This is a genomic window from Polyangium sp. y55x31, from assembly GCF_029946505.1.
Classification (GTDB): Bacteria; Myxococcota_A; Polyangia; order Polyangiales; family Polyangiaceae; genus Polyangium.
Genome location: NZ_JARZHG010000004.1, coordinates 458513 through 573855, shown reverse-complemented (window position 1 = coordinate 573855; position 115343 = coordinate 458513). Strand labels below are relative to the sequence as shown.

Genomic DNA, 115343 nt, shown 5'->3' with positions numbered 1-115343 from the left:
TACCCGAAAGAGGCCGAGGCGCTTCCCATCGTCGGTGGTTACGCCGATCCGAACGTCGAGGCGATCGTCGCGCTCGCGCCCACGCTCGTCGTCGGCGCGCGTGGCCCCGCCGGGCCCGTGCTCGAAGAGGGGCTGCGCGCGCACGGCATCGACACGTTTTTCCCCGAGACCGAGTCCCTCGACGGCATCACGAGCATGATCGAAGAGCTCGGTCGCCGCGTGGGTCACGAGGCCGAGGCGAAACGCGTCGCGCAAGGCATCCAGGACAAACGCAAAGCGCTCGCCGCGCTCGTCGCCGGACGGCCCAAGAAGCGCGTGCTCTTCGTGTTCGACGCTTCGCCCATCGTCGTCGCCGGTCCCGGCAGTTTTCCCGACGAGCTCGTGCGCCTCGCGGGCGGCGAGAACGTGATCACGCGCGGCGGCGCCTACCCGACGATCGGCCTCGAGCATCTGCTCGCGCTCGATCCCGACGTCCTGCTCGACGGCGCCTCCGACATGCGCGCCACGAAGACGCTGCGCGAGCGCGTCGAAAATGCCCCCGGTTGGCGGGAGCTCCGCGCTGTCCAGAAGGGCCAGATTCGTGTCGTCGGCTCGGACGTCTTGCGCCCCGGCCCCCGCATCGGTGATGGACTCTTCGCCGTCGCCCGCGCCATCCACGGCGAGGACCTCGCGCCCCCACCATGACCCGCTCGCCCGCCCGCGTACGCGCCGATGCTCTCCTCGTCACCCTCGGCCTCGCCGAGAGCCGCGCCCAAGCACAAGCCCTCATCATGGCCGGCAAGGTGACCTGCAACGAAACACGCGTGGACAAACCCGGCGCGCTCCTCGCGCCCGACGCGCCCCTCCGCGTCGCTTCTCCGCCGCGCTTCGTCTCCCGCGGCGGCGACAAGCTCGACCACGCGCTCTCGTTCTTCGCGGAGAAAGGTCTCGACGTCGCCGGGCGCCGCTGCCTCGACGTCGGCGCCTCCACGGGCGGCTTCACCGATTGCCTGCTTCAGCGCGGCGCCGCGCTCGTCGTGGCCGTCGACGTCGGCTACGGCCAGCTCGCCGAGAAGCTTCGCGCCGATCCACGCGTCGACGTCCGCGAGCGCGTGAACGCGCGCGAGCTCGGCCGCAGCGATCTTCCCGCGGGCGTCGACCTCGTCGTCGTGGACGCATCGTTCATCGGCATCGGCAAGCTCATCGGTGCGATCGCGGCCTTGCTCGATCCGGGCGCGGACCTCGTCGCCCTCGTGAAGCCGCAGTTCGAGGCGGGTCGGGAGGCTGCCTCGCGTGGACGGGGCGTCATCCGGGATCAGGAGACGCGAAATGCCGCGATCGCCGCGGCGCGTCGGGCCGTCGAGGAAGGCGGGTTCGAGGTCGTGGCCGAGGTCGACAGCGCGGTTGCCGGCCCGAAGGGCAACGTGGAGCGGTTCGTCTGGGCGCGTCGACGCGCCGGCTGATCCCGAGGCCGCGCGCGCTCGGGGCTGACGAGTTGCGGCGATGATGGTACTCATCGGCCCGGCACGGTCACCGCGATTTTCGCGGCCCTTGCCGGCGAGGAGAGGTCGATGCTCGGACGACGGCGTTGGGTGAAGGCGATCGTGGCCCTCGGCGCGAGCGCGCTCTGGCTCTCGGCCTGTTCCACCCAGAAAGACGCGCCCCAGAAGGAGGCCGCGGGCAAGGATCCGAGCGTCCCCGCGGCGGCCGAGCCCTGGAAGGTCGGCGCGTACCTGAGCCTGTCGGGCGCCGAGACGCAGTTCGGCATCGAGACGAAGGAAGGCATCGAGCTCGCCGTCGACGCGGTCAACAAGAAGGGCGGCGTGAAGGGCCGGCCCGTGAAGGTCCTCTACGAGGACGACAAGTCGAACCCGCAGGAGACGAACAACAAGGTCCTGCAGCTCATCACGCGGGACAAGGTCGTGGCGCTGCTCGGCGAGGTCGCCTCGTCGCGCTCCACGGTCGGCGGCATCGTCGCGAACAAGCACAAGATCCCGATGATCACGTCCTCGGCGACGGCGCCCGAGGTCACGCAGATCGGGCCCTTCGTCTTCCGCGTCTGCTTCACGGACGACACGCAGGGCCAGATGGGCGCCGAGTTCGTGGTGAAGACCATGGGCAAGAAGCGCATCGGGATGCTCTACGCCTCCGACGACGTCTACTCCTCGGGCCTCGCCGCGCAGTTCCGCGACGCCGTGAAGAAGCTCGGCGGCGAGATCGCCGTGGAGAAGAGCTTCATCAAGACGGAGACGAACTTCACCACGTACATCAACGAGATCCGCGACGCGAAGCCGGAGCTCGTCTACGCGCCGATCTACTACAACGCGATGGTCCCGATCGCGCGGCAGGCCAAGGCCGCGGGCATGCCGGGCAGCACGTTCGTCGGCGGCGACGGCTGGGACGCCGAGACGCTGATCCAGGACGCGGGCGACGAGATGGAGGGCGCGTACTTCACGAACCACTACGCGCCCGACGTCCCCTGGCCGAACGCGCAGGCCTTCCTGAAGGCCTACAAGGAGCGCTTCAAGCGGGATCCGTCGAGCCTCTCGTCGCTCGGCTACGACTCGGCGATGCTCCTCTTCGACGCCATGGGCCGCGCCAAGGGCGACACGCCCGAGTCCATCCGCGACGCGATCGCCGAGACCAAGAATTTCGAGGGTGCGACGGGCACGATCACCATCGACCCGAACCGCAACGCGGACAAATCCATCGTGATCGTCCAGATCAAGAACAAGAAGTTCACCTACTATGCGACGGTGAACGACAAGGCTGCGAAGCCCTGAGGCGCGAGGTCGAGTGATTCCATGGCCATGAAGATCCTCAACGCCCTGATCACGGGCCTCGCACAGGGGTCGATGATCGCGCTCGTGGCCCTCGGCTACACGATGGTCTACGGCATCCTGAAGCTCATCAACTTCGCCCACAGCGAGGTGTTCATGATGGGCGCCTTCCTCGGCTTCTTCGGCATCACGGCGCTCGGCGGCAAGGACGCGCCGCTCGTCGCCGGCGTCGGCGGGACGCTGCTCGCCATGTTCTTCGCGGGCCTGCTCGGCATGCTCGTCGAGCGCATCGCCTACGCGCCGCTCCGCACGCGCGGCAAGGGCAAGGCGAACACGCGCATCACCCCGCTCGTCACGGCGCTCGGCATGAGCGTCTTGCTCCAGAACCTCGCCCAGCTCCTCTTCACCGCGCAGTACCGCGGCTATCCGCAGCTTTTGCCGATCGAGGACACGCGCAAGGTCATCTTCATCTCGGCCTTCTCCGTGATGATCGCGCTCCAGTTCCTCGTGCACAAAACCTGGATGGGCAAGGCGATGCGCGCGCTCAGCGTGAACATCGAGGCCGCGCGCCTCATGGGCATCCGCACGAGCCGCGTCATTTCGATCACGTTCATCACGGGCTCGGTCCTCGCCGCGCTCGGCGCCGTCCTCTACTGCCTCGATCAGTCGCAGGTCTATCCGACGATGGGCGTCGTCATCGGCACACGCGCCTTCGTTGCCGCCGTCATCGGCGGCATCGGCAACATCCCGGGCGCGATGCTCGGCGGCCTGCTCATCGGCATCATCGGCGAGATGACCAAGCTGACGGCGTACTCCGGCCTGCAGGATGTCCTGGTCTTCACGGCTCTCATCGCCGTCCTGCTCGTCAAGCCCACGGGCCTGCTCGGAAAGGCCTCGATCGAGAAGGTTTGAGTCGCGGCAGGCCCTGACCGACGGGCCGCTTGCGTACTATCCTTCGGCTGATGATGCGGCGCTTGATCCTCGCCTCCGCCCTCGTCCTCGGCGCCTGCGCGCCGGGCGCTCCGGCCAACTGGGTCCGCGGCGGCGCGATGCTCGACGTCCCCCGCGCCCGCTGGGTCGTCGGCACCGCTGTCGTCGACGTCTTCCCGGATGGCCGCGTGACGCTCAACGAGACCCAGGAGTTCACCGTCGACCGCGGCGGGCGCGTCTACGACCCGAACAACGACCCCGTCGCGCTCCTCGAGCCCGGCGGCAAGCTCGTCGGCCCCGGCGACAAACTCCTCGGCAACGTTGGCATCCTCCACGCCTCGCAGGGCGACGAGTCCCACGCCTGGCTCAGCGTCATGCCCACGGGTGAGGTCGTCCGCTACGAGGACGACGGCGGGCGCAGCTCGCTCGGCGTCTGGATCGGCTGCAACCAGACCTACCTGCAGCACCAGACGTGCACGCTCGTCAGCCACCTGCTCACGCCGCGCATCGTCGCGCAGTCGCGCAACAACAACGCGCTTACGCCGAACGGCCTTGGTTATGGCCCCGGCGGCTACATGCCCGGCATGGGGTTCGGTTTGCCCTACCGTTGATCACCCTGTTCTCCCGCCTCGAACGTCGTCGTTCCGCGCAATCATCCGCACGCCTTGGCCATCGAACCCAGCGCACGGGTGTAGTCCGACACACGTTGGGCTGACCCATCCTCCCGGGACGAACCTGCGACGCAGGCCTGGGAGACGTGTGGGCATCGGGGGGGTTGTCGGCGCAGGTGGCGACGACTCCGGATCAAGGGAGGTTCGGATGAACGTTCGTAACATGGTCCTCGCCTCGACTCTGGTGATGGTCGGCGTCGTCGCCGCGCAGGCCTGCGGCGGGAAAGAAGGCGGCGGCGGCGGGACGGGCGGGACCGCGGGCACGGGCACGGGCACGGGCGGGACCGGAGGCACGGGCGGCACCGGCGGAACCGGGGGCACGGGCGGCACCGGCGGGACCGGCGGCGCGGGCGGAGCCGGAGGCATGGGCGGCGCGGGCGGTGCCGGCGGCATGGGCGGCGGCGACGCGGGCGCGATGGCGATGTCGAGCGTGCGGTTCTCGCACCTCTCACCGGACGCGGGGGCGGTCGACGTGTGCCTCCTGCCGGCGGGCGGCCGCGCGCACGAGGGCGCCATCGGCCCGATCTTCAAGCAGCGCTTCCACGACGCCGACGGCATCCGGTACGGCGAGGTCTCGAAGTACGTCGACGTGCCCGGGGGCGAGTACACGCTACGCGTCGTCGCGCCCGACGCGCAGAACTGCGACACGGCGCTTGCGGGCACGCAGGACGTCCCTGGGATCGAGGCGCGCTCGGGCGAGATGGCCACGGTCGCGGCCGTGGGTCAGCTCAACGGGCCGGCGGACGTGCACAAGTTCGGCGTGCTGAGCTTCCCCGACGACAGCGAGCCGGCATCGGGAAAGACGCGCGTGCGCTTCATCCATGCCTCGCCGGACACGGCCGACCTCGACGTCGGCACGCTCGACGCACAGGGCACGTTCACGCCGCTCTTCACGGGCGTCGGTTACGGCTCGACGGGCCAGTCGAAGACGGGCAACTACGTGACCGGCGCGCCGCTCGACAACGCCACGATCGCGTCGCGCATCGCGGGCGAACAGGCGGACCTCTTGAAGATCCTGGGCGTGAACGTCGAGGCGGACCGCGTCATCACGATCTTCGCGATCGGCAACCGCGCCGGCCAGCCGCAGCCGCTCCGGCTCCTGGTTTGTCAGGACGAGGCGCCCCACGCCCAGGGCGCGCCCGGCATGGCGAGCTGCCGAATCCTCACGCCCTGAGGACCTCGATCAGCATCTCGCCGCACCTGCCCCCTCTCCCGCGAGGGAGAGGGGGTTGGGGGTGAGGGCGTCGTCCAGCTACTTGAGCAGCCAGCCGAAGAGCAGCCGCTTCGTCGCATCCCGCGACACCTGCGCGATCGAATCGACGAGCGGAATCTCCTTCGGACAAACCTCGACGCAGTTCTGCGCCTTGCCGCAGTCCTGCACGCCGCCTTCGCCCATGACCGTCTCGAGCCGCGCGTTCTTGTGCAGCGCACCCGACGGATGCATGTTGAACAGCCGCACGAGGTTCAGCGCGAACGGCCCGACGAACTGCGTCGAATCGTTGTACTGCGGGCACGCCTCGACGCAGCACCCGCACGTCATGCAGCGCGACAGCGGATAACGCTCCTGCTGCGCCTCGGGGCTCTCGCGTGGACCCGGGCCGAGCTCGTGCGTCCCGTCGATGTCGATCCACGCTTTGACCTTCTTCATGTCCTGGAACATGCGCTCGCGGTCGACGATCAGGTCACGCACGAGCGGGAACTTCGTCATCGGCTCGACCTGGATCACCTCGCCGTTCGGCGCGATCTGATCCACGAGCGCCGAGCACGCCTGACGCACGCGCCCGTTGATCACCATCGTGCAGGCGCCGCAGACCTCTTCGAGGCACGACGACTCCCACACGACCGGCGCGACGTCTTTCCCGTCGACCGTGCGCGGCTCCTTCTGCACCTGCTGCAGCGCGCTGATCACGTTCATCTGCGGCAGGTAGGGGACCTTGAACTCCTCCCACCGCTTCGTCTCCGGGAGATCGGGTCCGTCCTGGCGCTTGACGCGCAGATGCACGAGACGCCCGGTGCCCTTCGAGTCGCTGTTCGCCATGGTCAAACGCTCTTCTGCTGCTCCGAGGCAGCCGGTTGCTGGATCTTCCCGGTCGCGGCGGCGCTCGCGGCGCCTGCCTGCTCGTACTTGCGCTCGCGCGGGGTGACGAGGCTCGCGTCGACGGCGTCGGTCACGTGGACCGACTGCCCGGCGCACGTGTAGTCGAACTCCCGCAGGTACTTCACGGCGCCCTTCTGCTCGTGCTTCGCGAGCGTCGTGCGCATCCAGTCCGCGTCGTTCCGCTTCGGGAACGCGGGCTTGTAGTGCGCGCCGCGCGACTCGTCGCGGTTCTTCGCGCCCTGCGCGATCACGCGCGCGAGCACCAGCATGTTCTCGAGGTGCCGCACGAACTGCGCGCCCTGGTTCGAGCGCTGCGAGCCGTCCGGGCAGGCGACCTTCTTCACGCGCTCGTCGAGCTCCGAGATCTTCGTGAGCACCCCTTCGAGCGTCGCGTTGTCGCGCTCGATCGTCACGTCGCGGAGCATCATGTCGCCGAGCTCTTGGTGGAGCTTGTAGGGGTTCTCGGCGCCCTTGTCGTCCTGGTTCTGCTTGAGGATACGCCCGTAGTCGTCCTGGCAGCGCTTCTCGGCCTTCTCGAAGATCGACTTCGGCAGGTCGAACGCGCTCTTCGCGAGGCTCTTCTGGTAGCTCGCGACCGAGGGGCCCGTGACCATGCCGCCGTAGATGCACGAGAGCAGCGAGTTCGCGCCGAGCCGGTTCGCGCCGTGGTACTGGTACTCGACCTCGCCCACCGCGTAGAGGCCCGGGATGCTCGTCGCGTGGTTGCGCGGCGAGCCCGCCTTCAGCGAGCCACGCGCGTCCTTCTCGAAGTCGACCCATAGGCCGCCCATCGAGTAGTGCACGGCCGGGAAGACCTTCATCGGGTTGTGGTAGGGGTCGGTCCCCGCGAACTTCTCGTAGATCTCGAGGATGCCCGCGAGCTTCGAGCGCAGGAACTTCTCGTCCTTGTGCGTGAGGTCGAGGTAGACCTCGTTCTCGTTGCGACCGGTCTTCGGGTTGAAGACGCCGCGCTTCTCGTGGAAGCACGTCTTGAAGATCGCGCGCGAAGCGATGTCGCGGGGCACGAGGTTGCCGTAGCCCGGGTACATGCGCTCGAGGATGTAGTCGCGCTCCTTCTCGGGGATCTCCTTCGGGTTGCGCTGATCCTTCGCGTCCTTCGGCACCCACACGCGGCCGCCTTCGCCGCGCGCGCTCTCCGAGATGAGGCGGAGTTTGTCCGCGCCCGGGATCGCCGTCGGGTGCACCTGGATGAACTCGCCGTTCGCGTAGACCGCGCCCTGCTGGTAGACCGACGAGGCCGCGGTGCCGGTGCAGATCACGCTCATCGTCGAGCGGCCGAAGATGATGCCGTTGCCCCCCGTGGCGAGCACGACGGCGTCGCCCTGGAAGTACTTGATCTGCATCGTCTTGAGGTCCTGCGCGACGCAGCCGACGCACGTGCCGCTGTCGTCGAGCACCGCCTGCAGGAAGTCCCAGAACTCGAACTTGCGGACCATCTTCTCGCCCGGGATCGACACGCCGTGCTCGTCGACGACGTCGGCGATCTCGTAGCGGCGCACCTGCTCGTCGAGGGCGTAGAGGAGCTGCTGGCCCGTCGTCGCGCCCGCAAACGCCGTGCGGTGGAAGAGCGTGCCGCCGAAGCGACGGAAGTCGAGCAGGCCTTCGGGCGTGCGGTTGAAGGGCACGCCCATGCGGTCGAGCATGAACACGATGCCCGGGGCCGCCTCGGCCATGCCCTTGACGGGCGGCTGGTTCGCCAGGAAGTCGCCGCCGTAGGCCGTCTCTTCGAGGTGGATCTGCGGGCTGTCGCCCTCGCCCTTGGTGTTCACGGAGGCGTTGATGCCGCCCTGCGCGCACACCGAGTGCGAGCGCTTCACCGGGACGAGCGAGATCAGGTCCACCGGGACCTTCGCCTCGCAGAGCTTGATCACCGTCATGAGGCCCGCGAGGCCTCCGCCGACGACGATCACCCTTCGAACCTTGCCCCCCTCGCTCCGGATCGTGCTTTTCGCAGCCATGGTGCTCGAAACTCCAAAGGCCGCCTCAAGCGAGCGCGGCCGAAACTTGCCTCAATCGATCACCGGCCCGGCCTTCGCGGGCTTGGGCGTTTGCTGGAGGATGTCGACGCACGTGCGCGCGTCCGAGCCCCCCTTCTTGCCGAAGATCATGTCCTGCACGCTGGACCCCGTGGCGAAGTAGATCGCCGTGTTCGCGCCGAGCAGGAAGATCGCGACGCCGAGCACGCCGAAGACGGCGGCCGCCATCTGCTGCGAGCGGCGCGACACCGTCACGCCCCACGAGAAGCAGAAGCCCCAGAGCCCGTTCGCGAAGTGAAAGACGCTCGCCGCGATGCCGAGCACGTAGAGCAGGCCCACGACCGGGATGCCCTTCACCGTCGCCGACATGTTCTGGCAGAGCGCGGGGTAGAACTGCTCGGGCGCGAGTTTGCCCGTGAGCTTCTTGCCCCAGTACTCGTAGAGGTGGAACGCGATGAACGCGAAGGCCAGGAGGCCCGTGACGCGCTGGAGCGTGAAGGCCCAGTTGCGCGTGGTCTTGTACTTCGAGACGTTGTACTTCGCGTCGAGCGCGAGCTTGACGCCGTAGCCCGCGTGGAAGAGCAGCGGCAGGAGGATCAGCCCCCACTCGGCCAGCGCGAGATACGGCGTGTGCGTGATCTCCGAGACCGCCTTGTCGAACGGCTCCTGTCCCTGGAGCGCCTTGGCGTTCGTCCACAAGTGGAACACCATGAACGCGCCCACGGGCGCGACGCCCGTGAGCGAGTGCAGCTTGCGCAGCAGAAACGCGCGGCGGTTCTGCGCGAAGAGAGACTGATCGGCGAGCGCTGCTTCGGACACGAATGGACCTCGTCGTCTTGCGGGCGACCGGCGATGTATGGGACTCTAGCCAGGACGTCAAGGTGGCGCGATCTTTAGGTAACTCGCTCGGCCGCTGGCGCGGCATGCTCGCGGGGCTGGGTTTGGCCGCCGCGGGCGCTGCGTGTGGCGCTGCGTGTGGTGGATCGCGTCAGGACGCCGTCACCCCCACGGTCCCGCTCTCGTCGTCGATCGAGGCGCAGACGGAGCTGCGCGAGATCGAGGCCACGTTCGCCCAGTCGAGCCGCGCCGAACGCCAGGCCCTCGAAGACCGCCTGCTCGCCTTCCAGGCGCGTTACCCGAAGGACGCGCTCGGCCCCGTGGCCGACGTGATGCTCGCCTGGATCGCCCTGGAACGCGGCGACCTGAACCGCGCCACGGAGCTCTCGTCCCGGGCCGAGACGCTGACGAAATCCGTCGGCACGACCGCGGAGCTCGCCCGCATGATCCAGGGCGCCGCGCTCCGGCGCTCCGGCAAGGCCGAGGCCGCGCTCGGAAAACTCTTGCCGCTGCTCGGCAAGCTCATCGACCCGCACGCCCGGACGTTCCTGAACGAGGAGACGACCGCGAGCGCGATCGGCGCCAAGCACCACGGTCAGGCGATCGAGCTGATGCTCGTGTGGCTGCACGAGGCGTCGATCGAGGAGCGCGTCGAGGTGCGCTCGAAGCTCGCGGAGCTCGTCGCGAGCATCCCGCCTTCGTCGCTCGCGCCGATCCTCGAAGAGCGGCGCAAGAAGCATCCGGAGCCGTCGAACGAGGAGCTCGAGGTGCAGAAGACGCTCGTCGAGAGGCTCTCGGACGCGGCGATCTCGGCGCGGGACCAGCAGCTCGCGCGGCGGCTGCTCGGCGCGGCGATGCCCCTGCTCGGGACGGGCGCCGACGAGATCGCCGAGCTCGCGGCGGGCGCGGGCGGGGCGCGGGTCGAGGCGCCGACGCTCGGGCTCGTCTTGCCCACGCGGAGCCTCGAAGCGCGGCGGCGGGGCACGCAGGTCGTGAGCGGCGTGATGTTCGGGCTCGGGCTGCCGGGGTCTTCGGCGCGGCTCGTGACGCGCGACGACCTCGGGCGCGACACGGGCATCGAGGACGCGCTCGAAGGGCTCGGCGCCGATGGCGCGGCGATCATCATCGCGGGTATCGATCGGGAGGAGGCGACGATCGCGGCGAAGTTCGCGGCGCGCGAGTCGATCCCGGTGGTGCTCCTGCATCCGCCCGCGCCCGACGTCGACGACTCGCCGTTCGTGTTCGTGGTCGGCGAGGAGCCGGAGCGCGTGCGCAAGGCGCTCGTGGCGGCGCTCCCGTCGAAGGGGCAGGTCGTGTGGATCGGCGACAAGGGCAGCGTGGACATGGCGCGGGAGGAGGCGTTCGAGTGCACGCGCCTGCCGCCGTCGTGGCGCGGCATCGGGGGCGTCGCGGTGTACGGGAGCTGCGTGTCCGACGTGCTGCTCGCGACCTCCGGGACGAGCGTGAAGACCGCGGTGGGGCTCGACCTCGGCGGGGTGAGCTTGCCGAAGGGCACGTTCGCGGCGACGGCGGGGGTGTATCCGATCGATCCGCGGGCGCCGGGGCGGGAGTCGCTCGCGGCGTGGATGCGGGTGCACCCGGATCCGCCGAGCATGTGGGCGGGGCTCGGGCGGGACGCGGCGGTGCTCGCGTGGGTGGGCGTCGAGGGATTGCCCACGCAGGGGACGCGGGATCCGAAAGAGGTCAAGCGTCGGCGGGAGCAGGCGGCGGCCGCGCTCGCGGCGGCGGAGCAGGAATTGTGGACGACCGAGGCAAAAGGGTTTGGCGGGGCACGCAAGCTCGCCCGGTCGATCGGGGTGCGCGAGGTGCGGTGAGGGTCTTCGCTCCTGCATTGCGGCCCACGAAACATGGATCTCTGTCGATGCAATGGCGCTCGCGTACCTCGCGGGGCACGCGTCAATGTATTGACGTCTTCCCTATCGCGCGACGGTTTCGTAACGTCGTGATTTGCTCGTGCATCGACGGCGAGGGTCACGGCCCTCGGGGCCAACCGTGCAGGATGTGGGAAGGGGCGCAATGAAGCGATCGTGGACCATCGGCCAGCAGCTCATCCTGGGATTTGCCATTCCGCTGATCGTGCTGGGCGTGCTCGGGCTCTCGTCCTACCGGCTGAACCAGCAAATGCGGCAGGCGAGCGCGTGGGCCGCGCACGTGCAAAAGGAGATCGACGCGCTCACGGTGCTCCTCATCGATTTGCAGGACATCGAGGGCGGGCAGCGGGGATACGTCATCAGCGGGACCGACGAGTACTACCAGAGCTACGAGGACGCGCGCGGCCGCTACAAGACGCACCTCGGGAACGTGCGCGATCTCGTGGGCACCTCGAACGCCGAGCAGGCGCGGCGGCTCGACGCGCTCGAACGGACGGTCATCGAGCGCGTCGCGTTCGCCGAACAGAACATCCAGATCCGCAAAACCGAGGGCCTCGCGGCCGCCATCACGCACATCGGGACCGCCAGGGGCAAACGGCTCACCGAGGAGGTCCGCGCCATCATGGCCGACATCTCCGCCGCCGAGAACGCAACACTTGAAGCACAAACGAATGAAGTGAACCGCGCCTCGACCGCGCTCGATCGAATGCTCGGCGTGGGCACGACGGCGGCGCTCGTCATCGTGGGATTCTGTGCCGTCATCATCATTCGGCGGCTCGACCGGCAAATCGGCGAATCGGTGCAGCGCATGCAGAGCGCCGCGTCGGAGCTCGAAGCGGCGGCGACGCAGCAGGTGCGAGGGTCGAAGGAGCAAGCGTCCTCGGCGTCGGAGGTATCGACCACGGTGCGCGAGCTGGCGGTGACGGCGCGGCAAGTCTCGGAGAGCGCGCAACGCGTGACGCGCATGGCGAGCGATACCGCGCAATCGGCCCGCGGGGGCGATCGGGTGCTCGCGACGGCGCAGGAGTCGATGGGAGCCGTGCACCGGCAGGTGCAGGACATCGTGGGGCACATGCTCGACCTCGGGCGCAAATCGCAAGAAATCGGGTCGATCCTCGATATCATCAACGAGCTGAGCGAGCAGACGAACATCCTGGCCATCAATGCGACGATCGAGGCCGCGGGCGCCGGCGACGCGGGTCGTCGATTCGGCGTGGTGGCGAGCGAGATTCGCAAGCTCGCCGATCGCGTGGGTACCTCGACGAAGGAAATTCGCCGGCTGATCGACGACATCCGCGGCGCGGCGAACACGACCGTGATGGCGACGGAGGACGGCGCGAAGGCGGTAGATTCGTCGACGCGGCGGTTCGGCGAGGTGGCGGAGAGCTTCCGCCGCATCATCGATTACGTGAACGGCACGGCCGAGGCGGCGCGGGAGATCGAGCTGTCGACGAAGCAACAAACGACGGCGATGGAGCAGGTGAGCAACGCCGTGACGGAGGTGGCGCAGACGGCGCGCGAGACGGAGGTGAGCTCGGCGCAGACGCTGCAAACGGCGTCGGAGGTGGTGGCCATTTCGGAGGGGCTGCGGCAGCTCATCGAGCGGGGAGGGGCGGGGGGAGGGGAGGTCGTGGTGGCGGGGTGAGCGGGGAGGGGCGGGGACCGGCGTGGTCCTCGTCGTACAACAGAACCGTTGTACAACGGTTCTGTTGTACGACGAGGGGGCTTGGCGCCGAGCGAGGTGAAGGGGGCGGGGGGTGCGGGCAGCGTGGCCCAAGGAGCGAACGTCCCGGCAACCGGAGGACCCTGCTCATGATCGGGAAGCCACCGCATCCCTGAGCGAGTCCGGTGCATTTCGTGTGAAGGACGTCAGCTGTCGTCGAAGTCGGATGCGGAGTCATTGCTTTGATGAATCTGAACTCCGAGTCCGGCTGCTTCTTGTTGCAGTAGGGACCGTTCCTGATACGTCAGAACCTCCCATTCCACGGTCGTGACGACGAGAACGCCTGTCTCGCTCGAACGGAGTGATCGCTGGAGTTCAGCAATCGATCGACGGTAGTTCTGCTCTGCACGCCTCAAATCCGACTGCGCACGCCGGAGTCTCGACTCGGCCGTGCGAAGCTGGCTCTGAACTTGCGAAACCTTCGAACGGAACGCGCTAGCATTAAAACGAGCCATGTTTTCTGTTCGTCCTCTCTGTGTTAGGCAACCCGTCCAGTTGCAATGCAGCGCCGAAGGCGTTCGACCTCCTGCGCCAGAATTCGCACCTGTTCGTTCTTTGGACCAAGGACCGCTTGCAAGTTTGCCAGCTTCGTCTCTAGATCCGCCAGTTCGGCCTTCATCTGCGCAAGTTCCTGTCGGAACCGCTGCTCTCCCTCCTTTCGCTTCGTATGCTGATCCGCGGCGATCGCGACGCCTCCAATCGCCATGAAACAACCCAATACGAAAAATCCCAATGCATCATCATCTCGCGTTGCCATCATTTCTTCTCCGTTCACTTCACCAGCCGAAGCTGACGATTCCTTGCAGGCCCCATCACCCGCTCGAAAAGCCGATCCGTCTCCTTACACTCGTCCTGGAGGTGAGAGATCGTCTCGCCCATCCGCTCCATCCGCTGCTCCAGCGCTGCGGCGACCTCGAAGTCCTCGGCGATCGTCCGGGCAAGTGACGCCTCGCTGTTTCGGAGCGCGGCCAGGGCCCACCGACCTCCGATCTGCACCGCGGCGAGGACCGGTACCCCGACCCCAAGCGCCGGCATGACCAGGGGCAGCAACCCCATCGTCGTCTTGAATGCCCCGGCAGAAAGGGCATCCATGACAGTCGCTCGTCCTTCGCGGACAGCGTTTGCCTCCGCAAGAGCGTCGCTCACCACGCCGATGACGCAGCACCCGACCGCCACGGTTCGCTGAGCCACGGCACGAGCGACTTCCGGCGCGAGCCCCATGCCAGTAGCCGCCTCGTAGACGAGGGCGTCGGCGGCCACGCTTCCGGCGCCCCAAACCGCAGCACCCGCTGCCGAATGCGCGACTTGCGCCATGTCGACCCGGCCCCCCGATGCGGCCTGCATCATGAGGCTGACGAGGGCCGACGTCGCTGCCGCGGAGGCAGCACTGCCGACCGCGCGATCAGCTACGCCTCCCAGGCCGTACGCAGCCGCGATGTCGTCTCGCAGGCGCACGAGTTCCTCGCGTGCAACCGGATCCAGCCCGTCTTCCCCATGGCCGACGATGTTCTCCACGAGCAACCTTGCCCGCTCCTCGAGGTCGAGGATTCCGCGGAGCTGCACCCCCGCCTCGCGGAGACGCTGAGCCTGGTTTGCCGTGAACGCGTCCGGCGCGATACGCGGGCTTCCGTCCAGGTTGACGAAACGAGCGTCCACGTACCCGGTACGCCCGTAGCCCGAGGTTTGCGCCATCTTGATGAGGCTTTCGCTTACGTACTGGCCCGAGCCGGTCTTGACCTGCCCGCCGGCGACGGTGAGCACCCCGTCTCGCGTTCGCACCTGGAAGAGGAGGTCACGCCGGCTCGCGGTGTCAGGCGAGAGGCGTACATCGACGACATTCGAGGACACGTACCTCGGTCCGTTGTGCATCCGGGGCTCCGCGCCCGCATGGAGATCCCGGAACTCGGCGGCCACGACTATCTCGGCCGTTTTGCCCGACGGATGCGGTCCCGTGATGAAGGAGAAGAGGTCGCGCGGAGACGTCACCATACGGTAGGCCGTCTCCGGGAGAAGCCCACGCACGCGTGCCGTGCTTTCGGCGACGAGCTGTGCCGCCTGCGCCGTCTCGCGGCCCGCCCAGGGAACGAGCGGCTGGGTTTGGTACAACGCCTCGGCAAAATCGAGAGCCTGGACCGCTGCGGCAGGACTCTGGGCCGGGGTTTGGAGCGGCTGCTGGATCGCTGCCGCGGCGATGGAAGCACCCGCGGACGCTGCGGCTCGTAGATCAGTGGGGTTGCGCATTGGTTCCTCGACCGAGAACCCGCTCGGCGGACGGGAAGGTACGTTCGTCCGGCGCGCACGCCAGCCCACTTCCGTCTTGTGATCCCATGAGGATGACGTACGATCTAAGGATGGCCGCGAAGCTGGGTGAATCGGGCCGGAACGCGGAGCTTCATCGCGCAACCGCGCTGCTCAACGAGTTGATGGACGGCAAGGTGCACGACCGTCACTCCGTGAGCGCGCGCTGGCGTATCTCGTTGCCCACGGCCGATCGAGACTTGAAGGCGATCGCCAAGGTGCGCGGTGTGGTCAAGGAGCGGCAGGGGAAACGCTCCGTGTACCGGTTCGAGCCGACCATGATCCACGCCGCGTTACGGCACTCGTCAGTGATCGCGGCCTGTTTCGGAGCGAGCCTGTCATCGCTCTTCGAGGGGTCCGTTTACGGGAGGAACCTGCACGAGGCGCGCGACTTTCTCGTGAAACACGCGAGGCGTCGCAAGGACTTCTGCAACGTGGACCGGAAGTTTGTCTTTGTTCGACGCGGAGGTGAAGGGTCGCTACCGGACCGCGCGGGGGAGCTTGATGATCTCCTCGAAGCCATCTTGGGGTGCAAGTGGGTCACCATCGATTACCTGCGGTTCGACGGGGAAAAGAAGGCTATCCGCATCGCTCCGCTATCGATGGCCATCTACGATCACCAGCTGTACGTGATCGCTCGTTCAGAGAAGCAGCCGTGGACCGCATATCGGTTTTGTCGAATTGAAAAGGTCGAAGTCGAGGACAAGACGTTCGACTACCCGTCGATCGAGGAGTACGACCCAATCAAGATATTCTCCGAGCGCTTTGGGATCTTCATGAGCGACAATCACGACGTGGAGGATATTGAGGTCTGGCTCGCTGAACGTTGGAAGACCTATGCTAAAACGCACCGATGGCATCCTTCGCAGCGTACGATCGAGACGAGAGACGGCGTTGTGGTGAAGCTTCGCGTCCGTGCGTGCCCGGAGGTCGAAGCGTGGGTCCTGAGCTTCGGGGAGGATGCCCAAGTGCTTGCTCCGGTGTCGCTGCAGGAGCGTGTGCTCCTGCGGATCGAGAAGATGGTCAAGTAGACGACGTCATGCCGCAGCGCCCCCGTCCTCCGACGCCACCACCGTTCCGGCAAGCGTAGTCAGGCGCCTCGTCGCACGTTCAGCGCCCCCTCGCCCCACCGCACGACATCGTGTCGCATCCCCCTCGCTCCCCCGCCCGACCCGCGGTACATCCATCCCTGGCATGCGTCTCCGCGCCCCCGCCTTATCCCTCGTCCCGCTTCTCCTCCTTTCGGCGGCTCCTGCCCTTGCCGATCGTGTCGTCGTCCTTCCTTCGCAGGGCGGCGCGGCGCCGGCGGCGCGCATCGCGCTCGATCTCGACGTCACGCGGGGGGCGGCATCGCTCAGCCATTCCGTCGCGTCCGAGGTCGAGACCCAGGCCGCGCTCGTTCGTATCGTCGACGGCACGGCCGATACGCCCGAGGAGTACGCCACCATCGCCAATATCCTTCGGGCGAACTGGGTCCTCTCCACCCGCGTCGAGCCTGCTGCCACCACCACCCGCGTCGAGATCGCCGCGTACCTTGCCTCCCTCGGCCGCGTCGAGTCCGTCGCCCGCGACGTCGACCCTCAGAAGCAGGCCGCCCAGATCCAGGAGATGCTCACCGTCCTCATGCGCCCCGAGGGCGTCGGCGTCGGCGCTCTCCCCTGGGAACAACCCCTCCCGCCGCCTCCGCCGCCGCCCCCCATCCCGGCGCCGCCGCCACCTCCGCCGCCCTCTCCGCCGCCGCCTTCGCTTCCGCCGTTCGGCGCTCCACAAACCCCCTGGAACATGGGGCAATTCATGCCGCCGCCGCCCCCGCCGCCGCCTCAGCCGGCGTCGAAGAACGAGGTCATGATGTCGTACCTCGGCGGCTCCCGACAAACCGTTTGGCCTCCCTACACCGCGGGCAAACCCGTCTTCCTCAGCGCGCTCATCGGGTTTTCCTCCGCTGCGTCCTCCGGAAGCCGCGCCACGGGCAGCGCTGCCGCCTTCGTCGGGGCGCTGCGCGGCGGCTACGCGATCGGCGAATCCGGGGTCGAGCTCTTCGCGGGACTCTCGGGCAACCTCGCCGGACCCCCCGCCTTGTGGATCGACCTCGGCGGCCGCTGGCTCTTCTCCCCTGCCGTCAAGACCGCGCCCGACGGCCGCAAGGAGGGTTTTTCCTTTCATGTCGGCCCCGAGCTCCTCCTCGGCCCCTTCGTTCGCCTCGGCAGCACCGTCACTGCGCCGAACGGCGTCACCTACGAAGGCCGCAGCACCACGCATTTTTCCTTCGGCGCTGCCCTCGACCTCGTCCTCGCTCTCTCGCCCGCGCTCCGCATCGACGCTCAGCTCGGCAACCTGCGCATCGTCCCCACGGAGGACGGCACGATCGTGCTGATGGGCGCCACGATCGGCACGACGTACCGGTTTTGAAGCGAGGCGCCTTGGCCACGATCGTCCCGCTCCCCACGCGCCGCGCCACGATTCGCCTCGCGCGGGCCGTCGCCGCCGCGCTCCTCCCGGGCGACCTCGTCATCCTCTCGGGCGACCTCGGCGCCGGGAAAACCTTTTTCACGCGCGCTCTCTGCCGCGCGCTAGGCGTTCCCTCCGCCGAGCCCATCACGAGCCCCACCTTCACGCTCGTCCACGAGCATGCGGGCAAGCTCCCGATCGCCCATGCGGACCTCTACCGCATCGCCGACGAGGACGAGCTCGTGCAGCTCGGCTTGCGTGATCGACGCGGCGAAGGCGCGGTCCTCGTCGTCGAGTGGGGCGCGCCGTATGCGGCGGCGCTCGGCGGGGATGCGCTCTCGATCACGTTCGAGGTCGCGGCGGATGGGGTGCGGCGGGCGCGGATCGAGGCGGAGGGGGCTCGGTCGGCGGCGCTCCTCGCGGCTGCCCTCGGGGGGCTCGGCACGTCGGCCTGACGGGCGCCGGACGGCCGTGATAAAGAGGTCCTCGCGTGGACGACTCCGAACCGAAGCTCTTGCAGCGGATCCTCGATCCCGTGCTCGGCTTCTTCGAGAACATCGGGACCACGGTGAGCCTCACCCTCCAGACCGTGGCCTGGCTCTTCCGCCCTCCGTTTCGGATCGGCCAGATGCTCGCGGCGATGGATTTCATCGGCGTCCAGTCGACCTTCCTCGTCGGCTTGACCGGCCTCTTCAGCGGCATGGTCGTCGCGCTCCAGTCGGTCTACGCGCTCAAGCAGTTCAGCGCCGAGGCGAACGTCGGCGGCATCGTGGCCGTCTCGCTCATGCGTGAGGTCTCGCCTGTCTTCTCGGCGCTCATGATCACGGCGCGGGCGGGCAGCGGCATGGCGGCCGAGCTCGGCAACATGCGCGTCACCGAGCAGATCGACGCGATCACCACGATGGGCGTGAGCCCGGTCCAGTACCTCCTCTCGCCGCGGCTGCTCGCGGGCGTCACGATGGGCCCGCTCATGTGCATGCTCTATTCGACGATCGGCATGGTCGGCTGCTACCTCGTGGCCGTCGCCTTGCTCGGCGGCGACTGGGGTTTTTTCTTGCGCAGCATTCACGACTTCGCCCGCCCGCGTGACCTCTTCATGGGCCTCGTGAAGGGCTCGGTCTTCGGCTTTTTGATCGCCTCGATCGCCTGCCGGCACGGGTATTTCGCGACGGGCGGCGCGCGCGGCGTGGGCATGGCGACGACACGCGCGGTCGTCGAAAGCTGCGTGGCGATCCTCGTGGCCAATTACATTCTCACGCAGACCATGCTGGGAGACATCTAGGAATGGGCAGGACGCACGAGCAAGCGCCCGAAGGCCTCGACGTCGAGGCGCTGAACGACCGGCTCGCCCGCGAGCACCCGATCGATGCCTACTACGAGCGCTCGATCCTGCCGATCCGGCTCATCGAGAAGGGCCGCCTCGCCATCATCCGGCGCTTCATCGGCCCCGCCGACGGCCTCGACCTCGCCGAGATCGGCTCCGGCGGCGGCCACGTCCTCCGCATGTTCCCGCGCGCCCGCATCACGGCGATCGACGTCTCCGACGTCTTCCTCGATACGGCCCGGAAAAACCTCGCCGGGTACGACGCGCGTTTCTTGAAGGGCGAGGTCGACAAGATGGACCTCCCGCCCGGCTCCTTCGACCGCATCATATGCACCGAGGTCCTCGAGCATTGTGTCGACCCGCGGGCGATTCTGCGAACGATCGCGCGGCTCCTCCGGCCCGAGGGCGCGGCGGTCATCACGATCCCGAACGACCCGCTCATCCTGGGGCTGAAGGGATTCGTCCGGCGCACGCCGGTCGGCTGGGCCTTGCGCGATCGCATCGAGTGGGGCGGCGACCGTTATCACCTGCATACGTGGACGCCCGCCGAATTCGAACGCTTGCTCGGAGAGTTTTTCCGGGTCACCCACCGCGCCGCGTCGCCGTCGGATCTGCTCCCGATCCGGGCGTGCTTTCGTTGCGTGCTCCGGTGATCTCGGGCACGATGTCGCAATGACGGGCACAGCGGATCCTTCGGCCACACTCGCCGCCACGCTGCAGGGGCAGACGCTCGAGCTGCCCTCCGTGAGCGTCATCGTGAATCCCGGTGGCGCGGAGGGCCCCGTGATCGAGGCGCCGCTCGGCATGAATCCGCTCCGCGTCGGCACGGGCGCCGACTGCGACATCGTCGTGCCGGACCCGCGTGTATCCCGCGTCCACGCCGAGCTACGGATCACCGAGCACGGCGTCCTCTTCCGCGATCTCGGCAGCAAGAACGGCTCGTTTCTCGGACAGGTGCGCGTCTTCGAGGCGATCCTGCCGCCGCACGTCGCTCTGCGCATCGGCGGCTCCGACCTCTCCATCATGGCCACCGGCTCCAGGGTCGTCGTCCCCCTTTCGACGAGCGAGCAATGGGGGAGCATCGTCGGGCGCAGCCTCGCCATGCGCGCCCTCTTCGCCAAGCTGCTTCGCGCATCGCCGACGGACGCGACGATCCTCCTCCTCGGCGAGTCCGGTACGGGCAAGGAGGTCCTGGCGCGCGAGATTCACGCGCATAGCCGGCGAAAAGACGGGCCGTTCGTGATTTTCGACTGCGCCGGCGTGGCCCCGAACCTCATCGAGAGCGAGCTCTTCGGGTACGTGCGGGGCGCGTTCACGGGCGCGAGCGGCGAGCGCGAGGGTCTGCTCGCGGAGGCCGCCGGCGGCACGCTCTTCATCGACGAGATCGGCGAATTGCCCCTGGATTTGCAGCCGAAATTGCTGCGCGCCCTGGAGTCGCGACAGTACCGGCGGCTCGGCGCGAACACGTATGGCGACCTGGATGTCCGCGTGGTGGCGGCGACGCATCGCAACTTGAAGGCAAAGATCGCCGAGGGCTCGTTCCGCGAAGATTTGTATTATCGCCTCGCCGTCGTCGAGATTGCCGTGCCGGCCTTGCGTGATCGGAGGGACGACATCCAGCCGCTCGTCGAGCGTTTCCTCTCCGTCCAGAACCCGCCGCGGACGTTGTCGGATCTTCCGCCGAATACGATGCCACTGCTCGAGGCGCACGACTGGCCGGGCAACGTGCGCGAGCTCCGGAACATGGTGACGCGGCTCGTCCTGTTTCCGGACCTGGTCGCGGAGCTCGGTGCGGCGCTCGGGGTGGAGCGGAAGGGAGCCGGTGCGAGGCTTGCGGCGGCGACGAAGGGGAAGCTTGCGGCGGGTGGTGCGGTCGTGCCATCCGAGCCGGTGGCTCATTTGATGGACATGCCGCTCCCGGAGGCCCGAGAGATGCTGATGGAGCAGTTCGAGCGGGCCTATGTGACGAGGCGGCTCGAGCAATCGCGGTACAACATCTCGCGGGCGGCCGAGGCGATGGGCGTGTCGAGGCAGCTCGCGCATCGGCTCGTGGATCGGTATGGGTTGAAGCCGAAGTAGGCGCCTCGTGCGGACCCGTGGTCGGCAGGGGTGCGTCTGCGTCGTCACCCGGGAATTTTGCTAACCCAAGGTGTGCAAACCCAATATCGCATGTCGTCACAGTCGTCGCCCCTGCACTCCACGCCGCGGATGAATCGACCCGTACCCGCGTAGTAGGGCCCGTCTTCCTCGGAGTACCAGCCCGACCAAGCGCAACTGCTGCCCAGAACTTTATAGCCGTTGCTGGTCACGTGCGTGCACTCGATGCTGACGTTGTCGCAGTTGTCGTCGTCGCAGCGAATACCCGTCATCCACTCGTCATCGTTCGGGTCGCACTTGCGCCAGTTGGTGCCCTCCTCGGAGAACCACGTGCTCCACGAAGACGAGCCGAATGTGTAGCCGGAAACCGGATCGCAGTCGAGGCGGACGTCGTCGCAATAGTCACCATAACACTCGACCCCGTGCACGAGGGTCGCCGTGGGGCAGTTGAGGGGCGGGTACTCGTCCGAGGTCCACCCCGTCCACGCCTCGGGGGTCAGATCGCCGGCCGAGACCATCCCATCCACCTCGGTCTCCGGATCGCCTTGCTCGGCGATGCACCCGGCCATCCCCGCGACGAGCGAGAGGCAAATGGTGATGACGAGTCGGTTGGTCTTGCGAATGATATTCATGGTCCTGTCTCCTGATTACGTGAAACGTGGTGTGAGTCGTGTTCGAAAGGCAACGTGGTGTCGTGACGCGGCGACGCGCGCATCAGCTCGTGGATCGGTATGGGTCGAAGCCGGAGCAACGGCTCCCGGCTTCGAGATGGATCAAGGCAGACTCGGGATGTACGGGAGGGTCGGATCGATGTCGATGAGCTCCGGCTCGACCCCTCCCAAGCATTGCGGATTGAGGATCGCGAGCCCCTCGCCGCTCGCCCATGATTGCACGACGGGGCGCCCCTGGAGAGGGTTGCCGGTGTTGCAGGTGTAATAGAACCTGTCGTCCTCACCCGGATATGCGGACTTGATGCAATCGTCAGTCGGGGACGTACGAATCTCGAAGCCGCAGTCCGGATCTTCGTCGCAGACGCGCATCGACATGTCCGAAGTGCTGTGGACGCAGCTCGACACCCCATTGCCGCCGATCATGGAGAGCGGCCACACGTACTCGTCGATCGCGTAATACGTCCCGTAGGGGCCGAAGATCGGCGTGATCTTGACGTCCCAAAAGGCGTCCGGCTGCAAGGGGGTCTGGTCGTTCGGGTCCCGTTGATCCCTCACGTTCTGCCCGGAGAGCACGATGGAAACCTGTTCGCCGAACGCGTTGATCCGCGCGATCACGCAGCGGAACACGTCCTCCTTCTGCGCCGTCGTGAGCGATTTCGAAAACCAACCAGCCGTCGTGCTCATCAAGCCCATGCCGGTGTACGTGATGGTTCGTCCCAGCATCGTGTATTCCACGTATTGACCATTGGAGAGCGCGCACTCGACAGCCAGCCTGAAGAGGCCCCGACCTTCGGACGTGCTCATGAGGCCCGTGTTGCTGACGACCGCGGGATTGAGGGGGTGCAACAGGTGCCCGCAGAGGCCGCTTGGGAAACAGCCGTAGGATCCCAGCGGATAGCCCATGGCGAGGAACAGGTCGTACTTGTACGTATGGTAGGGGAGGCTCGGGAAATGGTTGCTCGTGCCCCCACCCGTGGGGTTCTCCTGCGTCTCGTACCCGATCGAAGCCAGGTCCATCGCGGCGAGCTCCTCATGGGTCGCCGTCTGGAAGCACCCCGCCGTCGAAAGCCCCAAGCCCATCATCGCCGCGACAAGAGACGCCGGTTTCATCATGGTCCACGACCAAAGCAGCGGTCGTGCCAGCGCCTTCCTTCCGCTGCTTCCACGAGGTTTGCTCGGCGTTTCGTGCGAATCGCTCGCGAGGCCGTTCGCGCACGTGTCCGTCGGCCATGACATTTTGTAATGGGTCCATGACACCTGCGGGTGTAACCCATCCATGACACGAGCCCGGCGCGCCGCCGGGCGTCATGCCCCGCCGCCCGTTCGAGCCGCGGAAGCCGCTGGTACGCGGGTTTGACATCTGTGATCATCGCTCGGCGATCCACGCGAGGCGGCAGGTCCAAGCGACGCTCGGAGGTAGAGGTGCGCCGTCGTCGACAGGTGTCTTTTGATCCCAAGGCAACGCAGACCGTGACGTCTCCGGGAGCCGCGGCGGCGCCGCGAGCGCCCGCTGCCCCGAAGCAAGCCCCCGCGCCCGCGCCCGCTCCCCCAGAGAGAGCCGTCGCGCCCGCGCTCGTGGTCGCGAGGGTCGAGCGCGAGCCCGAGACGTCGACGTCGGAGCCCGCGACGAGCAGCAAGCGCGTCCTGCCGGCCGAGCTTCAGGGGCGGTTTCGTGAGCCGAAGGTGCTCGGCGCGGGCGGCATGGGGACCGTCTACCAGGCGCGCGACAGCATCCTCGGCCGAGACGTCGCGCTGAAGCTCCTCCATCCGGGCAACCCGAACCTGGATGAGACCCTTTTTCGCGAGGCCCGCTCGCAGGCGAAGCTCGAGCACGAGAACGTCTGCAAGATCTACGAGGTCGGCTCCGAGGGCGAGCACCACTACCTCGTCATGCAGCTCATCCAGGGCGTGCCGCTCGACAAGGCGAGGGCGAATCTGACCTTGGAGCAAAAGGTCAGGATCGTCCGGAAGATCGCCGCGGCCCTGCACGAGGTCCACAGGCACGGCTTCGTGCATCGCGACATCAAGCCGTCGAACATCATGGTGGAGCTCACCGAGGACGGCATCTACAAGCCCTATTTGATGGATTTTGGTCTCGCCCGCGAGGTCGGCGCCCAGGGCCAGACCATCACCGGCGTCCTCGCCGGGACGCCCGCCTTCATGGCGCCGGAGCAGGCGCGCGGCGAGATCCGCAAGCTCGACCGGAGGACCGACGTGTATAGCCTCGGGGCGACGCTGTACGACCTCCTTTCGGGGAAGCCGCCCTTCGAGGCGCCCGATCTCGGGGCGCTCCTGTATCAGGTACAAATGGAGGACGCGCGCCCGCTCCGGAGCGTGGACAAGACGATCCCCGCCGACGTCAGCGCGATCGTCGCGAAGTGCCTGGAGAAAGAGCCGCAGCACCGTTATGAGTCGGCCAAAGCGCTCGGCGACGATTTGCAGCGTTTCCTCGATGGCGAGTCCGTGCGTCGGGCTTCCATTTTTTTCCTCGCGTACAAGAAGGCCAAGCAAAACAAGCTCGCCGTTCTCCTGGCGACGGCATGCCTCTGCGCTGCGGCGGTGCTGGTGGCCGTCTGGCTGAGAGCGCAGAAGGCGGCCGAGAGGCAGGCTGTCTTCTCCCGCGAGCTCGGCGAGGACATCAAGGAAATGGAGCTCTTCCTGCGCACCGCGCACGAGCTGCCTACGCACGACATCGAGCGAGACCGCGACATCATCCGGGCGCGTCTATCGAAGATTCAAGCAAGGATGGCCGCGGTCGGGGCGCTGGGCGAGGGGCCGGGGCACTATGCCATCGGCTGGGGGCACCTCGCCTTGCAGGACTACGAAATGGCGCGCGCGCACCTTCAGAAGGCGATCGACGCGGGGTATACGTCCCCGGGGCTCGATTACGCCATGGGAATGGCGCTGGGCGAGCTTTATCGAAAGGGGCTCGAGGAGATCAAGCGCATCGAGAGTCCGGAGAAAAAGAAGGCGCGCCTCGACGAGGTGAACGCCGAGCTCAAGGAGCCCGCACTCCGCCGCCTGAACGCGTCGCTTGGGGGTGAGCTGTCGTCGCCGGCCTACGTGAAAGGGCTCATCGCCCTTTATGCCGAGGACTACGAGGAGGCGAAGAGGAATGCCCGGGAGGCTTTTACGAAGGAGCCGTGGCTCTACGAGGCGAAGAAGCTCGAGGCGGACGCCTATTTTGCCGAGGGCAGCAAGTATCGGCACGACGGGGCGTTCGATTACGAGAAGATGATGACGTATTTCCGTCCGGCGGCGGACGCCTTCGCGGAGGCCGCCGAGATCGGGCGGAGCGACCCGAAGGTGTTCCTCGCGTCCTGTGAATTTTGGCGGCAAATGCTCTCCTCTGCGCCGAACGCCTATGACGCTGCCCTGCCCGTGTTCACGAAGGGCGCCGCCTCCTGCACCCAGGGAATTCGATCCTCACCACGCGCGGTCGAGCCCCGGGTCTACACCGCGCTGCTCTACCAGATCTGGGCCCACAAGCTCATTTTCTCCCCGGGCGCGCCTGCGACCGATGCCGCGCGTTTCATGAAGGAGGGGGTCGGGATGGCCAGGGAGGCCGCGGAGCTCGGCCCGAGCGACCCCATGGCGCAATACGTCCACGGAACGGCGCTGCTGAACGAGGTGTATTACAACAACGACCGGGGCATCGACAGCCTCCCGGCCGTCAACGCGGCGATCGAGAGCCTGGCGAAGGCCACCTCGCTGGACCCGTCGTTTTCATGGGCGCACAACGAGCTCTGCAAAGCGCAAGGGGAGAAGTTACGTCTCCTCTCGGTCCGAGGGCTCGATCCTCGGCCGGCGCTGTCCGGCGCGATGGAAGCCTGCGACCGCGCCATCGCCCTGGAGCCCACCTGGGCGTTCCCTCACATGGCGAAAGCGCAGGCGTACCTCTATCAGGCCATGGACCAGCACCAGTATGGCCGGGCGGAAGAATCGTCCTTCGCGGCGATCCTTCGTCACGCGGAGGAGGCCCGCAAGAGGAGCCCGAACCAGCGATGGGTGTACGGGGTCCTCGCCAAGGGCCATTATTACAAAGCCCTCTCGGAGACGAGCCAGGGGCGCGACCCGGAGGGCTCGCTTTTGATGGCCGAGAAGGCCATCGAAGACCTTCGAGCCATCTTCCCGGACGCCGAGTCGGTCTCGGCGAACACCGGCCTCGTGGCGACGCTCCGGGCCCGCCGCGCGGCGCTCTCCGGGCAGGATCCCGGGCCGCTGCTCGCGAAGGCGCGCGAGGCGCTCGGGCGTGTGATGAAGAGCTCGCCCTGGGACATCGATTATCGTGTGTACCGCGCGCGCACCGAGATCGTCGCGCTCTCGTGGGCCATCAAGCAGGTGGAGGCGAAGGAATCACATTTCGACGAGGCGCTCGCCCCGCTCGTGCCACTTCTCGCCGACGACCGAGCGCACCCGGCGTTTTACCAGACGATGGCCGAGATCCACGCGCTTCGGGCGAAATGGCTCCTGTCGCAGAAGAAGAGCCCCGACGAGGCGATTCGACGCGGGCTCGAGATGGCCGACAAGGCGCTGTCGATCCATCCAAAAATGGCGACGGTGCTGCAAGCGAAGGGGCGCCTGCTCCAGGCGCGAGCGAAGTCTCTGAAGGACGGGCCCGAGCGGATCCGCGCCGAAGAGCAGGCAAAGCAGACATTCGCCTCGGCCATCGAGCAAAATCCGTCGATCGAACGAGACGCGGACGACGACCTCTTTCCGCCTCCTCGCCCGCCCCGAATCCGCTAGCATGCCCTCATGCTGAAACGCGCGATTTCCTTGGGCTTGATCACCACCACCTTCCTCCTCGCTGCCTGCAGCGACGGCGGCTCGAACACGACCGGCTCCGGCGCCGGCGGCAGCGGCGCAGCGGGCGGCACCGGGGGCACGGGCGGCGTGGGCGGCACCGGCGGCGCCGGCGGCATGGGCGGCGATGCCGGCATGGGCGGCTCCGGCGGCGCGGGCGGCGTGGTCGAGGTCGATCCGCTCGTCGGCATCGGGACCGTCGAGGAGGTGCAGGGCAACTTCATGTTCACGGAGGGGCCGCAATGGAACCCCGCGACGAAGACCCTGCTCTTCACCGACATCCCCGCCAATCGCATCTACGAGCACACGCCGGGCGGCGACATCACGGTTTACCGCGAGCCCAGCGCCAACACGAATGGCCTCGCCATCGATCAGAATGGCCTCCTCGTCTCCTGCGAGCACAGCGGGCGGCGCGTCTCGCGGGAGCTCGCGAATGGCACGCTCGCCTCCATCGCCGACACGTACGAGGGCAAGAAGCTGAACAGCCCGAACGACGTGATCGTGCATTCGAACGGCACGGTGTACTTCACCGATCCGCCGTACGGCCTCGCCGATCCGGGCCTCAGTGAGCTCGGCTTCTACGGCGTCTTCCGCGTCTCGCCCAGCGGCGAGCTCTCGCTCGTCGCCGACGACATGGAGCGACCGAACGGCATCGCGCTCTCGCCCGACGAGAAGACGCTTTACGTCCCCGATACCAACACCGGCGAGCTTCGCGCCTGGCCGGTGAACGCCGACGGGACGCTCGGGACCGGGACCAAGCTCTTCACCACGGGCCCGAACCCCGACGGAATGGCCGTGGACGAAAAGGGCAACCTCTTCATCTCCACGAAGAACGGCATCGAGGTGTACAGCCCGGCGGGCAAGCTTTACGGCGCCATTGCCGTCCCCCAGCAGCCCGCGAACTGCGCGTTCGGCGGCGAGGACAAGAAGACGCTCTACATCACGGCGCGGACCGCTCTTTATCGCGTGACCCTGCAGGGCGCCGGCATCTACTGATTCCGCGTCACATCCGACCCGCCGCCCAGATCGCCACCGCCACGCCCATCACGCTCTCGCCGGCGACGAACCCCGAGGCCGTCGCCGTCGTGTAGAGCTCGTCCTTCTTCGGGAACTTACAGGCCAGAATCGCGGCGAGCGCGGCGCCGAGGAAAAGCGTGTAGCTCGTCGACGCGGGCAAAATGAACGCGAGCCCCATTCCGAGGGGCGACGGCACCCAGGCCGCGAGGCGTTTCGGCCCGAGCTCGCTCGCGAGCGTGCAGACCACGGCGAATCCCGCCGCGATCGCCATGGCCAGCGGCGCGGGCTCTGGCAGACCGGCAAACCCTCGCGTCAAGATCTCCGCCGTCCCTTTGAACATCTGCACGCCCGGCGCGGGGTATTTCGTGCCGAGCAGCTCCAGGGGAAATGCCTTCGCGAAGACCAGCGCCGTCGCGAGCCCGCCCGTCACGATCCCGAAGAGCTGCGCGAGGAGCTGTTTTTGCGGCGAAGCGCCGAGGAGCCGGCCCGTCTTCAGGTCCTGCATCATGTCGCCGCAGCTATTGGCCCCCGCGTTCGTGAGACCCGCCGCCATCAGGCTGGACTGCGCATGACCGCCCGTGATCACGGCGAAGAGGAGCTGCGTCACCATGGCCATCGGGCCGATCGGATTCACGTCCGTCTCGCCCATCGTCCGCGTCCCCACGAGCGCGAGCGCGCCCGCGAGCACGATCGCCAGGAATGTCGTGGCCGGGTGCATGCCGAACACGAGCCATTGCACCCCGATCGCCAGGATCAAGGCGGCCGCGAGGCCCCAGGCGAACCAGCGCCGCGGCACCTCCACGTCCTCGCGGAGCACCTCGCCCGTCGTCTTCGCGCCCATCGCCCCGCCGATCGACCGGAACGCCGTCGCGATCGATCCCCCTTTGAGCGCAAACGACACGAGCCCGCCCACCACGAGCATCGACACGCCCGGCCAAACCAGAAAACCCACGGCGTCGCCGTACAGCGTCGGCACGTTCGGCGTGGGCGTCACGATGCCGCGCCCGAGGGCCCAGGGGACGATGCCGGTCCAGCAGAGCGTCGCGCCGACGGCCATCCACGCCGTCGTTCGCAGCCCGACGAGCGCGCCCGAGCCGAGCGTCATGAGCGACACGTCGATCCCCAGCGTGAGCCGCGCGAGCCCCATTCCGCCGAGGCTCGCGAAGGCGAACGGCACCGAATCCGGGACGAACCCGAAGCCGCCGCGCGCGAGGCCGAGCAGGGCGCCCATCGCGGTCGCGGCGAGCAAGGCGACGGCCTTCTGCGTCCCGCCTTCGCCCTCGCCGTGCAGCGCGAGGGTCGTCTGGGCTGCGGCGATGCCTGACGGGAATTTCAGGTTTTCGCGGTTGATCATTTGCCGCTTCAGCGGGATCGCGAACAGCACCCCGAGCAGCGCGGCGGAGACGAGCCACGTGGTGACCTCGAGGATCGAGAGCCGCCGGCCCGTGACGATCATGAGCGCCGGCACGGCCGACACCATGCCTGCGCCGGCCATCGCGGCCGCGGCCGAGGCGGCCGTCTGCATGGTGTTGTTCTCCAGCACCGTGAACGCGGGGCCGGACGTGACGGCGCGAAAGAGCCGGAAGAGGAGCCACGCCGAGAGCGCCGCGGTGATCGAGGCGCCGTACGTGATGCCGATCGTGAGCCCGGTGTACAGGTTCGCGGCGGAGAGGACCGAGCCGATCACGCAGCCGCACACGACGGCGCGCAGCGTGAATTGTGGCTCGAGAGGCCTGTAGACCTGCGCATACCAGAGGTCGTCCGAGACCCGCGCGTGCACGTCCGCAGGCTCTTCGCCGTGCGGTTCGTTCGTGACGTCAGCGGGCAGGCTCGACATGGCAAGCATCGTCCCAGCGAGAGAGGGGCGAGGTCAAGGCGAGCAGGGATCCGTCCAATTTACAACCCTTTCGGATGTGATTTTCCCTGCGGACGTTCTAAGCTCTCGGACATGCTTGAAAATCGTTCGACTTCTTTGGCTTCGGTTTTTCTGGTCCTCGCCCTCGCCGCGTGCGGGGGACAAACCTCGGGCGGCGCCGGGGGCGAGGGCGGCGCCGGCGGGAGCGGGGCCAGCGGCGGCAGCGGCGGCAGCGGCGGCACCGGCGGCACGGGCGGCGCGGGCGGCTCTGGCGGGAGCGGCGGCACCGGCGGGAGCGGCGGTAGCAATGCGGCCTGCGACGCCGGCGGGTCGTCGACGTTGCCCGGCGTCTCCATCGAGTTCACCACGACCGATTGCACGTATACCCTCGCCGAGGCGGCCGCCGGTATCACCATCAATTACAACATCAAGGTGGACGCCGACCTCCCGAGCGTTTACCCCATGCCGCAGGACAACGGCTGCGGCAAGCCTGGGCCGAGTGGCCTCATTCCCTTCGAGGTGCTCTCCGGCAACAACAACAAGTATTGCCTTTGCGACGTGGGCATCTGCCCGTTCCCGGACGGTACGCCGAACGTCGTCCTCGCGGGCACCTACCCGAGCACGTTCTCGTGGGATGGGGTCAACTGGACCGGGCCGTCTGATTTCAACAACCCGAAAGGCCAGCCCTTCCCGCCCGGCGATTACACGCTCGAGGTGAACGCCATCGGCGAGTATGACGAGGCCGGCGCAAAGAAACCCTTCACGGTCGAAGGGACGTTCCTCCTGCACCTCGTGCCCTGAGCCGAAAGATCGCGTCGGCCGGGAACTTCCGGCCGCGTCCGCGCTCGGAGCGGGCATGTCGTTCCGAAGGCTCGCCCCCGCCCTCCTCCTCACCCTCGCGGCTTGCGCCAAGTCCCCTCCGGGCCCCGAAGCCGCCTCCCCCGCGGCGCCCCACGCGGCGCCAAAATCCCTCGCCAAGACCTCGCCGCCGCCCGTCGACGAGCCGCTCGCGCCTCCCGTCGTCCAGACCGACACGCCTGCGCCCGTCGCCGCCGCGCCCGTCCCCGACGAGCCGCTCGAGGCGCCCGTCGATACACGTCACGGCGGCGATGCGCTCAGCGCGAGGGGATCGATGTGGGGGGGGGACAAGAAAGAGGCCGGCGGCCTCGGTTTGTCGGGGATCGGCGAAGGCGGCGGCGGGCGCGGGGAGGGCATTGGCCTCGGCACGGTCGGCACGATTGGACGCGGGGCCGGCGTGGGCTCGGGCGCGGGGTTCGGATCGGGCCATGGAAGGCTCGGCGGCTCGCATCACGTGCCGTCCGGCGTGCGCGTGGGGCCGGGCGGCCTCGGCGCGTCCGCGCAATCGCAGGGCGGCGTGCGCACGGGCGAATGGGACGACAACGCGAACTTCCGCGAATTCGCCCGCTGGCTCGGCAAGGAGCGCGCCCCGGGCACAGCGACGCTCGACCTCTCGGCGCGCCGCTTCCTCGTCGTGCGGGACAACGCGGGCAAACCCGTCCCGAGCTGCCCCATCGAGGTGCGTGATTCCGCGGGCACGACGCTTTCGCTCCGCACGACCGCGAATGGCCGCGCCCTTCTGTTTCCGCGGGCCGAGGGCCTGAAAGGACCGGACCTCGTGGCCACGGCGCGTTGCCAGGGCGAATCCGTCGCGAAGACGACCACGGTCTCCGCGGGTGACGGCGTCGTCGACCTCGTCCTCTCGGGCGCGCGTATCTTGCCGGAGGCGCAAACGATCGACGTCGCCTTCGTCCTCGACACGACCGGCTCGATGTCCGAGGAGATCAACGCCTTGCGCGATACGCTCGAAAAGGTGGCCGGCGCGCTCTCCAAGATGAACGTCCGCCCGCGCGTGGGCCTCGTCGAATATCGCGACCGCGGCGACGAATACGTGACCCGCATGCACCAGATGACCACCGACGTCGCCGGCCTCCAGGCGCGGATCGCCACGATTTCCGCGGGCGGCGGCGGCGACACGCCCGAGCACGTGAACGAGGCGCTGCGTGTCGCCGTGCGGAACCTGCGTTTCCGGCCTGAATCGCTCGCGCGCCTGGTCTTTTTGATCGGCGACGCGCCCCCGCACCTCGATTACGCGCAGGACGAGGGGTATGCCGGCGCGATGAAGGAGGCGAGCCACGCGGGCGTGCAGGTCCATGCGATCGCGGCCTCGGGCATGGACAACCTCGGGCAGGTGGTCTTCCGGCAGATCGCGCAATACACGGGCGGCACGCACATGTTCGTGCTGCGCGGCGGGGCCGGACCGGAATCGGTGGGCGGCGGGGATCCACGATCGAGCTGCGGCGGCACGCATACCGATTACACGAGCGGGAACCTGGACGCGCTCATCCTGGGAAAGGTGCGAGGGGCGATTGCGGCGCGGGATGCCGATCCGATGCGGATCGCGGGGCTGCATCAGGATGAGAAGGACCGACCGTGTGATCAGCGGATCGTGATGGCGCAGTGATCCAATCGCGTGGGCGCGGCGACACGTAGCTTGACACACCGATCCAGAAGCGAGACAACACGCTCGCGATGCAGGCTCGAACCCTCTCTTTCTCGACACTCGGGTTGATCGCGGGTTGCGGCTGCACGCCCGCCGCCGTCGGTTCGTCCGAGCCCGGGCCGACGGTGGGCGCGACGTCGACGCGCCCGACCTCTGCATGGGTGAAGGATTCGCCGTTCGCGGGGGAAGCTCCGCCCGAGGGCGCCGTCGATTCCGTCGTGCTCCCGGATGGAACGTTCGTGGTGGCGCAGTCGTATGCTTCCGAGGCCGAGCCGTTCGTCCTGCTCACCGGGAAGAAGGGCGCCTTGTCGAAGAGCAAAGCGCCCTGGACCTGCGCGGGCGGGCCGGCGGAGATCGACGTGAGCGGGACGTCGTTATGGGGGCATTGCATGGGCCTCGAGGCGGCGCCGCGTATCCATTTCTGGCACAGCGCCGACCTCGGGAAGACCTGGACGCCCGTCGGGGTGCTCGACGGCGCCGTCGCGCTCGGTTCGTACGCGCTGGCCGGCGATACGTTGTTCGTCACCGGCAAATTCGCGGGCCAAACCGCGCGGCTGCACGTTTTTTCGCGCGAAAGCACCGGCAAATTCTCGCGTCGCAGCGCCAAGGAGACCCTCGGCTGGCCCGACGACATGCAGACGGCCGTCGCGGCGGCGCCCGACGGCCGCACGATCGCGCTGCTCGGCCTCGCCAAGTCCGGCGAGGTGTGGATCGCGGCATCGACCGATGGCGGTTCCACGTTGCGTTCGCTCTGGAGAGGGGCCCCGACGGCGACATCGCCCATGTTCGGCGCCTCGATCGAAGATGAGGTCCTCACGTTCCTGGTGCAACAAGACAGCGGCCCGAGCGGCGTCGGAAAGATCGCGCTCGCCGAGGGAAAGACGCCGAACGTCTCGGTGTCGCATTTCCCCTCCGAGGCGGAAGACGCCTGCGTGTATGGATCCCACGTCGCCGTGCAGTTGAAGGGTGGCACCTGGGCGATGTCGAGCGACGCCGGTGCGTCCTTCGTGAACGTTCCGGCGCCGCGGGCCGAGGAGCTTGCTGCCTTGGAATGCTCCGCGAGCGGGGCGCGGTATGGGTCGCAGGTGCTCGCGTGGTGAGCCGCCTGCGCAGCTCGCGCTAGTTGCGCAAATTGCGCGATCTGCGCAAACTGCTGCCCGCCACCTGAGCGGCGCTACGGCCGCTCGGGGGAGGCGCGCCGGGTTGGTCCGGCGCGTGCAAGCTGGGGCGAACCCGTGGACCATGGACGCCTGAGCGCTGGCTGGTTGGTCGCGGCGACGGCCGCGCACGCGGCGTTGCTCGGCGCGGGATCCCTGCGCGACGAGACCGGCGCCGTCATGCGGGCCATGCGCGAGGCGATCCGGGCAGAACTCGTCGTTCCGTTCGAGGTCCCGATCGAGGCGCCACGACCGCCGCCGCCCGAACCGCCGCCGCCCGAGCCGCCCGAGGAGCCGCCGCCTCCGCCCCAACCCGTGGCGAACCACGCGCCGCGGCCTCCCCAAAACGATCCGCCCGAGGCCCCGCCGACAGAGGCCCCGCCGACGGAGGCCCCCACCCCGATGGAGGCGCCGCCGGTGCTCACGCAGGAGGAAGGTCCGCCGGATCCTTCGGCCGTCACGTTCGTGACCGGCGACGGGTATGGGACCGGGCTCGTCTCCGCGCTCGGCGCCGGGTTTCGTCCGGTGCGCCATACGGGCCTGGGCGGCGGCCCGCCGCCCCGCCGTCCCCCGGCGCCGCCGCCCGATTTGTCGCGACCGGCGTCGCTTTACGGCGACCGCGCGTGGGACTGCGATTTCCCGCCCGAAGCAGAAGCAGCGGGGATCCGGAATGCGCTGGTGGTGCTGCAGATCGTCGTGCGCGCCGACGGCCGCGCGCAGAAGGTCGACGTGGTGTCCGATCCGGGGCACGGCTTCGGGGCCCAGGCCAGGTATTGCGCGGCGCGGCACCATTATCGGCCGGCACTGGACCGGGCAGGGCAGCCGACCCAGGCGTCACTCGGTCCGGTCCGGATCCGGTTCGTTCGCTGAGGAGCCGGGATCCGCTGTAGACATGTTGGCCCCGCGCAGGGTACGATGCGACGAGGGGTCTATTATGAACGGAAGCGGAAATGCGAATGCAGGCGTGCGACAACGGTCGAACGCCATCATCGGTGCGGTCCGGAAGGGCGACATCATGATCAAGCACCGCCACGGCATGGCGCCCGTGGGGGTCGGCATCAAGATCGGTCAGCTCTTCAGCCGCGGGAACTCGGACCTGATCCACGCCGGGGTCGCGAGCTCGCCCACGACCATCGTCGAGATGGACGGCCACGGGCTCCAGGAAAACAACCTGCTCACCACGAACTCCGCATTCACGTACGACGTGTTCCGATGCCGCGACGAGAACCTCGCCGCCGGAGCCGGCGAGACGGCGATCATGATGCGCGAGGGCATGGCAGCCGGCGGATTCAACATCCAGTACACCGTGGGAGGCGCGTTCGGGTCACTGCTTCCCGGCAACGCGGCCGCCTCGTCGAACCGGATCAACGGGACGCTCGACCAGCTCCTCGCCGGCAACGCGCAGTCATTCTTCTGCTCGGGGCACGTGGTCTATTGCTACCTGGCGGCGATGGAGCAGATGCAGTTCACGCAGCAGCGGATGCGCGAGCATTTCAGCCTGGAAGCCGTCGACTACAATCCGTCTTTTCTCCAGCAGCATTTGGCCCGGAATCGGCATTTCGCCTTCATCGGCAGGGTGAGGGGCGCGCGGCTCATCTGAGCGTCGCGCCGGGGTTTCACCCCGGACCCGAGCAGGGGCTATCCGCCCCTGCACCCGGACCAGCGCAAGCGCTGGACCCAGGGCGACAGCGCGCGATGCGCGCTGTCGACAGGGAAGACGTCGCGACCTGGAACGACCGCGCTGCTGTCTCGGCTGGCAAAGCCTCGCGTCGAGCGCTCTTGTGCCGCCGGACACGTATCGCCTAGGATGCGCCCCGCCCATGGCCCACTCCCTGGCCACCACCGACAACGAGTTCGATGCCGCGAAGGATTTGGCAACCTTCGGCGTCCTCGTCTTCGTCCTTCGTTACGAGGACCTCTGCGCGGCGGACTCCGTGGCTTTGCCTCCGCTCACGCACGACGGCGCCGGATTCGAAATCGGGCGAGCCTCCGAGGTCCGGCCGCCTGCAATGGAGGGAAAAACCTTTCTCTTGCCCGACCGCTTCGTATCGCGCGTGCATGCCCGCGTGGTTCATCGTGACGGCAAGAGCTTCCTGGAGGACGCCGGGAGCAAGTTCGGCACGTTCGTCCGCGGCGAGCGCATTCAGGGGCCCGTCCCCCTCGCCGACGGCGACGTCGTGGAGATGGGACAATCGCTCTTCGTGTATCGGCTGATCGACGAGCCGACGGCCGTTCGTATGATCACCCGTCGCGCGGGGTTCACGTTTGGTCCGACGCGTACGCTTTGCCCCGAGCTCATGAGCATCGCGTTCGATCTCGATCGGCTTGCGCGCTCCGACCAGCCCATCCTTTTGCTCGCCGAGACCGGCGCTGGCAAGGAGGTCGCGGCGCGGTACGTGCACGACAAGAGTGGCCGCGCGGGACCTTTCGTGGCCGTCGATTGCGGCGCCATTCCCGAGCACCTCGTGGAGGGGGAGCTGTTCGGTCATCGCCGCGGCGCGTTCAGCGGCGCGCACGAGGAGCGCAAGGGCCGCATTCGCAGCGCGGAGGGGGGCACGGTGTTCCTCGATGAAATCGGCAATCTGCCCGCGACCGCGCAGGCGAGTTTGCTCCGTGCCATCCAGGAGAACGAGGTGACGCCCGTGGGCGCCGACCGGGGGCAGAAGGTGGACGTGCGGTGGATCGCCGCGACGAACGTGGACGTGTTCTCCGAGAGAAGCGGCTTTCGCGCGGATCTGCGGGAGCGGCTCGCCGGATACGTGGCCATGTTGCCGCCGCTGCGAAAGCGCCGCGAGGATCTCGGTTTTCTGGTCGCGCACCTGCTCGGGCGGCGCGGCGTCGAGCGCGCGTCGATCACGCGGCCGGCGGCGCGCGCGCTCTTTTTGGGGGACCTGCCGGGCAACGTGCGCGAGATCGAGCGTACCCTCGGGACCGCGTGCCTGCTCATGGGGGACGGGCCGATCGACCTCCCGCACCTGAGCGCCCTTCGAGCACGCGCGGCGAGCGAGAAGGAGGAGAGGACCTCGGAGCCGCCGGGGGCCGAGGCGACGGACGAGGGGCGGCGCTACAAGACCCGCCCGCCGCGGGAGACGGTCGAGGCGGCGCTCTTCCGGGCGAAAGGATCCCAGGTGGAGGCCGCGCGTCTACTCGGGGTGCACGAGCGGCAGCTCACGCGGTGGATGGATGCGTACGGGATACCCCGGTCACGGAAGGGCAGTTCCGGCGGGTGACGCGCCGTCCCGCGGGGGCGGGATGGTTCCCCGGAAGGACACCGGGCCTCGCGTGAAGGAAACAGTCGCTCGCGCGAAGGGAACAGTCGCTCGCGCGAAGGGAACAGTCGCTCGCGCGAAGGGAACAGTCGCTCGCGCGAAGGGAACAGTCGCTCGCGCGAAGGGAACAGTCGCTCGCGCGAAGGGAACAGTCGCTCGCACGAAGGGAACAGTCGCTCGCGCGAAGGAAACAGTCGCTCGCGCGAAGGGAACAGTCGCTCGCGCGAAGGGAACAGTCGCTCGCGCGATGGACAAGACGACTCGCGTCGACGGCACGGTGGCTCCCCGTTCTGCCACGTAGAGTGTCCGGACAATTCCGGACAATTCCGGACAATTCCGGACAATTTTTCCCCGCGCCGCCGCGTCTCGCCTGGCCCCCGAGCCGCGCTCGACGCTTTTCCGCCGTGATTTGCCGCGTCTGCAGTCGCCGCTGATCTTGGCATTCCGCGTGCACTCGTTCGGGCTGACCCGACGCTTGCATCTCAACGGCGTCGAGGGAGGAATCCTCATGAATACGGCTCTGATCGTGAAGGACACGCTGCCCCGGAAGAACTTCTCCGCCATCGCCCAGCTCGGCCTCAAGGCCTTGAACCTCGCGCTCGTGCATGCCGCCGCACTCGATCCGCGGCTGCCGCCGGGTTTGGTCGAGGACGTCCTCGCCGACGTGGAGAAGCTCGGCGATGTCGTTCCCAGCGCGAAGCAGGCGCGGAGCGAGTCGGTCGCCGCGACGAGCGCGCAAAACGTCGCGCTCGCAGAGGGGCACACGCGTGTGCGTCAGGTGCGCGCCGCCGTCCGCCGCGCCATGGCGCCCGCCGACGTGAAGCGCGGATATGGGGTCGGACGGAAGTTGAAAACGCGTGTCGTATCTGACGTGAAAGCCGCCATCCAGCAGATCCTCGACCGCGCCAAGGAAAAGCCGGCCGAGGCCGAGTCCCTCGGCATCGTGAAGAAGGACCTCGACGGCCTGGCGCTTTCGCTCACTGCGATCACGGATGCCGATGCGAAGCAGGAGCAGAGGCGCGCGAGCGCTCCGCTCACGACGCAGGAGCGGAACCGGATCGGCAATCGAATCCTCGCCGCGGTCGCGCGGATCGAAGGCGCCGGGCGGCTGGAGTTCGCGAACGATCCCGTGAAGCGCGCGAGCTTCGAGGCGCTCGGCGCAGGGCCGAGGATCAGGCGAAATGCGGGCGCTGGGAGCGCGGCGACGGAGGCGGCGGCGTCGGGGTGAGGATCTCGTAGATCCGATCACTGCCTCACGCCCGACGGGGGCGCACACACATCGGCGACCTCCGGATCCCGCGGCTTGGCCACGCGATCCCGATCCACACAGCCCTGGTCCCACCTCGGGGCTGCCACATCCCAAGGCGAGCCACCGGGGATGGAGAGCAGCGCTTCGATATCCGCCTCCGTCGGCCATTCGCCCTTTTCGAGGGCCAATTGCGGGACTTGCTTGGCCTTCGTCTGGACATTGCTGAGCTCCAGCGCTGCGACCACACCCCCGGTGCTCCAGTTCGACTCGAGGGTGAGGATCGCCAGGACGTGGTAGACCGGCTGCACTTCCGGGAACACGTAATCACGCTCGCGGTAGGCAAGGTACCCGGCGCGGAGCAGCGCCGCATAGATCATCTCCAGCATGCAAGGCGCCCGCGGGTCCTCCCGGAAAGGTGGCTCGTGTGGTCCCCCGGCGACAATCACGACCGTGGGGCAATCCTCGTAGCGTGGCACCTTTCGTAGCCGGGGCGTCTCGGCTCGCGAGCCACCTCCACAGGCGGCATGCACGAGGGCGACGAGAAACAGCGCCTGGAAGCGAGATGTCTTCATCGATGCGCCCTCGGATCGAGGATCCATCACAAAGGGACCCCCGGTTCATGTCAAGCACGCGCCGCCCGCCGAACGGCCGCGATCGATCGCCACGCCCGCCGACGGATCCACGCCTCCCCGCCAAGCCCGGACGTCCCCCGAACCGCCTCGCCACCCGGCAAAAACCGCCCTACAGTGCAGCGCGATGGCCATCGACGCCGCCGAGCTTCGTAGGGTCCTCGGGCAGTTCGCGACCGGCGTCACGGTCGTCACCACCCGCCACGAGGGCGTGCCGCAAGGCATGACCGCGAACTCCTTCACCTCCGTCTCCCTCGACCCGCCGCTCGTCCTCTTCTGCGCCGACCGCCGCGCCCGCTCCGGCATGCTCGTCGGCACGGCCGGCTGCTTTGCCATCAACGTCCTCGCCGAGGAGCAGCGCCACCTCTCCGACCTCTTCGCCGGCAAGGGCACGGACGAGCAGAGAAGGGCCCTGCTCGACGAGATCGGGCAAGGCGCCGTCACCGGCGCGCCCATCCTGAAAGGCGCCCTCGGCTGGCTCGATTGCCGCCTCGAACGCGCGGTCGACGCCGGCGATCACGTCGTCTACTTCGGCGAGGTCCTCGCCGTCGGCGCGGGCGATCCGGCCTCCCCCTTGCTCTACTTCCGCAGCAGCTACCGCCGCCTCGACCAGCTCTGACGCCGACCCCCCGCGCGCCGTCGCGGTCGCATCCCGTTTGCCCCTGCGGCATGGCCCGGCCGCCGTCGCCGAGCGACCTCGCGGACCTGGAAAGGTGGCCGTTGAACAGCGCCGCCCGACCCTCTAAGGTACGCGCGGATCCGGCAAGGAGTGCGCATGGCCCTGGGTAACGTGGTCTTGGTGGCGACAGACCTGAGCGAGTCCGCCGATGAGGCGATCAAGCTCGGACACGAGCACGCGCAGCGGGCGGGCGGCAAGCTCGTCGTCTGTCACGTCGTGCACGAGGTGCTGCGCTCGGCGCCCCTCTTCCCGCAGGCGATCCAGGCCGACATGGAGGCCCTGATCCACGCCGAGAGCCGCGCCGCGGCCGCGGTCGAGGATCGCGTCAAGGACATCACCGGCCGCCCCAGCAGCGGCTTCGAGGTGCGCATCGAGAGCGGCGGCGCCGACGCCTCGGTCCTCCGCGTCGCCGAGGACGTCGGCGCCACGCTCGTCGTCACCGGCAGCCGCGGCCTCACGGGCATCGCGCGGCTCCTGCTCGGCAACGTCGCCGAGCGGATCGTGCGGTACGCGCATTGCCCCGTGCTCGTCGCGCGCCCGCACGCGCGGACGAACAAGATCCTCGCCGCGACCGATCTCTCCGAGCTCTCCCAGCCGGGCGTCGCGCTCGCCGGTCAGGTCGCCGCGGCGCAGGGCGGCGCGCTCACCGTGCTGCACGCGCTCGACGTCATGCCCGCGCCGGCGTTCGGCTTCACCGTGCCCTTCGGCGGCGCGCCGATCATTCCTCCGCCGGACCTCATCGAGCAGATGCGCACCGCGGCCGACGGCGTGCTCGGCGGCATGCTCGACCGGCTCGGGATCAAGGCCGAGCGACGCGTGATCGAGGGAGACGCCGCCACGGTGGTGATCCGGACCGCCGAGGAGCTCGACGCCGAGCTCGTGGTGGTCTCGACCCACGGCCGCACCGGGCTCGCGCGCGCGGCGCTCGGCAGCGTGGCCGAGAAGATCGTGCGCGGAGCCCACTGCTCCGTCCTCGTTGCGCGCTCACACTGACGTCCACGGTTGACGCAGCGCCGCGCCGGTGTCACGGAAGGACCGGCGCCGGCGCCCGCCGGCCGCGTCTGGGAGGCATCATGGCGACGGATTCATCGAACGAGAAGGCCCCGACCGAGGACTGGAGCGTGCCCATGCTCCTCGGGCTCGCGGTCGTGGTCCTCGGCGGCTTCTTCGTGTTCATCAACGCGATCTCGCCCTGAAAGAGCGGGTCTTGCCCGCTCTCCGGGGAGACCTTCACTTCAAGAAAAATCCGACCGACAGCTCCGCGTTCCAGCGGATGTCGCCGATGATCCCCACCTCGCCGGCGGCCTGCGCGAAGAACCACTTTCGCACGTGCGCCCGCGCGCCCGCGCGCCCCGAGAACGCGAAGCTCACCGCCCCGTAATCGGCCTTGTAGCCGTCGATCGAGAGCTCGGTGTCCACCCAGTGGACGCCGCCGAGCAGGTCCGCGAAGATCGCGACCTTCGTCCAGGCGTACTCGCCGCCGATCCCGAACCGCAGCTCCTTCGACGAGAGCGACTGCACCGTCACCGTGCGCTGCGTGCCGCTCACGTCGTAGATCGCCGTCGAGTCGCTGACCTTGTAGGTCGTGAACGGCACGTCGAAGCCCACCGTCATCCGGATGTGGCTCATCACGAGGCGCAGGTCGTAGCGGAGCCCGAGCACCGTCGTGTTGTCGAAGGGCGGCTTGACGAACGGCGCGACGAGCCCGCCGCCGCCGATCCCCTCGGCCGAGCCTTCCTCGAACTTGAAGGACGTCTTCGAGTAGGACCGCTGTCCTGCGAGGAAGCCCATCGTGAACTCGAAATGGTCGCCCCTGGCCCAGCCGTCGTCCTCGGAGTCGTCCTCGTACGAGGGGGGCGGGGGCGGCGTGGGGCGCTCCGGTACCTCGAGCGGCCTCTGGGGCGGGGGCGGCGGGCTCGGGGGCGGCGCGGCCACCTCCAGCGGGTCGGCCTTCTTCTCGCTCGGGGGCAGCGGCTCCGGTGAGGAGTCCTGCGCGCGCGCGAGGGCGGGCGCGGCGAGGCCGACGAGGGCAAAGGTGGCGAAGGACAGGGCGAACGTAGAAGATCGGCGCATGCGGAGCGGTTCCTTCCAGGGCGCATCGTAGCCGAGTTTTCGAAGACGAAACACCATCGAGGGAGAGCTGCTACCAAAGTCGCATTGACTCGGTCGCGCGGGTGCTCGATCATCGAGGGTCCGCTACCGACAACGGGAGGGACCCTCGATGACCCAGCAAGACCCATGGACGCGGCTCGCGGACGAGGCGCTGGCAGGACAGGGCGCGCTCGAAGCGGAGCGACGGTTCCACGACCTGCTCGAACGCCTCCCGGCCGCGGCCTATACGTGTGATTCCGAGGGGCTCATCACGTTTTTCAATCGGCCCGCCGAAAAGGTCTGGGGGCGCGCCCCGAGGCTCCGCCACGAGCAGGATCGTTTTTGCGGCTCGTTCCGCCTGTTCACCCCCGAAGGAACGCCCATCCCCCACGACGAGTGCTGGATGGCCCGGGCGCTCAAGACCGGCGAGCCACACAACGGCTTCGAGATCGTCATCGAGCAGCCGTCCGGCGCGCACGTCGTCGCGCTGGCGCACGCCAATCCGCTGCGGGATCGTCAGGGCCATTTGATCGGCGCCGTCAATGTCCTGGTCGACATCACCGATCGAAAACGCGCCGAAGAGGAGCGGCGCGAGCTCGAGGCCCGGGTGTTCCACGCGCAGAAGCTCGAGAGCCTCGGCGTCCTCGCGGGCGGCGTCGCCCACGATTTCAACAACCTGCTCACGGTCGTCACCGCGCAGGCGACCCTCGCCCTCGCCGAGGTCTCCCACCCCTCGCCGCTCTCGGCGATGCTCCAGGAGATCATCATCGCCTCCGAGCGCGCCGCCGATCTGGCCAGGCAAATGCTCGCTTATTCCGGCCGGGGCACGTTCGTGAGCCAGCACGTGCGGCTCGACGTCGTCGTCCGCGAAATGGCCGTCCTCCTCCGGACCATCGTCTCCAAGGGCGCGACGCTGGAGCTCGATTTGTCACGGGCGTGCGTCGACGGAGACGCGACCCATTTGCGGCAGGTCGTGATGAACCTGATCACGAATGCCTCGGACGCGCTCGCGGGAAAACCCGGCGTCATCCGGCTCCGCACCGGCGTGCAGAGTCTATCGACGCCCAGGCAATCGGCCTGTATGGCCGATCCCATTCCGCCCGGCGATTATGCCGTCGTCGAAGTCGAGGATTCGGGCGAGGGGATGAGCGAATGCGTCCTCGCCCGGATCTTCGATCCGTTTTTCACGACGAAGGTCGGCGGCCGGGGCCTCGGCCTCGCCGCCGTGCTCGGCATCGTCCGCGCCCATCGTGGCCTCGTCGACGTGACGAGCCGGCCGGGGCAAGGGACGCGGTTCACGTTGCTCCTGCCGAGTGCGGTCGAGCACGCATCCGTGATGCCCCGCGCGGCGGACGAACCTTCGTCCTGCGGCGATTGCTCGCACGGGACGATCCTCGTCGTCGACGACGAGGACGCCGTGCGCCGCGTCGCGCAGCGCGTGCTCGAGCGCGCCGGCTACCGCGTCCTCGTCGCCGTGGGCGGCCGCGAGGCGCAGCGGATCTTCCGCGAGCATCGCCACGAGATCAGCGCCGTCATCGCCGACCTGTCGATGGGCGAGATCGGCGGGGTCGAGCTCATCCGTTCGCTCCGCGCGATCGAGCCCTCGGTGCCCGCGCTCATCATGAGCGGCTACAGCAGCGAGGACTCGACCGTGATCTCGGGGCTCGGCGTGCCGTTCCTCCCGAAGCCGTTCACCGCGAACATGCTCGTGGCCAGCGTGCGCGAGGTGCTCGCGGAGCGAGGCACGAGCGCCGATTTTTCGGCGGCGTGACGGTCACGCTCACCCCTTCCGAACAGGCACCCTCGCGCGCGCCTTCGCCGCGGCCTCGCGTTGCGCGACGACCGCCGCCGACTCTTCCACGCGGTACGTCGCCGGCGCGCGCAGGTACGTGACGGCCTCGGGCAAGGTCGCGCGCGCCGCGATCGATCGATCCCGCCCGAGCGACGGCGCCTCCGGCCGCTCGAGCGCGCGGCCTTGCCGCACCCGCGGACGCGAGAGCGGCGCGAGCGTCGCCGCCCCGAGATCCTGCGGCGAGCGCATCCGCTCCGCCATCAGGTGCACGACATCCGCGACGAGCCTGCCCGCGCCGTCCGTGTACCTGACGACCATCTTCCGGCCCGGCCGCGGCGCCGCCTCGTCGCCGAGATCCGCGGGCGGCACGGCCCACGCGCCGCCTTGCTCGAGCGCCACGAGCTCGCACCGCATCGGCAGCGCGCGCGCCTCCGCGTCGTCGAGCCCCCGCGCAATCCAGCCGCCTGCGCGCCGACCGCGCCGCTTGGCCTCGATCATCATCGCCTCCTCGTCGTCGCCCGCGCCGAGGTCGGCCAGATCGTCGGTGTCGAGCGCGCCCCAGCCGTCGACCGTGGTCGTCTCCAGCGAAGGCCCCGCCGGCCCGAGCACGAGCCCGGGGCTCGCGCGGAAGGGCACGCCGAGCGCCATCGCCGCGATCACGTTCGTCGTCGCGCTCGCCCCGCCCACGTACGCCGCGCGCGCGACCAGCATCGACGCCTCGGACCCGTGCGCGTGCGCGCTCGACCCGTCGATCACCGGATCACCCGCGGCCGCCTGGTGCAGCCGCGCCGTGCGCGTGGCGATGGCCGTCGCGCGCCGCGCGGCTGCGCGGAGGAGCGAGGCGAGCAGCGATGCTTCGAGGAACGGCCCTTCCACCGTGGCGATCGGCGCGCCGGGGAAGGCGATCGTGCCGTCGGGGACGGCATCGAGATCGATCGCGGGCACGAGGTGGGCGAGCCTCTGCGCGAGCGCGTCGGAGAAGCCGACGAGGCTCTGGGCGGCGGCGACGGCGGCGGGGTCGACGAGCGGCCGACCGAAGAGCTCGAGCGAGCTTTCCAGCCCGGAGATCACGAGGAAGCCCGTGTGGGGCGGCGCGGCGCGGAACGAGAGCTCGAAGCTCGCGCGGCGATCGGCGAGCTTGGCGGCGAGCAGGCGATCGGCATCGAGCAGCGCGCGGCCATCGAGGAGCAGGGGGCTATGGTGCTGCATCCCTCCACAAGGCAGCGCTCGCCTGCTCTTGTCAACCGTGCCAGCCTGGTTCTTCCCTCCGTGCGACGCCCTACGTCGCTCCACGGCGGACCTGAAAGGCTGCAATCCTCATGCCTTTCACATCTGAAACGATCACCCGGGCGAGCACGTGCAAGGCGACGAAAATTCGTCACCATGGGGTTGGCCCATAGGTTGCTCTATCTACGGGCAGAGCGCCTGCTCCGGTCCCCCCCCCCGCCGTTGAGTAGGCGCTCTCTTTTTTTGTCTCGCGGCATCGTTGCTCCGCGAGGGCCTCGCTCTGTCGCATCGCGCTATGTTCGGCTCCGGAGACGGAGGAGCCGATGCGCGACGCGTGGAGGTGGTGGAGAGGCGTGGCCGTGCTGGTCCTGACCCCGGTCGCCGGGTGTCTCTCGCTCTCGACGGGCGACGGAGGCCAGGGTGGCACGGGGGGTGTCGGTGGCACGGGCGGCCTCGACGGTGTGCCGGGCGGCGGCGGCGCCGGGGGCACCGGCGGCGACGAGAGCGGGGCGGTCACCGCGTCGTCGTCGACCGGCAGCGGCGCCGGTGGTTACGAAAACGGCCATCCGTGCACCGAAGCGGCCGACTGCCTGAGCGGTTTTTGCGCCGACGGCGTGTGCTGCGACGTGGCCTGCGACGTGGCCTGCGTGTCGTGCGCGCGGCCGAGCAGCATCGGCGCTTGCTCGCTCCTGCCCGCGCAGGAGGAAGATCCGGGGACCTGCACGATCACGAGCGCCTGCAACGGCGCGGGCGCTTGCAAGCTCAAGAACGGGCAGCCGTGCGCCCAGGGCTCCGATTGCGTCAGCAACAACTGCGCCGGCGCGGGCGGCAACAAGACCTGCGCGCCGTGAGGGGATGTTCCTCCGGCGAGACCGTCACCTCGTGACCACCGCGGCGTCCCCTTCGCGCTCCTTGAGCCGACGCCGGAAGGCGCCCGGGGTCTCGCCGAGGTGCCGCTTGAAGGCCTTCACGAAGGCGCTGTCGGTGTCGTAGCCGACGGCCTGCGCGATGGCGCTCGTGGAGTCGCCGCCCGCCATGAGCTGCGCGGCCCTGTGCATGCGCCAGCGCGTCAGGTAGGTCAGCGGTCCCTCGCCGACGACGGCCTTGAAGCGCGCCGCGAACACCGAGCGCGACATGCTCGCGAGATGCGCGAGGCTCTCCACCGTCCAGGGTTTCTCGGGGTTTTCGTGCAGGCGTTGCAGCACGACGCCGATCTGCGCGTCGGTCAGGGCGCGCAGCCAGCTCGCTTGTTCGACGGGCAGCGACGCCACGTGGGTCCGCAGGGCCTGGACGAACAAGACCTCCGAGAGCCGGCTCGCCACCGTCTCGTAGCCGGGTTGTTCCGCTTCCATCTCCGAGGCCACGAACTGCAACGTGGATTCGAGCCACCGCGCGGCGACGCCCCCGTCGCCCTTCACGTGAATCAGCGGCGGCAGGCTCGCGATCAGCGGGTCGAGCGACGTGCCTTCGAAGAGGAAGCAGCCGGAGACGAGCGTGGTCGGCGCGCCCGTGCCGCCATGGTGCACGAGCCCGCCACAACGCCCGCCGCGTATCGCATAGATCTCGGCGACCGGCATGGGCCGCGTCCCCGGGCCGTCCCGGAGGACGTGGGAGCTTCCGCCGAGAAGAAACACGAAATCCCCTCCCGAGAGCGGGATACACGCGCCGTCGACCTCGAGCAGGCAGCTCCCGCGCGAGACCGCATAAAACAAGGAGTGTCCGGGCTTTTCGACGCGCATGCCCCACGGCGCCCGCATCTCCAGCCGTCCATACACCTTGGTCCGCAGGTGAAGCCCGCGCAGCACGTCCGCGAGTACGTCCATCGTCTCTCCGTGGCGGACGATCGAACCACAAAAACGGACGGGATGCCAATGATCGTCTGCGGCTTCCGGATTACGGTCCCTTCCAGGCCATTCGATGCGCGAGGGGGCGGACGAGCGCTCGGTCCCCGGGCACGGGTGCGCCCGAAAGAAGGGATGGAGAGGTCATGAGCAAGTCGGCGACGTCGAACAAGATTCGTGTGGGTATCGTCGGTGCGAACCCGGACCGGGGCTGGGCGTCCCACGCGCACCTGCCCGCGCTCAAAGCATTGCCCGCGTACGAGGTCACCGCGGTGAGCACCACCCGGCAAGCGAGCGCGGAAGAGACCGCGCGCCGCTTCGGGGTGCCCCATGCGTTCGATCGCGCCGAACCCCTGATCGAGCACCCGGAGGTGGACCTCGTCGTCGTCTCCGTCCGCGCGCCCTTGCACGCGGGGCTCGTACGCGCCGCCATTGCCGCGAAGAAACACGTCTTCTGCGAATGGCCGCTCGGCGTCTCCCTGGACGAGACCGCCGAACTCGCGCGGCTCGCCGAGTCCGCCGGCGTTCGTACGTTCAGCGGCGTGCAACGGCGCTTCGCCCCGGGCGCGCGGTACCTGCGCGATCTGCTGGCCGAGGGGTACATCGGCAAGCTCCGCTCCGTCACGCTCCGCGTTTCGGTGGCGTACCTCGGCCCGCGGATCCCCGAAGCCCTCGCCTATACGACCGACGTGAAGAACGGCGCGAACGCGCTGTCGATCCTCACCGCGCATTACCTCGATACGGTGCTCGCCGCGGTGGGCGACTTCGAGAGCCTCTCCGCGGTGGTCGCGCGCCAGTTCGATCAGGGGACGATCCTCGAGACGGGCGAGACCGTCCCCATCAGCGTGCCGCACCAGGTGCTCATCAGCGGGACGCTGCAGAGCGGCGCGGTCCTGTCCGCACACATCGAAGCTGGCAAGCGCAATGGCGGGGAAATCTGGGCGACCTTCACCGGCACCGAAGGCGACCTACGTTTGTCCCAGGATTTCACGCTCTCCGGCGCCCGCGGCGACGGCCAGCCGCTCGAGTCGCTGCCGATCCCCGAGCGATATCGATCGCCCGCCCAGGCGAATCTGAACGAAGACGCCCATCATACGGCGCACCTTTATGCGGCCATCGCGAAGGATCTCGCAGAAGAAACCGAGGTCGTCCCGACATTTCGGGATGCCTGGAAGCTCTACCGCCTGCTCGACGCGGTCGCGGCGTCCTCGGCGACGGGCCGGCGCGTCGAATGGAAAGGGTGAGCGGCGCCGGAACTTTGCTTGCCGCGCTGATTGATCCCACAACGTAGAAAAAGGTCATGCTACCTCGATGAGGGTTTCGGACGGGCACGCGATGTCGACGCGGTTTTTCCGTTTGATATCGCGGCCCCGAGAACCACCACGAGGAGATGATGGAGAAGAGCGACATCGATGAATTGGTCGACGTGGATGCGGGGGAGATCAGCCCCCGCATCTTCATCGACGACGACATCTTCGAGCGCGAGCTCGAACGACTTTTTCCTCGCTGCTGGCTGTTCCTCGCGCACGATACCATGTTGCCCCACGTGGGCGATTACATGACCACGTACATGGGGACGGACCCGGTGGTGGTCGCTCGACAGAAAAACGGATCGATCAAGGCTTTCCTGAACTTCTGTCGGCACAGAGGGATGCCCGTTTGCCGCGCGGACAGCGGCAATACGCACACCTTCATGTGCAGCTATCACGGATGGAGCTTCAACCTCGCCGGCGACCTCGTCGGGGTGCCGCGGTACAAGGAGGGCTATCGCGGCGAGCTCGACAAGTCCAAGTGGGGCCTCATCCCCGTCCCCAGGATCGAGAGCTACAAGGGGCTCTTCTTCGGCTGCTTCGACCCGGACGCGCCCTCGCTGCGCGAGTACCTCGGCGACATGGCGTGGTACCTCGACGGTCTGGTCGATCGGACCCCGGGCGGCATCGAGGTGCTCGGCCCTCCGATCAAATGGGTGTTTCAAGGCAACTGGAAGTTCGCGGCCGAGCAGTTCGCGGGCGATACCTATCATCTCGCCACGACGCACAACTCGATGTTCGCGGGTTTCCCGTGGCTCAGTGAGCAGATGGAGGCGACGAAGAGGTCGGATTTCGGTCGCCAGTTCAGCTCCCGGCTCGGTCACGGCGCGCTGTTCACGGCGGGGGAGCCGAGCCCCCGCTCGATCTTCTCCAACGACCCCAGATTGACGGAGTATTTCCAGGACGAACTCCAGCGTGCCATTGCGCACCTCGGGCGGGAGCGGGTGAACCTGAACCAGGTCCACACGGTGTTCCCGAATTTCTCGTACATCATCGCCGCGCCTTTCCTTCGGATGTGGCATCCGCGTGGGCCCAACACGTTCGAGGCGTGGTCGTGGCCCTTCGTCGAGCGGAGCGCGCCTCCGGAGGTGAAGCAGTCGGTCAAGCGATCGGCGCAGCTCATGTTCAATCCCACCGGGCTCGCCGAGCAGGATGACGCCGAGAACTGGGCCGAAATAGGTCGAGTCCTCGCCGCGGGCCGGCTCAACCGTCGCGCCAGGCTCAATTATCAGATGGGACTCGGCCGCGGCCGCGCGGATCCGGTCCATCCCGGCACGATTCACGACACGATGACCGGTGATGTCCCGCAGCTCGGCTTCTACCGCAGGTGGAAGGAGTTCCTCACATCCGAGTCATGGCCGCACGTGCCCGAGAGCGAGCTCCGTATCACCGGCTCCGGCGTTGCGTGTAGCGGCCGCTCCGCCGGCGAGGAGGTGCCCCAATGACCACCCGCGCGATACCCAAAGAGGACGGCCGCGACGCCGCCCTGGCGCGGCTCCTCCTCCGGGCGGAGATCGAAGATTTTTACTATGCGGAGGCGTCGCTCCTCGATGAGCGCCGTTACAGCGATTGGCTCGCGCTCTTCACCGAGGACACGAGGTACTGGATTCCGACACGGCAAAACCGCATGCAACACCAGATGCAGGGCGAGACTTCGGGCGAGGAAGGGACGGCGCTCGCCGATGACGACCGCTGGGCGCTCGAGCTCAAGGTGCGGCAGCGCGAGAGCGCCAAGCATTGGTGCGAGAATCCATGTTCCCGTACACGCCACCTCGTCACGAACGTCCGGATCCACCGCGTCGCCAGTGACGAGGTGGAGGTCAAATCGAGCTTCCTCGTCTACCGCAACCGGGCGGGCGACGACGTCGATTTATGGGCCGGCGAGCGGACGGATACGTTACGCCGCGTGGCGGGGAGCTATCGCATCGCCCGCCGATACATCCTGCTCGATCAGGGGGTGTTGCTGTCGAAAAACCTCAGCGTGTTTTTCTGACGGCCGCCGATTGCGATCTAGAGCAGCTTCGAGAGGATCTTCGTCCCCTCCACCGTCGAGGCCTCGTCGAAGAGGTGCGGCAGGGTGATCCGCGGCAGATCGATCTCGTTCGCGATCCGCTCCAAGCTCTCGGCCTGCACCTTCTCCCGCACCGCCCGGCGCGCCCCCGCCACGAGCGCGCTCTCCGGCGTCCCGTCCGTCCGGTTCGGCGCGTCGATCGCCAGTAAGGACGCCTCGCGCGCGAGCCGATCGCGCTCCTCGGGCGAAAAAAGCGGCTCGAGGACCGCGTTCACCACGAGGCGCAGGACGGGCAGGGTGAGGTCTTTTTTGATCGCATCGACGAGCTCGATCGTCTCCTGCGCCGGCATCTCCTCGGGCAGCGTGACGACCACGATCCCGCTCCGCGCCGGGTCCTGGAACATCGCCCACGCCTCCTCGGCGTCGCGGCGCAAGACGCCCGGCGGCACGACGTCGAGGATCACCTTGGGCACGCGCATCATGTCGAGGCCGTGGCCCGTGGCCGGCGCGTCGAGCAGGACCACGTCGAAGCGCGGCCGCCCATCCGGCAGCAGCTCCGTCGTGTGAAACCACGCCTTGCCGAGCATCGCCCACTCGTAGAGGCCGGGCACCGCGCGGAAGAAGGTCTTCGTGTAGCGGTTGTCGAAGACGGCGTGCGCCACGGTGCGCACCTTGAGGACCATCTCGCCGTACTCGGTGAGCGCCTTCTCGGGCGAGATGTTCACGGCCCACACGCCCTCGGCGACGGGCATGATCTCGTCGCCGATCGGTTTCGTCCCGAGGATCGCCGAGAGCCGCTCCTTGGTGTTGCAGAGGGCGACCAGGACCCGTTTGCCCTCCCGCGCGAGCGCCACCGCGAGGGCCGCGGAGAACGTCGTCTTGCCTACGCCTCCTTTGCCCGTGACGAAGAGGAAGCGGCGCCGCCCGAGGTCATCGACGAGCCGCCCCGGCGCGCGGCCTTGCGAGGGAGAAGAAGGGGGCATGCGAACCGGCGATCCTCTAGGCGACGAGTGCCGGAAAGGCAACCGGCTTCTGCACGCGTTCGCCCGGCGAGCCGCGCCGCGCTCTGCTACCACGAGGGACATGCGCGTCACCGAAGCGGGCCTCGAGGCCCTGAACGGGCGCCTCGCCAGCGCCGCGCCCCTCGATGTCCTGCGTTTCGTGCACCAAACGTTCGGCCCGCGGGCCGCGATCCTGACGAGCATGCAGCGCGCCGGCACGTGGCTCTGCCGGCTCGCCGACCAGGCCGGGCTCGACTTCGACGTGCTCTTCGTGGACACGGGCGTCCTGCACGAGCAGACGCGCGAAACACGCGACGAGCTCGCGCGGACGCACCGGAATCTCCGGGTGATCACGCTCTCGCCCGCCCGCACGTTCGCCGAGCAGACGGCCGAGGAGGGGCTGCTTTATCTGTCCGTCGAGGGCCAATCGCGATGCTGCGATCTGCGCAAGACGGCGCCGCTCCACGCGCTCCGGGGCCGGTACGACGCGCTCGTCTCGGCGTTGCGGCAGGGCGAGGGCGGGGCGCGGAGCAAGGTGCGCTCGGTGGGGCTCGATCTCGCGATGGGCGCGCTCCGCGTCCACCCGCTCGCGCACGTGACGAACGAGGCGCTCGACCGGGCCATCGCCGCCGATCCCGGGGTCGTCGTGAACCCGCTCCACGCCATGGGTTTCCGGACGATCGGCTGTTTTCCGTGCACGACGCCGGTCCTGCCCGACGAAAGCGAGCGCGCCGGCCGATGGCGGCATTTGGCGAGCGTGCAGTATTGCGGGATCAATCCAGTGGACCGCGGCGCGGCCGAGGGCGCGATCGAATTGGACGATCGTTATGCCGAGGCGCTCTCCGGGCAGCCGGCGTAGGCGGGACGAACCCCTTCCCGCGCCGCCGATCCGCCAACTCGGCCTCCCTGTCAAGAGCCTCCCTCGTGTGGGATTACGCTCCTTTCTGGGTCGCGAAAGCACGAGGGGAGGGCCGAGCGGACCGAGAAGTTCCGGCGCGAAGCTCCTTTCGCGCCACCTTGTACTTGACGAGAGGCCTTCCAGAGGTGATTCCGGGACGCAAATGGCAGCGAGCTACTTCGACGTGGACGGCACGCTGATCCGCACGAACCTCGTCCACCCCACGCTCTATTACGTCCTGAACCAGAACACGCCGCTGCACAGCCTCGCGAAGCTCGGCGGGGCGCTGGTGAAGGCCCCGTGGCTGGCGTGGGCGGAGACGCGGGACCGACGCATCTTCAACGAGCTGCTCTTCACGTCCTACGGCGGGATGAGCGAGGACCGGCTCGTGGGGCTCGCGGTCGAGACGTTCGAGCGCGTGATCAAGCCCAACATCTACCCCGGCGCGCGGGACCTCGTGCAGACGAGCCTCGACAAGGGACACGACGTGGTGCTCGTCTCGGGCGCGCTCGACTTCCTGATGCGCCTGCTCGCCGAGCACCTCGGCGCGACGGACGTCATTGCGAACCGCCTCGAGATCAAGGACCGCTTCGCCACGGGCAAGCTCCTGCGCCCCGTGGTCGCGGGCCCCGAGAAGTCGCGGCTCATTCGCGAGCACGCCAAAGGCCGCGGCCACGACCTCGACGAGTGCTTCGCTTACTCCGACAGTTACTCCGACGTCCCCATGCTCAGCATCGTCGGCCACCCGGCCGCGGTGAACCCGGACAGGAAGCTGTCCCTGCTCGCGAACGCCTACCACTGGCCCATCATCCACGTCGACTGAAGCGGGCGGGATTGCCGCCGAATACGAGAATGCCATGAGCCATCCCTGTGTCGTGACGATCGACAGCCGCAGCGCACCCCGCGTCCTCTTCTCGGGCGACAGGCTGGTCGAGGTCGACCTGCCGACGGGCAGCCGCGTCGTCTACCCGAAGCCCCCGCTCAAGCCGTTGAAGGACGTGGACGCGGCCATCCGGTACGCGATCAACCACCCGTACAACTCCGAGCCGCTCTACGCGAAGCTCCGGCCGGGGATGAAGGTGACGATCGCGATGGACGACATCTCGCTGCCCTTGCCGCCGATGAAGCGGCCGGACATCCGCGAGCGCGTGCTCACGATCGTGCTCGACCTGCTCGCCGATTACGGCGTCGACGACGTCGAGATCATCATCGCGACGAGCGTGCATCGCCGCATGAAGGACTGGGAGATCCGGCACGTCGTCGGCGACAAGATCTTCAACGCGTACTGGCCGAAGAAGCTCTACAACCACGACGCCGAGAACCTCGCCAACATGAAATACCTCGGCACGACCGAGGAGGGCGAGGAGGTCGAGCTCAACCGGCGCGCCGTGGAGAGCGACCTCATCATCTACGTGAACCTGAACCTCGTGCCCATGGACGGCGGCCACAAATCGGTCGCCGTGGGCCTGTGCGGATACCGGAGCCTGCGCGCGCACCACAACCCGCGCGTCATGCGGCAATGTTATTCGTACATGGACCCGAAATCGTCGGCGCTGAACACGAGCGTCGTGCGCATGGGCCGGCTCGCGAACAAGAAGCTCAACGTCTTCACGATCGAGACGACGATCAACAACCGGATGTTCGATACGCCGCTCGAGTTCCTCGCGAAAAACGAGGATGATCTCTCGCGGACCGAGCGAAACGCGCTCCAGGCGCTCCGGTTCACGCTCGACAAGATGCCGCAGCCCGCGCGGCAGGCGATCTTCCAGCGCGTGCCCTCGCCGTTCGGCGTGACGGGCGTCTTCGCCGGCGAGACGGAGGCCGTGCACGAGCACACGCTGCGGCGGAGCTTCGAGCAATATTGCGTGCCGGTCGTGGGGCAGAGCGACATTCTCATCACGGGCATTCCGTTCATCAGCCCGTACAACGTGAATTCGTTCCTGAACCCGCTGCTCGTGCAGGTGATGGCGAACGGGTATCTCTTCAACCTGTATCGCGGCGCGCCCATGGTGAAGAAGGGCGGCACGATGATCATCATGCATCCGTGCACGGACCTCTTCGACAACGAGCACCACGCGCCATACATCGAGTTCGTGCACCGCGTGCTGCCCGAGACGCGCGACGCGATGGAGCTGCACAAGATCTGGGAGCCGAAGTTCGCGAAGAACCCGGCTTACATCGAGATGTACCGGTACGGCCATGCCTATCACCCGACGCACCCGTTCTTCATGTGGTACTGGGGCGAGGCGGGGCGGCAGCACCTCGGCCGGGTGATCGTCGTCGGCGCGGACAACGAATACATCCCCCAGCTCCTCGGCTGGGAGACGGCGCGGACGATGGACGAGGCGCTGCGAATGGCGAAGCAGACGGCGCCGCCGAACCCGGACATCCTGGCGCTGCATTGCCCGCCGATCTTCATGGCGGACATGTCCGTGGAGAAGCAGCGCGCGCCGATTTCGGCATTGCCCGAATCGCAGGGCTGAAGGACGCCCACACCCCCCGAGCCCCCCTCTCCCTCGCGGGAGAGGGGGGCTTTGTTTTTCGAAAGGCGTTTCAGCCGCGTTCTGCGCTAGGGTGACGCATGATCGAGGTCCTTCGCGCTGCCGTCTTCGACATGGATGGCACGCTCGTCGACAACATGGCCTTCCACAATCGTGCGTGGGAGATCGTCTCGGAGCGGCTCGGCGTGCCGACCAAGGCCGAGCGTTTTCAGCGAGAATTCGCGGGAAAGAAGAATGAGGAGATCTTTCCCGAGCTGCTCGGGCGGGCCGTGCCGCCGGACGAGCTCGCGCGGCTCGCCGAGGAGAAGGAGGGGCTCTACCGCGCCACGTACCGCCCGCACCTCGCGCTCACCCGCGGGGCCGATGCCTTCCTCGAACGGCTGCGGCACCGCGGCGTGCGGCTCGCCATTGCGACGGCGGCTCCGCTCGGCAATCGCGATTTCGTGCTCGATGGGCTCCGTCTGCGCGAGCGTTTCGAGCGCGTGGTGGGCGCCGAGGAGGTGACGCGCGGCAAGCCGTCGCCCGACATCTTTCTTCGCGCGGCACAGGATCTCGGCGTCACGCCGGCGGCTTGTGTCGTGTTCGAGGATGCGGCGAACGGCGTGCGCGCCGCGAAGGCGGCGGGGATGGTGGCGGTCGGGATCACCACCGCGGCGACCGCCGAGGAGCTACGCGACGCGGGCGCCGACTGGACGTCCACGGATTTCACGTCGCTCCCGGCGGCGCTGCTGGAACGGCTCGGGATCGTGTAGCCCTCGCAGGGAGGAGGGCTTTTTCAGCGCGGGCGCGTCGCGGCCGGCAGGTCGATGTCGTTCGCGCGGTCGCCGTAGACGACCCCCCGGATGCGGGCGTTGCCCAGGAAATCGTGCGGGAAGCCGAGCTCGATCCGGCTCACCTCGTTCAGGCGGCGGAGCTGGTCGTCATTGAGCGTGAAATCGAGGGAGCCGATCACGTCCTTGATCTGCGACGCCTTGCGCGCGCCCACGATGGGCACGACGTTCGCCCCGCGCTGACGCACCCAGTTCGTCGCGACCTGCGCCGAGCTCTTGCCGAGCTCGTCCGCGATCGCGTCCACGGTCTTCGCGATGGCGAGGTTTTTCGGCGAGAGCCGCGCTTCGTTGCCCGCCGCGCGTTTCGTGTCCTCGGGCGCGCCGCTGCCGCGTGAATACTTGCCCGTGAGCACGCCGCCGCCGAGCGGCGCCCAGGGCGTCAGCGTGATGCCGAACGCCTCGGCCATCGGAATGAGCTCACGCTCCACGGTTCGCTCGATCAGGCTGTATTCGATCTGGAGCGCCGCGAAGGGCGAGAGGCCCCGGAGCATCGCCACGGTATTCGCCTGCGAGACGACCCACGCGGGCGCGTCCGAGATGCCGATCGAGAGGACCTTGCCCGCACGAACGAGGTCGTCGAGGCCCCGCATGACCTCCTCCACGCCCGTCGTGAAATCCCAGGCGTGGACCCAGAGCAGATCGATGTAATCAGTCCCGAGCCGCCCGAGGCTCTTGTGGACCGCCTGCACCATGTTCTTCCGCGAATTGCCCGAGGCGTTCGGATCACCGTTCGCCGTCGAGAGCGTGAACTTCGTGGCGAGCACCCAGCGGTCGCGGTTATTGGCGATGATCTTGCCGCAGATCTCCTCGGTATGGCCCTCGTGATACTTGTTCGCCGTGTCGAGGAAATTGCCCCCCGCCTCGGCGTATGCGGCCGCGACCTCGATCGAGGTCGCCTCGTCCGCCCCGAACCCCCACCTGTCGCCGAAGCTCATCGTGCCCAGGCACAGCTCCGACACCTTGATCCCCGTTCGACCCAAGAGCTTGTAACGCATGCATCCTCCCGCGGATTGCGGATCGGGACGTGCGTACGCGGGCCGAGGCGCGGAATCAAGAGGAGGGCCGGTTTTTGGCTTCCTGTTTTTCTTTCCAGTACCCCATCCCGACGCGGATTCCCACGAGGACGATCGCCGCGAGGCCGATGCCCGCCATGCGCGGAATGTCGAACGCGAGGCCGAAGATGAACACGAGCGCGCCGAGCGCCACGCCGAGCAGCGGGCCTTTGATGCGCAAGTCGCGCTCGGCCACCACCATCTCCGCCGTCGCCTTGTCGAAACACGACTTGCAGCGCACGCCGTCGACGGAGACGCACGTATTGCAGAGCCCGACGCGGCAGATCCCGCAGGCGAGCTTCGCCGCCGGCATGGCCCCCGGCTCCCGATATCCCGCCGTGCCGCCCGGGTGCACCTCGCACATGCCGTCCTTCGGCGGTTTGCGCCGCGGGATCGGGTCCTCCGAGGGCGGCACCTTCACGCCGTCGATCCAGACCTCGCTCCGCGCGACGTCGAGGTTGCGCACGCGCCTGAGCACGACCTTACGCTTGCCGACCACGAGCGGGTAATCGCCGAGCAGGTGCGTCGGGATCACATGTTCGAGCATCTTCTCCTCGTCGAGGAGGATGGTCAGGAAAGGCGCGCGGACGTCGACCTCCAGGCGATGTTTCCCGATGGACCAGCCGACCATGCGCTTCCGCTTACCACGCCGCCGCTGCGGAATGAAGGGCGCGCCGCGTGCCTTCTCGCTTGTCGCCTCGCGCCCTCCTCGCCCACAATGGCGTCGTGCCTCCCGCCCTCGCCACGCGCCCGATCGAGCCTCCCGAGGACCTCACGATTCCCGCGCCGGGCTCGGAGACGGCCAAAGGCGTCCTCTCGCGCGCGCTCGGTCGCCTCGTGCCCGAGCTCTTCGGCGTGGGGCAGGGCCTCGCGCTGTCGGCCGAGGCGCGCGCCGATCTCCAGGTGTTTCAAACGCTCGCGCGTGATGTCGCGCGGAAGAACCCCGGCTCGCTCCCGAGCGTCCTTCGTCGCACGGCGATGGGGACGCTCGTCCGGTGCCTGCGAACACCGGGGCCCGATTCCGAGGCGCTTTTACGCGAGCTCATCGGGGTCTTTCTCGTGCACCTCGCGCGCGCCTCCGCGCTCCCGCGGGCCATTCGGCAGAAGGCGCCTCCGAAGCAGCTCGTCTCCACCACGGCGGGTTTTGCGATTCGTTTGCCCGAGGATACACGCGCCGTCGTGTTCGAGAACGAGGGGAAGATCGTCGTCGAGCGCGCGGACGGCGTCAAAGCGTTGAGCCTTCAGGCGCTCGAAGCGCAGCCGCCCGGGTATTCCGAGACGCGCGCGGGCTTGACCGTATCGCGCCCGTTTTTCCCGATCGACGGGGGCACGGTGCTCGCGCTCGTGGACACGAATCCGCTCGCCATGGTCGAGGCGCACCCCGACAAGGAGGGCAATGCGATCGACCTCGGCGGCAAGGACGCGGCGGAGTGGACGAAATCGCTCTCCGAGGCGCTCGGCCTCGTGCGGGAGCACCTACCGGACCTGCGGGGCGAGATCGAGCTTTTCGTGCAGCAGATCGTGCCCGTCGGATACCACGACGAAAAACACCTGTCCGCGTCGTACCAGGAGGCGATCGGGACGATCTACATGTCCCTGCATCCGAGCCTCATGACGATGACGGAGGCGGTGATTCACGAGTTCTCGCACAACAAGATCAATGCGCTCTTCGAGGTCGATCCGGTGCTCGAAAATGCGTTTTCTCCGCTCTACACCTCGCCCGTGCGGCCCGATCCGCGACCTTTGCATGGCGTCCTGCTCGCGGTCCACGCGTTCTTGCCCGTCGCGCGGCTCTACGAGCGCATGATCGAGGCGGGCCACCCGCTCGCGAAGGCGCCGGGGTTTTCCGAGCGATTCGCGCGTGTCCGGCAGATCAACGCGGAGGGCGCGGAGGTGATCCTCGAACACGGAAAACCGACCCGCGTGGGGAAGGCGGTGCTCGACGAGATCCAGCGCTGGCACGATCACTACAAGAGAATGGACGGCTGAGGGGCCGCGTGCGTCCCGACGAACGATTCCTCCGCGATACGTTCCGGGAGCAGCTCGCGCGTCTGCGTTCGTTACGGGTCGATCTGCGCACGCTCGGGGCGCGCGCTACGGAGGAGCACGCGGCGCGCCTCGCCGAGGAGTTCGTCGAGCCAGACCGGAGTTTTGCGTTTCGGCAAGCGCTCGAAGGGAAGGGCGGGGCGGTCGATTTCGAAAAATGGCTGCGCCAGGATCGGCTCTCGCCGCGGGATACACGCGGCTGCCTCGAATGGCTCGCGGCCGGCGCCGAGGCGTTCGTCTGCGTGCGGTTCGATCGGCGCGCCGGGTTTCCAGCCGTGGCGCTCGGGGTGCGCACGCTCGACGAGACCTGGGCGGGCTCGTGGCCCGGGGTGTACGTGCATTTCGAGGCGGGGCGGGCGCTCGCCGTCACGGTGCATTACGAGGTGTTCCAGTGTGATCTGCGGATCGGGATGGGATCACCTTATCGGTAGGAGTACCTCGACCCCACGTCGACCGCTGTTCCCTTTTCGCGTCCGCCTCGCATACAATCACGAGATGAAAACGCATTTGCTCCTCGCCCTCGTTCTTCCGCTCATCGGGTGCGGTACGAGCACCGACCCGATGACCCCTGTCGACGGCGGCATCGGCGACGCGGAGACCGACGAGGCCGGGGGTGGTGACGCAGGCGACCCGTGCTGGGCGAATCAACCCGGGCCCGACAATACCGGCGTCCCCAAGGGGACGATCCTCACCCCGAGCGGCTCGATCCAGGTGACGACCAACGGTGCGATCGTCGAGGACCTCGACATCCAGGGCGAGGTCCAGATCCTCGCCGACGACGTCACGATCCGGCGATGTCGGATCACGAGCGGCGATTACTACCCGATTCGCTACTTCGACAATGACAACAAGGGTCTCGTCGTCGAGGACACCGAGATCATCGGGACGAGCGCAGATGTGACCGCCGGGCTGTCATTTTCGAACTACACCGCGCGCCGGGTCAACGTCCACGGCGGCGCCGACGGCTTCAAGGCGGACGAGAACGTGCTGATCGAGGATTCGTGGATCCACGACCTCGGCAATTATCCAGACCAGCACAACGACGGCGTCCAGTCGACGCACGGGCTGAACGTCCACATCCGTCACAACCGGATCGAAGGCGCGAGCAACGCCTGCGTCCAGACCGGCGACGAGAGCGGAGACACGACCGATCTCCTGATCGAGTGCAACTGGCTCTCCGGCGGCGGCTATTCGCTCAACCTGAGGGGAAAGATGCCGACCGGGATCAAGGTCCTCCGCAACCGCTTCAAGGGCGACTGGGGGTACGGGCCGTGGACGATCGATGATCCAAATCCGACGGTCGTCGGCAACGTCAACGACGCCGACGGGACGCCGATCGAATATCCGTGAAATTCACAGGCGAGGGCGGCCGGGATCGTCCCGTCAGGGCGCCGCGATCGCGCGGTCGACGATGCCGGAGACGTGCGAGAGCGCGTGTTCGAGGTCGAAGCATCGATCGAGTTCGGCCGGCGAGAGGCGCGCGTGCACGTCCGGATCGGCCCCGAGGAGGGCGCGGAACGTGCCCTCGCCGCCGAGCGCCTTCATCGCGTTGCGCTGCACGAGCACGTAGGCCTCCTGCCGCGGAAGGCCGTACGACACGAGCGCGAGCAGCACGGCCTCGCTGAAGAAGAGCCCGCCCGAGTGCGAGAGGTTCTTCCAGAGGTTGTCCTCGCGCACGACGAGGCCTTCCACGAGCGAGGTCGTGCGCTCCAGCATGAAGCCGAGCGTGGTCGTCGCGTCGGGCGCGATCATGCGCTCGACCGAGGAGTGCGAGATGTCGCGCTCGTGCCAGAGGACGACGTCTTCGAGCGCAGGGATGGCCGCGGCGCGCACGATGCGGGCGAGGCCGCAGAGGTTCTCGCTCAGGATGGGGTTGCGCTTGTGGGGCATCGCGGACGAGCCCTTCTGGCCCTTCGTGAAGGACTCCTCGGCCTCGGCGACCTCGGTGCGTTGCCAGTGCCGCACGTTCGTCGCGAGCCGCTCGATGCCCGCAGCGACGAGCGCGAGCGCGTTGAAGAACGCGGCGTGACGATCCCGCGGGACGACCTGCGTGGCCACGGTCTCGGGGCGCAAACCGAGCGCGGCGAGGGCCTCGGCTTCGATCTTCGGCGAGAGGTGCGCGTACGTGCCGACCGCGCCCGAGATCTTGCCGACGGCGATCTCGCTGCGCGCTTCACGCAGGCGCGCGCGGCCGCGCTTCATCTCGGCGAGGTGGCCCGCGAGCGCGAGGCCGAAGGTGATGGGCTCGGCGTGGATGCCGTGGCTCCGGCCGATCATGGGCGTGCGGCGATGCTCGTCGGCGCGGCGCGAGAGCGCGACGATGAGGCCGTCGAGCCGCTCGAGCAAAAGATCCGCGGCGCGGACGAGGAGCACGGCGAGGCTCGTGTCGAGCACGTCGCTCGACGTCATGCCGCGATGCAGCCACCGCGCGTCGGCTCCCGCGAGCTCCTCGACGTGCGTGAGGAACGCGATGACGTCGTGCTTGACCGTGCGCTCGATCTCCTCGATGCGCGCCGGATCGAGCACGAGGTTCTTGTCACGAAGCGCTCGGGCCACGCCGGCGGGCACGAGGCCTTCGGCCTCCATCGCCTCGCAGGCGGCGAGCTCGACGTCGAGCCACACGGCGTAACGAGTCTCGGACGACCAGAGCGCGGCGAACGCGGGCGGGGTGTATCGCGGGATCATTCGCCGCGAAAGCTGGGAGAAGTCGCGCGCGCCGTCAAGCGGGCCGGGCCCGACCGGCGCGGCGAGGAAAGGCGACGGGCTCGGCCGGGCCGTGCTAGGCTCGGCTTGTACTTTTCAGGGGGCCCTCGCTCCATGAGCACCGAGAAAATCCAGCCCGGCCTCGTGATCGCCGGTCGCTACCGCATCGTCAAGCAGCTCGGCGAAGGCGGCGTGGGGGCCGTGTATCTCGTGCAGCACGTCCACACCGACGAGCGCCTCGCGCTCAAGGTGCTGCACAACGAGACGCTCTCCGATCCGAGCACGATCGAGCGGTTCCGCACCGAGGCGCGCGCGCCGGCGCGTATCGACAGCGACCACATCGTGCGCGTCACCGACGCCGACGTCGCGCCCGAGCTCAACGGGGCGCCGTTCCTCGTGATGGAGTTCCTCCGCGGGCGAGACCTCTCCGGCGAGGCGGAAGCGCGCCAGAAGCTGCATCCGAAGGAGGTCGTGCTCTACCTGCGGCAGGCCGCGCGCGCGCTCGACAAGGCCCACGCGATCGGCATCGTGCACCGCGATCTCAAGCCGGAGAACATCTTCCTCACGGTGCGCGAGGACGGCACGCCTTGCGTAAAACTGCTCGACTTCGGCATCGCGAAGCTCACGGGCGGCGCCGCGAGCGCGATGGGCGCGCACTCGAAGACGAAGACCGGCGCCGTGTTCGGGACGCCGCTCTACATGGCGCCCGAGCAGGCGCGGGCCCAGGCGCAGCTCATTGGCCCTCCTACGGATGTCTGGGCCATCGGCCTCATCGCCGCGCGGCTGCTCCTCGGCTTTGATTACTGGCAGGCCGAGACGATCAGCGATCTCGTCGTGCAGATCGTGGTCGATCCGATCCCGCCGCCGTCGCAGAAAGGCAGCCCGTTCGGACCGAGGTTCGACGCGTGGTTTTTGCGCTGCTGCAACCGCGACGCCTCGCAGCGCTTCCGCACGGCCGGCGAGGCGATCACGGAGCTCGCCGCCGCGCTCGGCATCGTCGAGGGCCCGGCGCTCGTGCTCGAAGTGACGGAGATCCTGCAGAAAGCACACGCGGCCGAAGGGGCGCCGAAGAGCACGGTCGCCGGCGCGCCGATGCCGCTCGCGCAGAACGACGGCGTTGCGCGCCCGGCCTTCGCGAGCACGCCGCAGCCCGAGAACCCGATGGCCCTGACCCCGATGGGCGGAGGCGCCATCTCGCCGCAGACGGCCATGGGCGCGACCGTGCTCGCCGCTTCGACGGCCGTTCCGGTCGCGCAAACGGGGAGCCCGCCGAATGCGTCGAGCAGCAAGGCCCCGATCTTCGCGGCGATCGCCATTGCGCTGATCGGCGTTGTCGGGGCCGCGGTGATGTTCGGCGCGAAGGACCGCGGCGAAGCTCCGAAAAATGAAGCGGCCGCCGCGGAAGCCGCGCCCTTGCCCCTGCCCACGCCGACGCCGAAGGCGCCCGTCGGCGCCGAGCCGCCGGCGAAGGTCGAGCCCGCCGCGGCGGTGTCGGTCGAACCCGCGGCCGCGCCGCCCCCGGCCTCCGCGAAGCCCGCCGCGCCCCCCTTGCCCCCCGGCCCGGGCCGCACGAAGCCGGCGCCGACCGTAACCACCAAAAAGAAACCGAACGATGACGACCTCATGTCCGGTCGCCGCTGATTCCGAGCGGCGTCGCTCTTTCCGTTTCGTCGCTCCGGCCCTCGTCGGCGCGGCGCTCTCGCTCTCTACCGCGCCGGCGCTCGCGAATGATCCGGCCGCGGCCGAGGCCCTTTTCCGGGTGGCCAAGGGCCTCATGGAAAAGAAAAACTATGCCGAGGCCTGCCCGAAATTCGAGGGGAGCTACAAGCTCGACCCGGCCGTCGGCACGAAGCTGAACTGGGCCGATTGTGTCGAGAAACAGGGGCAGCTCGCGCGCGCCTGGGCCCTGTGGGGCGAGGCGCGGGATCAGGCCAAGCGCGAGGGCGACAAGCCCCGGGAAGACCTCGCCGCGCGCCGGCAAAAGGAGCTCGATCCACGCCTGCCGCAGCTCACGGTGCAGGTGAAGGGCAGCGTCGAGGGGCTCTCCGTTTATCGCGACGAGGTGAAGCTCGACCCCGTCACGTTCGGCGTGCCGCTGCCGGTCGACCCGGGCAAACACGTGGTGACGCTCCGGCGCGGCAGCGACGTGCTCAAAGAGGCGGCGGTCGAATCGAAGGAAAAGGGCAAGGACGAGGTCACGCTCGACGCGACGGACGTCCCGCCGCCGCCGCCCGAGCAGCAAATGCAGCCGCAGCAGGGAATGCAGGGCCCGGGGGACAAACCCAAATACCGGGTCGCCACGGTCCGCCGCAGCACGGGCATGCTCGCCGGCGGGGTCATTCTCGGCGTCGTCGGGGGAATCGTGGGGCTCGTGGGCGCGGGCACGGTTGGCCTTTCGAGAGGCGGATCGCCTGGTGGCTGGGCGACGCTCGGCGTGGGCACCGTGATGTTCGGCGGCGGTATCGCGCTCGGTGTCATCGGCAACCAGAAGATCCAGCGCAAGCTCGAGGTGACGTACGTGCCCGAGGTCTTCATCGGGCCGAGCTCGGTCATGGTGCGGGGGGTGTTCTGAGAGGGAGGGGAGGCGCCATGCATAGAGGCATTTCGACGTTTTGCCTTCTCGCGCTCACGAGCGCGCTCCCCGCGTGTATTGCCTTCCCCTTCGCGACGCCGCCGATCGCCATCTCCGGGGGCGGCGGCGTTCGTTATGGGACGCCGAGCACCGAGCAGACGGGCCCCGGAATGGGGCACATCGACGTGGGCGTGAAGCCCCTCCAGCTCATGCGTGCATGGGAAAAACGGCGCGCGGACGTCGGCTTGGGCTACACGTTCGAGGCGGGCGCCGGGCCCTCCCGGCACGGCGCCTTCTTCGAGGGGACGGTCTTTCCTGTCGTGGATCAGGTCGGCCGTATCGGCGTCGCGGCCCAGCCGCGGCTCTGGTACGAGTCGGAGACGGACAAGATGAGGTTTGGCATGGCCGTTCGTGTCACGGCCGAGGCCCGCTGGTTCACGTCGACCACGTTCTCGGGGACGAGCTCGAGCGGCGGCGCCATGGGGTATGCGCACGGCGAGGGAGGGCTTGGCCTTTACCTCGAAGGCGCGTATGCGAAGATCGGCGAGCGGCCGGACGTGACGCTGGGGTTCGGTTTGACCTGCCGCATTCCCGCCACGGTCGGGCTCGCGCTCGTATTCCTGCGCTGAGGCCGCCCGCGGCGGTCGAGCCCGTCCGGGCGCGCCGCGCGGTCGTTTCGGAATGCTTCCGCTCGAAGAAGCAGCGAAAGGGACTTGCGACCACGCGACGCGATCCAAACATTCGCTGGCAATGGTCGCAATCGCTCCGTCCACGGTAGAGTCCGGCCCCGATTCGCCCGCCCCGGACACCGAAGAAACGACGCAGCCGAGGCTACGCGCCGTCTCGGTTCCCCCACCGGACTCGGCCGTTCGCAGGGTGACGCCACCCGCGGAGCGCAAAAAGGACCCATACATTGTGCTCGTGGGGCTCGACCTCTCGGAGCCCGGCGGCCGGGCCTGGCGGTTCGCTTTTGATCTGGCGGAGCTCCGGGGCGAAGAGACCGAGATTCACGCCGTGGTGATCGGTGCGCGTGGCATGGCGCCGCGAATCAAGGACGTGGCCACGCCGCGGGTGTCGACCTCGCACGCGAGCGAGGCGAAGCTGCCGCCTTTGAAGGTGCTCGAACATCGCTCCGCAGGCGGACAAGCGCGGCTCATGGCCATGCATTACCGCGACGGACGGCCGGACAAGGCCATCGTGAACCTGGCGCACGAAATCGGGGCCGACCTCATCGTCGTGGCGAGCCACCCGCCGAGCCGGCTCGAGCGTCTTTTCGGCGGTCCGCTCGCCGATCGCATCGCGCGAAATGCGCCGTGCCCCGTCGTGATCGTCCGCCCGAAACGCGACGAGGACGACCCGGGCGTCGATCAATACGATCCGCGCCTCCGTTAGGGACGGGCGACCTTCGCCTTTTCCACGTCCAAACGGGAAATCCCTTCGGCCGTGCCTCCCTCGCGGGGATCGGCGAAGCCATAGGCGATGCCGGTTTGCGGGTCGACGAGGATGTCGTTCGCGTCGCCCTGCGTGAGGTTGCTCTGCTCGATCGTGTGCCCGCGCCGGGTGAGCTCGGCGAGCACCTCGCGCGGCGGAGGGCGCTGCTTCTCCACGCGCAGTTTGTCCGGCTGGAACTGGTGGTGCAGGCGGCCGGTCGTGATGGCCTCGTCGATCGTCATGCCCCAGTCGACGAGGTTCCTGAAGACCTGGGCCACGGTGTTCGGGATCGTGTCGCCGCCCGGCGAGCCGAGCACGAGCGCGAGGCGTCCGTTCTGCGTGACGATCGAAGGCGACATCGAGGTCGCCATGCGTTTGCCCGGCGCGACGACGTTCGGGCCGTCCTTCGAGAAGCCGCCGAGCGCGTTGCCGAGCAGGACGCCCGTGCCGGGCACGACGACCTTCGCGCCGAACCCGGCCGAGAGCGTGTACGTGCAAGCGACGGCGTTGCCCTCGGCATCGACGACCGAGAAGTGCGTGGTCTCGGGCGACTCCTGCGCGGCCTCGGGCATCGCCGCGGCGAGCGCGGTCGAAGGCGTGGCGCGCGCCGGATCGATCGCGGGCTTGCGCGTCGCGAGGTGCGCGCCGGAGAGGAGCTCCTTGAGCTTCGTGTCGAGTTCCTTCGGCCCGAAATCCGGATCGGCGGCGACGAGCCTTCGATCGGCGTAGGCGCGGCGCGCGGCCTCGACGAAGAGGTGGAGCGCGTCGGCCGAGCCGGGCTTCTGCTCGTGCGCCCGCGCGCGCTCGAGCGAGAGCATGATCTCTGCGAACGCGACGCCGCCCATCGACGGCGGAGGCGCGGTCTCCACGGAAAAACCGCGGTACGAGAAGCGCAGCGGCGCGCGCAGCTTCGCGCGGTAGTCGGCCATGTCCTTGGCCGTGATGTACCCGCCGCCCTTCTTCATCCACTCATCGATCGCGCGCGCGAAAAATCCTTCGTAGAAGGCGCGCGGGCCCTCCTTCGCGATCGACTCGAGCGTGCGCGCGAGGTCCGGCTGTCGCACGCGTTCGCCCTCGCCGAGCGGTTTTTTCCCCCGGCCCCAGATCGCGCGGGCCGTGGGGTCGTGCTTGAGCTTGTCCCAGGCCCACGCGAGCGTGAGCGCTTGCCGCGGGCCGAGCGCGTGTCCGTTCTTCGCGAGCTCGATGGCGGGCGCGACGAGCTCGGCGAGCGGGCGCGTGCCGAACCGTTCGAGCGCAAAGGACAAACCCGCGACGGTGCCCGGCACGCCCGCCGAGCGCAGGCCGATGCCGCCGTCGTGGTCGAGCATCGCGAGCACCTTCTCGGTCGTCGCGCCGGCCGCGGGCGCGGTCTCGCGGAAGTCGACGAAGTGTGTCTCGCCGCTCTTCAAGCGGATCATCATCACGCCGCCGCCGCCGATGTTCCCTGCAGATGGATGCGTGACGGCGAGCGCGTAGGCGACGGCGACCGCGGCGTCGACGGCGTTGCCGCCGCGGCGCAGCACGCTCGTGCCGATGCGCGTGGCGTTTCTCTCGACGGAGGTGACGAGGCCGGCCTCGCCCTGCACGGCGCGCTTGCCGCCCGGACGCAGGGAGACGGGCGGATCGGGCGGCGGCGGGGCCGGATAAGGGTCGGGCGCGGGCGCGCTCGCAGCGGCGGCGGTCGCGGGCACGGCGGCCGCGGGTGCGCTCGTGGAGGCGCTCGGCGCGGCGGACGTCTCGGGGGGTGGGGGAGGCGGCGCGGCGTCGTCGCGCGGCGCGGGCGTCTGTGCGACGCAGGCCGAGACGAGCACCGCCGCGAGGAGGAAGGATCTTCTCGGACGCGCGGGCATCGGCGGGGGGACTCTAGCCCAAGCCCGTTTTCGACGCTTGGGGGCTCTGCTCGGACAAGCCGAGCGCCGCCCCAAACCCCCGCATCCGGCGACTACTTCTTCTGGTTCTTGCGGCGGCCGAGCGCGAGGCCAAACGCGGCGATGGCGCCGAGGATGCCGGCCGCGCCGCTCGACGTGTTGCCGGGGCTCTGGGCGCAGGAGACGCCCGCCTCGCCCGAGGCGGTGCAGCGGCCGCCGCTGCAATTCGCGTCGCCGCGCGCGTAGCCCTCGACCTTGATCTCGAGCAGGCTCTCGAGCTGCGCGACGCAATTGTCGATCTGCTCGCCGACGTCGACGTACTGGCCGTCGCAGAAGAGCGCGCCTTCGGGCCGCGAGCAGGCGACCTCGCAGCCGCCCTTGAGCTCGCTTTCGCAGTCGATGAAGCCCTTGGCCTGGCAGTCGATCTGGCAGTCGATGTTGGCCTGCGCGTCGCAGGAGCCGGTGCAGCACGAGGAGCACTGCGCCTTGCACTCCGCGCTGGGCGGCGTGGCCTCGCAACGCGCGTCGCACTCGCCGCCGCACGTGGCCTCGCAGGAGGCGCGGCAGCGGGCGCCGTCCGGATCGCCGGCGCAGGCGCCGTCACAGCTCGCGCCGCAGTCGGCACGGCACGAGGCGCCGCACTCGAAGCTGCCGGGGTCGACGTTGCACTCGGCCTCGCAGCTCGCCTGGCAGCTCGCGCTGCACTGGGCGTCGATCTGCGCGTTGCACTGGCCGTTGCAGCCGACGTAGAGGTCCGCGGCGCACTGGACCTGGAAGCTCACGGGCTCGCACGCGGCGGTGCATCCGCCCTCGACGCGCATCTCGCACTTGGCGTTCGCGGCGAGCTCGATGCCGCCGCAAGCGCTGATGGTCTTGGCGTCGGCCGAAGAAGCAAAGCCGAAGGTCGTGGCGGCAGCGAGAGCGGCAGCGGCGAAGATCGGGGCAAGGGAAGTACGCATGAGTTCGTTCTCCTGTGTGGACGAGAGGGGTCCCTCGATCGCGGCGCCCCCGGTGCAAGGGGGCGACCACCCACGAGGGTAGGTCCTTCGTTCGACGAACCGCCGGAGATTTCGAAACGGTCGAGCTCTGCCGTTCACGCCGCCTCGGGCGGCGCTGTCATACCGGCGGTCGCTCGTCCGACCAGGTCGAGCTCAAGGCGTGATCTGATTCGCGATCCTGCCCGGGCCGTACCGCGCCACGATGCCCTCGCGCGCCGCGCCCGGCATGCTGCTCGTCACGAAGTTCCCCCCCACGGCCCAGTACGTGCCAGTGCCATCGGCCCAGGCCGCGTGCAGATCGGCATAAGGTGGCACTTCGAACTCGTCCACCCACGCGCCCGCGTCGAGACGTTGCTTCGAGCCGCCGAAGCCCACGACGATCACCTCGCCGGGCGCGTTGCAAGCCACGCCGTTCACGCCGTTCGTGAGCGCGACGTCGAGCTTCTGCCAGGTCACGCCGTTCGAGCGCAGGACATCGAACGTGCCGACGGCGTAGACCTCGTTCGGGCCGCAGCCGGACACCGTGAAGAGCATGCCACTGGCGAGCGGTGGGTCCGATTCGAAGGCCCAGTCTGCGCCTTTCTTATGCCAGATCGTGCCGTACTCGCCGACCACGTAGAGGTCGTCCGAGCTCGTGCCCCAGACCTTGTAGTGCGCGCGGCCGAGCGGCATGCCGGGCAAGGTCACAGGCGTCCACGTGCTCCCGTCCCAGTGGAGGACCACGTCGTTCGCGGCGCCGGTGCCGCCCTCGGGCGTGCCGCCGACAGCCCAGGCGTCCGTCTTGCCGGCCGCCCAGACGCCCCAGAGCGTCGCCGTGGTGCCGGAAACGTGCTCCGTGAAGGTCGCGCCGTCCCAGTGGGTGATGCGGCCCTCCTCGCCGACCATCCAGACGTCGTCGGGCCCGGAGCCCGAGACCCACCAGTACGTCTGGTCGCCGCCGGGGTGGAGCTCGCGGAAGGAGGCGCCGTCGAAGTGCACCACGAGCGACTCCTGGCCGTTGCCGAGCGGTCCGCCGACGGCGAAGACGTCCTTCGGGCCGCTGCCCCAGACGCTGAGCACCGCGCGGTCGAGGTCGCCCCCGTCGAGCACGACTTGCCACGCGGGCGTTTCCGAGGAAGGCGGCCCGTCCGGAGGCGGATCGGAGCAGCCGAGCGCGAGCGCGGCGAGCGTGAGCACGAGCGGGAGGCGAAGGCGCTTCACGGCGGTCCTCCAAAGGCGTCCGGAGGATCCGCGTCCACGCCCGCGTCGAGGTCCGGATCGAAGCTGCCGGCGTCGGGATCACACTGCATGCCGAGGACGTAGTCGCCGGCGCACATGCAGAGGCACTCGGCCTCGTAGCCGGGTTCGTCGCAGCGTGGGGTCACGGTCATGACCTTCGTGACCTTCTTGCCGTCGCGATCCGTGAGCGAGACCGTGAGCTCGTAGGGTTTGTCGAAGAGGTCTTCCTCGGCCCACTGGTTCGGGCACGCGGCGATGTTCGAGAACGAGGAGATGTCCGTCGGCGTGCTGCGACCGTAGCCCTCGTCCGTGGGCTCGAGGTTGATGATGCGTGTGTCCAGACGAACTTGCTTCGTCGCCGGGTCGCGCAGGGCGCCCGCGACGCGGACGGCGCACGGGTCGACGTTCGTCGCCCGCACGCCCGCGAACACGACGCGGCCGCCCTGCGGCGGGAAGATGAGCGAGATGCTCGATCCGTCGCTGATCGACTGGATTTCGCCCCCGGGGCCGAGCGCGATCACTTCCATGATCGGCTCGGCCGAAGGGTCCCCGAGATACGCGAGCTTGCAGCCCCCGATCGGGCCGGCGTCGACCTCCGGCGGCGGCGGCGAGGGGGAGCTGCAAGCAGCGAGCGCGAGCACGAGGGCGACCGAGCGTTTGTCCACGGCTAGAAGCAGTTGATGTTGTCGGACTTCGGGTAGTAGTAGACGAAGATGTTGCAGTGCTCGTTGGCCTCGACGATCGGGCCGAACGTGTAGCAGCAGTCGTCCGCGCCCTGCTTGTCGAGCGCGTTCAAGCCGTCGCAGCCGAGCGAGGCCTCCGGCATCTGCCACTGGTACGAGCACGTGTAGAACACGCCACCGCCCGCGGGGACCTCGCGATCGAGCTGCGGCGAGGTGAGCATCGGCGGCTCGTCCCAGGCCTGCGAGGAGTAGAAACGCTGATCCATCGGCGGCTGGTCGATGCTCACGCCGTCCCACGTGAACATGTCGAACTGCTTGCCACGGCTGTGGAAGTGGCCGTTCGCGCCGATGATGTGCACGGGCACGTCGCTCTTGAACTGGCAGGAGCCGTCGAAGGAGGGCGTCGGGTTCGAGGCACAGACGCGGATCGACTGCTTCGTCGCGAAGAGCGTCCCGAGCTGCGCCTTGACCTTCTCCTTCGGGATCGTCCAGAAGTTCACGTTGACCTTGCCCTCGCCCGAGGGCGTGCCCTGGGTCGAGGCGTTGACGTAGTGCGTCTGGAGCATGAGCCACTCGTCGGGCAGGAACTCGTTGGCGACGCCCTCGGGGAAGGTCCAGTCGAGCTGGCCGTCGATCTGCGAGTTCGCGACGAGCGGCCAGTCGGCCCAGTTCGAGCTCTTGAAGCACTCGCCGACGTTGTCCTTGCCCTCCTGGATCGCGCCGTTCGCCGGATCGAGGCCCGTGATCGTGCGGACGCGGAAGACGTTCATGTGGTGCGAGCCCTCTTTCTGGGCGATCTGCACACGATTCACGTAGACCGGGCTCTCGGGATCGAGGCCGTTCGCCGCCGCGAGGTCACGGACGCGGAAGAAGTAACAGTCCTGCTTCTCGACGCCGGCGGGGACCTCGAAGGTATTCGTCTCGATCTGGAAGCCCTGGCCCGCCGGAGGTGGGTCGATATGTGCCGGGTCTGCCCCCGTTGTCGGGGGGGGATTCGGCTCGCTGGAGCAGGCGAAGAAGAGCGGGGCGGCGAGCGCCATCAAGACGAGAGATCGGAAAGCGGACATGGGTTCTCCTCCCGGGGGCAGAAAAAAGGGGACGCTGAGGACGCTACACGAAAGCAAGTCGTCGGCCATCCGGGCCCTGCTGCCCCACCGCCCGCCCTTTCCCGGGGGAAGCGCGCGCGAGGAGGCGCACGCAGGGCGCCTTGCTGCTATTGTCGCCGCACGGAGGATTTTCGTCGATGGCTGGCAACAAGCAGTGCGGAGAGCACACCGAGCTCGCGTCGAACAGCGCCGTGCGCGTGACGCGGTGCACGTGCGGCACGGTCCACGTCACCATGCTTCAGAACGGCGTGACGGTGCGCATGTCGGCCGACGCCCTCCGCAACGCGTGGGCAGGGCTGAAGGCCGCGATCGATCGGATGGACGAGCCCGTGCCGAGCTTCGGCAGCTCGATCATCAACTGACGTTCACGAGGCTTCGAGAGGGGAGGGAAGCGCGGGGCGCGTAGGGGGAGGCGATCCTCCCCCCCACACGCAGGCCCGGCAGAGGGCGCTTTAGCTGCGCTCTTCGATGGAGATGTAGTTGCGCTCGACCTCGCCGGTGTAGATCTGGCGCGGGCGGCCGATCTTCGTCGACGAGTTCTCGTTCTGCTCTTTCCAGTGCGCGATCCAGCCGGGCAGGCGGCCGAGCGCGAACATGACGGTGAACATGTTCGTGGGGAAGCCGAGGGCCCGGTAGATGATGCCGCTGTAGAAGTCGACGTTCGGATAGAGCTTGCGCTCCACGAAGTACGGGTCGCTGAGCGCCGCCTCTTCGAGCTTGCGGCCGATGTCGAGGAGCGGATCCTTGATGCCGAGCTTCGAGAGAACCTTGTCCGCCGCAGCCTTGATGATGCGCGCGCGCGGGTCGTAGTTCTTGTACACGCGGTGGCCGAAGCCCATGAGCTTGAAGCCCGAGGACTTGTCTTTCGCGAGCTTCACGAACTTCGTGACGTCGCCGCCGTCCTTGCGGATCTCCTCGAGCATCTCGATGACCTCCTGGTTGGCGCCGCCGTGCAGCGGGCCCCAGAGGGCACAGATGCCCGCCGCGATCGAGGCGAAGAGGTTCGCCTTCGCGCTGCCCACGAGCCGCACCGTCGACGTCGAGCAGTTCTGCTCGTGATCGGCGTGCAGGATGAGCAGGAGGTTCAGCACCTTCACGATGTCCTCGTCGATCTCGTACGGCTCCGCCGGGACCGAGAACATCATGTTGAGGAAGTTCGCACAGTACGAGAGCGAGTTCTGCGGGTAGACGAAGGGCTGGCCGATCGACTTCTTGTACGAGAAGGCCGCGATCGTGCGGACCTTCGAGAGAAGACGCGCGATCGTGATGTCGACCTGCTCGCGGTTGTCCGCGTCGATCGCCTCGGGATAGAAGCTCGAGAGCGAACACACCATCGACGACAGGATCGCCATCGGGTGCGCCGTCGAGGGATAACCCTCGTAGAAGTGCTTCATGTCCTCGTGGATCAACGAGTGCCGCGTGAGCAGCGTCGAGAAGCGCGACAGCTCCGCGCGGCTGGGCAGCGAGCCGTAGATCAGGAGGTAGGCGACCTCCACGAACGTGGACTTCTCACCGAGCTGCTCGATCGGAATGCCCCGATACCGCAGGATGCCCTGCTCCCCGTCGATGAAACAGATCGAGCTCGACGTGGACGCGGTGTTCACGAACGCCGGGTCGAGCACCACGTAGCCGGTCTTTGCGCGGAGCGTCGAGATGTCGATGCCCTTCTCGTTCTCCGTCCCGGTCACGATCGGAAGCTCGATCGTCTGCTCCTGTCCATCTTTGTTCAGCGTGAGCTTGGCCGATTCCTGCACGCGTCCTCCTTTCACCACACCCGCCGCAGCGGCGGCATAAGTACCACGGCTCCCCGACATAAGCCGAGCGGAACCACACGGGAAGTGTCCACGTGCGCGCAAATTCGGTGAGGACACCGGAAAACACAGGGTTTCGGCTCTTGAAGTGTTGGTCTGGCCACCAACGAGGCGCGATCGCGGCGGGTCTCTCGGGGCAAACCCGCGGCGATCCAGGAAAACTTTGGTAGGTACACGAGGATGGCCGCGCTCGAACCGATGATCCGGGGCAAGCTCGCCTCCCACCCCGAAGCGGCCGCGTTCGCCGCCGAGGTCCTCCGGGTCCATCGGCGTTACGCGACGGAGATCGTGCAAGCGTACGCGCTCTGCCCGTTCGTTCGTGATGTGGACGTGGCGTTCGGGAAGTTCTGCGTGATGCTCGACCACGAGCCCGACCTCGACGCGACGCGCGAGGCGGTCGTTGCGGCGCAAAGCAACGTGCTGCACGTGGTCTTCCCGCTCGCGCTTCCGCCGCCGAACGTGTTCGAGCGTTTCGCTTCGACGCTGCTCGCCCGGTTGCAAGGGTTTTTCCCGGAAGCGCCGGTGATGGCGGCGTTTCACCCCGCGCTCGTCGGCGATCGCGACGCGCCGCATCGTCTGATCGGTCTTTTGCGCCGAGCGCCCGACCCGTTCGTGCAGTTCATCCCCGCAGGCGTGCACGAGGGCGGCACGGTGTTCGCGAGCTCGATCGAGGAGTTCGAGGCGAGCACGGTCGATCGATCGGAGCTCACGTTCCAGAAGCTCCGCGGCGAGCCGATCGAAGCGCTGCTCGCGCGGGCCCAGGAGATCCGGGCGGATCGGGATCAGGCGTACGCGCGGTTCGAAAGCCTCGTCGGCGAGGCGGGCTAGACAGGCGTACAAAAAAAAACGGGTCGCGCGCCGGCTTCGTTCTGCGAAGACCGGCGTATCGCGACCCGTAGCCCCGCCCTTCGAGAGCGGGAGCGAAGGCTCAGCCCATCGCGTCCTTGACCGCCTTGATCGGGCGGGCGCGGACCGTCTTGCTCGCCGGCTTGGCCGGGAACGTCATCGGCTGCTTCGTGAAGGGGTTGACGCCCTCACGCGCCTTCGTGGCCGGCTTCTTCACGACGCGGAACTTGGCGAAGCCGGGCACGGTGAAGATGCCAGCCTTCTTGAGCTCGCGGTGGCCGATCAGCGCGAGGTTGTCGAGGACGAGCTTGACCTGCTTGCGCGTGATCTCGCCCCCTGCCTCCTCCGCAATCGCGTTGAGAAGCGCGCTCTTGCTGATCGAGGCCGCCTTCTTCGTCTCCGTCTTCTTGCCAGCCATGATGTGTTTCCTCCGAGGTAAAAGCCCCTCTCGCGGCCCAAACAACCACAAGGAACGCGCTAGGTCGAGCGGGAAATCGTCGTTCGGAGCGACAAAAATAGGCCATTCGGCAGCGCTCCCGCCCGAGGTCGCAGGCGGAAGGGGCCCTCGGCGCGGCCACACGAGCGGCTGAAAGAGCCCTGATTTCCAGGCAAAACGCGCGATCTTCCGGAGGAACCCCGATGGCGCGAGGCGGAGGATCGCGGCGTGGTGGTAGGTCCGGGTCCCACGAAAACGGCGGATCCCGAAGGGTCGGCGCCGATCCGGCTCCTCCGGGGGGAGCACGCGGCGCGCGCCGGTGCGAGGCGAATTTTTTCACGGGACGGCCGGGAGACAGGCCTTCCGAGAGGCGAGCGCGCGTGGACGAACCCGTTTTTCGGATCAGCGCGCGTGGTCGTCGGGGTGCGCGACGCGGCTCGGCGGGTGCGACGCGGGTTCGTCGTGATCGACGCCCCAGCGCCGCGTGGGCGCGATGCCGAGCACCGTGAGCGCCTCGCTCGCCTGCGTGAACTCCAGGAGATCGCCGACGCCGACGTCGATCGTGCGGTTCGGCCCGTCGATGAAGAGTTTTGCGTCGGTCATCTTGCTGCGCACGACGAGCGGCGTCCCCGGCGGGATGAGCGCGTGGCGCAGCCGGTAGCGCTCGCCGTGCGGGGTGTAGGGCTCGCGGACGACGAGCTGCAATCGTTTGGACGTCAAAGGAATCACGCGGCCGCCCGCGGAGCGCTGCGCCGCCGTGGAGCCGGCCGCGGGGCCGATCCAGAAGCCGCTCGACTTCTGCTCCTCCTCGATGTCGCCGAGCCGGACGATGTAGCGCGAAGTGGCGGCCGGCGAGACGTGGCAGAAGAGCGCGTCGTTGAGGACGCGGGCCGCGACGACGCGGCCGTTCACGCAGACCTGCATGCGCGTGAGCACGGCACGGCGCAGCTCGCCGCGGAGCGCGCGTCCGATGGCGAGGGCGGCCTCGCCGCGGCGCGCGCCGCAGAAGAAGCCGACGGAGTACTCGGGCGCGCTGTTGATGCCGAGGATGGGGACATCCGCGACGGAGTGCGAGGCGCTGAGGAGCGTGCCGTCGCCGCCGACGGTGATGACGAGGTCGAGGCCGTGGGCGTCGAAGGCGTCGCCGACGCTGCCCTCGAACGCGATGTCCACGCCGAGCACCGCGAGCGCGGCTTTGACCTCCTGCACGGTGGCCTCGTGCTCCTCGTGCGCGGCGCGCAGGTGCGCGACCGTGGGGTCGTGCGCGGCGAGGAGGCGCTGGATGCGGCCGTTCTTTCGCTCCTCCACCTGCACGCGGTACGCCGAGCGCTTGATGATGAGCGCGACCTTGGGCCGCGGCGCGCTCTTGGCCGCGAGGCCGTTCGCGCCCACGGGCGTCTTCCGTCGCGTGGACGAGGCGCGCTTCACGAGTCGAGCTCCGCGAGGCGGCGCAGCGCGAGCTCGGTCTTTTCATCCTCGATGAGGCCGCTCCGCGCGAGCGCGAGGGCCTCGTCGAGGGAGAGCGACGCAATCGTGGCCTTGCGTTCGAGCACCGAGCCGTCCTCGGTCGGCGTCGTGCGCCGCGCAGGGTCGACCTCGACGTGAAAGAAAAAGTGCCGCTCGCCGACCATGCCAGGCGCCGGGAACGAGGAAGGGCCGAGCGGCGCGAGCGAGCGCGGATCGACCTCGAAGCCGAGCTCTTCCTCGAGCTCACGCGCGGCGCAGAGGAGCAGGCCTTCGGGGCTCCGTTCCTCGACTTCGACGAGGCCCGCGGGCAGCTCCCAGAGGTTGCCGAGGTCGTCGCGCTCGGAGACGGGCGAGGTCGCGCGGTCTCGGAGCGCGACGGGAGGGCGCACCGAGGAGCGGAGGTAGACGTGGCGGGCGCCCTTCTCGTCGCGGAAGTGCGCGGCGATGACCACGGCGTCGAGCCGCTCCCGACAGACGATATCGTAGGAGAAAGGCTCGCTCTCTTCGCCGTCCGGGAAGGCGGCGCGGAGCATGACGCGCTGGACGCGCAGGAAGGCGGGCGAGCTCGGTTCTGCGTGCTGTTCCCGCGTGAGCAGGATGCGTGGCAAGGGTGGCAGCGGCATCGCCGGAGCCCGGAGCATACGCCGAACGGTCCGTGCGTTACAGGACTTTTCCAGCCCAGAGCGCGGCGTTGTACGCGAGCTGTTTGCCCCACGTGTAGCCCGAAGCGAGCGAGCAATCGGACGTGAGGTAATGAAAATCGAGATAGACGACGCGGCCGCTGCCGTACTGCCACTTCGCCACGGCGTGCCTCGTGAGATCTCCGAGCCACACGACCGAGCTCTTCGCGCCGGGCTTGAGCGTGAACTGGACCTCCTCCCAGCCGACGTAGTCGTTGGGCTGGAACGTGACGCCTTGCAGGAGGACGTCGGACGGGTCGGTCACGTTGACCTTGAGCGGGAAGCTCTGGAAGCTGTTGATGACCTGGCCCGTGACGGGCAAGAGATCGAGGTCGCCGTAGTTGCTGTACATCCACGGCGTGGCGATGACGCCGCCGCCTCCCTGCACGTAGGTGTTCAGCGTGGAGGGGCTGAAGCAGGTCATCTGGCCGTGGGTGATCACGACGTCGAACTTCTGGAGCGTGGCGAGCGAGCAATCGGTGTTCACCACGGCCGAGCCGACGAAGGGCTGCGTGGCGAGGTGGGCGCGCAGGTCGTCGACGTAGAACGGTCCGCCCATCACGGCGATCTTGAGCAGCTTGCAGTCGTCGTCCGTCGAGAGATCACAACCCGCAGGGCAGCAGCCGTCGCCATTCGCGCAGGCGAGGATCGGCGTGCCGCCGCCGCAGGTGCCCGCGACGCACGTCTCACCCGTCGTGCAGACCTTGTTGTCGTTGCACGAGGTGCCCGCAGGCACGGGCATGCCGCTGCCGCACGCGCCGCCCGCGCAGACCTCGCCCTCGGTGCAGGTGTTTCCGTCTTCGCACGCGGCGCCGTCGTTGCCCGGGATCGCGACGCAGGTCTTCTGGATCTCGTCGCACTGCGGGACCTTGCACGGATCGGCCGTCGGCGTGCAGGGGTTCGGCTTGCCGACGCACTGGCCGGAGACGCAGACGTCCTCCACGGTGCAGAACTGTTTGTCGTCGCAGAACGTGCCGTCGTTCTGCGGGACGGCGATGCAGCCGAGCTGCTTGTCGCATTGGCCGACGGAGCAGTCGTCGTTGAGGAAGGAGCAGTCGATCGGCGGGCCGAGCTGGCACGAGCCGGCCTTGCACGTGCCGAGGTCGGTGCACGGATCGCCGTCGTCGCAGAAGCCGCCCTCGTTGACGGGGGCGAAGTCGCACGCGTCGGTCGCCTCGTTGCAGCTACCGATCTTGCAGGACTCGCCGTTCGACGGGCAGATCTTCGAGGTGCCCGCGGTGCACGCGCCGCTCAAGCAGACGTCGTTGACGGTGCAGAAGAGGCCGTCGTCGCAAGGGCCGAAGTCGTTCTTCGGCACGAGCTGACAGCCGTTCTCCCCGGCGCACACGCCGTCGCTGCAAGGGCCTTCGAGCGCCACGCAGTCGAGGTCCGTGGTGCATGGACTGCCGGGCGTGACGTCGGGGCCGGCGTCGCCATCGGAGCCGCCCGCGCCGCCCGCGCCGCCCGCGCCGCCTGCGCTGCCATCACCCCCCGAGCCGCTGCTGACGTCGGGCCTTTGAATGGGATTGGCGCACGCAAAAGGCACCGCGGCGAGCGTGAGCAGCGGCAGCAGAAGAAGCGGAGACCTAAGCGAAGAAATACGCATGGTCGCCATTCTTACCGTGACGAACGTGCAGCGTCACGGCGACGGCGACTTCTCGACGATGGCGTGTCGAGGACGTTTCAGTCCTGCAGACAAGCGTTGAGCTGTTGCCCGCATTTTTGCTGCACGCAGCCCAAACAGGCCTGACTTGGCTGTCCGCCTTGGCAGGAGCTGGCACACTCGGTCGTGCAGCTCTGCTGGCAGGTGCACGTGAAGAGCGCGCCGAGCAGCGTGTCCGAGCCTTGGCAAGGAGGATCGTTTCCGCCGCCCTGGAGAACCTCGGAGCACGTGCTGCACGCAGGGCCGCCGCCGCCCGTGCCGCTCGCGCTCGAGCTCGCCGTCGTGCTCGCCGCGCCGTCGCAGTAGCTGCCGCACTGCGCGCTGCACGAGCCGCACGTGCAATCGTAGGCCGGCTGGGCCTGGGGGTACTGCGTCAGGCAATCGTCGACGCAGGGTTTGTCGGTGCAGTTCTGCGCGCAGCCGAAGAAGCCCTGACACGCCTGGCCGCAGGCGAAGATCTCGTTCTGGCAAGCGCCGAACGCGCATGTTCCACAGGCCTGCGGATCGAAGCCGCCGCCCTGTCCGCCTTGTCCCCCAGTGCCCGCGCTGCTCGAGCTCGGGCCCGTGCCCGTCGCAGCGCTGCTCGAGCTCGATGCAGCGCCGCCTTGCCCGCCCGCGCCGCCGAGCCCGCCTTGCCCGCCCATGCCTCCGAGCCCGCCTTGTCCGCCCGCGCCGCCGACGCCGCCGGCGCCGCCGTTTGCGCCGGCCGTGCCGCCGCTGGCGAAGAGCGACTCCACCTCCGCGGCGCAAGCAGCCACGGAGCCGAGACCGAGCACGATCGACAAAAGTCCAAGATGAAAAGAAGTACGCATGAAGGCACCTCGCGCGCGCATGGTAGCTCTCCCTGCGCCGTATGTCGTCGCCGACGCTGCCCTATCCCCCCGAACCCATCCCGCGTGCGTCCATCGACGCGCTGACCGCAACGAGCGCACTCTTCGCGCAAATTTGCAGTGCGACGTCGTGGAGGCTGGTCTCGTACCTCGAACACGTCGTGCTTCCGCCGCAGTCGGTCGTGATGCACGAGGGCGAGGTCGGGCGGGAGATGTACTTCGTCGTGTCGGGCGAAGCGCATCTTCGCCGCGCGGACGTGGACCTAGGTCTCATCGGGCCGGGCGCGCATTTCGGCGAGCTCGCGCTCATCGCGAGGCGCCTGCGGACCTCGAGCGTCGTGGCGGAGTCGACGCTCACGCTCGCGCGTCTCTCGCACGAGCAGTACGAGCGGATGTCGAAGCAAGACCCGGAGCTCGCGCTTTGCCTGACGCAGTCGCTCGTGGCGTCGCTCGGAAAAGAGCTGACCGAGATGACGGAGAGCGTGGGCGCGCTCCTGCGCGAGCGCTCCTTGCCGCGGCGCGTGTTCGTCGACGTCACGGTGAACCGCGCATGGACGCGGGTGCGGACGGGGACGCTCCTCGGCGAGCTCGTGCCGCGCGACGTCGACGGCGATCCGGTGGTGGCGGCGCTCGTGAACAACAAGGCCGTGGCGCTCGGGATGCCGATCACCTCGGACGCGCACGTCGAGCCGCTCTGCGCGTCGCACTGGGAAGGCAAGCGCGTCTATCGCGCGAGCCTCGGGCTCTTGCTGCTCGAAGCGTCACGGCGCGCCTTTCCCGATGTCTTCGTGCGGCTCGGGCCCGGCACGGGCTTCGGTCAGTCGATCGAGCTCATGCACCCGGGCGCGCTCTCGCTCACGACGTGGGCCGAGCGCGTGACGGGGATGATGCACGAGCTCGTCGCGACGGACGTGCCGATCCAGCAGGAGCTCTGGACGGTGGACGAGGCGCGTAGCCACTTCGCCGAGGAAGGCGCGCGGGACCTGCTCGCGCTCTTGCGCACGTGGCGAACGGGGCACGTGCAGCTCGTCTGCGCGGGGGCCGTCGCGGTGCTGTCGATGACGCCGCTCTTGCCGAGCGCGGGGCGCATCGCACCGTTTCCGTTCCGCATCGAGGTCGACGGCGAGGCGGTGATGCTGCGCTACGGCGACGAGCTGCGTGTGGCGCCCGAGGGCGGCGCGGCGCCGCCTTCGACGCGGCTGCACGAGGACATCCAGCCCGAATCCGCGCGGCACGGGGTGCGGCAGGACGAACCCTGGCTGACGACGCTGGGCATCACGAGCGTGGGCGCGTTCAACGACGCGTGCGTGCGCGGCAAGACGCCGGAGATCATCCGGGTGAGCGAGGGCCAGCACGAGAAGCGCATCAGCCGCATCGCGGACGCGATCGCGGGGCGCGGGACGATCCGGGTGATCTGCGTGGCGGGCCCGTCGTCCTCGGGCAAGACGACGTTCCTCTCACGCCTGACGGTGCAGCTCCTCGTGAACGGGATCCACCCGGTGGGTTTGTCGCTGGACGACTACTACGTCGACCGCGAGAAGACGGTGCGCGACGCGCGGGGCGAGTACGACTACGAGGCGCTCGAAGCGCTCGACGTCGGCGCGCTGCGTGATCACCTCGGGCGCATCTTCGCCGGGCAGACGGTGAAGACGGCGCGGTACGACTTCATGACGGGCAAGAGCCACCCGGACGGCGGGCGCGAGGTGACGCTGCGAAGCTCGGACGTGCTCTTGATCGAGGGGATCCACGGGCTGAACCCGAAGCTGCTCGATGGAATCCTCCCGCGGGACAAGGTCTTCCGCATCTTCATCCAGCCGATGACGGCGCTGCCGTTCGACCGCGTGAACCGCGTTCACGTGTCCGACGTACGCCTGCTCCGGCGCATCGTGCGCGACCGGCACGGGCGCGGGACGAACGCGGCGGCGAACATCCAGCGCTGGCCGTCGGTGCGCGCGGGCGAACGCACGAACATCTTCCCGTTCCTCGCGCAGGCCGACGCGATCTTCGACTCGTCGCTCGTCTACGAGCTCGGCGTGATCAAGGTGTTCGCGGATCGCTACCTGCTCGAAGTGCCGCAGGATCATCCCGCGTTCGGGACGGCGTATCGGCTGCGGCAGCTCATCGACAAGGTGGTGACGATCTACCCGGATCACGTGCCGCCGACGTCGATCCTCCGGGAGTTCATCGGGGGGAGCGGGTTCGAATACTAGGACGTCAAACGGAGTCGGGATCGACGCCGAGGGCGCGGAGCTTTTCGGCGAGGCGATCGGCGCGGGCGTGCTCGGTCTCTGCGAGCTCGCGACCGGTCGGGACGAGCGCGCCTTCCTTCGTGAAGAAGCGCAGCTTGTCTTCGTGAACGCCGAGGGAGAGATCGAGCTGTGTGCTCCACAGCCGCCCGTCGCGGTCGGGTGTGATCGGCTCGTACTGGCCGCCGAGGAGCCGGAAGCCCGCGAACTCGTTCGTCTCGGGATCGAACCAGAAGTACTCGGGCGTGCGGAAGACGTCCTGGTAGACCTGCTTCTTGAGGCCCTGGTCGAGCTTCTTCGTGCTGTGCGAGAGCACCTCGACGATCACGTTCGGGTACTTGCCGTCCTCGTGCCAGACGGTCCAGCTCTTGCGCGGCTTACGCTCGGTGCCGAGCACGATGAAGAAGTCGGGGCCGTTGAACTTCTCGTTCTTGAGCTGCTTCGGGCTGAAGTAGATCGTCAGATTGCCCGCGGCGAAGAAGTCGGCGCGTTCCTTCCAGTAGAGTTCGATGCTGTCGAGGAGCAGCAGGAGCTGGGCGAGGTGCTCGGTGGACTCCATGGGGGGCTCGTCGCTCTCGAGGTCGTCCGGCGGCAGGTCAGACGGCAGCTCCTCGATTTCGGGCTCCGTGGAAATGGCCAGGGACGTCATGCCAAGGACCCTGCATGACGATGCACCTCGTGGCAAGCGGACGTATTCAGGGTGTCGTGCCTCCGCCCGCGGCGTCCGAACCACCGCCGACGGTATCCTCGGGCTCGGGCAAGCCGGCCCTGCGTCGCGCCGTGGGCCGGACACGTTCGGCCAGGGCGGGGCGGCCGGCGAGGAGGAAAAAGGAGGCGGCTGCATCGGCCACGCCCGAATAGGACGTTCCCCAGGCGGCCATGGCCTCGTTCTTGGCGGTCTGCGTGAGCTGCGCCTCGCGCTTTTCGCGGTCGACATCGCCGAGTGCGGTCTTCAATGCCGAGGCGCTGGCGTTCAGGTCGTCGGCGGCCGCGATGGGATCGATTTTCAGGCTCTTGTTCTTCGGCGGCTCGGTGAGCGGGCGATTGCGGAGGAGATTTTCGACATTATCGGCGAGCACGAGGACGGTGTGCGGATCCTCGGGAATGTGGGCGCCGAGGCCATAAGCACCGGCAACGACCTGGCCATAATTGCGAGCGAGGCCGGTGCGAAGCGTGCCGAGGAAGTCCCTCGTCTCGGCGGTGCATTCGTCGCGCTTGGCGCGGTAGCCGTCGTCGTCGGAGAGCTCGACCATGTGCGTGCGGTCGGCGGTGACGAGCTGGTTGGCACGGGCGCGGAGGTGATTGCCGAATGCGGCGAGGAGCGTGGCAAGCGTGAGGTCCCCGGGGACGCCGCCGGGGAAAAGGATCTTCTCCAGGGTGGGCGCGATTTCGGGGCCGTGGATGTCGATCGCGGCGACCACGGTGTTCGTGATCGCGACGCGGTCGGAGACCATGCGGGAAGCTTTGGCTTCGCTCATGGGATGTAGGTACCCGAACGAAGGAGGCTTGGGAAGGGGGGGTGCGGAGGTGGCCGGGGTGGGAGTTTCAAATTGAAGACGGGGCTCCGGAGACGAACGGGGCGCGGCGATCGGGGGCGCGGAGGGAGGCGGGGGCGGCGGGAGGCGAGGTCGAGCGGCGCGGAGGGCGCCGGTGGAAGGCGGGATCGAAGATCGACCGGCCCGGCGCGAGGTGGGGGCGATGGGGAAGGGGTTCGGTGGGGGAGCGGCGCGGCGGGTGGGCCCGAAGTGGACCTTCGCGGGGCGAGACGCCTTCCGAGCGTGGCGACGCGTGCATCTGCTGCGTCAGAGAATCAGGCCTTTCGCCGGGGCAGCCAGATGCGAGCGTCGCTTTCTTCCGGCGTGAGTTCTTCACGCAGAAGCTTCATGAAGGCATCTCCAACCCTCTCGAACAGTTCGGTCGGAACGTCATCGGGAAACATGTTTTGCGGGCCGGCCATGAGAATCGCGTTGAGCTCGACTTTGGGGACGACCGGACCGTAATCGCGCAGCCGCTTCATGGCCTTCGAACAAAGTTCGAGGATGACCTCGCGTCGCTCGGAGCTGGTCACGATCGCGTCCAGGCCTGGCATCACGCCAAAGCCGAACCCAGCGGTGGCTTGCGTGTGCCATTCTTGGCGCGCTTCCTCGAGCCAGTCGGGAACGCTCGGCCCTTTGTCGATGGCGTCCACAAGGAGTAGAAGCCAGATTTCGAGAGTCGGATCACTCGCCTCGAAGCCTCGGCCCCGAAACTCCACGAATGTTGATCCCATCTGAACGGCTCCGGATGTGGTCAGCCGATTCCATCGGCTGCCAGTCCCAGGTGGCCGCGTCTGTCGGAACTGGGCTCGGCAGTCGAAGCCGCCCTACTTCGGCTCCTCATCATCCGTCATGATCCGGAACCCCGGATCCTCCTCCGTCGGCCCTTTCGGCTTCTGGCCCGGCGGGTACCGCGGCGGATCCCGATCGTCGCCTTTGCGCTCGTCCTCCGGCGACGGCTTCTTCTCTTTGTCCTTGTCCTTCGACCCGAACAGCATCTCCGTCCCGAACCGGCTCACCACGTGGTTCGCGGCGCGGTAAATCTCGCGACCCGCGACCTCGACTTGCTTGCCCACGTCCGTGCGGTCGAGCTCCTTCTTGATCCCGGTCGCCGCCATCGTGGCCGCGCGGAACAAGTGGCCGAGCCCTTGCACCAGGTGCGTCTTCGCCCGCTCCGCTTGCTCGTTGCGATCGTCTCGATCGTCGTTCGCGCTCATGCCCTGAGTGTAGGGGTCGTGTCAGCGCGCTCGCAAGCCGTCAGGCTGCGTGTTGCGCTTTCGAGCCGGCCGCCCGGGGCAGGGACGCGTGGGCGGTGACGCGGTTTCTGCCCCCGCGCTTCGAGGCGTAGAGGGCCTCGTCCGCGGCCTTGAACAGGTCGTCCCAGGTCTCGCCGGCCTCGGGGAAGCTCGCCACGCCGATCGAGCAGGTCACGCGGATCGTCACGGGTTGACCGTCCGGGCCGGGCTTCGGCGCGTGGAAGATCGTCTTGCCGAGCTCCTCGCGCACCCGCTCGGCGAGCAGCATCGCGCCGCGCGCATCCGTCTCCTCGCAGATCACCACGAACTCCTCGCCGCCGAAGCGCGCGATCGCGTCGGTCGCGCGACGCTCGCGGCGCAGCACCTCGCCGAGGCCCTTGATGATCACGTCGCCCGCGTCGTGCCCGTAGGTGTCGTTGACCTTCTTGAAGTGGTCGATGTCCGTCACGAGCACGCTGAGCTTGCGGCCGAAGCGCTTGGCCGCCTTGATCTTCTGGTCGGCGATCTCCAGCATCGCGCGCTTGTTGTAGAGGCCCGTCATGCCGTCGAGCGTGGCCATCTCCTCGAGCCTGCGCATCATGCGGGCGTTCGCGAGCGAGACGGCGACGTGGCTCGTGAGCACTTCGAGCGTGCTGCGCGCGGCGTCGCCGAACGCGGCACGCCGGCGCGAGCCGAGCACGAGCGTGCCGAGGGGTTTGTCGTGCACGAGCATCGGCAGCACGATCATCGACGGCATGCTCGGGGGCGCGAGCTTCTTCGTGAAGACGATCTGGCGCTTCTCGTCGTACTCGCCGCGGTAGGGCAGCGGGTGCTTGTTTTCGAGCGCCATCGAGACGAGCCCCGCGTTCTTCTTGTACTGCTGGCCGACGAGGTTCGCCTCGTCGCCGCCGCTGACGGCGCGGATCTCGTGGGCCTTCTGCGACTCGTCGTAGAGCGTGACCGCGGCGAAGTCGACGCTCGTGATCTCGCGCGCCGTGCGCAGGCCGGCCTCCACGACCTCGGCCTCGGTCGTCGCGGCGTTGAGGCTCTCGACCGCGCGGTAGAGCCGGCCCTGCTCCACCTTGGCGCGTTCGAGCTGCACGAACACGCGCTCGTTCTGGATGGCACGCACCGCGTAGCGGCAGGCTTCCATGGCGAGCTCTTGTTCTTTGAGGCCAAAGGGTTCGTCGGCGATGCGGTCGAGGACGAGCACGCCGCGGATGGAGCCGTGCTCGAAGACAGGCAGCGCGAGCGCGGCGCGCACGGGGCAGGGGCCCGTGTAGTAGGGGAGCTTGTGGCGCGGCTCGAGGCCGCGGAGCGCGACGGCCTCGCGCTGCGTGATCGCCGCGCCGAAGATGCCGTCGCCCGCGAGGAAGGGGCCCTCGGCGACGTTCGGATCGTCCGTCGAGAGCTCGCTGATGCGCAGGTGCGTCCCGGCGTCGTTTTGCCAGAGCAGGACGGCCGTGTGCAGGTTCATCGCCTGCCGCAGGAGCCGGAGCGCGAAGAGCACGGACTGGTGGATCTCCTCCACGCCCGAGCGCACGAGCCGCTCCTCGTCGTTCGCCCGCGACGCGTTGCGCCCGCCGGCCGGCGCGCCGAGCAGCCGGTAGCTGCGCGCGTCGTCGCGGAGTTTTTCCACCTCGGCCTGGATGCGCTCCTTCAGCGTGCTGCGGGCGCGGGCGATCTCGGCGCGCAGGAGCAGCGCGTTGAACGAGGCGAACACGACCATGAACGCACCCGAATAAGCGAGCCGCTCGAAGCTCGACGCCACCATGGCCCAGTGCCGCACCGACGCGTCGAGGCCGAGCGCGAAGGCGAGGACGAGCACCGTGGCGATCGGTCGCGCGAACGCGCTCACGAGGCCCACGCACACGTAGACGAGCGGGTAGAGGCGCCCGTCGAGCGCGCCGTCGCTGCGCGTCACGATCGCGTAGACGAGCACGGTGAGGAGCGCGCCGACCTCGAGGTCGAGGCGGAGCGTTCCCTCGATCGCCCGGGAGCGTCGCGACGCGCGTGCCGCGAGCAGACCGAGCAAGAGCGCCGAGGCAGGTGCCTCGATCCAGAGCGAGAGCGGGCTCGCCGTGGACGCGACCACGATCGCACCGAGGCCGATCGCAGAGAGGAGCGGCAAGGCCGCGCGGCCAAGGCGCCGAAGCTTGAGCACGAGGACCACGAGCGGAGCCATGCGGGGTGGTAAGGCCCCCGTATCAGAGGGCGTCGCGCCGGGCCTAGTTTTGGGAGAAGACGGCTACGCTAACGCCTGTGCGCCCCGGCATACGGCTTCAACTCCTCGTCGCCCTCGGCACGCTCCTCGTCCTCGCCTTCCTGCCTCTCTTCTTCGCCGTCGTCAGCTTGCACCGGGCCAGCATGGCGGGGGTCATCCCCACGGCGCCGCTCATCCGCCTCCTCGCCCTCTACATGGGCATCTTCGCCCTCGCGCTGCTCGTCTTCATGTACCTCGCGATGACGCGGCTCGTGGTCGATCCGATCGAGCGCCTCTCACGCGCCGCGGGCCGCGTGGCCGAGGGCGCGCGGAGACTCGAATTACCACGCGCGGGGGCGCGCGAACTCGCCGAGCTCGCCGACAGCGTGGCGCGCATGACCGAGCGGCTTCGCGCCGACGAGGAGAGCCTGCGCGTGAAGATCGACGAGGCCACGCGATACGCGAAGGAGCTCGAACGCGCGCAGGAGCGGCTCGTGCGATCGGAGCGCCTCGCCTCGGTGGGGCGACTCGCGGCCGGGCTCGCGCACGAGATCGGAAACCCCATCGCGGCGCTGCTCGGCTTCGAGGAGCTGCTCCTCGCCGGCGGCCTCGACGAGGCCGATCAGCGTGACTTCTTGCAACGCATGAAGCGCGAGACCGAGCGCATCCACAGCATCCTGCGCGACCTGCTCGACTTCGCGCGCCCCGCCACGAGCGTGCGTGACGGACGATCGCCCGAGGCCTTTGGATCCTTTTCGCAAGCGCTCGACGCCGCGCTCGCCCTGGTCAAACCGCAGAAGGCCCTGCGCGACGTGGACATCTCGATCGACGTCGAGAAGGACCTGCCGCTCGTCGCGCTCTCCGAACCGCGCCTCGTACAGGTCCTTTTGAACCTGCTCTTCAACGCGGCCGACGCCGTCCCCAAGTCCGGAGGCCGCATCGAGCTCCGTGCGCGCCGCGCGCCCGAGGGCGTGCGCGTCGAGGTCCGCGACAACGGCCCCGGCGTGGCGCCGGCCATCCGCGATCGCCTCTTCGAACCCTTCACCACGACGAAGGACGTCGGCAAAGGCACGGGCCTCGGGCTTGCGGTTTGTCGGGGCTTGCTCGAATCCGTGGGCGGATCGATCGGCGTCGAGCACGGCGAGGAGGGCGCGGGCGCGTGCTTCTCCTTCACGGTGCCGCTCGTGGCGAAGGACGTCAGTTGAACGAGCGGTGCGCGCTCGGCCGGGCGAGGATCGCGCGGCTGCCGCCGAGACGTTCGAGCTCGCGGGAGAGCTCCGGCGACGGCGCGATCACCACGAGGTGTTCGAGCACGTTGCGCAGCCGCTCGTCGTCGTTCCGCGACGCGTGGATGCTACGCAGATTCGAGAGCATGCGGACCAGGATCTGACGCTTGCTGCAGGGTTCGAGCAGCCGCGGATCGACCCGCGGCCCCGAGCCCGTCACCCGCGCGTGCAGCGCTTCGAGCTCCGTATTGCCGAGGATCCGCCCATGGAACGGATCGATCACGAGTCCCGACGCTTGCTTCTGCCGCTCCCCCGCGCTGACCAGGAAATGCCCCGGGAACGAGATCCCTCGCGCGTCGATCCCCGCGCGCGTCGCCACGTCGAGCAGCACCATCGCGAGCGTGATCGGGATGCCCTTCTTCCGGTCGAGCACCTCGTTCAGGTAGCTGTTGCGCGGGTCGTAGTACTCCTCGGCGTTGCCGCGGAAGCCTTGCGAGCCGTAGAGCCATTCGAGCACCACGCGCACCCGCTCCTCCGTCGTCCCGTGCGGCGCGGCCTGCGCGATGCGACGGGCGGCGGCGCGGCCGAGCCCTTCGAGCGTCGCCACGTACCGCGCGACGTCGAGCGACGGGTACTCGCTCTCGGCGAAGACGAGCGCGGCTTGCACGAGATCGATCTCCGACTCGGGACGCGAGACGAGGTGGGCGAACAGCGTCAGGCTCGGGCGAGAAGGCACCATGATCCGTCTTCGTTCGTAGCGCTCTTCGGGGCCCTAGGCTGCACCTTCCTCGCGGCTTCCTTCCACGAAATCCGTGACCGCCACGCCGGCGAGGTTCCTCGCCTGCAGGCCTTCGAGGATCGCGGGCAACGCGCCGAGGCTCGCCGGCACGTGATCGTCGCGCTCCGCCGCGTCGTGCAAGAGCACGATCGCCCCATCTTCCAGGCCTCGCACGACGCGCGCCGCCACCTTCGTCGCGTCCGCGGAGGCGAGCCCGTCGATCGCCCGCACCGACCAGCCGACCACGGTCAATTCGAGCTCGTCCACGACCTTCGCGATGCGCGGGTTCGTGTGCCCGATCGGCGGCCGGAACAGGGTCGGCTTGCGCCCCGTGATCTTCTCCAGCACCACGAGCGAGCGCTCGATGTCCGCGCGCACGGCGGACGTGGGCAGCATGGCGAACGTCCGCGGGTGCGCGTAGCCGTGCGAACCGAGCGTGTGCCCTCGCGCCACGATGTCGCGCACGATCTCCGGGTGCGCCTCGGCCTTTTTGCCGATCACGAAGAACGTCGCCTTGACCTTCGCCCGATCGAGCAGGTCGAGCACCTTGGGCGTGTGCGTGCGGTTCGGCCCGTCGTCGAAGGTCAGGGCCACGCCGCGCGCGTCGTCGGGCCCGCGGCAGACCGCGTCGACGAACATGCGGAGGCGCAAGGAAAGCACGCCGGACATGACGATCGCCGTGTACGCGGCGAGCGCCGAGAGCGTGATCCACGTGGGCACGGGCCCGATCAGGAGCGAACGCGCGACGAGCGCGAGGGCTCCGAACGTCGCCATGTAGAACAGGATCCGCGCGGGCGGCACCGCTCTACTTCTTCGCCTTCTTCTCGTCCGCCGACGTGTCGAAATCCTCGTCGAGCTCGTCCTCGGCCGGCTGCGCGATGCGCTTCTGCGGCCCGGCCTTCGCCGGTGGCGCCTTCGCCTCTTCCTTCGCCTCGCCCTCGGGCTCGGGCGTGTTGTCCGCGTCGTAGAAGCCGCCGAGCAGCGCGGCGATCGTGGCAAGCGAGGTGATGGGGAAGTAGCCGAACCGGATCGCCTCGCTCTTCGTCATCACGCCGATCTGGCTCAAGAGGTCGGTCGGGAGGAACATCGTCAGCCACTTGCGCGCGGCGAACATGAGCCCGGCGCCGAGCAGCGCGCCGACGACGGCCTTCATCCCGGCCTCGATCTTCGCGTCCTTCGCCCAGATGGGTTTGCCCGCGATGAGGCCGATCACGACGCCGGTGATCGCGGCGGCGATGTACGCGAGCCACGCAGGCAGTACGGCAAATCCGAGCTTCAAAAGCCCGAACCCGATGAGCCCGCCCACGACGAGGCCCTTGATGATCCCTATGATCAGGCGCCCGAGCATCACCGTAATCCTTGGCACGGCAGCCCGCGCCGTTCAACATGCGGCCCGCTCGTGAACTTCATCAGCATCGAGTACGCGGTTTTCTTCGCCGTTGCGTTCGTCGGTTGGTGGGGCCTTTCGACCCTCAAACCTTCGTTCGCCACGCTCGGCGGGCGCCTCCTCGCCTCGTGGCCGCGCATCATCTTTCTCCTTGCGATGAGTTACGGCTTCTACGCCGCCTGGAACTGGCGGTACCTGCCGCTCATCTTCGGCTCGTCGACGGTCGACTTCTTCCTCGCCCGTATCATCGCGAACGAGACGCGGGCCTCACGCCGCAAGGCGCTGCTCACGATCACCGTCGTCCTCAACCTCGGCTTCCTCGGCTTCTTCAAGTACTGGAACTTCGGCGTCGAGAACGTCGAGCTCCTCCGCGCGTGGCTCACGGGCACCACGCCGCACACGAGCGACGCGATGCGGGTCTTGCTCCCGCCCGTCGGCATCTCGTTCTTCACGTTCGAGTCGATGAGCTACGTCATCGACGTCTACCGCGGCGATCTGCCGGCGCACCGGAGCTACCTCCGCTACCTGCTCTTCGTCTCGTTTTTCCCGCACCTCGTCGCGGGCCCGATCGTTCGTCCGCGTGATCTTTTGCCGCAGCTCGAAGCCGTCCCCTCCCTGCCGAGCCGCGTGGGCGCCGAGGCGATGTTCCTCATCGCGACAGGCCTCCTGAAGAAGGTCGTCTTCGCCGATCAGCTCGCGATCCACCTCGTCGATCGCATCTTCGAGCGCCCCGAGAACTACTCCGCGGTCGAGGTGCTCGCGGGCGTCTACGGCTACGCCGTCCAGATCTACTGCGACTTCTCGGGCTACAGCGACATCGCGATCGGCTCGGCGCTCCTGCTCGGTGTGCGCTTCCCGCCGAACTTCGACGCGCCTTACACCTCATCGAACCTCGCCGAGTTCTGGCGCCGCTGGCACATCTCGCTGTCGAGCTGGCTGCGCGACTACCTGTACATCCCGCTCGGCGGAAACCGCGGCTCGAACCTCGCCACGTACCGCAACCTCATGCTCACGATGCTCCTCGGCGGCCTCTGGCACGGCGCGTCGTGGACGTTCGTCTTCTGGGGCTTTTTGCACGGGCTCGGCCTCGCCGTCACGCGCGCCGTCGAGCGCGCCGGGGGCAAGAGCGCGGGCAAGCCGAAGCGCCTTCTTCCGAAGCCGATCGGCGTGATCCTCACGTTCCACTACGTCTGCCTGGCGTGGATCTTCTTCCGTGCTCCAACCTTCGACATCGGCACGCGTGTTCTGAAGCAGATCTCGACGGGGACGACCTTCCACCCGAACCTGCCGCTCATCGTCGTCGCCCTGCTCGGCCTCGGGATCGCCGTGCACCACACGCCGCGCGTGATCTACGATCGAGTGCGCGCCGCGTTCACGGCCCTGCCCGCCCCCGCGCAGGGCGCCGTGCTCTTCCTCGTCGCCGTCGTGCTGCACGAGGCGGCGAGCGTGAAGGCCGTACCGTTCGTGTACTTCCAGTTCTGACCATGCGCCCTTTCGCCCTGCTCCTCCTCCTCGGCCTCGTCGGTTGCGAAAGCACGATCAACGGGCGTGGCGCGGCCGCGCCGCTCGTGCGCGTGCACGCGGCCAAGGACCTCGACTGCCCCGACGCGGAGGTCCGCGTCACGGAGGAGTTCGGCGGGGTCTACAAGGCCATCGGCTGCGGCCGGAAGGCGTACTATCGGACGCTCTGCGAGGGCCTCTCCTGCGAGGTGAAGGGCGAGGGCGACGGGCCCATCGGCTGGAAGGACCGACCCGATCAGAACACGATCGTCCTTCCAAGGTAGACATCGAACCGGCGCACTGCGCGACAGGACCGAACGATGAGCGAGACGCAAGAGGGCGCGGAGCCCGAGGGCGAGGCCGAAGAGCCGAACGAGGCCACGCGCTCCAAGAAAAAGCGCAAGAAGAAGGCGAAGGCGCCGCGCGAAGGTGTGCCCTCGTTCGCGCAGCGGTTTCCGCGCGACGAGCGCCTCGACGCGCTGCTCGCCGCCTTCGATCGCGGCGACTACGCCCGCGTCCGCGAGGACGGCGGACGCCTCGTGAAGAGCACCGACGACCCGGCCGTGCGTCGCGCCGCCGAGGAGCTGCTCCGTCGGATCGAGCCCGATCCGCTCGCGAAGTACATGCTCCTCGCCGCGTGTTTGCTCCTCGCCTTTTTCACGGTCTGGTACTTCTCTCACCGGCTCGCGCCCACCCCATGAGGCCGAGGCGCGGAGCCCTCGCCCTCGTCCTTTCGGGCCTCGCGCTCGCCTCGTGCGGGCCCGCCGCGCCCGAGCCGCGGCCTTCGTTCACCACGCCCGGCGAGGGCATGGTCGGCGCGTCATCCGGCCTGCCGATCGAGCGGTATTTTCCGCTCGTGCACGGAAACCTCTGGCACTACGAGACGACGAGCGACGACGGCGAGCGTGGCCTCTTGCTCGTCCGCGCCCGCCGCACGAGCGCGTTCGAGGGCGAGCTCGTCACGCCCACGGGCGCGCGCCGCGTCGCGTTCACGAGCGAGGGCGTCGCGCTCCTCGGCCGCTCGGTCTACGTGCTCCGCGCGCCGATCGCCGTCGGCATGTCCTGGACCGGCGAGCATGGCGGCTGGACGCGCATCGAAGCGGTCGGGCAGAGCGTGACGGTCCCGGCGGGGCGCTTCGCTGGATGTGTCGTCACGGTCGAAGAGCGCGGCGGGGATGTACCCGTCCGGTACACGACCACGTTTTGTCCCGATGTCGGCATCACCGTTCTCGACGTCGAAGCGCGTATGGCCCACGAGCGCGCCGAACTCCGGAGTTACGGGCCACCCGTGAACATCGGGCCCGAGGGTACGAGCTTCACCACGACGCCCTGATCCAGAGGCCGACGTTACGTTAGTGGCAGCGCGTGGCCGCTCTTCGAGCGCGCGCCTCGTGGCTTCCGTTTTCGCGTGTGGGCAGTAGACTCGCCACGCGTCGAGGAGCCGAGGCATGCGCAACTACTGGGACTACATCAAGGTCGAAGAGCTCCTTTCGCTGCAGGGCGGCTTCGACAACGACGAGAGCAAGCTTTCGAACGATGAGGTCGTCTTCATCGTCGTGCACCAGGTCTACGAGCTCTGGTTCAAGCTCATCCTGCGCGAGCTCGAGACGGCGCGCGATCTCTTCCGGCAGAACCCCGTGCCTGACATGAAGCTCGCGAACGCGGCGACCTCGCTCCGCCGCGTCGTCGCCCTCTTCGAGCAGGCCGTGCCGCATTTCCGCGTGATGGAGACGCTCACCACGCGCGACTACCTCGACTTCCGCGACCGCTTGATCCCGGCGAGCGGCTTCCAGTCGGCGCAGATGCGCGAGATCGAGATCCTGCTCGGGCTCGACGACAACCTGCGTATCCCGCTCGGCCGCGAGGGCAGCTACATGGCCGCGCTCCGCTCCTCGGACGGCTCTGCGTCTTCGGCGCTCGCCCGCGTCGAGCAGCGCAGGGAGAGCGGTCCGAGCCTGAAGACCGTGCTCTACGAGTGGCTCGCGCGCACGCCGATCGACGGCCCTGCGACGCAGGAGTCGGCCGATCGTTTCGCGAAGGCGTTCATCGCGGGGCACGAGAAGGAGATCGAGAACCGCGTGCGGCTCGCCAAGCAGAACGCGCTCACGGCCGACGACATCACGCGGCTCGAGGAGCGTTACCGCGCCGAGATCCGGTTCGCCGAGCGGTTCCTGCGGGCCGAGGACGAGGAGGGGCTCGACGACGAGGCGCGCGCCTTCCGACGCCGCCTGCGCGCGGCGATCGTGTTCCTGGAGAGCTACCGGGAGCTGCCGCGCTTGGCGTGGCCGCGCGAGGTCATCGACCTCGTGATCGCGGTCGAGCAGCAGATGATCATCTGGCGCCAGCGGCACGCGCGCATGGTCGAGCGTGTGATCGGGCGCCGCACGGGTACGGGGGGGTCTGCGGGCGTCGATTACCTGGATCAGACGGCGCTTCGTTATCGCATTTTCAACGACCTCTGGGCTGTGCGGACGATCTTGCTCCGCAAGCCGAGCGTCCCCTTGCTCTCGCACGAGGACGAGTACCGATTCCGTGTCGAGGATTGACGTGGGCAAACGAATTCTGTCGAGCTTCCTTACAATCGACGCCCGCTCCCTGGGTCTCTTTCGCATCGCGATGGCCCTCGTCCTTTTGGGCGATCTCTTTCGCCGCTGGCCCTGGGTGCGCGCGTTTTATTCGAACGAGGGCGTCCTCCCGAATCACAACCACATCTTCAACCTGCGCGACAAGGGCCAGGTCTGGAGCTTTCTCCACGCCTTTTCGAGCGTCGGAGAGAATCACGTCGCGTTCGCCCTGATCCTCCTCGTTTATCTCGGCTTCCTCCTCGGCTGGAAGGCGCGCGTCTTCCACGCGCTCTCGCTCGTCTGCCTCGTGAGCCTCGGCTCGCGGAACATCCTGCTCGAAAACCAGGGCAATTACGCGGCCGTCGCGCTCCTCTTCTTCACGCTCTTCCTGCCGCTCGGCAGCCGCTTCTCCGTCGACGCCCTCGTCCGCTCGTTCGCGGATCGCGACGAGAAGACCGACGCGGATTTGAACGATCGCCCGCGGCCCACGGAGGCCGAGCTTTCGGCCACGCGCGGCCCCGGCTGGTCGCCGCTCTCCTTCGCGGCGCTCGCCGTCACGCTGCAAATCGTGATCATCCTGGTCGCGTCCGCGGCCTGGCATTTCGCGGGGCCGTGGCGGGATGGCAGCGGGCTCTATCATGCGCTCCAGGTCGAGCGCTGGGTGAGCGATTTCGGCGCGCGGCTCCAGCACGCGCCGACCGGCGTCTTGAAGGGCCTCTCGTATCTGCTCCTCGCCACCGAATGCGCCGTCCCGCTCCTCGTGCTCGTCCCCGTGGCGCGCCGTCCGCTGCGTGGCATCGCCGTGGCGCTGCTCGTCGTGTATTCGCTCGCGCTCGGTCTCCTCTTCTCGCTCGGCCTGTATGCCTGGACGCTCCTCGCCGCGGCAGCGCTGCTCGTGCCCGCGGAGAGCTGGGACGCCTTCGCGCGCCGCTTCACGCCTTCGCGCGCGCGCAGCGTCGTCTACGACGAGGATTGCGGCGTCTGCTTGTGGCTCGCGCGCCTCGCCAAGCGCCTCGACGCCCACCACCACCTCACGTTCCAGGGCAATGGCGACCTCGCGGCCCTCCTCCGCGGCAAAGCCGACGGCACGATCGAAAAGGTCGACCTGCCGGAGGGCATCACCGAGGAGCTCGTGCAGAACACGATCGTCGTCGTGGACGCGAAAGGCACGGTCTTCACGCGGAGCCACGGCATTGCGGAGATCGTCCGGGCCTTGCCGCTCGGAAGGCCTCTCGCCTTCGTCATGCGCCTGCCCGGCATCTCGAACCTGCTCGACCTCTTCTACGACGCCTTCGCGAAGCGGCGCGCCGACATCAGCGTGCTCCTCGGCATGGACGCGTGCGGCGTCCCCGCGCCGAACGACGAGGCCGAATCCGACGCCGCCTCGCCCCTCGACGTCCCGTCCGCCGTCCGCGCCCAGCGTCTCCTTTCCGGCGGCCTCCGCGAGGCGTTCGTCTTCGTGCTTTTCGTCGCGGCGCTCGCCCAGGCGGCCAAGGAAAACCCGCTCCGGTTCTCGATTCCCCAGGGAAAACTCCTCTCGGCGGTCGTCGCCTGGCCGCGCATGATGGAGCGCTGGGACGTGCTCGCCGTGAACGGGGCCGAGGAAGGCGTCTTCGTGATCGACGGCCAGAACCGCAAGGGCGCGAGCATCGACCCGCTCACGGGCGCCCCGCCCGCGGTCGACCCCGCGGCCTTCAACGCGCGCAAGCTCGGCCAGCTCTGGAACGATTACCTCTACCGCGTCCGCCAGCGCGAGTACGAGCCGTTCCAGAAGGCCCTGCGTGATTACCTCAGCAAGGGCGGCCCCGCGCTCGAAGGCCGCGCGCCGGACGAGCAGCTCTCGGGGTACGACGCGTACTGGGTGACGTACACGATCGGCAAGCCGGGCGAGAGCCCGGCGCGGGTCGAGAAGGGCCGCGAAAAACTCTTCACGCATTCGCGCGGCGGGCGCCTGGCGATCGACAGGCTCCCGATCCTCAAGCCCGACGTCCGCCGGCAGGAGTAAGGCCGTGGCCGAAATAGCCGCCGAGGGCGAGGTCACGGCCGACGTGCCGAAGGACGAGCCGCGAGAGGACAAACCCGCTCGACCGCGGTTTTCCCGCCTCCGCGCCGCGTTCGCGTGGCTGCGTGACCATTACATGACGATGGACCCGCGCACGCTCGGGTTTTTCCGGCTCGTGATCGGGTTCCTCGTCACCGCCGATTGCATCCGGCACTGGAAGGAGGCGCGCTGGTTCTACTCGAACGAGGGCGTCCTCACGAACCATTACCACCTCTTCCGTCCGAGCAGCGGCTTCAATTTCAGCATCTTCCACGCGTTCTCCTCGCTCGAAGAGGTCCACGTCGCCTTCGCGATCGCGACGCTCTGCCATTTTTGCTTCTTCATCGGCTGGCACACCCGCATCTTTTCGATCCTCTCGTTCTTCTTCGTGACGAGCCTCGACAACCGGCTCGTCATGGTCGAGAACGGCGGGTACGTCGTGGAAAACCTGGTTCTCGGCTGGGCGATGTTCATGCCCACCGGCCAGCGCTTCTCCGTCGACGCGCTTTTGCGCTCGTTCCGCGAGCGCAAGGAGCGTTCACCCGAGGAGCTCAACGCGCGCGCCCCGTTCGCCTGGGCCACGAAGCCCTACGTCTCGCTGATCGGGCTGCTCACGACGCTGAACATCGCGGTCATTTATTATTTCAACGTCGTCAACAAATCAGGAAATATCTGGCGCAAGGGCGACACGGTCCATTACGTGCTCCACCTCGATCGCATGATCACGGGGCTCGCCGTGCCGTTCCGCGAATACATGCCCCTCTGGATGATGCGGCCCGTCGCCTGGAGCGTGCTCGTCGTCGAGGCGATCCTCGTGCCGCTCATCCTCGCCCCCGCCGGCCGTCGCGTCACGCGGCCGCTCGCGATGCTCCTGATGACCGGCCTGCACGGGACCTTCGGCGTGATGATGCGCCTCGGCCCGTTCTCCTGGTTCATGATCGCCTGGGGCTTCCTGTTCCCCCAGCCCGTGCACTGGGAGATCCTCGGCCGCTGGTACACGAAGAAGGCCCGCGCCTGGGTCGTCGTCTACGATCGGCGCTCGCCGCTCGCGTTTTTCCTCTGCCGCCTCTTCGCGCGCCTCGACCACTGCGAGCGCCTCACGTTCGAGCCGAGCCCCGAGGACGAAGCCACGCCGAAGCTCCTCCGCGTCCGTGATCCCGCGACGAACGAGGCCCACGACGACCACGCGGCGCTCGCCGCCATCGCCCGCTCGCTGCCGGCGGGCCGCTTCCTCTGGCCGCTCTTCCGCGTCGTTTCGCTCGGCCTCTCGGGCCCGCTCTTCGGCTACGTCGCGCATCGTCGCGACGCTGTCGCCCGCGCCTTCGGCCTCTCCGCGACGCCGCGCGGCCGTGAAGCGAGCGCCCAGCCTTCCCCGCTCGCCGCGCGCTTGGGCCGCGTGCGCGTGGGCCTACGCGAGGCGCTCGTGGCCTGGTTCTTCGTCTGCGCGGTGAGCCAGGTGCTGAACGAGAACAAGTCCGTCCCCGCGCCCTTCAAGCACCAGCAGCCGTGGCTCATGCAGGCGACGCTCGGTTATCCGCGCATGTTCCAGGGCTGGGGTATGTTCGCGCCGAACCCGATCAGCGACGACGGCTCGATCTCGATCGACGCCGTCACGATCGGCGGCCGCCGCGTCGATCCTTTCACCGGCGAGGCGCCCGACCTCAATCTCTCGGACGCGCGTGGCCTCGGCTTGAACCAGATCTGGCAGGACTACTTCAACCGCATCCGGCTCGATCGGAACAAGGTGTTCCGTCATGGGCTCAAGGAGTACCTCCTGCGCTGGCACGAAGAGACGGGCCGGCCCGAGGACGAGCTCGTCGCGTTCGACGTGTACTGGCTGCGAGACCAGTGCCCTCTGCCTGGACAAACGCAGCCGTACAAGCATGAGAAGATTGCGATCCTGACATACCGCAAGCCTGGATACAGGCCTGCCCCAGGCAATCCGCCGCTCCCGCCCGAGCCCAAGGTCGAGAGCGCGGGCAACTGAGCGGTTCGGAGCATCTCATCGGCGCGGCGCGTGATTCTGTGTGCGACACGCGTGGGCCGTCCGGAGCGCTCTTCGTTTTGCGTTTCCGGTGTGGCCGTGCGGGCTGGCTTGCATCGCACGCGTCGAGACCCGAACGTGCGATGGGCAAACGGTTCGGGTTCGTTTAGGATTCTCTGGACTGTATGCGCGACGTCCTCCCTGCTTCGCTCGATCTTCGGCGGGGATCCGACGGCCATGGGCGACGATGCCCTCGCCGCGGGGAGGCTCGCTGCCGTGGTGCTCGCGGGTCGTCCTCGCCGGGGTGGGCGAGAAACACGCCGTGCGGGCTACCTGGTGCGTCGCTTCGCCCCCTCGGGGTATATGCTGCTTCCTCGGGCGCGCCGCGAGGCGTGCTTCGACCGTTCGAGCAACGTTTCAGGCTTTCCGCGGCACGTGAGGACGACGGACGAGGTCGGGTTACGCGTCGATGACTCCACCCAACGCAGAGAACCTTTCGGCCTGGCTGGTCTCCCGCCTCGCCGAGCTTCGGGGGATCGATTCGCGGACCATCGACCCACGCGAGCGGTTCCATCGCTACGGGCTCGACTCCATCGGCGCCACGAAGCTCATCGCGGATCTGGGCAAGCACCTCGGTCGTAGCCTCTCGCCGACCCTCGTCTGGGAGCACGCGACCCCCGAGTCGCTGGCGAAGTTCTTGGCGTCGAACGCGGGTTCGCTCGCGCCTCCCGGGACGTCGCTGCGCCCCCCGCCCATGCCCGCGCCGGCCCCCCGCGCATCCGCGGGCAGCGAGCCCATCGCGATCGTGGGCATGGCGTGTCGGCTCCCCAAGGCGCCGGACCTCGCCGCGTTCTGGCGTCTGCTCCATGACGGCATCGACGCGATCACCGAGGTCCCGAAAGATCGCTGGAACGCAGCCGAGCTCTACGATCCGGACAACGCCGCCACGGGCAAGCTGAACACGCGCTGGGGCGGGTTCCTCGACAACGTCGACACCTTCGACCCGCAGTTCTTCGGCATCTCGCCGCGCGAGGCGGTGCAGATGGATCCGCAGCAAAGGCTCACGCTCGAGCTCGCGCTGGAGGCGCTCGAGGACGCCGGGATCCCGCCGCCCGCGCTGAAGAGCAGCCGCACGGGCGTCTTCATCGGCTCGCTCTTCCTCGACCACGCGCTCCTGCAGGATCGCGCCGGGCGCGAGTCGATCACCGCGCACACGAGCACGGGCGGCGCGTCGTGCATCATCGCGAACCGCGTCTCGTATGCGTTCGGCCTGCAGGGACCGAGCATGACCGTGGACACGGCATGCTCGTCGGCGCTCGTCGCCGTGCACCTCGCCGTCCAGAGCTTGCGCAGCGGCGAGTCGAGCGTCGCGATCGCGGGCGGCGTGAACTTGATGCTCGTGCCCGAGACGACGATGGGGTTCACGAAGCTCAACGCGATGAGCCCCGACGGCCGCTGCCGCGCCTTCGACGCGCGCGGCAACGGCTACGTGCGCAGCGAGGGCGCGGGGCTCGTGATCCTGAAGCGCCTCTCGGACGCGCTGCGCGACGGCGATCGCATCTACGCAGTCGTGCGTGGCAGCGCCGTGAACAACGACGGCGCGAGCAACGGCCTCACCGCGCCGAACCCGGCCGCCCAGCAGTCGATGCTGAAGGACGCTTGCCGCGCCGCCGGCGTCGCGCCCGCGGACATCCAGTACGTCGAGGCGCACGGCACGGGCACGCCGCTCGGCGATCCGATCGAGGCGGGCGCGCTCGGCGCCGTGATCGGCATGGAGCACCCGCCCGATCAGCCGCTCTACATCGGTTCGGTCAAGACGAACATCGGGCACACCGAAGCAGCCGCGGGGATCGCGGGGCTCATGAAGGTGGCGCTCGCGATGCACCACGACGCGCTGCCGCCGAGCCTGCATTACGAGTCACCGAACCCGAACATCGACCTCGTGCAGCTCAACCTGCGCGTCGTCACGAAGGTCGAGCCCTGGCCCGCGCCCGAGGGCACGTTGCGCCGCGCGGGCGTGAGCTCGTTCGGCTACGGCGGCACGAACGCGCACGTGATCCTGGAGAGCATGGCCCGCTCGACGGCGACGGTCGCGTTGCTCGAAGCGGGCGCGCCGGAGGCGATGGGCGCTTCGATCGGGCTCGCGCTCGAATCGATCCGGGCCGAGGAGGTGATCGCCGGGCGCGTGCTGCGTGGCCCTCCGGCCGGCGTGGGCCAGCGGCTCGCGGTCGTGGCGAGCACGAAGAGCGGGCTCGAAGCGCGGCTCGTCGACGCGCGCGGCGGCGCCGAGGGGCGCGGCATCTTCCGCGGCGTGGCCCGCGGATCCCGGCGCGTCGTGTGGGTGTTCTCGGGGCAGGGATCGCAGTGGGCGGGCATGGGCCGATCGCTCGTGCTCTCGGAGCCGAGCTTCCGCGCGGCGCTCACGCGCTGCGATCGTGTGCTCGCGCCGCTGCTCGGCTGGTCGGTGCTCGACGAGATCATGGCGGGCTCGCCGCGCGTCTCGGCCGAGCGCATCGACGTCATGTGGCCCGTGCTCTTCGCGTTCCAGGTCGCGCTCGCGGAGCTCTTGCACGACCTCGGCCTCGAGCCGGGCGCGGTGATCGGCCACAGCATCGGCGAGGTCGCTGCGGCGCACGTCGCGGGCGTGCTCTCGCTCGACGACGCGGCGCGGGTCATTGCGCATCAAGCGACGCTCGTGCAGCGATCGGTGGGGCAGGGGATGATGCTGCTCGCGGGCGTCGGCTGGGACGAGGCCGAAGCGATCGCCACGTCCACCGGAGGGCGTATTCACAGGGCCATTGCCGCGAGCCCGACGTCCACGGTGTTCTCCGGGGATGGCGGCGCGCTCGTCGGCCTCGGGGCATCCTTTGCTGCGCGTTCCATCTTCACGCGCCCCGTCAACACGGGCGCCGCCGTGCATGGCCCGCAGATGGCCTATCTCGAGGACGAGCTACCGCCTCTGCTCGCGGGGCTGCACCCCATGAGCGCGCGGGTCCCCGTCGTCTCTGGCCTCACGGGCGAGCGGATCCGAGGCGAGGACCTCGACATTGCGTACTGGTCGCGGCAGCTCCGCGAGCCTGTTCGTTTCGCGAATGGCATCCAGCGCCTTCTCGATGACGGGCTCGCGGTTTTCCTCGAGGTGGCGCCGCACCCCATCGTCAAGCACTCGATCGAGGAGTGCATCCGCCACGTGGACAAACAAGCCACGGCCGCGGTTGTGGCGTCGTTCTGGCGGAACGAGGACGAGGGGCGCGCGATCCGCGAGGCTGTGGGCCAGCTCTTCGTGCATGGCGCGAGCGTTCTCGACCGTCGCGCCGAGAGCGAGGTGACCGAGACGGGCCACGTGCATCTCCTGCCCGTCTCGGGCCAGACCGAAGCGGCGATGCGCGAGGCGGCGAAGCGCCTCGCCCAGTACCTCGAATCCTCCAGCGTGGCCGCGCTGCGGGACGTCTGTTACACGATGAGCGTTCGCCGCGCGCACCATCGCGCTCGAGGCGTGGTCGCGGCGCGGACCCGCACCGAGGTACTCGAGGCGCTGCGCGCGATCGCCGACGGGCGCGATCATCCCCTCGCGCGGGTCGGGGCGACGCCGATCGGCGGCCGACGCGGCCTCGTCTTCGTGTTTCCGGGGCAGGGCTCGCAGTGGGTCGGCATGGGCCGCTCGCTCTTCGTGCAGAAGCCCGTCTTCCGCGAGGCGATCGAGGATTGCGACGCGGTGATCCGGCGCGAGGCGGGCTTCTCGGTGATCGAGGAGCTGCTCGCGGACGAGACGCGCTCGCAGCTCGGCCGCATCGACGTCGTGCAGCCCATGCTCTTCGCGATCGAGGTCGCGCTCGCCGCGCTCTGGCGCGCGTGGGGCATCGAGCCCGACGGCGTGATCGGCCACAGCATGGGCGAGATTGCGGCGGCGCACGTCGCGGGCGTGCTCTCGCTCGACGACGCGGCGAAGGTCATTTGCCGGCGTAGCAAGCTCCTCCGGCGTGTCGCGGGGCTCGGCGCGATGGCGCTCGTCGAGCTCGCGATGGAGGAGACCGAGCGCGTCCTCGTGGGGTACGAGGACAGGCTCAGCGTCGCGGTCAGCAATGGGCCGCGCTCCACGGTGATCTCGGGCGAGCCGGCGGCGCTCGACGAGGTCATCACGAAGCTCGAAGCGCGCGGGGTCTTCTGTCGCCGCGTGAAGGTCGACGTCGCCTCGCACAGCCCGCAGATGGATGTGCTGAAGCAGGACCTCTCGGCCGCGCTCGCCGATCTGCGCCCGCATGCGTCGCAGGTCGCCATGCGCTCGACCGTCACGGGCGAGATCGTCTCGGGCGCGGAGCTCGACGCGTCGTACTGGGTGAAGAACCTCCGCGCGCCCGTCCTGTTCGGCAGGGCCGTCGCGAAGTCTGCCGAGGAGGGACAACCCCTCTTCATCGAGATCAGCCCGCACCCGATCCTCTTGCATTCGATCGAGGAGACGCTGCGCGCGCTCTCGAAAGAGGGTGCGGCCATTGCGTCGCTCAAGCGCAACGAGGACGAGCGCCATTGCCTCGTCGACGCGCTCGGCGCGCTCCACGTGAAGGGCCACGATCTCGCGTGGGCCAAGCTCTTCCCGCGCGGCGGCCGGTGCATCTCGCTGCCCACCTATCCATGGCAGCGGGATCGGTACTGGCTCGCGGACGAGGTGAAATCGCGGATGCCGACGTCGCGGCCGTGGCTCTCGCAGGCCGCTCCCCAGGATCCTGCGGCGCACCCGCTGCTCGGCGCGCCGGTTCCCCTCTCCGTCGAGCCCACGCTGCATTTTTGGGAGCAATCGCTCAGCACCACGGCATTGCCATACCTCGCGCACCACCGCGTGCAGAACGACCCGATCTTCCCCGGCGCGGGGTACGTGGAGATGGCCCTCTCCGCCGTCGCCGAGGTGCACGGCAAGGTCTCCGTCGCGCTCGAAGAGGTCTCCTTCGATCGAATGCTCCCGGTCGGCAAGGATCCGGATCGGCGTGTCCAGTTCGTCCTCGTGGACGAGGAACCGGGGCGCGCGTCGTTCCAGATTTCGAGCCGCGAGGCGGGCTCGAAGACGTGGACGCGCCACGCGGCGGGCAAGGTGCGGACGGGCGTGGGCGCGCCGGGCGCGCGCATTTCGCGCGAGCGCCCCCGCGTGCTCCAGGCGCGTTGCCCGACGATGCTCGATGCGGAGTCGTTTTATCGCCGCATGGAGGAAGGCGGCCTCTTTTATGGCCGGAGCTTCCGCGGCCTCGAGCAGATGTGGCTCGGTTCCGAGGAGGGGCTCGCCCGCGTCTTCTTGCCGGCCGACGTGGCGGTGAATGCGGATCAATATCAGGTCCACCCGGCGCTGCTCGATACGTGCTTCCAGGTCCTCGTCGGCATTCACGTGGCCGGCGAGACCGAGCCGCTCGGCACGTACGTGCTCTCGGGCGTGGACAGGATCCGGCTCCACCGCTCGCTCGGGCAGGAGGTATGGGTCCACGCGCAGCTCCACCAGAGCGACGACAAGGTCAACCCCGCGGGCGACGTCTTCGTCATCGACGCGGACGGCCGGGTGCAGGCGGAGGTGCAGGGCCTGCGCATCAAGCGACTGGAGAGCGGAAAATCGGCGTCCGCGAATGCCCTCGACGATTCCGTGTACGCGATCGAGTGGCGCAAGAAGGACCTCGACGGCGAGTCGACGCGGCTCAAGGCGCCGGGCACCCCGGGCGCGTGGCTGATCTTCGTGGACGAGGGCGGCACCGCGGCGGCCATGGCGTTCCTCCTGCTCGCGCGGGGCGAGGCGTGCGTGCGGGTCCGGGTTGGCAGCCGGTTTGCCCGCCTCGAAGCGGGGCTCTTCGAGGTCGATCCGACGAACCCGGAGCATTACCAGCGCGTCCTGCGCGAGGCGTTTGGCCGCGAGGTACATTGCCGCGGCATCGTCCATCTGTTCGCGCTCGACGCGACCCCGTGGGAGCGCACCACGAACGACACGATCACGCGCGACGTCGAGCATGGCTGCTTGAGCGCGCTTTACCTGGTCCAGGCCGTCCTCCGGCAGGGCTGGCGCGACATGCCGCGGCTCTGGCTGGTCACGCGCGGCGCGCAGGCCGTGCTCTCGACGGGGGTGCCGCTCTCCGTGGCGCAATCGACGCTCTGGGGCCTCGGCCGCACGATCGCGCTCGAGCATCCGGAGCTCGAATGCACGCGCATCGACGTGGATCCGAGCCGCAGCGGCGACGAGGCCTCGGTCCTGCTCCGCGAGATCTCGGTGCGCGACCGCGAGGACCAGGTCGCTTATCGCAAGGAGGGCCGGTACGTCGCGCGGCTCGTGCACAGCTCGTTCGACGCGATCGGGGTCGTCAAGGCGAACGTGCCGCCCGAGCCGGCGAATGGCAGGCCTTTCCGGCTGGAGAGCCTCGAGGTCGGGGTCCTCGACCAGCTCGTGCTCCGCGAGGCGCAGCGACGCGCGCCGGGTCCGGGCGAGGTCGAAATCGAGGTCGAGGCCGCGGGGCTCAATTACGTCGACGTGATGAAGGCGATGGCGGCCTATCCGGGGGTGGCCGGCGACGGCGGCACGCTCGGCCTCGAATGCGCGGGCCGCATCATCGCCGTCGGCGAGGGGGTCGAGAACCTCTCCGTCGGCCAGGAGGTCGTCGCGTTCGCGCCCGGCTCCTTTGCCTCGCACGTGACCACGCTCTCGGTGTTCGTGGCGCCGAAGCCTGCAAAGATCAGCTTCGCGGAGGCTGCGTCGCTCCCCGTCGTCTTCATGACCGTCTATTACGCGCTCAATCGACTGGCGCGCCTCGGCCATGACGAGCGGGTCCTCGTGCATACGGCGACGGGCGGGACGGGCCTCGCGGCCATCCAGATCGCGCGCGTGCTCAAAGCCGAGATCTTCGCGACCGCGGGCAGCGAGGAGAAGCGGGCGTATCTGCGATCCATCGGCATCGAACATGTCATGGATTCGCGCACGCTCTCGTTCGTCAGCGAGATCATGGAGAGCACGTCCGGCCAGGGCGTCGACGTCGTGCTCAACACGCTGACCGGCGACGCCCGCACGCGGAGCCTGGAGCTGCTCGCGCCGTATGGGCGCTTCGTCGAGCTCAGCAAGCGCGACATCTACGAGAACAACCAGCTCGCCATGACGCCGTTCCGGCGGAGCGTCTCGTTCGCCTCCGTCGACCTGCCCGGCATGTCCGTCGAGCGGCCGTCGTTGCTCGGGTCGCTGCTGAACGAGGTCATGCAGCTCTTCGAAATGGGCATCTTCCAGCCCTTGCCGGTGAAGGTCTTCCCGGCGTCGGAGGCGAATGCCGCGTTCAAGCTGATGTCCGAGGCGAAGCACATCGGGAAGGTCGTGCTCGTCATGAACGAGCCAGCGGCCGCGATTTTGCCCGCGGAGGAGCCGCGTCCCCGCATTCGTCCCGACGTGTCGTATCTGATCACCGGCGGCTTCGGCGGCCTCGGGCTCTCGCTCGCGCAGTGGATGGTGGAGCAGGGGGCTCGGCACCTCGCGCTCGTCTCGCGTCGCGCGCCATTGCCCGCCGCGCGCGAGGCCATCCGGGCCATGGAAAAGGCCGGCGCGCAGGTCCTCGTCGTCGAGGCGGACGTCGCCCGGGAGGACCAGGTCGCGGCGATGCTCGCGCAGATCGACCGCTCGCTGCCGCCTTTGCGCGGCGTCGTGCACGCGGCCGGCATCCTCGACGACAGGACGCTGCTCGAGCTCGACGAGGAGCGCTTCCACCGCGTGCTCGAGCCGAAGGTCGCAGGCGCGTTCAACCTGCACGCGCGCACCCGGGACAAACAGCTCGATTTCTTCGTGCTGTATTCGTCGGCGGCCTCGCTCCTCGGCGCGCCGGGCCAGGGCAATTACGCGGCGGCCAATGCCTTCCTCGACGCCCTCGCGCACGCGCGCCGGCGCAGCGGTTTCCCCGCGACGAGCATTCACTGGGGGCCGTTCTCGGACATCGGCCTCGCCGCCGCGCAGGGCAATCGTGGTCAGCGGCTCGCGTATCGCGGCATCGAGAGCCTCACGCCGCAGCAGGGGCTCGTCGCGTTCGGCCGTTTGCTCGAACGATCGCCCGCCGAGGTCGGCATCTTGCGCCTCGCGGTGCACCAGTGGCTCGAATTCTACCCGCAGCTCGCGGGCAGCCCCTTCTGGTCCGAGCTCCAGCGTGATCCGAAACATGCGACCGATCGCCCGGCCCCGTCGAGCCGCGTCTCGTTCCGGGGCTTGCTCGAGCGCAGGCCGCCGCAGGAGCGGCTCCCCATGCTGGAAAAGCACATCCTGGAGCACGTGGGCCAGGTGCTCCGGCTCGATATCGGGCGCATCGACCGGCTCGCCTCGTTCACGAGCCTCGGCATGGACTCGCTGCTCAGCCTGGAGCTACGCAATCGGCTCGAATCGAGCCTCGGCGTGCGGCTCTCGGCCACGCTCCTGTTCACGTATCCGAACCCGGCGTCGCTCGCCGATCACCTCCTCGATCGAATGAGCCTCTCTCCTGGCAGGCGCTCTGGGGACACGTCGCCCCCATCGATGGCGGCGCCGCGCGCGGAGCGCTCGTCGGCGCTCCCTGCGAGGCCGAGTGAGCCGATCCGGGTGCAGTCGCCCAGGCACATCACGCAATCGGAAGCCGATATCCTGCTCGAGCTCGAGGAGGAGCTGGCTCGCTCGGAGGATTACCTCTCGTGACCACCAGACGCCCCGATGCCCCACAGAGCATGACGACGCAGCACGACGACGACGCCCCGCCGGCCTCAGGGCTCTCGTCGATGCAGCGCGCGATCATGACGATCCAGAAGATGCGCGCGAAAATCGAGAATCTCGAACGCGCGCGCGTCGAGCCGATCGCCATCATCGGCATGGGATGTCGTTTTCCCGGGGGCGCAAACACGCCGGAGGCGTTTTTCGAGCTCTTGAAGCAGGGCGTGGACGCGATCACGGAGGTCCCGCCCGAGCGGTGGGGGCTCGCGCCCGAGCAATCGACCGATCCCGAGGCGCGCGCGGTGCGCTGGGGCGCGTTCCTGCGGGACGTGGACCTTTTCGATGCGCGCTTCTTCGGCATCTCGCCGCGCGAGGCGGCGAAGATGGACCCGCAGCAGAGGCTTTTGCTCGAGGTCACGTGGGAGGCCCTCGAGCGCGCCGGACAGGTGCCCGAGCGCCTCGTCGGCAGCCGCACCGGGGTTTTTCTCGGCATCATGAACAATGATTACGCCGAGATTTCGGCGGACGCCGGGCACGAGCAGGAGGACGCGTACACGACGACGGGAAATGGCCATTCCTTTCCCCCGGGGCGGCTCTCGTACACGTTCGGGTTCCAGGGTCCGAGCGTCGCGGTGGATACCGCTTGTTCCTCGTCCCTCGTCTCGATTCATCTCGCTTGCCAGAGCTTGCGCAGCGGGGAGTGCTCGATGGCGGTCGCGGGCGGCGTGAACCTGATGCTCGTGCCCTCGACCACGCGCAAGTATGCAAAGACGCAAGCCCTCTCGCCGGACGGTCGATGCAAGACCTTCGACGCCACGGCGAACGGGTTTGTCCGCGGTGAGGGGTGCGGGATGATCGTGCTCAAGCGGCTCTCGGACGCCGAGCGCGACGGCGATACGATTCTCGCACTCATTCGTGGCTCCGCGGTCAATCAGGACGGGCGCTCGACCGGGCTCACGACGCCGAACGTGCTCGCGCAGCAAGCGATGCTGACGCAGGCGCTCGAGAGCGCCCGGGTGGCTCCGTCGGATGTGGGGTATGTCGAGGCACACGGCACGGGGACGTCGCTCGGGGATCCGATCGAGATGGAGGCGCTCACGCGTGTCTTCGGTCATCCCAGGGAGAGCGGATCGACGTGCGTGCTCGGAGCGGTGAAAACGAACATCGGGCACCTCGAGTCGGCCGCGGGTGTGGCTGGGCTCATCAAGACCGTGCTCGTGCTCCAGAATGGCATCATCCCGAAGAACAACCATTTCCGCACGTTGAATCCCCGCATCCAGCTCGACCGTACGCCCTTCGTCATTCCGACCGAGATGCGGACCTGGCGCGTCGCGCTCAAGCGGCGCGTGGCCGGCGTGAGCTCGTTCGGCATGAGCGGGACGAATGCCCACGTCGTCGTGGAGGATTTTCCCCCGAGCGCCGAGGAGGATCTCAGCCCCGAGGCGTCCGCGTATCTGCTGCCGCTTTCGGCGAAGAGCCCCGCGGCGCTCCGGGCGCACGCGGCCGCCGTCCGGGACTACCTCACGAACTCGCAGGGGGACGGTTCGCTTCGGGACATCGTGTATACCGCGAGCTTGCGCCGGGCCCATTTCGAGTATCGCCTCGCGGCGGTCGGCCGCACGCGGGAGGAGATCGTCGGCGCGCTTTCGGCATTCACGGGCGGTGAGGCGAGCTCGGGGCTCGCCCAAGGGAGGTCCACGCCGGCACGGGCGAAGGTCGTTTTCGTTTTTTCGGGACAGGGCGCGCAGTGGCTCGGCATGGGCCGGAAGCTCTACGAGGAAGAGTCCGCATTCCGATCGGTCATCGAATCTTGTGATGCGCTCCTCGCCCCGCGCATCGGCTGGAGCATTCTCGACGAGCTCGACACGACGGAGGCGATGTCGCGGTTGAACGAGACGCAGGTGGCGCAACCGCTCATCTTCGCGATCCAGATCGCGCTCGTGGAGCTGCTCCGATCCTGGGGCGTCGCCCCGGATGCGGTCATCGGGCACAGCGTCGGGGAAATCGCCGCGGCTCACGTGGCCGGCATTCTCTCTCTGGACGAGGCGGTCCGCCTCGTCGCGATCCGCGGCCGCATCATGAACAAGGCGACGGGCCTCGGGAAAATGGTGGCCGTCGCGGTGCCCCCCGAGGTGGCGCGCGAGGCGATCGCCGGGTACGAGGACCGCGTGGCGATCGCCGCGGTGAATGACCCCGGCTCCGTCGTGCTGAGCGGACAAACGCTCGCCGTGGACGAGATCGTCGCGAAGCTCGAGCGAGACGGGGCCGCGTGCCGGCCGCTGCGCGTCAATTATGCGTTCCACAGCCCGCAGATGGATGCGCTCTCCGCGGAGCTCGTCGAGCGGCTCGCGCGGGTCTCGGCGCGTCGGGCCACGCTTGCGATGTACAGCACGGTGCTCGGCGAATGCGTGGACGGCGCCGAGCTCGACGCTCGGTACTGGGGCCGGAACGTGCGGGAGACGGTCGACCTCGCAGAGGCCGTGGGGAAGGCGATCCGGGACGGGTACCAGCTTTTCCTCGAAGTCGGGCCACATCCGGTGCTGACGGAGAACGTGCGGCAGACGCTCGCTGCGAAGAAGGCAGACGGGTTCGTCGCGTACACCCTGCGCAGAAATCATGACGACCGATTGTCGCTGCTCGAAGCGGTGGGCGGACTGTATACGCGGGGTTGTTTTCCGGAGTGGGCGCGGATCGTACCGAGCGGGGGAAGGTGCGTGCCGTTGCCCACGTATCCGTGGCAGCGGGAGCGGTTCTGGGTGAATACATCCGAAGGCGCGCGCGCTTCGCGGGGCGGGGTCGATGTCTCGATGGCCGACGTCCACCCGCTCCTCGGCGCGGCATTCGAGTCGTCGGTGTCGCCGGCGATGTATTGGTGGCAGCGCGCGGTCGATCACGAATCACTTGGTGATTTGCGGCATCACGTCGTTGGAGACGTCGTTGTTTTTCCGGCGGCCGCGTACGTCGAGATGGCCATCTCCGCCGCGGCGAAGCTCGACGGTGCGGGGAACGTGACGCTCGAGGATGCGGTCTTCGAGCGAGCGCTCTCGTTTGGCGTCGGCGAACGCAAGATGCTCCAGGCCGCTCTCGTCCCGGAAGACGGCGGCGCTGCGGCGTTCCACGTATCGAGCCGAGCATCGAGGGATACGGCCTGGACGCGGAATGCCACGGTCAGGGTCCGCGTCGAGGGGCAGGCGCCCGGATCGGCGGGCGAGCGCGTCGAGGCGCCGCACCGGAGGCGGGCGCGATGCGCGACGGAGGTGAGCGCCGACGAGCATTACCGCGTGATGGAGTCGCTCGGCCTCTCGTATGGCCCGGCCTTCCGGGTGGTCGAGGGGCTCTGGGTGGGCTCGGACGAGGTCATTGCTCGTCTGACGTCTCCGATCGATGAAAATGGCGCCGGCTTCGAATATTTCCGGCGTGTGGTGCTGCTCGACGGCGCATTTCAGGCGCTCGAGGCGCTTCTCTGCCACGAGGGCAAGCTCTCCGGGGACGTGGCGTACCTCCCGGCGAGCGTCGAGCGGGTTGCCGTTCTGGGCCCCGTCGGCCGTCAGATATGGGCCGTCGCGCGGGTGCGATCTTCGTCGCAGGACGCCGTGATCGGAGACATCACGCTCGTCGACGAGGAAGGCGTGGTTCGCGTGGCGGTCGACGGGCTCGTCCTTCGACCTGTCAAGGTCGCGAAGGCTGCTCCGCGCGATTGGGTCGACGCGTGCGCGTTCGCCGTCGAGTGGCGGCCGAGCGCTCGGCCGCAGGCGCCCGCTGCGAAGCCTGGATCCTCCGGCGGCGTTCTCGTCGTCGCCGATCGGAAGGGCGTGGGCACGGCGCTCGTGGCGCTCCTGCGTGAGCGAGGAATCCAGGCGGTTCACGTGATTCACGGGGACCATTACGAGCGGATCGGGTATGACGCGTACACCGTCGACCCGGAGAACGGGGACGATTACACGTCGGTCCTCCGGGGAGCCTTCAGTGCGCAGTTTCCGTGCCGCGCGGCGGTGCACCTCTCCAGCATCGACAGCGCCGGATGGGCTGCGACGACGACCGATACGCTCGTGGCCGATCAGCGCCATGGGAGCGTGAGCTTGCTTCATCTGGCGCAGGCGCTCGTGCGCCTCGGAGGTCGCGATACGCCTCGACTCTGGATCACGACCCAGGGCGCGCAGGTCGCCAGCGCGGCCGGGCCGCCCCCATCGGTGGCGCAGGCTGCCCTCTGGGGGATGGCGCGTACGATTGCGCTGGAACACCCGGAGCTCGATTGCGCGCGGGTGGACCTGGACCCGTCCGGTGATACGCTCCGCTCGGCGCAAGCGATACTCGATGAGATCCTGGTGAACGGGCGCGAGGATCAGCTCGCGTTCCGCGGCGAAGCCCGCCTCGCGGCGAGGCTCGCGCGTGCGTCGCTTTCCAGGTCCTCGACGGCGCCGTCCCTGCGCCCGGACGCGTCGTACCTCATCACCGGAGGCCTCGGGGGCCTCGGTTTGTCGCTCGCGCAATGGATGGTGCAGCATGGGGCACGCCATTTCGCCCTCGTCGGGCGGCGCGGGCCTGCCGAGCCGGCGATGCGGGCGATTCGGGCCATGGAACAGGCGGGCGCGAAGGTCCTCGTGATCGAGGCCGACGTCGCGCGAGCGGCTGACGTTGGAGACGTGTTCGCGCAGCTCGACGAGCATCTCCCGCCGTTGCGGGGCGTCGTGCACGCGGCCGCGGTCCTCGCGGACCATACCCTCCTCGAGCTCTCGGGGGCCGATGTCCGGACGGTCATGGCGCCGAAGCTGCTCGGCGCGTTCCACCTCCACGACAGGGTGGTGGGGCGAGAGCTCGACTTCTTTCTCCTTTATTCGTCAGCGGCAGCTCTGCTGGGCTCCGCGGGGCAAGCCAATTATGGGGCGGCAAACGCGGCCGTCGACGCGCTCGCACAGGCACGGCGCGCCATGGGCCTCCCTGCGACCAGCGTCCAGTGGGGGCCCTTCAGCGAGGTCGGCCTCGCGGCTGCGGCGCGCAATCGAGGGGCCCGACTCGCGCATCGTGGCCTCGAGAGCCTCTCGCCCGAGGAGGGCCATCAAGCCCTCCTTCGAATCCTCGCGTCGTCGTCCGCCGAGCTGGCCATCATGCGCTTCGATCTGCGGCGCTGGCTCGAGGCCCTGCCACAGGCCGCTGCCTCGCCCTTCTGGTCCGAGCTGCGCAAGGAGCGCGTGAGCGGCCCGTCGGCGACGGCCGGGCAGACGAGCGTTCGCCGCACGATCGACGGTAAACCAGAAGGTGAGCGGCGTGCCGCCGTGGAGGGCCACCTGCGCACATGCCTCGCCAGGGTCTTGCAAGTCGATGCCGCCGGAATCGACCTCGCGGCTTCGTTCACGGACCTCGGGATGGATTCGCTCACCAGCCTCGAGCTTCGCAATCGATTGGAGACGACCCTCGAGCTCAAGCTGCCCTCGACCCTCCTTTTCACCTATGCGAATTCCGCAGCGCTGGTCGATTACCTCATCGGGCGGATCGCCCCCGAGCCGCCGCCGCCCGCGGAGCCACCGCGCACCTCGCCGACCCAGCCATCGCCGCCTATGCCTGTCGATGACGACGACCTCATCACGGCATTCGACGCGTCCATGAACAGCATCAAGGATGGAGGGCTCGTATGAGCGCCACCATCGAGGACTACCGTTCCCGTCTCCGGGAGGCCCTCGCGGCGATCAACCAGCTCAAGACCAAGGTCGAGGACCTCACGCGAGCCCAGACCGAGCCCATCGTGATCGTGGGCATGGCGTGCCGTTTTCCCGGAGCATCGAACACACCCGAGGCGTTTTTCCAGGCCCTGGAAGCCGGCCTGGATGCCGTGACCGAGGTGCCCGGCGGGCGCTGGACGCTAGACCCGGCTTCCGATGACCCGGCGACACGAGGCGTACGCTGGGGCGCGTTCGTGGAGGCCGTCGACAGCTTCGATGCCGAGTTCTTCGGCATCTCGCCCCGCGAGGCGACGCGCCTGGATCCGCAGCAGCGGTTGCTCCTGGAGGTGGCGTGGGAGGCGCTGGAGAGCGCAGGGCTCGTCCCGGCGCGCCTCATGGGCAGCCGCACGGGCGTGTTCCTGGGGCTCATGACGAACGACTATGCGCTCCTCGACGCCGCGGCAGGCCGGGAACGCCAGGACGCATACAGCGCGACCGGCAATGGGCATTGTTTCCCCGCGGGTAGGCTCTCCTATACCCTCGGCTTGCAGGGACCGAGCCTCGTCGTCGATACCGCGTGCTCTTCCTCGCTCGTCGCATTGCACCTCGCTTGCCAGAGCCTCCGGGCCAGGGAATGCGACGCGGCGCTCGTCGGCGGCGTCAACTTGATGCTCTCGGCGGAGACGAGCGAGCTCTTCTCGCGGACCCGGGCGCTGTCGCCCGACGGGCGGTGCAAGACGTTCGACGCGGCGGCCAATGGCTACGTGCGCGGCGAGGGCTGCGGCGTGCTCGTGCTGAAGCGGCTCTCGGAGGCGCGGCGCGACGGGGATCGCATTCTCGCCGTGATCCGGGGATCCGCCGTGAACCAGGATGGGCGTTCGACGGGGCTCACGACGCCGAACGTGCTCGCGCAACAATCGCTGCTCCGCGCTGCGCTCGCGAATGCGGGTTTGACGCCCGCGGACATCGGGTACGTCGAGACGCACGGGACGGGCACGCCGCTCGGAGACCCGATCGAGGTGGACGCCTTGCGAGCGGTCCTCGGTGATCCTCGCGCCGATGGTTCGCCTGTCTTTCTGGGCGCAGTCAAGACGAACATCGGGCATCTCGAGGCGGCCGCGGGCATGGCGAGCATGATCAAGGCGATCATGGCGCTACGGCAGGGGATCATTCCGCCCAACATCCACTTTCGTACGCTGAATCCCCGGATCGATCTGGAAGATTCCGCGATCGCCATTGCGACGGAGCGCGTGGCGTGGCCGAGCGGCCGATCACGTCGGCGCGCCGGCGTGAGCTCGTTCGGGATGAGCGGCACGAACGCGCACGTGATTCTGGAGGAGGCGCCGGCCGAGGGGGTGAAGCCGCCCTCGAAGGAAGCGCCCGCGTATCTGTTGCCGCTCTCGGCGAAGAGCGCCGAGGCGCTCGCGGCGATGGGGAGCTCGTACGGCGAGTGGTTGTCGCGGGAGACCGGGGCGGCGATGCACGATGTGGTGTACACGGCGAGCGCGCGCCGTACGCATCACGAGCACCGGCTCTGCGCCGTGGGGAGGACGCGCGAGGATCTCGCGGGTCTTTTGTCGGCGTTCGGGCGCGGAGAGGCGCCGGGCGGCGTGGTGACGGGGAAGGCATCGGGGCGCCCGAGGGTCGTGTTCGTTTTTTCGGGACAGGGCTCGCAATGGGCGGGGATGGGAAGGGGGCTTCTCGGCGAGGAGCCGGTGTTTCGTGCCAAACTCGAAGAGATCGATCGGCTGCTCCGTGGCCACGTCGGCTTCTCGCTGCTCGAGGAGCTCGGCGCGTCGGAGGAGGTCTCGCGGCTCGGCGAGACGGAGATCGCGCAGCCTGCGCTGTTCGCGATCGAGGTGGCGCTCGTCGAGCTCCTGAAATCGTGGGGCGTCGTGCCGGACGCGGTGATCGGGCACAGCGTGGGAGAGATCGCGGCGGCGCACGTCTCGGGGGCGATCTCGCTCGACGAGGCGGTGCGGCTCGTGGCGTTGCGCGGTCGCATCATGCAGAAGGCGACCGGCCATGGGGCCATGGCATGGGTGTCGTTGCCGGCGGAGGACGCGAGGAAGGCGATCGCCGGGCGGGAGGGGGAGCTCTCGATCGCGGCCGTGAACGATCCGGCGTCGGTGGTCCTGTCGGGACAAACCACGGCGCTCGCCGGGGTGCTCGCGGAGCTGGGGGCGCGGGGGGTGACGACGAGGCCCTTGCGGGTGAATTACGCGTTTCACAGCCCGCAAATGGAGCCACTTGCGCGACAGCTCGTGGAGGGGCTCGGCCGCATGCAAGCGGGGCCCAGCACGATCCCGATGTACAGCACGGTGTCGGGCGCGCGGATCGAAGGGGGGACGCTCGACGCGGCGTACTGGGGCCGGAACGTGCGCGCCGCGGTGGATCTCGCGGCGGCCGTGAATGCGGCGCTCGCGGACGGGCATCGCATGCTGGTCGAGGTGGGTCCGCACCCGGTGCTGCTCGGGAACTTGCAGCAATGCATTGCCGCGCGGGGGGATGACGCGAAGGCGCTGCCGACCTTGCGCAGGCAAAGGGAGGAGCACCCTTCGATGCTGGAGGCGCTGGGGGCGCTTCACGTCGAGGGGGTCGAGGTCGACTGGAAATCCCTCTATCCGGAGGGTGGCAGCGTCGTCGCATTGCCGGCCTATGCCTGGCAGCGCCGGCGTTATTGGATCGAGGGGATCCCCTCCGAGAAGACGAGGACCGAGCCACGGGAGATCGACCCCCTCGGGGATTGCCTGTACGCGCTCGAATGGCGCCTGCAGGGAGCCCCGCTCGCGCCCGCTCGGATGCCGGCCGTCCCCGGGGCTCCGTGGTTGCTCTTGTGCGACGAGAGCGGCGTCGGAGACAGGCTCGCCTCGCTTTTGGAGCAGCAAGGGCACAGGTGCGTGCGCGCGCGTTCGGGTGAGCGATTCGCGGCACGCGGGCCAGGGGCCTACGTGTTCGACCCGACAAACCCGGACGATTGTCACGCCCTGCTTCGCGACGCGTTCGGAGACGGCGCTCGATGTCGCGGCGTCGTTCATCTCACGGCCCTCGACGCGACACCCCTCGAGCATACCGACGAAAACTCGCTGGGAAGAGACCAGGCGCGCGGGTTCCTCGGGGCGACGTACCTCTTGCAGGCGCTGCTGCGGCGAAGCTGGCGTGACAAACCTCCGCTCTGGCTCGTCACGCGCGGGGTCGCGCGCGCCGGAGCGGAGCCGGTCGCGTGCGTCTCGCAGGCGCTCCTCGGGGGGCTCGGGCGTACGATCGCGCTCGAGCACCCCGAGATCACGTGCAAGCGCGTCGATTTGTCGCCCGTCCCTCACGAGGACGAGGCGAGCTTGCTTTTGCGTGAGCTCGCCATGGCGGATGACGAGGATCAGATCGCGCTGCGAAGCGAGGGCAGGTACGTGGCACGCCTCTCCCGCGCGCACTTCGACGCCGCGCCCTCGAAGACGAAAGCCTTGCGGGGGGATGCGACGTACCTGATCACGGGCGGCCTCGGCGGGCTCGGATTGTCCGTCGCGCGGTGGATGGTGGAGGCAGGCGCCCGGCATTTGGCCCTGGTCGGGCGTCGTGGGCCCTCGGAGGCGGCCACGAAGGTCATCGAGGGCCTCGCCGCGGCGGGCGCGCACGTGCTCGTACTCCAAGGCGACGTGGCGGAGCGGAAAGACGTGGCCTCGTTGCTCGAAAGGATCGAGCGGGAAGCGCCGCCGCTGCGTGGCGTCGTGCACGCGGCCGGCGTCGCCGGGGAGCCGACGCCTTTGCTCGAGCTTCGTCGTGAGGCATTCGAACGCACGATCGCCGCGAAGGTGCGGGGCGCCTGGAACCTGCACGCCCTGACGGCGCCGTTGCCCCTCGACTTCTTCGTGCTTTATTCGTCCGCCTCCTCACTCCTCGGGCTCGTGAGCCAGGCGAGCTACGCGGCCGCGAATGCATTCCTGGACGCTCTCGCGGCGTTCCGGACCGGACGTGGTTTGCCCGGGATGAGCATCCAATGGGGCGCGTTCGCGGAGGTTGGCCTGGCACAACAGGGCGACGCGTCCACGCGCCTCGGCGAGGGCGGGATGGGCAGCCTCACGCCTGCGGAGGGCGTCTCTGCCCTCGCGAAGTTGCTCGAGCGGCCCCGCACGGACGTGGGCGTGATGCGTTTGTCGGTGCGGCATTGGCTGGAGTTTTTCCCGCACCTCGCCGGGCAGCCCTTCTGGTCCGAGCTCGCGACCGAGGCGGTGGGCGCGAAGCAAGCTTCAGCGCCGCAGCAGAGCTTCCGATCGCGTATCGAGCGCGCGGCGTTCGCCGAGCGGCCCCACCTCCTCGAAGGACACGTCCGTGAGCACCTCGGGCGCATCCTGGGAATCGAGCCTGGGCGTATCGAGCGCACGTCTCCGTTCCGGGCCCTCGGTGTCGACTCGTTGATGAGCCTCGAGCTGCGCAATCGCCTGGACGCGAGCCTCGGGCTCAAGCTGCCGGCGACGCTATTGTTCAC

At 68.5% G+C, this 115343-nt stretch carries 90 protein-coding genes and 1 pseudogene (2 of these 91 running past the window's edge); 56 read left to right on the top strand and 35 right to left on the bottom strand.

Features of this window, described 5'->3' with window-relative positions; genetic code table 11:
* From QHF84_RS11275 to QHF84_RS11250, 6 genes are all read left to right on the top strand, one after another.
* A protein-coding gene (locus tag QHF84_RS11275; RefSeq protein WP_281313241.1) for an ABC transporter substrate-binding protein crosses the window boundary here: on the top strand, positions 1 to 684 show its 3' portion. 174 nt of this gene lie to the left of the window's left edge; 684 of the gene's 858 nt are visible here — the last part of the coding sequence; the start codon falls outside the window, past its left edge; it ends in the stop codon at positions 682 to 684.
* Positions 681 to 1442: a TlyA family RNA methyltransferase gene (locus QHF84_RS11270; RefSeq protein ID WP_281313240.1), complete on the top strand. Its 762-nt coding sequence runs from the start codon at positions 681 to 683 to the stop codon at positions 1440 to 1442. Before QHF84_RS11275 ends, QHF84_RS11270 begins: the two co-directional genes overlap by 4 nt.
* Positions 1443 to 1550: 108 nt before the next feature.
* Positions 1551 to 2762, top strand: coding sequence for an ABC transporter substrate-binding protein (locus QHF84_RS11265; RefSeq protein ID WP_281313239.1), 1212 nt, complete (start codon positions 1551 to 1553; stop codon positions 2760 to 2762).
* 27 nt (positions 2763 to 2789) lie between these two features.
* Positions 2790 to 3671 (top strand): branched-chain amino acid ABC transporter permease, encoded by an 882-nt coding sequence (locus QHF84_RS11260; RefSeq protein ID WP_281313238.1) that lies wholly within the window; start codon positions 2790 to 2792, stop codon positions 3669 to 3671.
* Positions 3672 to 3721: 50 nt separating this feature from the next.
* A complete protein-coding gene (locus tag QHF84_RS11255) occupies positions 3722 to 4300 on the top strand; it encodes a hypothetical protein (protein ID WP_281313237.1) in 579 nt (192 codons plus the stop codon).
* A 208-nt stretch (positions 4301 to 4508) separates the two neighbouring features.
* On the top strand, positions 4509 to 5534 hold the full coding sequence (locus QHF84_RS11250) for a DUF4397 domain-containing protein (RefSeq protein WP_281313236.1): 1026 nt from the start codon (positions 4509 to 4511) through the stop codon (positions 5532 to 5534).
* A 78-nt stretch (positions 5535 to 5612) separates the two neighbouring features.
* Here the strand turns inward: QHF84_RS11250 and sdhB are convergent, their stop codons facing one another.
* Genes sdhB through QHF84_RS11235 form a run of 3 tightly spaced genes read right to left on the bottom strand, consistent with a single transcriptional unit; the run spans position 5613 to position 9274 of the window.
* The gene (gene sdhB / locus QHF84_RS11245; protein ID WP_281313235.1) at positions 5613 to 6398 is read right to left on the bottom strand and encodes a succinate dehydrogenase iron-sulfur subunit; all 786 of its coding nucleotides are present in this window, start codon (positions 6396 to 6398) and stop codon (positions 5613 to 5615) included.
* Between the two features lie 2 nt (positions 6399 to 6400).
* On the bottom strand, positions 6401 to 8437 hold the full coding sequence (gene sdhA / locus QHF84_RS11240) for a succinate dehydrogenase flavoprotein subunit (RefSeq protein ID WP_281313234.1): 2037 nt from the start codon (positions 8435 to 8437) through the stop codon (positions 6401 to 6403).
* Positions 8438 to 8488: 51 nt separating this feature from the next.
* Positions 8489 to 9274 (bottom strand): succinate dehydrogenase, encoded by a 786-nt coding sequence (locus QHF84_RS11235; protein ID WP_281313233.1) that lies wholly within the window; start codon positions 9272 to 9274, stop codon positions 8489 to 8491.
* A 2-nt stretch (positions 9275 to 9276) separates the two neighbouring features.
* On the opposite strand from QHF84_RS11235, the gene QHF84_RS11230 reads away from it, so the two are divergent.
* Both QHF84_RS11230 and QHF84_RS11225 read left to right on the top strand, forming a co-directional pair.
* Positions 9277 to 11127, top strand: a complete 1851-nt coding sequence (locus QHF84_RS11230; RefSeq protein WP_281313232.1) for a hypothetical protein — start codon at positions 9277 to 9279, stop codon at positions 11125 to 11127.
* A 202-nt stretch (positions 11128 to 11329) separates the two neighbouring features.
* Positions 11330 to 12829 (top strand): methyl-accepting chemotaxis protein, encoded by a 1500-nt coding sequence (locus tag QHF84_RS11225; RefSeq protein ID WP_281313231.1) that lies wholly within the window; start codon positions 11330 to 11332, stop codon positions 12827 to 12829.
* Between the two features lie 556 nt (positions 12830 to 13385).
* Here QHF84_RS11225 and QHF84_RS11220 read toward each other — a convergent pair.
* On the bottom strand, positions 13386 to 13667 hold the full coding sequence (locus tag QHF84_RS11220) for a hypothetical protein (RefSeq protein WP_281313230.1): 282 nt from the start codon (positions 13665 to 13667) through the stop codon (positions 13386 to 13388).
* A gap of 11 nt (positions 13668 to 13678) precedes the next feature.
* Positions 13679 to 15148, bottom strand: coding sequence for a hypothetical protein (locus QHF84_RS11215; protein ID WP_281313229.1), 1470 nt, complete (start codon positions 15146 to 15148; stop codon positions 13679 to 13681).
* Positions 15149 to 15258: 110 nt separating this feature from the next.
* Here QHF84_RS11215 and QHF84_RS11210 point away from each other — a divergent pair, with 110 nt between their 5' ends.
* The 6 genes from QHF84_RS11210 (at position 15259) to QHF84_RS11185 (ending at position 21056) form a co-directional block, all read left to right on the top strand.
* Positions 15259 to 16236, top strand: coding sequence for a WYL domain-containing protein (locus QHF84_RS11210; protein WP_281313228.1), 978 nt, complete (start codon positions 15259 to 15261; stop codon positions 16234 to 16236).
* 163 nt (positions 16237 to 16399) lie between these two features.
* Complete coding sequence (locus QHF84_RS11205; protein ID WP_281313227.1) at positions 16400 to 17614, top strand: hypothetical protein; 1215 nt, start codon at positions 16400 to 16402, stop codon at positions 17612 to 17614.
* Between the two features lie 11 nt (positions 17615 to 17625).
* Positions 17626 to 18108 (top strand): tRNA (adenosine(37)-N6)-threonylcarbamoyltransferase complex ATPase subunit type 1 TsaE, encoded by a 483-nt coding sequence (gene tsaE / locus QHF84_RS11200; protein ID WP_281313226.1) that lies wholly within the window; start codon positions 17626 to 17628, stop codon positions 18106 to 18108.
* A 35-nt stretch (positions 18109 to 18143) separates the two neighbouring features.
* Positions 18144 to 18935, top strand: coding sequence for an ABC transporter permease (locus QHF84_RS11195; RefSeq protein WP_281313225.1), 792 nt, complete (start codon positions 18144 to 18146; stop codon positions 18933 to 18935).
* A gap of 2 nt (positions 18936 to 18937) precedes the next feature.
* Positions 18938 to 19630, top strand: coding sequence for a class I SAM-dependent methyltransferase (locus QHF84_RS11190; RefSeq protein ID WP_281313224.1), 693 nt, complete (start codon positions 18938 to 18940; stop codon positions 19628 to 19630).
* 19 nt (positions 19631 to 19649) lie between these two features.
* Positions 19650 to 21056 carry a sigma 54-interacting transcriptional regulator gene (locus QHF84_RS11185; protein ID WP_281313223.1) on the top strand — a complete coding sequence of 469 codons (1407 nt, stop codon included), beginning with the start codon at positions 19650 to 19652 and terminating at the stop codon, positions 21054 to 21056.
* Positions 21057 to 21100: 44 nt separating this feature from the next.
* Here the strand turns inward: QHF84_RS11185 and QHF84_RS11180 are convergent, their stop codons facing one another.
* Positions 21101 to 21706, bottom strand: a complete 606-nt coding sequence (locus tag QHF84_RS11180) for a hypothetical protein (protein ID WP_281313222.1) — start codon at positions 21704 to 21706, stop codon at positions 21101 to 21103.
* A 141-nt stretch (positions 21707 to 21847) separates the two neighbouring features.
* Entirely contained in the window at positions 21848 to 22762 is a 915-nt protein-coding gene (locus QHF84_RS11175; protein ID WP_281313221.1) for a hypothetical protein, read from the bottom strand.
* 453 nt (positions 22763 to 23215) lie between these two features.
* Between QHF84_RS11175 and QHF84_RS11170 the strand changes: the two genes are divergently transcribed.
* Together QHF84_RS11170 and QHF84_RS11165 are read left to right on the top strand one after the other, a co-directional pair.
* A complete protein-coding gene (locus QHF84_RS11170; RefSeq protein ID WP_281313220.1) occupies positions 23216 to 26491 on the top strand; it encodes a serine/threonine-protein kinase in 3276 nt (1091 codons plus the stop codon).
* Positions 26492 to 26500: 9 nt separating this feature from the next.
* A complete protein-coding gene (locus QHF84_RS11165) occupies positions 26501 to 27544 on the top strand; it encodes an SMP-30/gluconolactonase/LRE family protein (protein WP_281313219.1) in 1044 nt (347 codons plus the stop codon).
* Between the two features lie 7 nt (positions 27545 to 27551).
* Here QHF84_RS11165 and QHF84_RS11160 read toward each other — a convergent pair whose 3' ends face one another.
* Positions 27552 to 29402, bottom strand: a complete 1851-nt coding sequence (locus QHF84_RS11160; protein ID WP_281313218.1) for an OPT family oligopeptide transporter — start codon at positions 29400 to 29402, stop codon at positions 27552 to 27554.
* A gap of 111 nt (positions 29403 to 29513) precedes the next feature.
* Here QHF84_RS11160 and QHF84_RS11155 point away from each other — a divergent pair, with 111 nt between their 5' ends.
* The 7 genes from QHF84_RS11155 (at position 29514) to QHF84_RS11125 (ending at position 37595) form a co-directional block, all read left to right on the top strand.
* Positions 29514 to 30221 (top strand): hypothetical protein, encoded by a 708-nt coding sequence (locus QHF84_RS11155; RefSeq protein ID WP_281313217.1) that lies wholly within the window; start codon positions 29514 to 29516, stop codon positions 30219 to 30221.
* Between the two features lie 55 nt (positions 30222 to 30276).
* A complete protein-coding gene (locus QHF84_RS11150; RefSeq protein ID WP_281313216.1) occupies positions 30277 to 31902 on the top strand; it encodes a vWA domain-containing protein in 1626 nt (541 codons plus the stop codon).
* A 68-nt stretch (positions 31903 to 31970) separates the two neighbouring features.
* On the top strand, positions 31971 to 33041 hold the full coding sequence (locus tag QHF84_RS11145; protein WP_281313215.1) for a hypothetical protein: 1071 nt from the start codon (positions 31971 to 31973) through the stop codon (positions 33039 to 33041).
* Between the two features lie 135 nt (positions 33042 to 33176).
* Positions 33177 to 33968, top strand: a complete 792-nt coding sequence (locus QHF84_RS11140; RefSeq protein WP_281313214.1) for an energy transducer TonB — start codon at positions 33177 to 33179, stop codon at positions 33966 to 33968.
* Positions 33969 to 34062: 94 nt separating this feature from the next.
* Positions 34063 to 34698 (top strand): hypothetical protein, encoded by a 636-nt coding sequence (locus tag QHF84_RS11135; RefSeq protein WP_281313213.1) that lies wholly within the window; start codon positions 34063 to 34065, stop codon positions 34696 to 34698.
* A 220-nt stretch (positions 34699 to 34918) separates the two neighbouring features.
* Positions 34919 to 36328, top strand: a complete 1410-nt coding sequence (locus QHF84_RS11130; RefSeq protein ID WP_281313212.1) for a sigma 54-interacting transcriptional regulator — start codon at positions 34919 to 34921, stop codon at positions 36326 to 36328.
* 547 nt (positions 36329 to 36875) lie between these two features.
* Positions 36876 to 37595: a hypothetical protein gene (locus QHF84_RS11125; protein WP_281313211.1), complete on the top strand. Its 720-nt coding sequence runs from the start codon at positions 36876 to 36878 to the stop codon at positions 37593 to 37595.
* 17 nt (positions 37596 to 37612) lie between these two features.
* Here QHF84_RS11125 and QHF84_RS11120 read toward each other — a convergent pair whose 3' ends face one another.
* On the bottom strand, positions 37613 to 38188 hold the full coding sequence (locus QHF84_RS11120; RefSeq protein ID WP_281313210.1) for a hypothetical protein: 576 nt from the start codon (positions 38186 to 38188) through the stop codon (positions 37613 to 37615).
* 184 nt (positions 38189 to 38372) lie between these two features.
* On the opposite strand from QHF84_RS11120, the gene QHF84_RS11115 reads away from it, so the two are divergent.
* The 3 genes from QHF84_RS11115 (at position 38373) to QHF84_RS11105 (ending at position 40120) form a co-directional block, all read left to right on the top strand.
* A complete protein-coding gene (locus QHF84_RS11115) occupies positions 38373 to 38864 on the top strand; it encodes a flavin reductase family protein (RefSeq protein ID WP_281313209.1) in 492 nt (163 codons plus the stop codon).
* 156 nt (positions 38865 to 39020) lie between these two features.
* Entirely contained in the window at positions 39021 to 39917 is an 897-nt protein-coding gene (locus QHF84_RS11110; RefSeq protein WP_281313208.1) for a universal stress protein, read from the top strand.
* Between the two features lie 80 nt (positions 39918 to 39997).
* The gene (locus QHF84_RS11105) at positions 39998 to 40120 is read left to right on the top strand and encodes a hypothetical protein (RefSeq protein WP_271929603.1); all 123 of its coding nucleotides are present in this window, start codon (positions 39998 to 40000) and stop codon (positions 40118 to 40120) included.
* Positions 40121 to 40154: 34 nt separating this feature from the next.
* Here the strand turns inward: QHF84_RS11105 and QHF84_RS11100 are convergent, their stop codons facing one another.
* On the bottom strand, positions 40155 to 40997 hold the full coding sequence (locus QHF84_RS11100; protein WP_281313207.1) for a hypothetical protein: 843 nt from the start codon (positions 40995 to 40997) through the stop codon (positions 40155 to 40157).
* A 148-nt stretch (positions 40998 to 41145) separates the two neighbouring features.
* Here QHF84_RS11100 and QHF84_RS11095 point away from each other — a divergent pair, with 148 nt between their 5' ends.
* The gene (locus QHF84_RS11095) at positions 41146 to 42786 is read left to right on the top strand and encodes an ATP-binding protein (RefSeq protein WP_281313206.1); all 1641 of its coding nucleotides are present in this window, start codon (positions 41146 to 41148) and stop codon (positions 42784 to 42786) included.
* Between the two features lie 9 nt (positions 42787 to 42795).
* Here the strand turns inward: QHF84_RS11095 and QHF84_RS11090 are convergent, their stop codons facing one another.
* Positions 42796 to 44016: a hypothetical protein gene (locus QHF84_RS11090; protein ID WP_281313205.1), complete on the bottom strand. Its 1221-nt coding sequence runs from the start codon at positions 44014 to 44016 to the stop codon at positions 42796 to 42798.
* 377 nt (positions 44017 to 44393) lie between these two features.
* On the opposite strand from QHF84_RS11090, the gene QHF84_RS11085 reads away from it, so the two are divergent.
* Positions 44394 to 44885, top strand: coding sequence for a hypothetical protein (locus QHF84_RS11085; RefSeq protein ID WP_281313204.1), 492 nt, complete (start codon positions 44394 to 44396; stop codon positions 44883 to 44885).
* Between the two features lie 24 nt (positions 44886 to 44909).
* Here QHF84_RS11085 and QHF84_RS11080 read toward each other — a convergent pair whose 3' ends face one another.
* Positions 44910 to 45857: an AraC family transcriptional regulator gene (locus QHF84_RS11080; RefSeq protein WP_281313203.1), complete on the bottom strand. Its 948-nt coding sequence runs from the start codon at positions 45855 to 45857 to the stop codon at positions 44910 to 44912.
* Between the two features lie 164 nt (positions 45858 to 46021).
* On the opposite strand from QHF84_RS11080, the gene QHF84_RS11075 reads away from it, so the two are divergent.
* The 3 genes from QHF84_RS11075 (at position 46022) to QHF84_RS11065 (ending at position 49178) form a co-directional block, all read left to right on the top strand.
* Positions 46022 to 47119 (top strand): Gfo/Idh/MocA family oxidoreductase, encoded by a 1098-nt coding sequence (locus tag QHF84_RS11075; protein WP_281313202.1) that lies wholly within the window; start codon positions 46022 to 46024, stop codon positions 47117 to 47119.
* A 146-nt stretch (positions 47120 to 47265) separates the two neighbouring features.
* Positions 47266 to 48630 (top strand): aromatic ring-hydroxylating dioxygenase subunit alpha, encoded by a 1365-nt coding sequence (locus QHF84_RS11070; RefSeq protein WP_281313201.1) that lies wholly within the window; start codon positions 47266 to 47268, stop codon positions 48628 to 48630.
* Complete coding sequence (locus tag QHF84_RS11065) at positions 48627 to 49178, top strand: 3-phenylpropionate/cinnamic acid dioxygenase subunit beta (protein ID WP_281313200.1); 552 nt, start codon at positions 48627 to 48629, stop codon at positions 49176 to 49178. Before QHF84_RS11070 ends, QHF84_RS11065 begins: the two co-directional genes overlap by 4 nt.
* Before the next feature lie 17 nt (positions 49179 to 49195).
* On the opposite strand, the gene QHF84_RS11060 is transcribed toward QHF84_RS11065, so the two are convergent.
* The gene (locus QHF84_RS11060) at positions 49196 to 50179 is read right to left on the bottom strand and encodes an ArsA family ATPase (protein WP_281313199.1); all 984 of its coding nucleotides are present in this window, start codon (positions 50177 to 50179) and stop codon (positions 49196 to 49198) included.
* A 100-nt stretch (positions 50180 to 50279) separates the two neighbouring features.
* Between QHF84_RS11060 and QHF84_RS11055 the strand changes: the two genes are divergently transcribed.
* From QHF84_RS11055 to QHF84_RS11040, 4 genes are all read left to right on the top strand, one after another.
* Positions 50280 to 51056 carry a phosphoadenosine phosphosulfate reductase family protein gene (locus QHF84_RS11055; RefSeq protein ID WP_281313198.1) on the top strand — a complete coding sequence of 259 codons (777 nt, stop codon included), beginning with the start codon at positions 50280 to 50282 and terminating at the stop codon, positions 51054 to 51056.
* A gap of 202 nt (positions 51057 to 51258) precedes the next feature.
* Positions 51259 to 51918, top strand: a complete 660-nt coding sequence (locus QHF84_RS11050; protein ID WP_281313197.1) for an HAD family hydrolase — start codon at positions 51259 to 51261, stop codon at positions 51916 to 51918.
* 34 nt (positions 51919 to 51952) lie between these two features.
* Positions 51953 to 53578 carry a lactate racemase domain-containing protein gene (locus QHF84_RS11045; RefSeq protein WP_281313196.1) on the top strand — a complete coding sequence of 542 codons (1626 nt, stop codon included), beginning with the start codon at positions 51953 to 51955 and terminating at the stop codon, positions 53576 to 53578.
* A gap of 98 nt (positions 53579 to 53676) precedes the next feature.
* Entirely contained in the window at positions 53677 to 54348 is a 672-nt protein-coding gene (locus QHF84_RS11040; RefSeq protein WP_281313195.1) for an HAD family phosphatase, read from the top strand.
* Positions 54349 to 54371: 23 nt separating this feature from the next.
* Here the strand turns inward: QHF84_RS11040 and QHF84_RS11035 are convergent, their stop codons facing one another.
* Together QHF84_RS11035 and QHF84_RS11030 are read right to left on the bottom strand one after the other, a co-directional pair.
* Positions 54372 to 55421, bottom strand: coding sequence for an aldo/keto reductase (locus QHF84_RS11035; RefSeq protein ID WP_281313194.1), 1050 nt, complete (start codon positions 55419 to 55421; stop codon positions 54372 to 54374).
* 55 nt (positions 55422 to 55476) lie between these two features.
* Positions 55477 to 56109 carry a hypothetical protein gene (locus QHF84_RS11030; RefSeq protein ID WP_281313193.1) on the bottom strand — a complete coding sequence of 211 codons (633 nt, stop codon included), beginning with the start codon at positions 56107 to 56109 and terminating at the stop codon, positions 55477 to 55479.
* Between the two features lie 47 nt (positions 56110 to 56156).
* Here QHF84_RS11030 and QHF84_RS11025 point away from each other — a divergent pair, with 47 nt between their 5' ends.
* From QHF84_RS11025 to QHF84_RS11015, 3 genes are all read left to right on the top strand, one after another.
* Positions 56157 to 57467, top strand: coding sequence for an HEXXH motif-containing putative peptide modification protein (locus QHF84_RS11025; protein WP_281313192.1), 1311 nt, complete (start codon positions 56157 to 56159; stop codon positions 57465 to 57467).
* Between the two features lie 8 nt (positions 57468 to 57475).
* On the top strand, positions 57476 to 57955 hold the full coding sequence (locus QHF84_RS11020; RefSeq protein WP_281313191.1) for a hypothetical protein: 480 nt from the start codon (positions 57476 to 57478) through the stop codon (positions 57953 to 57955).
* A gap of 64 nt (positions 57956 to 58019) precedes the next feature.
* Positions 58020 to 58874: a right-handed parallel beta-helix repeat-containing protein gene (locus tag QHF84_RS11015; RefSeq protein WP_281313190.1), complete on the top strand. Its 855-nt coding sequence runs from the start codon at positions 58020 to 58022 to the stop codon at positions 58872 to 58874.
* 33 nt (positions 58875 to 58907) lie between these two features.
* On the opposite strand, the gene purB is transcribed toward QHF84_RS11015, so the two are convergent.
* Positions 58908 to 60209 carry an adenylosuccinate lyase gene (gene purB / locus QHF84_RS11010; RefSeq protein WP_281313189.1) on the bottom strand — a complete coding sequence of 434 codons (1302 nt, stop codon included), beginning with the start codon at positions 60207 to 60209 and terminating at the stop codon, positions 58908 to 58910.
* 132 nt (positions 60210 to 60341) lie between these two features.
* Between purB and QHF84_RS11005 the strand changes: the two genes are divergently transcribed.
* The 4 genes from QHF84_RS11005 (at position 60342) to QHF84_RS10990 (ending at position 64191) form a co-directional block, all read left to right on the top strand.
* On the top strand, positions 60342 to 61868 hold the full coding sequence (locus tag QHF84_RS11005; protein WP_281313188.1) for a serine/threonine-protein kinase: 1527 nt from the start codon (positions 60342 to 60344) through the stop codon (positions 61866 to 61868).
* On the top strand, positions 61840 to 62799 hold the full coding sequence (locus QHF84_RS11000) for a tetratricopeptide repeat protein (protein ID WP_281313187.1): 960 nt from the start codon (positions 61840 to 61842) through the stop codon (positions 62797 to 62799). The genes QHF84_RS11005 and QHF84_RS11000 overlap by 29 nt, the downstream gene beginning before the upstream one ends.
* A gap of 17 nt (positions 62800 to 62816) precedes the next feature.
* Complete coding sequence (locus QHF84_RS10995) at positions 62817 to 63428, top strand: hypothetical protein (protein ID WP_281313186.1); 612 nt, start codon at positions 62817 to 62819, stop codon at positions 63426 to 63428.
* 292 nt (positions 63429 to 63720) lie between these two features.
* Positions 63721 to 64191: a universal stress protein gene (locus tag QHF84_RS10990; RefSeq protein WP_281313185.1), complete on the top strand. Its 471-nt coding sequence runs from the start codon at positions 63721 to 63723 to the stop codon at positions 64189 to 64191.
* Here the strand turns inward: QHF84_RS10990 and ggt are convergent.
* The 5 genes from ggt to QHF84_RS10965 form a co-directional block, all read right to left on the bottom strand.
* Positions 64188 to 66080, bottom strand: coding sequence for a gamma-glutamyltransferase (gene ggt / locus QHF84_RS10985; protein WP_281313184.1), 1893 nt, complete (start codon positions 66078 to 66080; stop codon positions 64188 to 64190). The genes QHF84_RS10990 and ggt overlap by 4 nt on opposite strands.
* A gap of 92 nt (positions 66081 to 66172) precedes the next feature.
* A complete protein-coding gene (locus QHF84_RS10980) occupies positions 66173 to 67057 on the bottom strand; it encodes a hypothetical protein (protein ID WP_281313183.1) in 885 nt (294 codons plus the stop codon).
* Between the two features lie 192 nt (positions 67058 to 67249).
* Positions 67250 to 68296, bottom strand: a complete 1047-nt coding sequence (locus QHF84_RS10975) for a hypothetical protein (protein ID WP_281313182.1) — start codon at positions 68294 to 68296, stop codon at positions 67250 to 67252.
* On the bottom strand, positions 68293 to 68979 hold the full coding sequence (locus QHF84_RS10970; protein ID WP_281313181.1) for a hypothetical protein: 687 nt from the start codon (positions 68977 to 68979) through the stop codon (positions 68293 to 68295). Before QHF84_RS10970 ends, QHF84_RS10975 begins: the two co-directional genes overlap by 4 nt.
* Positions 68980 to 68981: 2 nt before the next feature.
* A complete protein-coding gene (locus tag QHF84_RS10965; protein WP_281313180.1) occupies positions 68982 to 70064 on the bottom strand; it encodes a hypothetical protein in 1083 nt (360 codons plus the stop codon).
* A 176-nt stretch (positions 70065 to 70240) separates the two neighbouring features.
* Here QHF84_RS10965 and QHF84_RS10960 point away from each other — a divergent pair, with 176 nt between their 5' ends.
* The gene (locus QHF84_RS10960) at positions 70241 to 70465 is read left to right on the top strand and encodes a hypothetical protein (protein ID WP_281313179.1); all 225 of its coding nucleotides are present in this window, start codon (positions 70241 to 70243) and stop codon (positions 70463 to 70465) included.
* Between the two features lie 90 nt (positions 70466 to 70555).
* On the opposite strand, the gene QHF84_RS10955 is transcribed toward QHF84_RS10960, so the two are convergent.
* Positions 70556 to 71857 carry a citrate synthase gene (locus tag QHF84_RS10955; RefSeq protein WP_281313178.1) on the bottom strand — a complete coding sequence of 434 codons (1302 nt, stop codon included), beginning with the start codon at positions 71855 to 71857 and terminating at the stop codon, positions 70556 to 70558.
* Positions 71858 to 72094: 237 nt separating this feature from the next.
* Between QHF84_RS10955 and QHF84_RS10950 the strand changes: the two genes are divergently transcribed.
* Entirely contained in the window at positions 72095 to 72742 is a 648-nt protein-coding gene (locus QHF84_RS10950) for a hypothetical protein (protein ID WP_281313177.1), read from the top strand.
* Positions 72743 to 72842: 100 nt separating this feature from the next.
* Here QHF84_RS10950 and QHF84_RS10945 read toward each other — a convergent pair whose 3' ends face one another.
* The 5 genes from QHF84_RS10945 to QHF84_RS10925 all read right to left on the bottom strand — a co-directional run bounded on the left by QHF84_RS10945 (position 72843) and on the right by QHF84_RS10925 (position 77818).
* Entirely contained in the window at positions 72843 to 73178 is a 336-nt protein-coding gene (locus QHF84_RS10945; RefSeq protein WP_281313176.1) for an HU family DNA-binding protein, read from the bottom strand.
* A 420-nt stretch (positions 73179 to 73598) separates the two neighbouring features.
* Positions 73599 to 74624, bottom strand: a complete 1026-nt coding sequence (locus tag QHF84_RS10940) for an NAD(+)/NADH kinase (RefSeq protein WP_281313175.1) — start codon at positions 74622 to 74624, stop codon at positions 73599 to 73601.
* Positions 74621 to 75304 carry an NUDIX hydrolase gene (locus QHF84_RS10935; RefSeq protein ID WP_281313174.1) on the bottom strand — a complete coding sequence of 228 codons (684 nt, stop codon included), beginning with the start codon at positions 75302 to 75304 and terminating at the stop codon, positions 74621 to 74623. Before QHF84_RS10935 ends, QHF84_RS10940 begins: the two co-directional genes overlap by 4 nt.
* Positions 75305 to 75323: 19 nt before the next feature.
* A complete protein-coding gene (locus tag QHF84_RS10930; RefSeq protein ID WP_281313173.1) occupies positions 75324 to 76949 on the bottom strand; it encodes a hypothetical protein in 1626 nt (541 codons plus the stop codon).
* Positions 76950 to 77026: 77 nt separating this feature from the next.
* Positions 77027 to 77818 (bottom strand): hypothetical protein, encoded by a 792-nt coding sequence (locus tag QHF84_RS10925; protein WP_281313172.1) that lies wholly within the window; start codon positions 77816 to 77818, stop codon positions 77027 to 77029.
* Positions 77819 to 77997: 179 nt separating this feature from the next.
* Between QHF84_RS10925 and QHF84_RS10920 the strand changes: the two genes are divergently transcribed.
* Positions 77998 to 80046, top strand: a complete 2049-nt coding sequence (locus QHF84_RS10920) for a cyclic nucleotide-binding domain-containing protein (protein WP_281313171.1) — start codon at positions 77998 to 78000, stop codon at positions 80044 to 80046.
* 4 nt (positions 80047 to 80050) lie between these two features.
* On the opposite strand, the gene QHF84_RS10915 is transcribed toward QHF84_RS10920, so the two are convergent.
* The 5 genes from QHF84_RS10915 to QHF84_RS10895 all read right to left on the bottom strand — a co-directional run bounded on the left by QHF84_RS10915 (position 80051) and on the right by QHF84_RS10895 (position 85037).
* Complete coding sequence (locus tag QHF84_RS10915) at positions 80051 to 80731, bottom strand: Uma2 family endonuclease (RefSeq protein ID WP_281313170.1); 681 nt, start codon at positions 80729 to 80731, stop codon at positions 80051 to 80053.
* 46 nt (positions 80732 to 80777) lie between these two features.
* A complete protein-coding gene (locus QHF84_RS10910; protein WP_281313169.1) occupies positions 80778 to 81560 on the bottom strand; it encodes a hypothetical protein in 783 nt (260 codons plus the stop codon).
* Between the two features lie 332 nt (positions 81561 to 81892).
* Positions 81893 to 82270 (bottom strand): hypothetical protein, encoded by a 378-nt coding sequence (locus QHF84_RS10905; RefSeq protein WP_281313168.1) that lies wholly within the window; start codon positions 82268 to 82270, stop codon positions 81893 to 81895.
* Between the two features lie 174 nt (positions 82271 to 82444).
* Positions 82445 to 82834, bottom strand: coding sequence for a hypothetical protein (locus QHF84_RS10900; RefSeq protein WP_281313167.1), 390 nt, complete (start codon positions 82832 to 82834; stop codon positions 82445 to 82447).
* Positions 82835 to 82874: 40 nt separating this feature from the next.
* On the bottom strand, positions 82875 to 85037 hold the full coding sequence (locus QHF84_RS10895) for a diguanylate cyclase (protein WP_281313166.1): 2163 nt from the start codon (positions 85035 to 85037) through the stop codon (positions 82875 to 82877).
* Positions 85038 to 85114: 77 nt separating this feature from the next.
* Between QHF84_RS10895 and QHF84_RS10890 the strand changes: the two genes are divergently transcribed.
* Positions 85115 to 86260, top strand: coding sequence for a HAMP domain-containing sensor histidine kinase (locus tag QHF84_RS10890; protein ID WP_281313165.1), 1146 nt, complete (start codon positions 85115 to 85117; stop codon positions 86258 to 86260).
* Here QHF84_RS10890 and QHF84_RS10885 read toward each other — a convergent pair.
* Genes QHF84_RS10885 through QHF84_RS10875 form a run of 3 tightly spaced genes read right to left on the bottom strand, consistent with a single transcriptional unit; the run spans position 86253 to position 88407 of the window.
* The gene (locus tag QHF84_RS10885) at positions 86253 to 87020 is read right to left on the bottom strand and encodes a transglutaminase-like domain-containing protein (RefSeq protein ID WP_281313164.1); all 768 of its coding nucleotides are present in this window, start codon (positions 87018 to 87020) and stop codon (positions 86253 to 86255) included. The two genes, QHF84_RS10890 and QHF84_RS10885, sit on opposite strands and share 8 nt — an antisense overlap.
* 33 nt (positions 87021 to 87053) lie before the next feature.
* On the bottom strand, positions 87054 to 87860 hold the full coding sequence (locus QHF84_RS10880; RefSeq protein ID WP_281313163.1) for a polysaccharide deacetylase family protein: 807 nt from the start codon (positions 87858 to 87860) through the stop codon (positions 87054 to 87056).
* Positions 87861 to 87864: 4 nt separating this feature from the next.
* A complete protein-coding gene (locus tag QHF84_RS10875) occupies positions 87865 to 88407 on the bottom strand; it encodes a hypothetical protein (protein WP_281313162.1) in 543 nt (180 codons plus the stop codon).
* 51 nt (positions 88408 to 88458) lie between these two features.
* On the opposite strand from QHF84_RS10875, the gene QHF84_RS10870 reads away from it, so the two are divergent.
* The 10 genes and pseudogenes from QHF84_RS10870 to QHF84_RS10825 all read left to right on the top strand — a co-directional run.
* On the top strand, positions 88459 to 89928 hold the full coding sequence (locus QHF84_RS10870) for an MBOAT family protein (RefSeq protein ID WP_281313161.1): 1470 nt from the start codon (positions 88459 to 88461) through the stop codon (positions 89926 to 89928).
* 2 nt (positions 89929 to 89930) lie between these two features.
* The gene (locus QHF84_RS10865) at positions 89931 to 90230 is read left to right on the top strand and encodes a hypothetical protein (protein WP_281313160.1); all 300 of its coding nucleotides are present in this window, start codon (positions 89931 to 89933) and stop codon (positions 90228 to 90230) included.
* Positions 90231 to 90266: 36 nt separating this feature from the next.
* Entirely contained in the window at positions 90267 to 90647 is a 381-nt protein-coding gene (locus QHF84_RS10860) for a hypothetical protein (RefSeq protein ID WP_281313159.1), read from the top strand.
* A complete protein-coding gene (locus tag QHF84_RS10855) occupies positions 90644 to 91279 on the top strand; it encodes a hypothetical protein (protein ID WP_281313158.1) in 636 nt (211 codons plus the stop codon). The genes QHF84_RS10860 and QHF84_RS10855 overlap by 4 nt, the downstream gene beginning before the upstream one ends.
* Positions 91280 to 91388: 109 nt before the next feature.
* Positions 91389 to 92492 (top strand): annotated as a pseudogene (locus QHF84_RS10850) (tryptophan 2,3-dioxygenase family protein); the annotation flags it as partial.
* 1 nt (position 92493) lies between these two features.
* Positions 92494 to 94515, top strand: a complete 2022-nt coding sequence (locus QHF84_RS10845; RefSeq protein ID WP_281313156.1) for a DCC1-like thiol-disulfide oxidoreductase family protein — start codon at positions 92494 to 92496, stop codon at positions 94513 to 94515.
* Between the two features lie 4 nt (positions 94516 to 94519).
* Positions 94520 to 96538, top strand: coding sequence for an HTTM domain-containing protein (locus QHF84_RS10840; protein ID WP_281313155.1), 2019 nt, complete (start codon positions 94520 to 94522; stop codon positions 96536 to 96538).
* A 466-nt stretch (positions 96539 to 97004) separates the two neighbouring features.
* Entirely contained in the window at positions 97005 to 105191 is an 8187-nt protein-coding gene (locus tag QHF84_RS10835; protein ID WP_281313154.1) for a type I polyketide synthase, read from the top strand.
* Positions 105188 to 110836, top strand: coding sequence for a type I polyketide synthase (locus QHF84_RS10830; RefSeq protein ID WP_281313153.1), 5649 nt, complete (start codon positions 105188 to 105190; stop codon positions 110834 to 110836). Before QHF84_RS10835 ends, QHF84_RS10830 begins: the two co-directional genes overlap by 4 nt.
* Positions 110833 to 115343: the 5' portion of a type I polyketide synthase gene (locus QHF84_RS10825; RefSeq protein WP_281313152.1), read on the top strand. It continues 5584 nt past the right edge of the window; 4511 of the gene's 10095 nt are visible here — the first part of the coding sequence; it begins with the start codon at positions 110833 to 110835; the stop codon falls past the right edge of the window. The genes QHF84_RS10830 and QHF84_RS10825 overlap by 4 nt, the downstream gene beginning before the upstream one ends.

Bases quoted from the DNA above. Each gene is read 5' to 3' on its own strand.
- QHF84_RS10995 (WP_281313186.1), top strand. From the start codon at position 62,817: ATGCATAGAGGCATTTCGACGTTTTGCCTTCTCGCGCTCACGAGCGCG.
- QHF84_RS11075 (WP_281313202.1), top strand. From the start codon at position 46,022: ATGAGCAAGTCGGCGACGTCGAACAAGATTCGTGTGGGTATCGTCGGT.
- QHF84_RS11160 (WP_281313218.1), bottom strand. From the start codon at position 29,402: ATGTCGAGCCTGCCCGCTGACGTCACGAACGAACCGCACGGCGAAGAG.
- QHF84_RS10885 (WP_281313164.1), bottom strand. From the start codon at position 87,020: ATGGTGCCTTCTCGCCCGAGCCTGACGCTGTTCGCCCACCTCGTCTCG.
- QHF84_RS11080 (WP_281313203.1), bottom strand. From the start codon at position 45,857: ATGGACGTACTCGCGGACGTGCTGCGCGGGCTTCACCTGCGGACCAAG.
- QHF84_RS11175 (WP_281313221.1), bottom strand. From the start codon at position 22,762: ATGGACCTGGCTTCGATCGGGTACGAGACGCAGGAGAACCCCACGGGT.
- QHF84_RS10935 (WP_281313174.1), bottom strand. From the start codon at position 75,304: ATGCTCCGGGCTCCGGCGATGCCGCTGCCACCCTTGCCACGCATCCTG.
- QHF84_RS11190 (WP_281313224.1), top strand. From the start codon at position 18,938: ATGGGCAGGACGCACGAGCAAGCGCCCGAAGGCCTCGACGTCGAGGCG.
- QHF84_RS11165 (WP_281313219.1), top strand. From the start codon at position 26,501: ATGCTGAAACGCGCGATTTCCTTGGGCTTGATCACCACCACCTTCCTC.
- purB (WP_281313189.1), bottom strand. From the start codon at position 60,209: ATGATCCCGCGATACACCCCGCCCGCGTTCGCCGCGCTCTGGTCGTCC.
- QHF84_RS11230 (WP_281313232.1), top strand. From the start codon at position 9,277: ATGGACCTCGTCGTCTTGCGGGCGACCGGCGATGTATGGGACTCTAGC.
- QHF84_RS11185 (WP_281313223.1), top strand. From the start codon at position 19,650: ATGACGGGCACAGCGGATCCTTCGGCCACACTCGCCGCCACGCTGCAG.
- QHF84_RS11005 (WP_281313188.1), top strand. From the start codon at position 60,342: ATGAGCACCGAGAAAATCCAGCCCGGCCTCGTGATCGCCGGTCGCTAC.
- QHF84_RS11070 (WP_281313201.1), top strand. From the start codon at position 47,266: ATGATGGAGAAGAGCGACATCGATGAATTGGTCGACGTGGATGCGGGG.
- QHF84_RS10900 (WP_281313167.1), bottom strand. From the start codon at position 82,834: ATGAGCGCGAACGACGATCGAGACGATCGCAACGAGCAAGCGGAGCGG.
- sdhA (WP_281313234.1), bottom strand. From the start codon at position 8,437: ATGGCTGCGAAAAGCACGATCCGGAGCGAGGGGGGCAAGGTTCGAAGG.
- QHF84_RS11150 (WP_281313216.1), top strand. From the start codon at position 30,277: ATGTCGTTCCGAAGGCTCGCCCCCGCCCTCCTCCTCACCCTCGCGGCT.
- QHF84_RS10895 (WP_281313166.1), bottom strand. From the start codon at position 85,037: ATGGCTCCGCTCGTGGTCCTCGTGCTCAAGCTTCGGCGCCTTGGCCGC.
- QHF84_RS11210 (WP_281313228.1), top strand. From the start codon at position 15,259: ATGGCCGCGAAGCTGGGTGAATCGGGCCGGAACGCGGAGCTTCATCGC.
- QHF84_RS11125 (WP_281313211.1), top strand. From the start codon at position 36,876: ATGAATACGGCTCTGATCGTGAAGGACACGCTGCCCCGGAAGAACTTC.
- QHF84_RS11060 (WP_281313199.1), bottom strand. From the start codon at position 50,179: ATGCCCCCTTCTTCTCCCTCGCAAGGCCGCGCGCCGGGGCGGCTCGTC.
- QHF84_RS11105 (WP_271929603.1), top strand. From the start codon at position 39,998: ATGGCGACGGATTCATCGAACGAGAAGGCCCCGACCGAGGACTGGAGC.
- QHF84_RS10855 (WP_281313158.1), top strand. From the start codon at position 90,644: ATGAGGCCGAGGCGCGGAGCCCTCGCCCTCGTCCTTTCGGGCCTCGCG.
- QHF84_RS11015 (WP_281313190.1), top strand. From the start codon at position 58,020: ATGAAAACGCATTTGCTCCTCGCCCTCGTTCTTCCGCTCATCGGGTGC.
- QHF84_RS11040 (WP_281313195.1), top strand. From the start codon at position 53,677: ATGATCGAGGTCCTTCGCGCTGCCGTCTTCGACATGGATGGCACGCTC.
- QHF84_RS11130 (WP_281313212.1), top strand. From the start codon at position 34,919: ATGGCCCACTCCCTGGCCACCACCGACAACGAGTTCGATGCCGCGAAG.
- ggt (WP_281313184.1), bottom strand. From the start codon at position 66,080: ATGCCCGCGCGTCCGAGAAGATCCTTCCTCCTCGCGGCGGTGCTCGTC.
- QHF84_RS11260 (WP_281313238.1), top strand. From the start codon at position 2,790: ATGAAGATCCTCAACGCCCTGATCACGGGCCTCGCACAGGGGTCGATG.
- QHF84_RS11090 (WP_281313205.1), bottom strand. From the start codon at position 44,016: ATGCAGCACCATAGCCCCCTGCTCCTCGATGGCCGCGCGCTGCTCGAT.
- QHF84_RS10835 (WP_281313154.1), top strand. From the start codon at position 97,005: ATGACTCCACCCAACGCAGAGAACCTTTCGGCCTGGCTGGTCTCCCGC.
- QHF84_RS10950 (WP_281313177.1), top strand. From the start codon at position 72,095: ATGGCCGCGCTCGAACCGATGATCCGGGGCAAGCTCGCCTCCCACCCC.
- QHF84_RS10875 (WP_281313162.1), bottom strand. From the start codon at position 88,407: ATGCTCGGGCGCCTGATCATAGGGATCATCAAGGGCCTCGTCGTGGGC.
- QHF84_RS11180 (WP_281313222.1), bottom strand. From the start codon at position 21,706: ATGAATATCATTCGCAAGACCAACCGACTCGTCATCACCATTTGCCTC.
- QHF84_RS11035 (WP_281313194.1), bottom strand. From the start codon at position 55,421: ATGCGTTACAAGCTCTTGGGTCGAACGGGGATCAAGGTGTCGGAGCTG.
- QHF84_RS11220 (WP_281313230.1), bottom strand. From the start codon at position 13,667: ATGATGGCAACGCGAGATGATGATGCATTGGGATTTTTCGTATTGGGT.
- QHF84_RS11270 (WP_281313240.1), top strand. From the start codon at position 681: ATGACCCGCTCGCCCGCCCGCGTACGCGCCGATGCTCTCCTCGTCACC.
- QHF84_RS10965 (WP_281313180.1), bottom strand. From the start codon at position 70,064: ATGTCCGCTTTCCGATCTCTCGTCTTGATGGCGCTCGCCGCCCCGCTC.
- QHF84_RS10945 (WP_281313176.1), bottom strand. From the start codon at position 73,178: ATGGCTGGCAAGAAGACGGAGACGAAGAAGGCGGCCTCGATCAGCAAG.
- QHF84_RS11095 (WP_281313206.1), top strand. From the start codon at position 41,146: ATGACCCAGCAAGACCCATGGACGCGGCTCGCGGACGAGGCGCTGGCA.
- QHF84_RS11115 (WP_281313209.1), top strand. From the start codon at position 38,373: ATGGCCATCGACGCCGCCGAGCTTCGTAGGGTCCTCGGGCAGTTCGCG.
- QHF84_RS11250 (WP_281313236.1), top strand. From the start codon at position 4,509: ATGAACGTTCGTAACATGGTCCTCGCCTCGACTCTGGTGATGGTCGGC.
- QHF84_RS11215 (WP_281313229.1), bottom strand. From the start codon at position 15,148: ATGCGCAACCCCACTGATCTACGAGCCGCAGCGTCCGCGGGTGCTTCC.
- QHF84_RS10915 (WP_281313170.1), bottom strand. From the start codon at position 80,731: ATGACGTCCCTGGCCATTTCCACGGAGCCCGAAATCGAGGAGCTGCCG.
- QHF84_RS11050 (WP_281313197.1), top strand. From the start codon at position 51,259: ATGGCAGCGAGCTACTTCGACGTGGACGGCACGCTGATCCGCACGAAC.
- QHF84_RS10980 (WP_281313183.1), bottom strand. From the start codon at position 67,057: ATGCGTACTTCCCTTGCCCCGATCTTCGCCGCTGCCGCTCTCGCTGCC.
- QHF84_RS11055 (WP_281313198.1), top strand. From the start codon at position 50,280: ATGCGCGTCACCGAAGCGGGCCTCGAGGCCCTGAACGGGCGCCTCGCC.
- QHF84_RS11110 (WP_281313208.1), top strand. From the start codon at position 39,021: ATGGCCCTGGGTAACGTGGTCTTGGTGGCGACAGACCTGAGCGAGTCC.
- QHF84_RS11225 (WP_281313231.1), top strand. From the start codon at position 11,330: ATGAAGCGATCGTGGACCATCGGCCAGCAGCTCATCCTGGGATTTGCC.
- QHF84_RS11265 (WP_281313239.1), top strand. From the start codon at position 1,551: ATGCTCGGACGACGGCGTTGGGTGAAGGCGATCGTGGCCCTCGGCGCG.
- QHF84_RS10930 (WP_281313173.1), bottom strand. From the start codon at position 76,949: ATGCGTATTTCTTCGCTTAGGTCTCCGCTTCTTCTGCTGCCGCTGCTC.
- QHF84_RS11030 (WP_281313193.1), bottom strand. From the start codon at position 56,109: ATGGTCGGCTGGTCCATCGGGAAACATCGCCTGGAGGTCGACGTCCGC.
- QHF84_RS10860 (WP_281313159.1), top strand. From the start codon at position 90,267: ATGAGCGAGACGCAAGAGGGCGCGGAGCCCGAGGGCGAGGCCGAAGAG.
- QHF84_RS10865 (WP_281313160.1), top strand. From the start codon at position 89,931: ATGCGCCCTTTCGCCCTGCTCCTCCTCCTCGGCCTCGTCGGTTGCGAA.
- QHF84_RS10960 (WP_281313179.1), top strand. From the start codon at position 70,241: ATGGCTGGCAACAAGCAGTGCGGAGAGCACACCGAGCTCGCGTCGAAC.
- QHF84_RS11065 (WP_281313200.1), top strand. From the start codon at position 48,627: ATGACCACCCGCGCGATACCCAAAGAGGACGGCCGCGACGCCGCCCTG.
- QHF84_RS11045 (WP_281313196.1), top strand. From the start codon at position 51,953: ATGAGCCATCCCTGTGTCGTGACGATCGACAGCCGCAGCGCACCCCGC.
- QHF84_RS11120 (WP_281313210.1), bottom strand. From the start codon at position 38,188: ATGAAGACATCTCGCTTCCAGGCGCTGTTTCTCGTCGCCCTCGTGCAT.
- QHF84_RS11205 (WP_281313227.1), top strand. From the start codon at position 16,400: ATGCGTCTCCGCGCCCCCGCCTTATCCCTCGTCCCGCTTCTCCTCCTT.
- sdhB (WP_281313235.1), bottom strand. From the start codon at position 6,398: ATGGCGAACAGCGACTCGAAGGGCACCGGGCGTCTCGTGCATCTGCGC.
- QHF84_RS11155 (WP_281313217.1), top strand. From the start codon at position 29,514: ATGCTTGAAAATCGTTCGACTTCTTTGGCTTCGGTTTTTCTGGTCCTC.
- QHF84_RS10910 (WP_281313169.1), bottom strand. From the start codon at position 81,560: ATGAGCGAAGCCAAAGCTTCCCGCATGGTCTCCGACCGCGTCGCGATC.
- QHF84_RS11145 (WP_281313215.1), top strand. From the start codon at position 31,971: ATGCAGGCTCGAACCCTCTCTTTCTCGACACTCGGGTTGATCGCGGGT.
- QHF84_RS11100 (WP_281313207.1), bottom strand. From the start codon at position 40,997: ATGCGCCGATCTTCTACGTTCGCCCTGTCCTTCGCCACCTTTGCCCTC.
- QHF84_RS10925 (WP_281313172.1), bottom strand. From the start codon at position 77,818: ATGCGTACTTCTTTTCATCTTGGACTTTTGTCGATCGTGCTCGGTCTC.
- QHF84_RS11255 (WP_281313237.1), top strand. From the start codon at position 3,722: ATGATGCGGCGCTTGATCCTCGCCTCCGCCCTCGTCCTCGGCGCCTGC.
- QHF84_RS11000 (WP_281313187.1), top strand. From the start codon at position 61,840: ATGACGACCTCATGTCCGGTCGCCGCTGATTCCGAGCGGCGTCGCTCT.